This window comes from Elusimicrobiota bacterium (assembly GCA_028718185.1).
Lineage (GTDB): Bacteria > Elusimicrobiota > UBA8919 > UBA8919 > UBA8919 > JAQUMH01.
Genome location: JAQUMH010000001.1, coordinates 749,730 through 865,072 on the forward strand (window position 1 = coordinate 749,730; position 115,343 = coordinate 865,072).

Annotated in this window: 101 protein-coding genes, 1 tRNA gene and 1 pseudogene (2 of these 103 cut by a window edge); 6 read left to right on the top strand and 97 right to left on the bottom strand. The window is 35.5% G+C overall.

Annotation, left to right across the window (positions count from 1 at the left end; all coding sequences use genetic code 11):
* The 14 genes from PHE88_03685 to PHE88_03750 form a co-directional block, all read right to left on the bottom strand.
* Positions 1-591, bottom strand: the 5' portion of a protein-coding gene (locus PHE88_03685; GenBank protein MDD5686919.1) for a phosphatase PAP2 family protein. It extends 189 nt beyond the left edge of the window; 591 of the gene's 780 nt are visible here — the first part of the coding sequence; the start codon lies at positions 589-591; the stop codon falls past the left edge of the window.
* A gap of 332 nt (positions 592-923) precedes the next feature.
* Complete coding sequence (locus PHE88_03690; protein MDD5686920.1) at positions 924-1,709, bottom strand: phosphatase PAP2 family protein; 786 nt, start codon at positions 1,707-1,709, stop codon at positions 924-926.
* 32 nt (positions 1,710-1,741) lie between these two features.
* Positions 1,742-3,241 carry a DUF3943 domain-containing protein gene (locus tag PHE88_03695; protein ID MDD5686921.1) on the bottom strand — a complete coding sequence of 500 codons (1,500 nt, stop codon included), beginning with the start codon at positions 3,239-3,241 and terminating at the stop codon, positions 1,742-1,744.
* A gap of 235 nt (positions 3,242-3,476) precedes the next feature.
* Positions 3,477-4,247, bottom strand: a complete 771-nt coding sequence (locus PHE88_03700; GenBank protein MDD5686922.1) for a BON domain-containing protein — start codon at positions 4,245-4,247, stop codon at positions 3,477-3,479.
* 365 nt (positions 4,248-4,612) lie between these two features.
* On the bottom strand, positions 4,613-5,812 hold the full coding sequence (locus PHE88_03705) for an ice-binding family protein (GenBank protein ID MDD5686923.1): 1,200 nt from the start codon (positions 5,810-5,812) through the stop codon (positions 4,613-4,615).
* Between the two features lie 114 nt (positions 5,813-5,926).
* Positions 5,927-6,406, bottom strand: coding sequence for a hypothetical protein (locus tag PHE88_03710; GenBank protein MDD5686924.1), 480 nt, complete (start codon positions 6,404-6,406; stop codon positions 5,927-5,929).
* Between the two features lie 74 nt (positions 6,407-6,480).
* The gene (locus PHE88_03715) at positions 6,481-6,621 is read right to left on the bottom strand and encodes an entericidin A/B family lipoprotein (GenBank protein ID MDD5686925.1); all 141 of its coding nucleotides are present in this window, start codon (positions 6,619-6,621) and stop codon (positions 6,481-6,483) included.
* A 163-nt stretch (positions 6,622-6,784) separates the two neighbouring features.
* The gene (locus tag PHE88_03720) at positions 6,785-7,411 is read right to left on the bottom strand and encodes a response regulator (GenBank protein ID MDD5686926.1); all 627 of its coding nucleotides are present in this window, start codon (positions 7,409-7,411) and stop codon (positions 6,785-6,787) included.
* A complete protein-coding gene (locus PHE88_03725; protein ID MDD5686927.1) occupies positions 7,411-8,994 on the bottom strand; it encodes an ATP-binding protein in 1,584 nt (527 codons plus the stop codon). The genes PHE88_03720 and PHE88_03725 overlap by 1 nt, the downstream gene beginning before the upstream one ends.
* A 171-nt stretch (positions 8,995-9,165) precedes the next feature.
* Positions 9,166-9,456 (bottom strand): circadian clock protein KaiB, encoded by a 291-nt coding sequence (gene kaiB, locus PHE88_03730; GenBank protein ID MDD5686928.1) that lies wholly within the window; start codon positions 9,454-9,456, stop codon positions 9,166-9,168.
* 2 nt (positions 9,457-9,458) lie between these two features.
* A complete protein-coding gene (gene kaiC, locus PHE88_03735) occupies positions 9,459-10,913 on the bottom strand; it encodes a circadian clock protein KaiC (protein ID MDD5686929.1) in 1,455 nt (484 codons plus the stop codon).
* 222 nt (positions 10,914-11,135) lie between these two features.
* Positions 11,136-12,806, bottom strand: coding sequence for a diphosphate--fructose-6-phosphate 1-phosphotransferase (locus PHE88_03740; protein MDD5686930.1), 1,671 nt, complete (start codon positions 12,804-12,806; stop codon positions 11,136-11,138).
* A 305-nt stretch (positions 12,807-13,111) separates the two neighbouring features.
* Positions 13,112-14,089: a hypothetical protein gene (locus PHE88_03745; protein MDD5686931.1), complete on the bottom strand. Its 978-nt coding sequence runs from the start codon at positions 14,087-14,089 to the stop codon at positions 13,112-13,114.
* A gap of 261 nt (positions 14,090-14,350) precedes the next feature.
* Positions 14,351-14,476 (bottom strand): hypothetical protein, encoded by a 126-nt coding sequence (locus PHE88_03750; protein ID MDD5686932.1) that lies wholly within the window; start codon positions 14,474-14,476, stop codon positions 14,351-14,353.
* 282 nt (positions 14,477-14,758) lie between these two features.
* Between PHE88_03750 and dusB the strand changes: the two genes are divergently transcribed.
* The gene (gene dusB, locus PHE88_03755; protein MDD5686933.1) at positions 14,759-15,730 is read left to right on the top strand and encodes a tRNA dihydrouridine synthase DusB; all 972 of its coding nucleotides are present in this window, start codon (positions 14,759-14,761) and stop codon (positions 15,728-15,730) included.
* Between the two features lie 148 nt (positions 15,731-15,878).
* Here dusB and recQ read toward each other — a convergent pair whose 3' ends face one another.
* Together recQ and PHE88_03765 are read right to left on the bottom strand one after the other, a co-directional pair.
* Positions 15,879-17,708, bottom strand: a complete 1,830-nt coding sequence (gene recQ / locus PHE88_03760) for a DNA helicase RecQ (protein ID MDD5686934.1) — start codon at positions 17,706-17,708, stop codon at positions 15,879-15,881.
* Positions 17,709-18,038: 330 nt separating this feature from the next.
* Positions 18,039-18,446, bottom strand: coding sequence for an RNA-binding protein (locus PHE88_03765; protein ID MDD5686935.1), 408 nt, complete (start codon positions 18,444-18,446; stop codon positions 18,039-18,041).
* A 392-nt stretch (positions 18,447-18,838) separates the two neighbouring features.
* On the opposite strand from PHE88_03765, the pseudogene PHE88_03770 reads away from it, so the two are divergent.
* Positions 18,839-20,326, top strand: a pseudogene (locus PHE88_03770) (ABC-F family ATP-binding cassette domain-containing protein).
* Between the two features lie 388 nt (positions 20,327-20,714).
* Here the strand turns inward: PHE88_03770 and PHE88_03775 are convergent.
* The 3 genes from PHE88_03775 to PHE88_03785 form a co-directional block, all read right to left on the bottom strand.
* Positions 20,715-21,287: a flavodoxin family protein gene (locus PHE88_03775; protein ID MDD5686936.1), complete on the bottom strand. Its 573-nt coding sequence runs from the start codon at positions 21,285-21,287 to the stop codon at positions 20,715-20,717.
* A gap of 41 nt (positions 21,288-21,328) precedes the next feature.
* Positions 21,329-22,060: an SDR family NAD(P)-dependent oxidoreductase gene (locus PHE88_03780; GenBank protein ID MDD5686937.1), complete on the bottom strand. Its 732-nt coding sequence runs from the start codon at positions 22,058-22,060 to the stop codon at positions 21,329-21,331.
* A 416-nt stretch (positions 22,061-22,476) separates the two neighbouring features.
* A complete protein-coding gene (locus PHE88_03785) occupies positions 22,477-24,045 on the bottom strand; it encodes a dehydrogenase (GenBank protein MDD5686938.1) in 1,569 nt (522 codons plus the stop codon).
* A gap of 524 nt (positions 24,046-24,569) precedes the next feature.
* Here PHE88_03785 and PHE88_03790 point away from each other — a divergent pair.
* A complete protein-coding gene (locus PHE88_03790; protein ID MDD5686939.1) occupies positions 24,570-25,400 on the top strand; it encodes a dienelactone hydrolase family protein in 831 nt (276 codons plus the stop codon).
* Here PHE88_03790 and PHE88_03795 read toward each other — a convergent pair.
* The 3 genes from PHE88_03795 to PHE88_03805 form a co-directional block, all read right to left on the bottom strand.
* Positions 25,389-25,556, bottom strand: coding sequence for a hypothetical protein (locus PHE88_03795; protein MDD5686940.1), 168 nt, complete (start codon positions 25,554-25,556; stop codon positions 25,389-25,391). The two genes, PHE88_03790 and PHE88_03795, sit on opposite strands and share 12 nt — an antisense overlap.
* 39 nt (positions 25,557-25,595) lie before the next feature.
* On the bottom strand, positions 25,596-26,573 hold the full coding sequence (msrA, locus tag PHE88_03800; protein ID MDD5686941.1) for a peptide-methionine (S)-S-oxide reductase MsrA: 978 nt from the start codon (positions 26,571-26,573) through the stop codon (positions 25,596-25,598).
* Positions 26,574-26,845: 272 nt separating this feature from the next.
* Entirely contained in the window at positions 26,846-27,565 is a 720-nt protein-coding gene (locus PHE88_03805; protein ID MDD5686942.1) for a toxin-antitoxin system YwqK family antitoxin, read from the bottom strand.
* Between the two features lie 196 nt (positions 27,566-27,761).
* Between PHE88_03805 and PHE88_03810 the strand changes: the two genes are divergently transcribed.
* The gene (locus tag PHE88_03810) at positions 27,762-28,766 is read left to right on the top strand and encodes a hypothetical protein (GenBank protein MDD5686943.1); all 1,005 of its coding nucleotides are present in this window, start codon (positions 27,762-27,764) and stop codon (positions 28,764-28,766) included.
* Positions 28,767-28,773: 7 nt separating this feature from the next.
* On the opposite strand, the gene PHE88_03815 is transcribed toward PHE88_03810, so the two are convergent.
* From PHE88_03815 to PHE88_03960, 30 genes are all read right to left on the bottom strand, one after another.
* Positions 28,774-29,439, bottom strand: a complete 666-nt coding sequence (locus tag PHE88_03815; GenBank protein MDD5686944.1) for a phosphoribosylanthranilate isomerase — start codon at positions 29,437-29,439, stop codon at positions 28,774-28,776.
* Between the two features lie 224 nt (positions 29,440-29,663).
* A complete protein-coding gene (locus tag PHE88_03820) occupies positions 29,664-31,016 on the bottom strand; it encodes a TrpB-like pyridoxal phosphate-dependent enzyme (protein MDD5686945.1) in 1,353 nt (450 codons plus the stop codon).
* Between the two features lie 167 nt (positions 31,017-31,183).
* Entirely contained in the window at positions 31,184-31,966 is a 783-nt protein-coding gene (trpC, locus tag PHE88_03825) for an indole-3-glycerol phosphate synthase TrpC (protein MDD5686946.1), read from the bottom strand.
* Positions 31,963-33,015: an anthranilate phosphoribosyltransferase gene (trpD, locus tag PHE88_03830; GenBank protein ID MDD5686947.1), complete on the bottom strand. Its 1,053-nt coding sequence runs from the start codon at positions 33,013-33,015 to the stop codon at positions 31,963-31,965. Before trpD ends, trpC begins: the two co-directional genes overlap by 4 nt.
* Positions 33,016-33,131: 116 nt before the next feature.
* Entirely contained in the window at positions 33,132-33,917 is a 786-nt protein-coding gene (locus PHE88_03835) for a type II CAAX endopeptidase family protein (GenBank protein MDD5686948.1), read from the bottom strand.
* A gap of 35 nt (positions 33,918-33,952) precedes the next feature.
* On the bottom strand, positions 33,953-34,579 hold the full coding sequence (locus PHE88_03840) for an aminodeoxychorismate/anthranilate synthase component II (GenBank protein ID MDD5686949.1): 627 nt from the start codon (positions 34,577-34,579) through the stop codon (positions 33,953-33,955).
* Positions 34,576-36,060, bottom strand: a complete 1,485-nt coding sequence (gene trpE / locus PHE88_03845) for an anthranilate synthase component I (GenBank protein MDD5686950.1) — start codon at positions 36,058-36,060, stop codon at positions 34,576-34,578. Before trpE ends, PHE88_03840 begins: the two co-directional genes overlap by 4 nt.
* 19 nt (positions 36,061-36,079) lie before the next feature.
* Positions 36,080-36,586 (bottom strand): signal peptidase I, encoded by a 507-nt coding sequence (gene lepB / locus PHE88_03850; GenBank protein ID MDD5686951.1) that lies wholly within the window; start codon positions 36,584-36,586, stop codon positions 36,080-36,082.
* Between the two features lie 59 nt (positions 36,587-36,645).
* Positions 36,646-37,008 carry a phosphoribosyl-AMP cyclohydrolase gene (gene hisI / locus PHE88_03855; GenBank protein MDD5686952.1) on the bottom strand — a complete coding sequence of 121 codons (363 nt, stop codon included), beginning with the start codon at positions 37,006-37,008 and terminating at the stop codon, positions 36,646-36,648.
* Entirely contained in the window at positions 37,002-37,775 is a 774-nt protein-coding gene (hisF, locus tag PHE88_03860; GenBank protein ID MDD5686953.1) for an imidazole glycerol phosphate synthase subunit HisF, read from the bottom strand. The genes hisI and hisF overlap by 7 nt, the downstream gene beginning before the upstream one ends.
* 100 nt (positions 37,776-37,875) lie before the next feature.
* Positions 37,876-38,604, bottom strand: coding sequence for a 1-(5-phosphoribosyl)-5-[(5-phosphoribosylamino)methylideneamino]imidazole-4-carboxamide isomerase (hisA, locus tag PHE88_03865; protein MDD5686954.1), 729 nt, complete (start codon positions 38,602-38,604; stop codon positions 37,876-37,878).
* Positions 38,582-39,202, bottom strand: coding sequence for an imidazole glycerol phosphate synthase subunit HisH (gene hisH / locus PHE88_03870; protein MDD5686955.1), 621 nt, complete (start codon positions 39,200-39,202; stop codon positions 38,582-38,584). The genes hisA and hisH overlap by 23 nt, the downstream gene beginning before the upstream one ends.
* Complete coding sequence (hisB, locus tag PHE88_03875; protein MDD5686956.1) at positions 39,199-39,807, bottom strand: imidazoleglycerol-phosphate dehydratase HisB; 609 nt, start codon at positions 39,805-39,807, stop codon at positions 39,199-39,201. The genes hisH and hisB overlap by 4 nt, the downstream gene beginning before the upstream one ends.
* Positions 39,788-41,005: a histidinol dehydrogenase gene (gene hisD, locus PHE88_03880; GenBank protein MDD5686957.1), complete on the bottom strand. Its 1,218-nt coding sequence runs from the start codon at positions 41,003-41,005 to the stop codon at positions 39,788-39,790. The genes hisB and hisD overlap by 20 nt, the downstream gene beginning before the upstream one ends.
* A gap of 47 nt (positions 41,006-41,052) precedes the next feature.
* Positions 41,053-42,315, bottom strand: a complete 1,263-nt coding sequence (gene murA / locus PHE88_03885; protein ID MDD5686958.1) for a UDP-N-acetylglucosamine 1-carboxyvinyltransferase — start codon at positions 42,313-42,315, stop codon at positions 41,053-41,055.
* On the bottom strand, positions 42,296-43,141 hold the full coding sequence (gene prmC / locus PHE88_03890; protein ID MDD5686959.1) for a peptide chain release factor N(5)-glutamine methyltransferase: 846 nt from the start codon (positions 43,139-43,141) through the stop codon (positions 42,296-42,298). Before prmC ends, murA begins: the two co-directional genes overlap by 20 nt.
* Positions 43,138-44,184, bottom strand: a complete 1,047-nt coding sequence (gene prfA / locus PHE88_03895) for a peptide chain release factor 1 (protein ID MDD5686960.1) — start codon at positions 44,182-44,184, stop codon at positions 43,138-43,140. Before prfA ends, prmC begins: the two co-directional genes overlap by 4 nt.
* Positions 44,185-44,273: 89 nt before the next feature.
* Positions 44,274-44,660, bottom strand: a complete 387-nt coding sequence (gene rpmE, locus PHE88_03900; GenBank protein MDD5686961.1) for a 50S ribosomal protein L31 — start codon at positions 44,658-44,660, stop codon at positions 44,274-44,276.
* Positions 44,661-44,761: 101 nt separating this feature from the next.
* Positions 44,762-45,643, bottom strand: a complete 882-nt coding sequence (locus PHE88_03905) for a M23 family metallopeptidase (protein ID MDD5686962.1) — start codon at positions 45,641-45,643, stop codon at positions 44,762-44,764.
* Between the two features lie 7 nt (positions 45,644-45,650).
* Positions 45,651-46,922, bottom strand: coding sequence for a transcription termination factor Rho (gene rho / locus PHE88_03910; GenBank protein MDD5686963.1), 1,272 nt, complete (start codon positions 46,920-46,922; stop codon positions 45,651-45,653).
* A 416-nt stretch (positions 46,923-47,338) separates the two neighbouring features.
* Positions 47,339-48,244 carry a phosphatidylglycerol lysyltransferase domain-containing protein gene (locus PHE88_03915; GenBank protein ID MDD5686964.1) on the bottom strand — a complete coding sequence of 302 codons (906 nt, stop codon included), beginning with the start codon at positions 48,242-48,244 and terminating at the stop codon, positions 47,339-47,341.
* On the bottom strand, positions 48,241-49,029 hold the full coding sequence (locus PHE88_03920) for an ABC transporter permease (GenBank protein ID MDD5686965.1): 789 nt from the start codon (positions 49,027-49,029) through the stop codon (positions 48,241-48,243). The genes PHE88_03915 and PHE88_03920 overlap by 4 nt, the downstream gene beginning before the upstream one ends.
* 196 nt (positions 49,030-49,225) lie before the next feature.
* On the bottom strand, positions 49,226-50,158 hold the full coding sequence (locus PHE88_03925) for an ABC transporter ATP-binding protein (GenBank protein ID MDD5686966.1): 933 nt from the start codon (positions 50,156-50,158) through the stop codon (positions 49,226-49,228).
* A gap of 110 nt (positions 50,159-50,268) precedes the next feature.
* Complete coding sequence (locus tag PHE88_03930; protein ID MDD5686967.1) at positions 50,269-52,269, bottom strand: S41 family peptidase; 2,001 nt, start codon at positions 52,267-52,269, stop codon at positions 50,269-50,271.
* A gap of 212 nt (positions 52,270-52,481) precedes the next feature.
* Positions 52,482-53,786, bottom strand: coding sequence for a hypothetical protein (locus PHE88_03935; GenBank protein MDD5686968.1), 1,305 nt, complete (start codon positions 53,784-53,786; stop codon positions 52,482-52,484).
* A 3-nt stretch (positions 53,787-53,789) separates the two neighbouring features.
* On the bottom strand, positions 53,790-55,145 hold the full coding sequence (locus PHE88_03940) for a hypothetical protein (GenBank protein ID MDD5686969.1): 1,356 nt from the start codon (positions 55,143-55,145) through the stop codon (positions 53,790-53,792).
* Positions 55,146-55,249: 104 nt separating this feature from the next.
* On the bottom strand, positions 55,250-55,861 hold the full coding sequence (thiE, locus tag PHE88_03945) for a thiamine phosphate synthase (protein ID MDD5686970.1): 612 nt from the start codon (positions 55,859-55,861) through the stop codon (positions 55,250-55,252).
* Between the two features lie 109 nt (positions 55,862-55,970).
* Entirely contained in the window at positions 55,971-56,771 is an 801-nt protein-coding gene (thiM, locus tag PHE88_03950) for a hydroxyethylthiazole kinase (protein ID MDD5686971.1), read from the bottom strand.
* A gap of 247 nt (positions 56,772-57,018) precedes the next feature.
* Positions 57,019-58,596, bottom strand: coding sequence for a toll/interleukin-1 receptor domain-containing protein (locus tag PHE88_03955; protein MDD5686972.1), 1,578 nt, complete (start codon positions 58,594-58,596; stop codon positions 57,019-57,021).
* Positions 58,597-58,664: 68 nt separating this feature from the next.
* Positions 58,665-60,077: a putative DNA binding domain-containing protein gene (locus tag PHE88_03960; protein ID MDD5686973.1), complete on the bottom strand. Its 1,413-nt coding sequence runs from the start codon at positions 60,075-60,077 to the stop codon at positions 58,665-58,667.
* 166 nt (positions 60,078-60,243) lie between these two features.
* On the opposite strand from PHE88_03960, the gene PHE88_03965 reads away from it, so the two are divergent.
* Positions 60,244-60,900 carry a beta-phosphoglucomutase family hydrolase gene (locus PHE88_03965; protein MDD5686974.1) on the top strand — a complete coding sequence of 219 codons (657 nt, stop codon included), beginning with the start codon at positions 60,244-60,246 and terminating at the stop codon, positions 60,898-60,900.
* Between the two features lie 83 nt (positions 60,901-60,983).
* Positions 60,984-62,552 (top strand): glycoside hydrolase family 3 N-terminal domain-containing protein, encoded by a 1,569-nt coding sequence (locus PHE88_03970; protein ID MDD5686975.1) that lies wholly within the window; start codon positions 60,984-60,986, stop codon positions 62,550-62,552.
* 111 nt (positions 62,553-62,663) lie between these two features.
* On the opposite strand, the gene PHE88_03975 is transcribed toward PHE88_03970, so the two are convergent.
* The 45 genes from PHE88_03975 to PHE88_04195 form a co-directional block, all read right to left on the bottom strand.
* A tRNA-Tyr gene (locus PHE88_03975) sits at positions 62,664-62,747 on the bottom strand.
* Positions 62,748-62,869: 122 nt separating this feature from the next.
* Entirely contained in the window at positions 62,870-63,271 is a 402-nt protein-coding gene (locus tag PHE88_03980) for a response regulator (protein ID MDD5686976.1), read from the bottom strand.
* Positions 63,264-63,422, bottom strand: coding sequence for a hypothetical protein (locus PHE88_03985; protein MDD5686977.1), 159 nt, complete (start codon positions 63,420-63,422; stop codon positions 63,264-63,266). The genes PHE88_03980 and PHE88_03985 overlap by 8 nt, the downstream gene beginning before the upstream one ends.
* Positions 63,423-63,632: 210 nt before the next feature.
* Positions 63,633-63,998, bottom strand: coding sequence for a response regulator (locus tag PHE88_03990; GenBank protein MDD5686978.1), 366 nt, complete (start codon positions 63,996-63,998; stop codon positions 63,633-63,635).
* A 122-nt stretch (positions 63,999-64,120) separates the two neighbouring features.
* On the bottom strand, positions 64,121-65,095 hold the full coding sequence (locus tag PHE88_03995; GenBank protein ID MDD5686979.1) for a PfkB family carbohydrate kinase: 975 nt from the start codon (positions 65,093-65,095) through the stop codon (positions 64,121-64,123).
* Entirely contained in the window at positions 65,085-66,371 is a 1,287-nt protein-coding gene (locus PHE88_04000) for an ADP-ribosylglycohydrolase family protein (protein ID MDD5686980.1), read from the bottom strand. The genes PHE88_03995 and PHE88_04000 overlap by 11 nt, the downstream gene beginning before the upstream one ends.
* A gap of 11 nt (positions 66,372-66,382) precedes the next feature.
* Positions 66,383-67,123: a pyruvate formate-lyase-activating protein gene (gene pflA / locus PHE88_04005; protein MDD5686981.1), complete on the bottom strand. Its 741-nt coding sequence runs from the start codon at positions 67,121-67,123 to the stop codon at positions 66,383-66,385.
* Entirely contained in the window at positions 67,090-69,351 is a 2,262-nt protein-coding gene (gene pflB / locus PHE88_04010) for a formate C-acetyltransferase (GenBank protein MDD5686982.1), read from the bottom strand. Before pflB ends, pflA begins: the two co-directional genes overlap by 34 nt.
* 290 nt (positions 69,352-69,641) lie before the next feature.
* Entirely contained in the window at positions 69,642-70,586 is a 945-nt protein-coding gene (locus PHE88_04015; GenBank protein MDD5686983.1) for an IS3 family transposase, read from the bottom strand.
* Positions 70,493-70,837, bottom strand: coding sequence for a transposase (locus PHE88_04020; protein ID MDD5686984.1), 345 nt, complete (start codon positions 70,835-70,837; stop codon positions 70,493-70,495). Before PHE88_04020 ends, PHE88_04015 begins: the two co-directional genes overlap by 94 nt.
* A 228-nt stretch (positions 70,838-71,065) precedes the next feature.
* A complete protein-coding gene (locus tag PHE88_04025) occupies positions 71,066-72,067 on the bottom strand; it encodes an ATP-grasp domain-containing protein (GenBank protein MDD5686985.1) in 1,002 nt (333 codons plus the stop codon).
* Between the two features lie 158 nt (positions 72,068-72,225).
* The gene (locus tag PHE88_04030) at positions 72,226-73,419 is read right to left on the bottom strand and encodes a flavodoxin domain-containing protein (GenBank protein MDD5686986.1); all 1,194 of its coding nucleotides are present in this window, start codon (positions 73,417-73,419) and stop codon (positions 72,226-72,228) included.
* 156 nt (positions 73,420-73,575) lie between these two features.
* Positions 73,576-75,720, bottom strand: a complete 2,145-nt coding sequence (infB, locus tag PHE88_04035) for a translation initiation factor IF-2 (GenBank protein ID MDD5686987.1) — start codon at positions 75,718-75,720, stop codon at positions 73,576-73,578.
* Positions 75,695-77,068, bottom strand: coding sequence for a transcription termination factor NusA (gene nusA, locus PHE88_04040; protein ID MDD5686988.1), 1,374 nt, complete (start codon positions 77,066-77,068; stop codon positions 75,695-75,697). Before nusA ends, infB begins: the two co-directional genes overlap by 26 nt.
* A gap of 81 nt (positions 77,069-77,149) precedes the next feature.
* Complete coding sequence (locus PHE88_04045; GenBank protein MDD5686989.1) at positions 77,150-77,596, bottom strand: ribosome maturation factor RimP; 447 nt, start codon at positions 77,594-77,596, stop codon at positions 77,150-77,152.
* A gap of 152 nt (positions 77,597-77,748) precedes the next feature.
* Positions 77,749-79,452: a proline--tRNA ligase gene (locus PHE88_04050; protein MDD5686990.1), complete on the bottom strand. Its 1,704-nt coding sequence runs from the start codon at positions 79,450-79,452 to the stop codon at positions 77,749-77,751.
* A complete protein-coding gene (locus PHE88_04055; protein MDD5686991.1) occupies positions 79,452-80,813 on the bottom strand; it encodes a 2-isopropylmalate synthase in 1,362 nt (453 codons plus the stop codon). The genes PHE88_04050 and PHE88_04055 overlap by 1 nt, the downstream gene beginning before the upstream one ends.
* Before the next feature lie 279 nt (positions 80,814-81,092).
* Positions 81,093-82,196 (bottom strand): glutamate 5-kinase, encoded by a 1,104-nt coding sequence (gene proB, locus PHE88_04060; GenBank protein ID MDD5686992.1) that lies wholly within the window; start codon positions 82,194-82,196, stop codon positions 81,093-81,095.
* Positions 82,174-83,415, bottom strand: coding sequence for a GTPase ObgE (gene obgE / locus PHE88_04065; GenBank protein ID MDD5686993.1), 1,242 nt, complete (start codon positions 83,413-83,415; stop codon positions 82,174-82,176). Before obgE ends, proB begins: the two co-directional genes overlap by 23 nt.
* A gap of 57 nt (positions 83,416-83,472) precedes the next feature.
* The gene (gene rpmA, locus PHE88_04070) at positions 83,473-83,730 is read right to left on the bottom strand and encodes a 50S ribosomal protein L27 (protein MDD5686994.1); all 258 of its coding nucleotides are present in this window, start codon (positions 83,728-83,730) and stop codon (positions 83,473-83,475) included.
* 106 nt (positions 83,731-83,836) lie between these two features.
* Positions 83,837-84,136, bottom strand: a complete 300-nt coding sequence (rplU, locus tag PHE88_04075) for a 50S ribosomal protein L21 (protein ID MDD5686995.1) — start codon at positions 84,134-84,136, stop codon at positions 83,837-83,839.
* A gap of 154 nt (positions 84,137-84,290) precedes the next feature.
* Complete coding sequence (locus tag PHE88_04080) at positions 84,291-84,965, bottom strand: hypothetical protein (GenBank protein ID MDD5686996.1); 675 nt, start codon at positions 84,963-84,965, stop codon at positions 84,291-84,293.
* Between the two features lie 108 nt (positions 84,966-85,073).
* Positions 85,074-86,696 (bottom strand): family 20 glycosylhydrolase, encoded by a 1,623-nt coding sequence (locus tag PHE88_04085; protein MDD5686997.1) that lies wholly within the window; start codon positions 86,694-86,696, stop codon positions 85,074-85,076.
* Between the two features lie 70 nt (positions 86,697-86,766).
* Positions 86,767-87,477, bottom strand: coding sequence for a hypothetical protein (locus PHE88_04090; protein MDD5686998.1), 711 nt, complete (start codon positions 87,475-87,477; stop codon positions 86,767-86,769).
* Between the two features lie 89 nt (positions 87,478-87,566).
* Positions 87,567-88,421: a pantoate--beta-alanine ligase gene (panC, locus tag PHE88_04095; protein MDD5686999.1), complete on the bottom strand. Its 855-nt coding sequence runs from the start codon at positions 88,419-88,421 to the stop codon at positions 87,567-87,569.
* Positions 88,422-88,642: 221 nt separating this feature from the next.
* Entirely contained in the window at positions 88,643-89,683 is a 1,041-nt protein-coding gene (gene recA, locus PHE88_04100) for a recombinase RecA (GenBank protein ID MDD5687000.1), read from the bottom strand.
* Between the two features lie 346 nt (positions 89,684-90,029).
* The gene (locus PHE88_04105) at positions 90,030-90,887 is read right to left on the bottom strand and encodes a serine protease (GenBank protein ID MDD5687001.1); all 858 of its coding nucleotides are present in this window, start codon (positions 90,885-90,887) and stop codon (positions 90,030-90,032) included.
* Between the two features lie 167 nt (positions 90,888-91,054).
* Positions 91,055-92,170 carry a hypothetical protein gene (locus PHE88_04110; GenBank protein MDD5687002.1) on the bottom strand — a complete coding sequence of 372 codons (1,116 nt, stop codon included), beginning with the start codon at positions 92,168-92,170 and terminating at the stop codon, positions 91,055-91,057.
* A 249-nt stretch (positions 92,171-92,419) separates the two neighbouring features.
* Positions 92,420-93,514, bottom strand: coding sequence for a hypothetical protein (locus tag PHE88_04115; protein ID MDD5687003.1), 1,095 nt, complete (start codon positions 93,512-93,514; stop codon positions 92,420-92,422).
* A 93-nt stretch (positions 93,515-93,607) separates the two neighbouring features.
* A complete protein-coding gene (locus PHE88_04120; protein ID MDD5687004.1) occupies positions 93,608-94,483 on the bottom strand; it encodes a type II secretion system F family protein in 876 nt (291 codons plus the stop codon).
* A gap of 5 nt (positions 94,484-94,488) precedes the next feature.
* The gene (locus PHE88_04125) at positions 94,489-95,379 is read right to left on the bottom strand and encodes a type II secretion system F family protein (GenBank protein MDD5687005.1); all 891 of its coding nucleotides are present in this window, start codon (positions 95,377-95,379) and stop codon (positions 94,489-94,491) included.
* Positions 95,380-95,440: 61 nt separating this feature from the next.
* Positions 95,441-97,588, bottom strand: coding sequence for an ATPase, T2SS/T4P/T4SS family (locus PHE88_04130; protein MDD5687006.1), 2,148 nt, complete (start codon positions 97,586-97,588; stop codon positions 95,441-95,443).
* A gap of 85 nt (positions 97,589-97,673) precedes the next feature.
* A complete protein-coding gene (gene cpaB, locus PHE88_04135; GenBank protein MDD5687007.1) occupies positions 97,674-98,420 on the bottom strand; it encodes a Flp pilus assembly protein CpaB in 747 nt (248 codons plus the stop codon).
* Positions 98,421-98,509: 89 nt separating this feature from the next.
* Entirely contained in the window at positions 98,510-100,249 is a 1,740-nt protein-coding gene (locus PHE88_04140) for an ATPase, T2SS/T4P/T4SS family (protein ID MDD5687008.1), read from the bottom strand.
* Positions 100,250-100,545: 296 nt separating this feature from the next.
* Positions 100,546-101,403 (bottom strand): Bro-N domain-containing protein, encoded by an 858-nt coding sequence (locus PHE88_04145; GenBank protein MDD5687009.1) that lies wholly within the window; start codon positions 101,401-101,403, stop codon positions 100,546-100,548.
* 264 nt (positions 101,404-101,667) lie between these two features.
* Positions 101,668-101,862: a DUF5678 domain-containing protein gene (locus tag PHE88_04150; protein MDD5687010.1), complete on the bottom strand. Its 195-nt coding sequence runs from the start codon at positions 101,860-101,862 to the stop codon at positions 101,668-101,670.
* A gap of 126 nt (positions 101,863-101,988) precedes the next feature.
* Positions 101,989-103,752: an ABC transporter ATP-binding protein gene (locus tag PHE88_04155; protein ID MDD5687011.1), complete on the bottom strand. Its 1,764-nt coding sequence runs from the start codon at positions 103,750-103,752 to the stop codon at positions 101,989-101,991.
* A gap of 95 nt (positions 103,753-103,847) precedes the next feature.
* Complete coding sequence (locus PHE88_04160) at positions 103,848-107,030, bottom strand: serine/threonine protein kinase (GenBank protein ID MDD5687012.1); 3,183 nt, start codon at positions 107,028-107,030, stop codon at positions 103,848-103,850.
* A 2-nt stretch (positions 107,031-107,032) separates the two neighbouring features.
* Positions 107,033-108,685 carry a tetratricopeptide repeat protein gene (locus PHE88_04165; GenBank protein MDD5687013.1) on the bottom strand — a complete coding sequence of 551 codons (1,653 nt, stop codon included), beginning with the start codon at positions 108,683-108,685 and terminating at the stop codon, positions 107,033-107,035.
* 92 nt (positions 108,686-108,777) lie between these two features.
* A complete protein-coding gene (locus PHE88_04170) occupies positions 108,778-109,482 on the bottom strand; it encodes a PilZ domain-containing protein (protein ID MDD5687014.1) in 705 nt (234 codons plus the stop codon).
* An 86-nt stretch (positions 109,483-109,568) separates the two neighbouring features.
* Complete coding sequence (locus PHE88_04175; GenBank protein MDD5687015.1) at positions 109,569-110,189, bottom strand: septation protein SpoVG family protein; 621 nt, start codon at positions 110,187-110,189, stop codon at positions 109,569-109,571.
* A 310-nt stretch (positions 110,190-110,499) separates the two neighbouring features.
* On the bottom strand, positions 110,500-111,360 hold the full coding sequence (gene mtnP / locus PHE88_04180) for an S-methyl-5'-thioadenosine phosphorylase (protein ID MDD5687016.1): 861 nt from the start codon (positions 111,358-111,360) through the stop codon (positions 110,500-110,502).
* Positions 111,361-111,503: 143 nt separating this feature from the next.
* The gene (locus PHE88_04185; protein ID MDD5687017.1) at positions 111,504-112,847 is read right to left on the bottom strand and encodes a pyrimidine-nucleoside phosphorylase; all 1,344 of its coding nucleotides are present in this window, start codon (positions 112,845-112,847) and stop codon (positions 111,504-111,506) included.
* A 124-nt stretch (positions 112,848-112,971) separates the two neighbouring features.
* Positions 112,972-115,185 (bottom strand): single-stranded-DNA-specific exonuclease RecJ, encoded by a 2,214-nt coding sequence (gene recJ / locus PHE88_04190; GenBank protein ID MDD5687018.1) that lies wholly within the window; start codon positions 115,183-115,185, stop codon positions 112,972-112,974.
* Positions 115,182-115,343, bottom strand: the 3' portion of a protein-coding gene (locus PHE88_04195) for a nucleotidyltransferase domain-containing protein (protein ID MDD5687019.1). Its footprint extends 153 nt past the window's final position; 162 of the gene's 315 nt are visible here — the last part of the coding sequence; the start codon falls outside the window, past its right edge; its stop codon occupies positions 115,182-115,184. Before PHE88_04195 ends, recJ begins: the two co-directional genes overlap by 4 nt.

Genomic DNA, 115,343 nt, shown 5'->3' on the forward strand with positions numbered 1-115,343 from the left:
TAAAACTTTCCAGAATTTAGAATCTATATTTCTCGAAAGGACGGTTGACAACACAAATGCCGCATCCACATGTCCTGCGGGAAAAGAATTATTGTTACTGTCAAAAAACGAAAATGATTTAAAATGGGATGGACCTTCGTTGGTATATGGCCTTGCCCTGCCGATACCAAATTTCATTATAACTGAAATCGTTTCTGCATAAATCGCACCCTGGGCAATTTCAAAACCCATTTTTTTGGTGGTGTTATTATCCGCCAGGCAGCCGTGTATATAAAACCCAACAATTGATAACGGAAGGACATAATAACCGCCCCACTGCTCGCCTATTTTCACCGGAAGACTGTCTGCATTTTTAGGATGTTTCAAAACAAAATCGCGGATTGACTGATCATATTGGTGAATTGCAGCCGTACCGCCGACTACAACTCCCAGTTTTAACAAATCGCTCCAACCCCATTTTCCCGGCTGCTTGATGAAGTCAACTGACTCGCTTCCAAGCTGGGAAAAATTATAAGCATTTTCTGCAAAAAGACCGGATTCGCAGATGACAGCAAAAAACAACAAAAGCAATACACTTTTAAACGTTTTCACTTTTCACTCTCCTCTTGTCAAATATCATAGTTATGAAACTGACAAATATTAGTTAAGGCAAAGCTTCGCTTTGCAGCTACAAAACAGTTGATACTGTAGCCGCAGAGCGTTAGCTCTGCTAAACATTGAAATTCCTATACATCAAGTTAGAGCCGACTCCGCTACTAATACTTTGGCGGACAAGCAAGGTCGGCAACTACATCAACATTTGTAGTGGCAGAGCCTGACTACCGTTAGGCAAGCTTGCTCTGCATACATAGCATCCCCTTAGTTTTGTCGTAGACAAAACTGGCAGGGGGTAGTATATCCTTCGCATTTTTGCGAAGGATATACTAAAACTTCATTTGTATAGTCGGCTGCAAGGTTGAAGACAGCTGGACTCTGGGCCAATTTTCATTATCGTAATTCACCAACCAAGTCCCGACAGAATAACCTATTGCGGCGCCGAAAAAACAATCGGATGCCCAGTGTTTATTCTCATATACTCTGGAAATTACTGTGCATACTGCAGGCGTATACGCTGCGATTTTTAATAAATATGAATGAGTATTTGATGCAAGGACAGATGAAACCGCAAATGCAGCAGTTGAATGTCCTCCCGGAAAAGAATTATAATTATATTTAAAAATCGAGAAGGGACGATAGTTGGATGCGCTGCCATTTACAAAAGGCCTTGCCCTGCCGATAATAGTCTTAAGTGTAAATGTAATTGCTTCAGAATATAATGTTGCCTGTACTATTTCAACTGTGATTCTCTTTGTAAAAGATTTATCAGGTGTCAATGTCCACCCGTATAACCCTAATGCTCCTACGGCCACGGCAGTGGGATAATAATCTCCCCATATTCTTCCGCCTACAACAACTATGCTTTTATCGTGTTTACCGTTATCTTTTTGAAATGCATCTCTAATTTTTTCATCGAACGACATAAACAACGCTGTTCCAGCGCCTATATACGCAAGTTTACGCCAGTCGCTTGCACCCCATTCTTTTGGCCGGTTGACAAGGCTGACCATTACATCGCGCGAGTCGGTAAAAAAATTGTAACCTTCCTTCGCTAAAAGATTTGTTCCGCAAAAAGCAACAATAAAAAACATTAAAAATAATTTATTTCGCATTTTTCTACTCCACTAAATTCACTAAAATCTGGTTATTTTCTTCTGTACATGAAATCTTCCAAATAAAATGAAAGAAATATTCTTTGCTCCGTCTTTGTAGTGTCAACGTTCTTAAAATCACGGGGATATCTATTGTTATAGTATACCTGATCTTCAAATCCAATACTCATTTTATTAAAAATTTTAAGCGTTATATTGGGCTTCATTATGCCGATATAATTATCCCCCATAAATCCAAAATATGTATGAATCCAATAATAATAATACAAAAATGATACGGTAACCCTTTTGCCGATTTCAAGTCCGCTTTCAAACTTTCCTTCCAACCCATCGCCATAATTATAATCTCTTACCTGAGTTTCTTGAGGTCCAAACCGTGTATTGTTTGCGGCTAAAGGTATTAAACCAAGATGTAAACTAGAATAAAGATTTGAATTGACACTAATTGGAATGTTCGATATTACTCCGGGACCAAATGCCATGGTGCCTAATTCAAAAACATTGTTGTCCCAGTAGTCTAAATGTTGGAATATTCCTAATAGCATTTTCGTGTCTTTATATTCAACGTTTTTGTCGAGTAAAATTCCATAGCCGGTTAGTTTAGTCAGCTGTCTTCTTGGCATTCCGGGATAAGAACTAAACTCTGTGTTAACAGTAAAATAATCAAACGGCTTGCGTGATCTGTCTATAAACGGATCTCCGTAATCAAACTGAAAATTATATATTACCTGTGAAGAGCGTGGAACAAAGTTTTTTCCACCGATACTGCGTAGTCCTGTAGTCAACGTGATATTGAGCGGTTCCTTTTGATATACTTCCTTAGAAGTTACGGTTTTTGCCTTGCCGTCTATAAGCCTGTTGAGACCTCGCGGAAGATCAATTATTCCGGCAACCAGCTCCCTAAAAAACCTTTCCGTCCCGGTCGCTCTATCATCAAGAACAATTGAACTCAATCTGTAAGTTATCTCACCGATAAACATTCCGTTAATAGACGTATTAATTAAATCATTATAAGAAGGCAAAGTGTTTTCGCCAAAGTACTCCCACATCATACTACCTCCGGCTGCATATAATCCTGATTCATAATAATTGTAACCATTTGAACGTCCCCAATTAAAATAACCGCTGCCGCCGAGAGGATGTAATAAGAAATTCATATTAAAAACATCATCGTCAAATACCCATCCTTTTTTTAAGTTGTGGCTCCATGTATTGAATCCTATTCTGGCATAATCCGCATTTGAGACATATCTGTCGATTGACCATATAAAAATATTTTGGGTAACAATACCTGCAGTAGGTCTCCAGAAAGAACTCTTTTTGTTATATTCCGGATCGTCGTTCTGTAAATCATAATATTTGTCGTATGATAATATATTCCCGGGCTTATCCTTGCTGTCTGCAGAAGTTACTTCTTCCTTTGGACTTTGCTGCTCAGAAAAAACACATGACATCATTAATCCAATTAATGGTGACACAATTAAAACAACGGAAGTTAATATCTTTAAGATACGGACTAATTTTGATACCATGATTACTCCTTTATAATAGCGTATAGAACAACAAAATCATTTGCTTATAATGAAAACTTAACTTCCAGGTCACACAAGTTAGGCACGCCAAGGGTCTACGACAACTACAAACATTGAGATTCCTATACATTAAATAGATGATCCCGAAAATCCTTGGGATATGAATCTATCAGTAAAGGGGTGCGGTAACCGCTCCCCCTTACCGGTTAACAAAAATACTTTTAGTCTCGTGTTATTACGATTTCTTACCTGCAACGGTCATGTCATTGACCACGCTTGCAACACCTTTTATATCTTCAGCAAGTTTACCGACTAACGACTTCTCGGCGCCATTCTTTGCCTTACCGTGTAATGTAACCACTCCGTTATTCGTACTTACCTTGGTTTTAATCATACTGGTTGAGCGATGAAGTAACAACGCCATCTTAACCTGAGCGGTTATTGACGCGTCGTCTATCTTTTCACCTAACGTCTGATTAGTATTATCAGGATTATTAGCCACCGTCATATCATTCTTGACGTCTTTGACACCTATGACATCTTTAGCGTATTCAGCTGCCAATTCTTTTTGGGCCTGGCTGGATGCTTCGCCTTTTAAAGTCACAACCCCGTCTTTTACGTCAACTTCGGTCTTAAAAACATTAAGATTCTTATGGAACAAGATTGCTGTCTTAACTTTAATTCCAATCCACCCATCTGAATTTTCGGCAAGACGCTCACCTTTGAAAACCAATTGATTGTTCACTTTTTTAACCCCGGGAAGATCAGAAACTGTCTCCTTGGCTAATGATTTATGTGACTCTTCCTTTACGGTTCCCTTTAATGTAACAACACCGTCCTTTGACTGAATGCTGATACTATCGTCTTTGAGATATGTTTTAAATACATATGAATCCTTAGCAGATGATTCGATGCGTCCATCTGTTTCAGAAGCGCATACAGTCGCGCTAGCGAGTAAAACTGTGACCATACCCGCGGCAAGTACTTTTAGATAATTTGTGTTCATAGAACACCTCCTGTTTTTTTACTTCTCTTTGTTAATAGCGTCTTCATGCTATATTACAATTTTTATATCCCTAACCTCTTTTCCTGATTTACTCTTTCTTATTGTTTTCTTCCCTACAATAAATTATCACCCCCTTCTCAACATAATGGAACACCAAGCGAAAAATCCCACTGTGGCGGTCATGGTATCGTCAATTACTTCAATAGTTTTTGTTTAACCATACTTTATATGAGTCCGGTTTTTGCATAATATATAATAAGGCTGATTAAAATAACATTAGACATAAATTAAAATATTTTAATTTATGCGATTGAAATTTTTTTATCTATGGCTTTCTTAATCTTGTTTTCACACTACCTCATGCTTTACGGAGCAGGTTTTGTAACCGCATTTTGATCAAGAGTGACCGCAGTCTGTGACAACAGTCTGCCGTTTATTGTTGCGCCAGTCTTCATTGCGATTTCTGTTTTCGACAATATCACCCCTTCAAAGTGTGATGTCGTACCAAGGGACACAAAACCGAAGGTCTGCCAGAAGATGTTCTTGGGTAGTGCACCGCCTGCCAGTGTCACATTCTTAGCAGAGGCCATGGTGATATCTCCCGCTATCTCGAAGATCCAGACATCGTTTGGTCCACCCGAGAGCGTAACATCCGTAGGAATTATAAGACTGGTTCCCCATTTATATGTACCAGGGGGAAGGGTCATCCCTCCAATATTTCCGGCACCAACTTCTGTAAAATCAGCAGCTCGTCCTGCGGCATTGGTATACGCAGTTTCCATGTCGCTTACAGCCGTGGTCATATTAGCGGGGGTTGGAACCGCATAGTCGGCTGCATATATATTTCCGGTTACCTGAAGGGCTGTCGAAAATATATTTGAGGCATCCATTGTTTCTGAAAATCCCGTGATAGCGGTCCGGTCGATGGGACTCACGCCGATATCACCGGTGATTGCGGAGGTTGGAACGGTTGAGATTCCTGATTTTGATAGAATCACATAATTGCCTGCTGTTCCAAGATCTACTGGCGATGGACCTACACCTAAGCCGCCTCTGCCCGTGCCGGCGCCTGGAACGGATGGTGCTGCTACTGCGACTGTCGTAAATGTCCATGTATAGGCTGCTGCCAATGCATTACTTGCCAGGTCCTTGGCACCAATGCTGATTGTCGCTGTATAGGTGGTACTGGATACAAGGTTGCTGGTTGGATCTAAGGTAGCGGTTGTACCCATGTAGGTCACCGCACCTGAAACAACTGTGGTCCCTTTCATTAATGTAAAGGTCGCAGTTGTGATTGTTTCATGTTCCATCACCTCACTGAAGGTGGCGGTGATGTTAGCATTGACCGCTACACCAGTGGCCGCATTCGCAGCGATTGTGGAACTCACGGTGGGGGCAGTGGTGTCTGCCGATGCCGCCGCTTTTTTCACTATCACTTTTTTATCCAAATCTTTCACTTTTTGTTTTACCGCGCCGGTCATCCCAAATCTTAAACCTGCGGCAACCAAAACGGAACAAACAAAAAAACATATTGTAAAAACTGAAAATATCTTTTTAAATTTCATTTTACCTCCTCCAAAAATTATCATGTCATGCTGAACACATTCGCTACACTCAGTGCATAGGGCTCCGTTCTTCGCCTTAGATTCAGAATGACATTTCCACGTTCATCTGTGGTTTTATTTTTTCCCAAAATAATAATTTATCCCAAAATTAACCACATATTCCAGACCGCTCACCGACTCAGTTGTATCTTTCGTATCTTTAAGCGAAACATACGCAGGACCTAAATCTAACTGAACCGAAAAACTTTTCGCAAAAAAATACTCGCCTCCGACGAAAACTTCTCCCGCAAACCCTGTTCCTTTGCTGTCATCACCAGTGAATGTTACAAAGTTTGTTTCTAATCCTGCAAAAGGTAGAAGTTTATCTACGGATTTAAAGTAATAATACCCTCTTAAACCGCCGATAACGATGTCCTTGTCAAACTGACCTTTCACCTCCAGAGATATTTTATTGCTTAAAAAATACCTCACTCCGACTCCGGGATAATTCACCCCAATTCCCAAATCACCTTTTGAAACTTCTCCGAAAACAAAAGATGCAAAAAACAAGATGCAACATCCAAGAAACAAACAAACCAACTTTTGACTTCTCATCTCAATTACCTCCCTTATTTTAAGCTTTTACCACACTTTGCCTTTCATCACATTGAACAATCTCAAATCCTGCTTTAATCATTATCATTAGCAGTCTTTTGAATACTTTTCCCTACGCTCTCTACATCCTTTCCCGCGCCTTTCATCGTGTTACAACCCATGAGCGAGGTAGTTAAGACTAAAACTACAAAAATAAAAAAAAAGTTCCTTTTCATATTGTCACACTCCTTGAAACATAATTCCTCCTATTTTTGCATTATATGGGATATTAAGAAAGCGGTCAATTGAACTTGGGTATAATAGACCTTTTACAACATTGGTTTGCTATAAGATAGTCGCTTGAATCAGTGAGATTGTATGGGAAAAATTGAAGATCGGTTATGCTTTGGAGGAAGTAATGCCTGCTTTTTGGGCAAAATGGATAAGTTCTGTTACTGTTTCAGCTTTCATTTTCTTCATGACACGACCGCGGTGAACCTTGATGGTTTGAAGGGCAGTTCCACGCTTGTAGGCAATTTGTTTACTCAACATACCCTTGGCTACAAGTATAAAAACTTCCAGTTCTCGCGGAGACAAAGTCTTGATGCGCCGTTTTATTTTTGATATTTCGGCTTGTTGTTTATTTTGAGATTTGCTTTTTGAGATGGCTTGCGTAATGGCTCCAAGTAGTTTCTTCTTGGTAAAAGGTTTGGGAAGAAAATCAACAGCTCCTGCCTTCATACCTTTCACGCTCATCGGAATATCACCATGCCCTGTGATAAAGATAATGGGGATAGAAATCCCCCTTTGCGCCATTACTTCCTGAAGAGTAAGCCCGTTTATATCCGGCAGGCGGATATCCGAGACCAGACATGACGGCAGATTGGGATGCTTATATGCCAGAAAGTCTGCTGCTCGTATAAATGTTTCTACTTTGAACCCGTGTGATTTTAACAATAAGGTTAGTGCCCTACATATTGAGACGTCGTCATCAACAACATATATAAGTGGTTTGAGATTATCCATTAAGTATCCTTCTTACCCACAGGAATGGTAAAATAAAAGGTTGCACCGCGATCTGGATTGTTTTTCACATCCAATCGCCCGCCATGCGACTCAACAATGGAACGACTAATAGACAATCCCATACCCAAACCATCCGGTTTGCTGGTAAAAAAGTGAGTGAAGAGCTTAGGCATATTGCGTATGGGAATGCCGCATCCGGAATCCTTTACCGCCACCATAATCATATCAGTATCTTTACGTGATGCACGAATCAATATTTCACGAGAGCCTCGATTGCTCTCCATTGCATCGAAACTGTTGCTTATAAGATTCAGGAGGACCTGTTGCAGTTGTATCCGGTCACCGTGGATAAGTGGAAGACCACTCTCCATCTCAAGTTTTAAAAAAATGTTCCTTACGGTAGCATCAGTTGCAATAAGACCCACAGTCTCGTTAACAAGAGTATTGATATCAATAGGATTCATTTCGGGTGTGTTCTTCTTTAACAGTGAGCGTAATCGCTGAATAACCTTAGCTGCCCGCTGATCATCATTAATGATGTACGACATAATCTTCCGTAGTTCAGGTTCCCTGCCTGCGAGCATGCGATGGGCAGCCTGAGAGTAAGAAAGAATAGCTGTAAGAGGCTGGCTGATTTCATGAGCCAAAGACGAGACAAATTCTGCAAGTTTTCCTACCCTGGTAACGTGCAAAAGCTCCTCTCTCTGTGTGTTAATCACTAATTCTTTCTGTTTCTTTAAAGTTAAGTCTGTAAAAACCATACAGACTCCGACATTATCTATTTTTAAAGAGCTGCAAGAGACATTCACCGATAAAAATGTTTCGTCTCTTCTCTTAAACGTAATTTCACCGCTACTTGTCCCCCGTAACCCTTGCGATATAATTGAATTATATATAGGAATATCCTGCGGTTGAATAAATTTTTTTATTGAGTTGCCGGTAATTTTTTCAATCGGAGCCCTAAACATTTCCGACAGGCACTTATTACAATACATCACTGTGCCAGTGGGAGAAAGTACAGCTGCCCCTTCGTTCATGGTCTCTATAAGAATGCGATATACATAATCAGCGCCTTTAAAAGTAAAGACCTTTTTGCCTTTATGACCGGATACGACAATCGCATCAACTTTACCTTTTCGTATAGCATTTAGAGTTTCTTCTGCTTCATTGAGCCTAAGACGCAAATTTTCGTTTTCCTTTAAAGTTCCTGTGGTGATTTCTTTTCTGTTCTCATTTTCGAGTGTCTTATTCTTTTCTTTTGACGTTAAATCCAAGCCCACAAGAAGCTTTTCGGTATTTGACATATCGCCAATAAATCTTTGTAAGGGCTCAGGAAACTCCTTAATTAAGGTAGGCGCTGCAATAATATGCCATTCTTTGGCAAAGAGCGGATTCTGATAAATATCGATTATCTCAAGCTCATGCCGTCCTTTAAGGTATTCATGGCATATCTTCTTTATATTCGCTATCGCTCTTTGAGATTTCGGAGTTAATCCTGCCACAAAAAGCTTTAGAATATATTTTTCCTGTCCTTTTTTTCCAATCTTCCGTTCGAGAGTTTTTTTTATATTTTTTTTCGGCATACTAACAATTCCTTTCAAAGTATATAATGCCCTATTAAGTAACCTTGTCTGTCATTCTGAGTCCCGAAGCAGGGACGAAGAATCTCTTGTGTAATGTAAGGACAAGTTCCTTCACCTTCGGTTCAGGATGACAAACATAATAAATATTGTTTAATGAGGCACTAACGCATTTTAAGTTTTCGAGACTATATCTAAACCAATAAGAACTTTTTGTGTATTAGAGAAATCGCCTATAATCTTCTTTAAGGGAGGCGGTAATTGTTTTACAAGCGTTGGAATAGCCAGTATCTGGTCCCCTTTAGCAAGTTTGGGATTCTCTAATAAATCAATTACCTCAATTGAATACTTTCCTTTGAGATGCTCCTCGCATATTTTCTTTATATTAGCAAATGCCACTATCGATTTGGTTGTCTGACCGGCAATATACAACTTTAGTATCCATCTTTTTTTTTGCTTAGCCATCTTTAGACCCCCCTTTTGCTTTTTTGACCATTATTTATCTGCACACCCTTATCGGTTATTAAGAATTCCCTTATCTGATTAGAGTGATTCATACCACGTGATTTCAGGATGCTTATGATTCGGGTACGCTCATTACCTCTTTCCATATTCTGCGGCCTGATCCAGGAATCGCATAGGGAAGAGATGTCGATATCTGTCTGTTCGATTCCACTACGTACGCCCCACAGGTCTATTATGAGAAGGGTTATTTGAGCAGCCTTCAAAAAATCTATGAGTCGGGTCAACATTGCTTGTGCTTCGATGAGTGTGCCTGAATTCATTAAATTAGATATCGGATCGAACACCACAACATTGGGCTTGAATTCATTTATCATATTGTGTGCGTTCACAAGGTGTCTCTCTAGCCCGAAAAGCGCAGGACGAGAGGCCGCAATATGCAAAAGGCCTTTATCTATCCATTTTTTAAGGTTGATGCCTATATTGTTCATATCTCGGATAATCTGGTTTTCCGACTCTTCAAAAGCGAAGAAGAGACATTTCTCTCCGCGACTGCATGCAGAATCAGCGAAATGAGCGGCAAAACTTGTTTTCCCTGTTCCTGCACCGCCGGAAACGAGAATGGCGCTGCCACGATAATATCCTTTTTTATCGAGCATCTCATCAAGACCTTTTATCCCGGATGATATTCTGTCAGAAGATACCGGGTAGTCTAATCCCAATGAAGTGACAGGAAGTACTGATACACCTTTTTTATCAATCAAAAACGGGTACTCGTTGCTACCGTGTATTGAACCGCGATATTTTATTATTTTAAAACGTCTGGTTGAAATCTGTTCAGTTACCCTATGGTCCAGGAGAATAACGCAATCGGCAACATATTCCTCGAGGCCGTATCTTGTCAGGCTTTTATCGCCGCGTTCTCCCGTTATTATTGCTGTAACACCTTTCGCCTTAAGCCAGCGGAAAAGCCTTCTTAGTTCGGCTCTCAGGACATTTTCATTTTTTAATCCCGAAAAAAGCGCTTCGATGGTATCCAACACTACCCGCTTTGCGCCGATAGAATCAATTGCATGCTCAAGTCTTACGAATAATCCTTCAAGGTCATACTCGCCTGATTCCTCGATTTCACTGCGCTCAATAAAAACATAATCAATAATTAATTTTTTGTGCTTGATAAGTTTATTTAATTCAAATCCCAGTGAAGAAAAATTCTTTGTCAATTCTTCAGCATTCTCTTCAAATGACATATAGACACCCGGCTCGTTAAACTCATTTGCGCCACGGGTAAGAAATTCCATCGCAAATAGCGTCTTTCCGCACCCTGCATTACCACATACAAGCGTAGTTCGTCCATGAGGCAATCCACCGAATGTAATTTCATCTACACCCTGTATGCCGGTTGGACACTTTAGCAACTTAAAATCCGCTACTTTTGCACTTTTTGCTGATTTACCCATACTTTTTCCCTCCTAAAAAATCGTATAAAAAATAATCGAAACAAAGGGAACAGATGTTAATTCTCACTATTTAGGTAAAATTTTCTTAAGTTGTAGTCGCTTGCCCTTGGCAAGCACATATAAAGCACGCCAAGGGTCTACGACAACTACAATTATCAAATACCTTTTAGTCAACATTAAAGTTACCTAATTATTGAGCTAGTACAACAAACACCTTTTCCCCTAACCGCGCTTTTCTAATTTAAGCGTTATGGTTGTCATGTCTGTAACTTCATAGGGACCAAAGTATTGAATAGGCCCGGGGTAAACGTAACTTTCTGTTATTGCCCAATTATCCCTGTTGCTTAGCAAAGTTTTAAATGGGAGACCTTCAAGTTCAACCAGTGCTTTTTTAATGACCGGTTTTTCTTTGCCTTTTCTTCTTTCTATGTTCATCATCATTGTAAGAGGTACCCCGCCACATTCCCACTGGCTGGATTTCTTTACAAGTTTTTTTACAGACGATAAATACCCGGTAAGACCGTTAAGAGCTAATACTGCCGAGTTATATCCTAAAGCATAGGTGTAATTGGCGTCAAAATTTGAAGGTGCGCCGCACCGTCCTTCATACCCGAAGAAATGCGTGATTGTAGAAAATTTTCCTATATACTTACCATTCTTTTTAAGTTCTGATAATTTTACTTTTACCATTTCTATCAAAAGTTTTTCAGTTTCTATCTGAGAAACTTGCACGTTACCGTGCGGGTCTCTGTCAATCATCAATTGTGACGAAATATCGCTCGGGAGAGAAATCATAAGCGCCGCTATATTTTCAGGCAGCTTTGTGTGGATAAAATTCTTTTTCTCTTCAATACTTGACATTGATTTAAGAACTTCTTCATTTTCCGCTAAAACATCGTTCAATGCAGATATCAGCGACTTCATTTCCGGTATGAATTCAATTAAACCTTCCGGGACGAGTATAACACCAAAATTCTTCTTTAACTCCGCACGCTTCACAATAATATCGGTTATATATTCTACAATCTGCGAAAGGGTCATTTTTTTTGCAAGAATTTCTTCTCCGATAAGCACTATGTTCGGCTGGGTCTTTAATCCTACTTCAAGCGTAATGTGCGACGCACTCCTGCCCATAAGCCGTATAAAATGCCAGTATTTTCTCGCAGAGTTTACATCACGGCATATATTTCCTGTTAATTCCGAATATATTTTTGTCGCAGTATCAAACCCGAAAGACGCTTCTATTTGCTCGTTTTTCAAATCACCGTCAATAGTTTTAGGAACGCCTATAACGCTTATATTCACTTTTTCTTTTTTGAAATATTCCGCTAAAAGCGCCGCATTAGTATTTGAATCATCTCCACCGATAACAACCAGTGCATCAATTTTATTATCAGTTAAATTCTTCTTTGTCTGTTCAATATGTTCCGGGGTTTCTATTTTGGTCCTTCCTGATTGTATAATATCAAACCCGCCCGTATTCCTGTATTCATCTATTAAAGAAAGCGTTATTTCATTCCACTTGTTATCAAGAATTCCTGAAGGTCCACCGAGAAACCCGATAAGTTTGTTTTTGGAATTAGCTTTCTTTAACCCATCAAAAAGCCCTGCTATAACATTATGCCCGCCAGGTGCCTGACCACCGGAAAGAACTACACCTACTTTCACAACTTTACCTGAAAGAACCGGGTTTTTACCTTTACCAAAACTTACCATCGGCATCCCGAAAGTATTCGGGAAAAGTTTCTGTACTGTTTCCTGGTCAGAAACGCTTGTTGTCGCCTGCCCAATTTTCGGTTTTATCGATTTAGCACCATTTTTAAGCACCGCCGGCAGAACCGGTTTAAATTTTTTCCTCGCCACCTGAAGTTCAGACAACTTTTGTTTAGACATTTTATCCCCCCATTAAAAAAAGTTCTTAAGTTCTTGTGTTCTTATGTTCTATAATCTGAATGTCTTTAAACAATATGTACTGTGTAATGCAAGAAGTCTGCTAAAAGTCTTATATTAGTGTATAATTATAAAACACAATTACTGTTTTGTCAAGGATTTTTTGTTTTCAGGGATTGATTCGTCAGATTTGTCACGATTGAGAAGATAATGTGGCAAAATCACCTCAAGTTTTCTTTGTAAGATTCCTGATAGAAAGTGGAGAAATCATGCTTACAACAAACGAACAACTTCTAGTACATAGAATATTACTCATACATTGGCAAATCATGTTTTAATGGTATTGTATTGTCCTCATGTTTTTTTATTCCTACACCCCAATCAAATCTATTAATGTTTTCAAGTTTATATTTGCCAGAATATATTTTAGATTTTTCACTGTAAATTTCAATTTCTAAGGTTTCATTTGATATATCATAATAAGAAGATGATACCTTTGGGTACTTTCCAAATGGTTTATATTGTCTATCTATAACACAAATGCCGTTTAATAAAATCTTGATATATTCAGACAAATCTTCAGTATTAAAAATATCAATACGAAGTAATCTCTCATGTTTTTTATTTTGCCTGTATTCACTTACACTGATTGGTTTAACAGAAACATCCTTCTTGCCTTCTACAACTTCTGTTGTTGGATATTTCACAACACCGTTTAATTTGCCTATTTTTGCTAATCTTTTCATTATTATAGAATTTTCTCTTGGGTCTTTGCCATGAAAAGCCCCCTCAGATGGATATCCTAACTCCAAAGTCATTATAAAATCTGCCTGTTTTTTATTTATAATTGGAAAAATATTAATAACAACACCGCTAAATGACATTGATGAGAAACTCGACCAAAGAGCACCCCAATAAATCCTCTTTTTCCCAACACAAACAGCAAAAATTCTACCACTTGTAGGTATTTTAATTTTTGAAATATTATCAAAACAACTTTTAGATAATTTAATATCGTGATTCTTTATATCATACCAAACAATATCCTCTTCTTTAATAATAGGTTGGTCTTCTAATTGTATTTTATCTAAATCAATATTTTCCGGGCGATGTTCATATGCTTCTGGATGCCCCTTATCTTCGGGTTTTATTATTATTCTCCATGTTGATTCTGGTGACTTAGAAAGATAAATTGCAAATTGGTTGCTATCTGCTGGTTTACTATCTTTTGCCCATATTGCATCTAAATTAAATAGTATCAATAGAATTATTAATATTTTTTTCATATATTAAAAGTATCATTTCTGTTCAAATATGGCATAATCAGAGTAAAATTAAAATGCAAGATTTATTGCAAGATGCTGACATTGCGATTTTACAATTTCTATCTAAATAATCAAGTGTTTTTTAAACTTTTTTAAACTTTAGTGGATGTTTGTTTGTGATTTTAGAGAATACAGTTTTTTGGGACGGAAGGATTTACTATAAAACAGAAAAGCAAAGAGTTTTAAATTCTTTGCTTTTCCTTTTATTATATATCTGATAAATTACTTGCTTGCCGGTGCTGCTGCTGGTGCTGCTGCCGGTGTTTCTGCAGGTGTTTCTGCCGGTTTCGCTTTACATGCTGCAAGAACGATTGATGCAAAAAGCATAATTAGGACTAGTTTCTTCATATTATTCGTCACCCCCTCTTTTTAAGACTGTTCCAATGTTCTTGTGTTCCAACGTTCTAATATTCCTATCTCTTTAACTTGAATATTGTGTAATTATAAAATACTATTGCTGTTTTGTCAAGGGTTTTGTGTGTTTATCTCTCTTGCGATTATATTTTATTTAAAGATATAAGACATATAACTAAATAATCCATCCCGTTACTACGGGCTGTTCATAGGACATTTTTGCAAATGCAAAAAATGGGTTGAATAAAAAAATAATAATTATATAATCTATCCGTTATGATAAAAATCGGGAAAAAGGAAATTCCTTCAAATATACTTATGGCACCTATGGCAGGGTGTACGGATTTGGCGTTTAGGACTACAGTCCGTGAATACGGGGCAAAATTTTGTTTTTTTGAGATGGTGGATGCAATATCCCTGATTATGAAAAGCCCCAGGACATTCAGGATGCTGAAAACTACTCCAAAGGACAATCCAATTGCGGCACAGTTGATTGGCAGTGACCCGGTTAAGATGCTTGATGCCGCTTATATACTTCTGGATACTGTGCCTGATATTGTTTTTCTGGATATCAATGCTGCCTGTCCTGTCAGGAAAGTATTGAAAAAGAAAACCGGCGCCTACCTGATGAAAACACCGGACACCCTTGTTGAAATAATCAAAACATTGTCTAATAAATTACCGATACCAGTAACTATTAAAATAAGGACCGGTTATAGTAAAACTGATTCGGCATTCCTTACAGATTTAGTCAAAAAGATTGAAGATAACGGGGCGTCGGCTATTTTTATACACGGGAGAACCTGCTCTCAAATGTATTCGGGCGAGGTGGATTATACAAGCATTAAGGAAGTAAAAAATTCGGTATCCATACCTGTTTTCGGAAGCGGGAATGTTTTCAACCCGGAACTTGCAAAGAAAATGTTTGATGAAACAAACTGTAACGGTCTATTAGTTGCACGAGGGGCGCTTGGTACTCCGTGGATATTCGAAGATATTGATGATTATTTGAAAACAGGGAAATTTACGGATTCAGAAAAGGATATGGAAAAGAAGGGCCATGCAATGAAAGAGCATATAAAATACATAATTCAATATAAAAAAACTTCAACCAGAGGTAATGCCAGTTTTATAAGAAAGATTATGATGTGGTATACAAAAGGTTTTCCGGATGCAAGAAGTATTCGCGATAAAATCTGCAAAATAAAAACCTACGATGAAGTAGAAGAACTCGTGGGAAAATTGTAAATGAAATAGTTGTCTGCCGTCCGATAACTCGCTGTCATGCTGAACTTGGTTCAGCATCTTAAGTTATCTGTCGTCGAAAGTGAGATTCCGAAACAAGTTCGGAATGACAAAAAACACAATTATCAGACAACCCCCTGTCCCCGATTTTTTAATCAAATTGGTTTTTTGCTGTGAAACCTAAATATTCCTTAATAACATTTATAAAAATATCGCCGTAGGATTTTTGTTTTGCGGTACCTACACCGAAGACGTTAGAAAACTGTTCTATTGTTACCGGTTTTACTGAAGCCATATCAATTAGGGTCTTGTCACTAAAAACAATATATGCGGGGACGCCTTTTTTACGGGCGATTTCAGCACGTTTGGTACGCAGAATTTCAAAGAGTTTTTCATCTATACCTTCCCATTCTTTTAGACGCTTGCTCTTTCGGACTTTTTCTATTTCCTTCTTCTTAATTGCAACAACCGGTTTTGCTAAAACAGGGGCTTTTTCGCCTTTAAGAAGACTGTGTCCCAAATCTGTAATTGCTAAAGTCATAAACTCGCCTTCACGCTGCAAAAAACCCTGGCCGAGAAGTTGTTCTATCATAAACCTGATGTATACTTTAGTTTCGGTATTCATCAGCGAAAAAGTTGAAAGCTTGTCGTGTTCCCAACGTTCAACTGCCGGAGTACGGTCGCCTTGCAATATATCAGTTATGTGACCCGCCCCGAACCTTTCTTTGACGCGTGCGACGCACGATAATATTTTCTGACCTACAGTGAGTGAATCTTCCACCATTTCCACTTCGCCCAGGCAATAATCGCAGGCATTACAATTACCCTTTTCATAAGTCTGTCCAAAATAATTGACAAGATAACGGTGCCGGCAAGTAGGACGAACACAGAAGTTATACATATCCTTAAGTTTTGAAAGCATCACATCTCTATTGGATGTATCCTTGAGCATGTATTCCCACGTTCTATAATCAGCCCCGGAATAAAAAAGCCAGCAGTCGGAACTCAACCCGTCACGACCGGCGCGGCCTGTTTCCTGCTGGTAGTGTTCTATGGATTTTGGCATTGCGGCATGAACAACATAGCGGATATTTGAGCGGTCAATTCCCATACCGAACGCAATGGTAGCGACCATAATATTGACATTCTCCGCGGAAAATTCGTCCTGATTTTGCTTTCGTTGTTTGTCCGGCAAACCGGCATGATATGGCAGGGTTTTGTACCCAAGAGAATTAAGATTACTTGAAATATCGTCTACATCTGTGCGTCTGAGACAATAGATAATACCGGGGTCGTTCGGATATTTTTTTATTACTTTTACTATCTGACCGGTAATGTTACCTGAACGAGGCACTACACGGTAATTGAGGTTGGCACGGTCAATACTGCCGATATAGAGGTGCGGTGCGTTCATATTTAATTGCACAACAATATCTTTTTGTACTTCCTCTGTTGCAGTGGCGGTAAAAGCGTGAATAGCGATATTTTTAAATTCGTTTTTGATGATACCCAGTTGGCGATATTCTGCGCGGAAGTTGTGACCCCAGTGACTGATGCAGTGGGCTTCATCAATGACAAAGAATGAAAGTTTTACGCTTTGTAAAAGGTCCCGCATTTCATCTATCATTAATCGTTCAGGTGAGATATAAAGAAGTTTAAGTGCACCGGATTTTATTTTTTCTGCAACCGCATATTGGCTTTTTGCGGTGAGGCTGGAATTCATGCATTCAGCGGCAATACCCATATCTTTGAGGTCATCCACCTGGTCTTTCATCAAAGATATAAGAGGCGAAATAATAACTGCCATACCGTCAGAAATAAGCGCAGGCAGCTGGAAACAAACAGATTTACCTCCGCCTGTAGGCAGAACAGTAAGAGTATCGTGTTCGTCCATTATAGAAAGAATTGCTTCTTCCTGAAATTCGCGGAAACTGGTATAACCCCAGTACTTGGTTAATGTTTGTAAAATACGGTTTTTCATGCTAATTAGTGGATATAATACTTAGAAGGAAGAGTATTGCCTTCAATACTGATTAAAGAATAAAAAGAAGCCTCTATGGCAAGCTTTCCAAACTCAACTTATACCGTTTTTTGGAAAACGGCAATTTCTAAAAAGAATTTTGTATTCCTAAATTTTATTTTAAGCAGACTTGTCCACTAACCCCACATTCCTGCCTGCCGATAGGCAGGTTTCATCTTCTCCCCTGTGGGGAGAAGAAAGAGTTGAGGGGCAAGTGAACATATGTATTTTTTTAAATATATTTTTCTGAACTGGTTAAAACCAGAACCGTCCCCGATTTTACTCCCGATTTTACCCGCCTCTGTGTCCGCCACCGCCGGTGCGGCTTCTTCCACTACCACGGCTTCCGCCGCTACCGAAACTTCTTCTGCCGCTAAAGTTTCCGCCGCCACCACCACCGAAGTCCCTTTTACCACCGAAATGTCCGCCGCCGCCAAAACCTCTTTTACCGCTATCGCTTTTCGGACGGGCTTCATTTACCGTAAGCGGTTTACCTTTTAAATCCTTGCCGTTCATACCGGCAATCGCCGCTTTAGTCGCATCATCGGTCATCATCTCAACAAAACCAAATCCTCTCGGCTGTTTTGTAAATTTATCACTGATAATATTTACACTTTTTATTTCACCAAAAGACTTGAAAGCTTCCCTTAAATCCTCTTCTGTCACATCGCTTGACAGGTTACCTACATAAATACTCACTCTTCCTCCTCACCCATTCGGGCATTTTAGCAAACCGTTATGGTTTGCTCCTTGCTGATATATTCTACTATTTTATATTTTTTTTGCAACTGTTTTCTTACAAGGTAGGAATTGACAACAAGGAAAACGACAACTTAATGCCGACCAAGGTCGGCAACTACATCAACGTTGTAGTAGCAGAGCTTGCTCTGCCTGCATATTAAAAAGATGGTATAGTGTCGAGACATCCAATAGTGAATTATCATAATACTTGGTTTTATTACAAAAATTAGTATAATTACAGACTATTGCGTTTAGTTAGAATAAATCAATATAATTTTTCCCTCATCTTTCATCTTCTCCCCTGAGGGGAGAAGAAAGAGTTGAGGGGGGAAAAGTCACACAACTACTTTATGATACAAATATTAAATCTTACTAAGTCTTTTGGTGACCAGTTGCTTTACGACAATATAACTTTCAATATCAATAAGAAGGAGAAAATAGGGCTTGTCGGAAGAAACGGGCACGGGAAAACTACGCTCTTCCATTTAATTCTCGGGCATATGACGCCTGATTCAGGTTCTATCTCCATACCCAGAGGGTACAGAATAGGGTATCTTGAACAGCATATAAATTTCACGCAGGATACTGTCCTTAAAGAAGGATGCCTCAGTTTAAGCGAAGATGATAAATATGAAACATGGAAAGTTGAAAAAATTCTTTCCGGTCTTGGTTTTTCAAAAGAAGATATGGACAAACCATGTTCTATTTTTTCAGGAGGATACCAGATAAGGCTGAACCTTGCAAAGGTCCTCGTTTCTCAGCCTGAAATGCTTCTTCTTGATGAACCGAACAACTATCTCGACATTGTGGCGTCAAGGTGGCTTATAGGTTTTCTTAAATCCTGGCAGGGTGAATTAATACTTATTACCCATGACAGGGGATTTATGGACAGTGTTACAACCCATACCATTGGTATACACAGGAAAAAAATTAGAAAAGTAAAAGGTCCTACCGAAAAACTTTATAACCAGCTGGCTGTTGAAGAAGAAGTTTATGAAAAAACACGTTTAAACGAAGAAACTAAACGCGAACAGCTTGAAGTATTTATTGCACGGTTCAAGGCAAAAGCGACAATGGCAAGCCAGGCACAGTCAAAAATCAAACTTCTTGAGAAAATGGAAGAAAAAGAACAGCTGGAAAAAGAAGAGACTCTTGATTTTTCTTTTAAGTCCATTCCTTTTGAAGCCACACAAATGAAAAGTGCTTCAGAAATTACTTTTTCTTACACCGGGGAAGAACCTTACCTGATAAAGAATTTTTCAATAAACATAGGGAAAAAAGAAAGAATATTTGTTATAGGAAAAAACGGCAAAGGGAAGTCAACTCTTTTAAGAATTTTATCCGGGGATTTGCAACCTCTTTCAGGCAGTACAAAAACACATCCTATTTTAAAAACGGGGTATTTTGGCCAGCCTAATTTATTAAAACTGAATCGTGAAAATACCGTCCTAGACGAAATTATGTCCGCTTCACCGGCATGTGCCCTGCAGACTGCCAGAAATATCGCCGGAATGCTTATGTTCAAAGGAGATAATGCTTTAAAAAAAATATCAGTTATTTCCGGCGGAGAAAAAAACAGGGTATTGCTTGGCAAGATAGTAGTTACACCGTGCCAGCTCCTGATGCTGGATGAACCGACCAATCACCTTGATATGGATTCCTGTGCAGCACTGATGGAAGCTATAGATGAATTTGAGGGTTCTGTTATTGTGGTCACTCACGATGAAGCTTTTCTGAAACGGCTGGCAAAAAGACTGGTAATATTTGACAAAGATACAATCAGTCTTTATGAAGGCGGGTATCAGGACTTTCTTGATAATGTCGGATGGAAAGATGAAAGTAATTCCCGCGAAGGAAAACCAAGACTACATTTAAATAATCCGTCGGTTGACAAAAAAACGCTGGGAAAACTTAAAACAAAAAAAACAAAAGAACGCGATAATATACTCAAACCTTTAAGCAGGGAAATAAATGAAATTGAAAAAACAATTGAATCTTTGGAAAATGAATTGAAGGTGAATGACAGTGTTTTGGTAAAGGCTTCTATGGAAAGCGATGTTAAACAGATTACTGATATTTCAAAAAGGAATAGCCATATCAAACAGGAAATCAAGTCACTTTTTGATAAACTCGTAAAATTAACTTCAGAATATGAAACCCGCCAGGAAGAATACAAAAAAATTATTGATGAGATTGTTTGATATCCTTCGGAAAACAATATCTGATTTACGCTACCATCTTTCCTAATTCAATTGCTTTTTCACGGATACCGGTTATTTTCTGTACATCACCAGATACCCCTGCATTAGGAACAAGCAGAGATTTAAATTTCATCCCGGTGTAATCTGCTGTTAAAATAAAGGGCTTCTCAACTGCGTCTAATCCAATGTCTTCGTATGCACTTGCAATTAAAACAAGTGTTTTGTTTTTTAAGCGCGTTTCCATAGTACCGGCTTCATTGTCCCATTTATATAGCGAGAACATTCTGTCAAAGATAAGTTTTATTTGGGCGCTCGCTCCAAAGAAATATAACGGTGTTGCCATTACTATCACATCTACTTCGTTCATTCTAGCAAGGACTGATTTTGCATCGTCATTAATAACACATTCGTATTTATCCAGTTTCTGACATTTCCTGCAAGATGTGCAACCTAAAGATTTATATTTAAGAAATGCGGTATGGACTATTTCAATATCGGCACCTTTTGAGCGGGCACCTTCACTAAACCAATTTACAAGAATTGCAGTGTTACCGTTTTTTTTGGGACTGCCTGAAAGTATCATTATTTTCTTTCCCATAGATTACTCCTGATTTCCTGTAATTTTAATCACAATATATTTTAATGCATTTTTTTCATCCAATCGTGAACAAATTGTTCCGCTTGTTCAGATTTAATTACTTCCAATATTTTTTCAGCGACATACTCAGCAGAATCAGCCGGAGGACGGTTATTATTATCTTCTTCTGTTGACGGAGCTTCATAATTTTTACTCTTTACCATATTTTTATCAAAATCTGTCTTGGTAATATACGGGTATACCACACTGACAATAATTCTATCTTTTGACAACTCTTCACGTGCTGTGAGCGTTAACCCATTTAATGCCCGCTTTGTTGATGAATAGGCGCTCATATCAGGCAGATACATAAGAGCGGTACCTGAACTGATATTCACAATCATACCGCCACCCTGTTTTTTCATAAGGGGTATAACAGACTGCATGGCAACAAGCGGTCCCACTACATTTAATTCAAAAAGTTTCCTAAATTCGTTAATATCGGTATATTCGAGCGGGCAGTCATATCCTCTTCCGGCATTGTTGATGAGAATATCTATTCTCCCAAATTTATCGATAACTTTTTTTATCATTTTACCGATATCGTTTTCTTTGGACATATCTGCAGAAATTGCTGCTGAACCCTGCAGCTCTTTCGATAATATCTCAAGTTTATCTTTAGACCTTGCCACAAGAGCAAGCTTGGCGCCGTGTTTTGCGAGCAGTTTTGCTGTTTCAAGTCCTATCCCTGATGAAGCTCCCGTTACTATTACAACTTTCCCTTTAATATCCATATAAAGCTCCTTTTACTACAAAATTTAATCAAAGAATTCCTCACATCTTGATGCGAAGTTGCAACAACGGTGTCATTCTGGGCATAATAGTCTTTTTGTGTTGTTTTTTTAGAGCTTAAAACTCTAGAAAATCGAAAACTATCGACGAGACTTATATTTTTAACACTTATGAAATTTGTTCGTTTATTGAACCGTTTCAATAAACGAAGTTAATATTACTTGTAAGCTCGTCTATAAATCGTCATTTTTTAGGTTTTTTAACAACATTTTTTGAGTATTATGCCCATTGCGAGAGCCAATTTATTGGCTCGTGGCAATCCCTTCTTCGACGAGCTACATTTTATGAGATTGCTTCGCTAACGCTCGCAATGACATTGCGACACAGTCTGAAGCACCGAGGTAGGTCATTAAACTATCTACAAAAGACTATTTTCTACTGCTTTTATTGCGTCAGCGGCAGAACTTGTTATACCGCCGGTGTATCCCGAGCCTTCGCCTATCGGGTACAGGTTTTTTATATTTACCGATTCATATTTTTTACTTCGTGTAATTTTCAAAGGACAAGAAGTCCTTGTTTCAACACCTAATAATATCGCATGATTTGAAACAAATAACGGATAATCCTCCTTCCATATATTAAATGCGGTTGAAAGCGACTCGCATACAAAACTTGGAAAAATATCATTCATATTAACAGGTGCGACCCCCATTTTAAAAGAATTTTTATTTAATTTTTCTGAAATCCTGCCACTTAAAAAATCCATTAAATTCTGTGCAGGTGCCTCCCATCTTCTACCTCCTGCATTAAAAGCTTTCCGCTCAATTTCCTTTTGGAACTCAACACCGGCTAACGGGTCGGTTGATTTATAATCGTCTGTATGACAGGTTACAACAATTGCTGAATTTGAGAACGCTGATGACCTGCCTGAATAGCTCATTCCGTTTACAACCATCATCCCGTTTTCAGATGAAGCATTTATTACTTCACCCCCGGGACACATGCAGAATGTATTCACACATCTCTTTATTTTTCTATCGTTGTAAGTGAAGGAATAATTAGCTGCTCCTATATTATGGAAGTCCTTATATTTATTCCCATATTTAAAAAGATTAATAATTTCGACCGGATGTTCTACTCTTACACCAACAGAAACCGGCTTCTGTTCAATAGCAATACCTTTTACATTAAGAATATTAAATGTATCTCGCGCAGAATGCCCCACAGCAAGATAGATAATTGAAGACCGGTATTCTTTCTCACCATTTATTACAATACCCGTAACTTTATCACCTGATATAAGCAAATCTGTCATTTTCGAACTATAATATATCTCGCCGCCTCTTTCAAGAATATAATTTCTCATATTCTTAACTATTCCGCATAACACATCCGTTCCCAAATGCGGTTTGTTTACATATCCTATTTCTTCGGATGCGCCAAATTTAATAAAGGTATCCAGTACTTTGTTTATATATTCCGAATTTTTCCCCCTGGAAAACAACTTCCCGTCAGAATATGAACCGGCACCACCTTCGCCAAATTGTATATTTGATTCAGGATTTAACACCCTTTCTTCTATAAATTTCCGAACATCAATAGTCCGTTCTTCTATTTTTTTACCTCTTTCAAATATTAAAGGTTTAATTCCGTAATCAATAAGTTCAAGGGCAGCAAACATACCGGCAGGACCGAAACCTACTACTATAGGTCTATCCTTGATATTTTTTGATTTACTGTCTGCTCTTATTTTCTCGGTATATACGGGAAAGTTCTCTTTGTTATCGAAATTATCAGCAATTCTTACAGCTATCGATATTCTATAATAAAACTGTTCTTTATTACTAATATCAAGCGATTTGCTCAGAATTTTTACAAATTTTATATTTTTTTCGCTAACTATCAATTTTTGTGAAGCAGCTTTTATATATTCATCTATCCCATCTTTCTCAACAGGTATCAGCAAATTATCTATTATTAAATCCAAAAAATATCACCTCTTTTTTTTATTATACATTTTTTTCATAACTTTCCAAGCAATATTAAGCTTTGAATAATTACTTCTACTAATGTTTAAAGATTAAAATATTTTAATTTCTTTTTAATTATATTTTAACTTGAAATATTATATTATTGCAACAGAAATCGGTATCTATCTAACAAGTTAGGCTTGCCAAGGGTCTGGCGACAACTACAAAACTATAATTAAATTGTAGTTTCACGCCCTCGGCGTGATAACATTGAAATTCTTATACATCAAGTTAAGCCCGCCACTGAACCGTCGGCGGGCAGCTACAAACCAATTGATATTGTAGCCGCAGAGCGTTAGCTCTGCTAAAACATTGAAATTTCTATACATCAAGTTAATGCCAACTCCGCCACTAATATTTTGGCGGATCGGCAACTACACTAACATTGTAGTGGCAGACCTTTAGTCTGCCCATATATGGCACGCCAAGGGCGTGCGACTACAAAATTAGTAAATGAGAATAAATTATATGGAGGTGTAATATGGACAATGTATCATTATTTAATTGCATGTTTAAATCGAAGTTGATTGTTTCTGTTTTGGGTTCTTCTGTAATATGTATTCTTTTTTGTTTTAATGCTTCTGCTAAAATAATTACAAAAGATGTGGAATATAAAGACGGTAAAACCGTTTTAGAAGGATTTTTAGCTTACGATGACTCAGTAGAAGGGAAACGACCCGGTGTGTTAATTGTCCATGAGTGGAACGGGTTAGGTTCTTATGTTAAAAACCGTGCTCAACAGATAGCACAACTTGGATATGTAGCTTTTTGTGCAGATATATATGGAAAAGGTATAAGACCAAAAAATACTGAAGAATCGGCTAAACAAGCAGGCATTTACAGAGCCGACCGTATACTAATGAGAAGACGTGTAATACTAGGACTTGAAGAACTTATAAATCAGGAAACAGTTGACCCATCAAGAATAGTAGCAATCGGTTACTGTTTTGGCGGAGGTACAGTACTTGAACTTGCACGTAGTGGTATTGAGATTGCCGGAGTAATCAGTTTTCATGGTAATCTTGATACACCAAACCCGAAAGATTCTAAAAATATAAAAGCAAAAGTCCTCGTATTACAGGGTTCAGAAGACCCTGCTGCTCCACCGGATGCGCGGTTAGCTTTCCAGAAGGAAATGGATGACGCTAACGTTGATTGGCAAATGATAATTTACGGCGGTGCTGTTCACGGTTTTACAAACCCGGCTAATGGAAACGATCCGACTAAAGGTGTTGCATACAACGAAAAGGCAGATAAGCGTTCATGGAATGCAATGGAATTGTTTTTTAATGAAATATTTTCAGGAAAGTGAACTGCTTAATTTATTTAACCGGTTTTTAGTTTCGTTACCGTCACATTTAGCTTTTTGGTCAAGCTTTGTACAATAAAACATATACTTTTCTAATGTTTTATATCTGCAATTTTTATCTCTATCGCTACAAATAAGTTTAAATGTATATTCTTTCATATCAGACCAATCCTCCTAGGTAAAAGTTATACAAACTCTCTATTTCTCAAAAAGTTTTTTGTATTCGCCATAACCCTCTTTTTCCAAGTCTTCTTTCGGAATAAAACGGATAGATGCGGAATTTATACAATATCTGAGACCTGTCGGTTTTGGACCGTCTTCAAATACATGCCCTAAATGTGAATCTCCGGATTTACTACGGACTTCTGTTCTTTCAACCGGTAAACTCTTATCTTCTTTTTTGACAATATTTGAAGACTCTAACGGTTTTGTAAAACTGGGCCACCCGCTACCGGAATCAAACTTGTCAAGTGAACTGAAAAGCGGTTCTCCTGATACTATATCAACATATATTCCTTCCTTTTTATTATTCCAGTACTTATTGTTAAAAGCCGGTTCAGTCCCGCATTGTTGAGTAACATCATACTGAATCGACGTTAATTTTTTCTTTATTTCTTCTTTTGGGATTTTTTTATATTCAGGTTTTTTGACTTTCTTTTCACTTCCCCCATTCTTATTAAGAAATTCATCCCTGCCTGAATTCATCTTGTATATATTATATTGTAGCGGACATTTTTTATAATATTCCTGGTGGTATTTCTCCGCTTTATAAAAAATTGTCGCTTTAATAATTTTTGTCACGATAGGTTTCAAGAATTTACCTGATTTTTGAAGCCTTTCTTTTGATTCTTCTGCCAATTGTTTCTGTTCATCATTAAGATAGAAAATTGCTGTCTGATATTGCGTTCCCCGGTCAACAAATTGACCTCCGGTGTCAGTCGGGTCTATACTTTTCCAAAAAACATCAAGTAGTTCTGAATATGTTATTTTTTGCGGGTCATATATTACTTCAACCGCTTCAAAATGTCCGGTTTTACCAGTACTCACATCCTCATATGTCGGTTTTTCCAAATTACCCCCTGTATAGCCGACACTAACTTCTGATATACCATCCAGTTTTTCAAAAGGCGGCTGCATACACCAGAAACATCCGCCTGCAAAAATAGCTTTTTCCATTTTTTTTGTCTCCTTTTGATTCTGTACGGAACAGCCCAATGTAGTAAGTAAGAATATAACAAATACCAGTAAATAGTTTAAACAGAGATTCTTGTTTTTATTTTTGTTGGTCTCCATGAGCAAATTATAAACATATATTATTAAAACAACATTAAAAAGAAATTAAAATTTCTTAATTTTATAATTCGCAATTATTTTTTTCTATAAATAAGAAAACCGCTTTTATTAGAAACGGCTTTAGAATAGACGCATTAAAGGACTGCATTGCTTATTTACTTCTTCTTTTCATATTTTTTACTTTTTATCATCTTGCCGGATTTATAAGTATCTTTATACATTATTTTTCCGTCTTCATAATACTCCTTATGTGTGCCTTCTAATTGACCATTTTTATATCCCGCTTTTTCCTTTAATTTTCCATTTTCATAATATGTTTTACTTGTACCATTTAATTCATCATCTTTATATTTTACTTTTGACTGGACCTGACCGTTTTCATAATATCTTTTGCTTGTGCCATCCAACTTACCTTTTTTATAGTTTATTTTTCTCTTTAGTTTTCCATTTTCATAATATTCTTTAGTAGTACCGTTCAACTTACCTTCTTTATAATCTGACTCTTCCATTAAATTCCCATTTTCATAGTATGTTTTGATTAAACCTTCTGATTTTCCATTTTTTGTAAAACCCTCTTCCATTAATTTTTCGTTTTCATAGTATAACCTGATTATTCCATCCTGCTTATTATCTTTATAATTAGCTTCCAGAAACAAATGCCCTTCGTTGTTATATTGTTTAACTATTCCATCGGGTATTTTACCGGTCGTTTGAGTATTACCTTTTTCATCAACTATTTCTCTTGCTATTTCATTGCCTTTATCACTATAGATAATTTCTTTTGTATCTTTATTTTCAATAACTCTTCTTACGACTTCTGAAAAAGTTTTAGAAGAAATTAATAATATAAGCAAAAACACAAATATTCTTTTCATATTCACTCTTCCACTTTATCTAAAAAATCCCCATAGTGATAATTCTACTTATATTTTATATTATTTTCAAGAAAAACAAATAAATTTCTTGACAACTTATCGATATTTATCTATAATTTTACTTTAAGAGTTCTATATAACTTAAGATAATCATAAATAGTTGGAAAGAACCAAATCAGAAAAGGAGAAAACAATCATGGACAGATGTAATTGGAAAATTGTAGCGTTATTTTTTTGTTGTTTGGTATTAGCCGGGTGTGCTGCTTCTCAAATTACTTTAAATCCTCAAACAAACATAAAGGAATTCAGGAAAATTGCGGTTGTAGGTCCTAATACTACACCTGAAGTTCTAGTAGCTGCAGGATTATGGGAAGCAGATTTAATGGCCCTGGGTTTTACTGTAGTAGACAGAGGAAATATTGATACTCTTTTGAAAGAACAAGGACTTTCTTTATCAGGAGTAACCAAATCCGAGCAGTCAATGAAGATAGGTAGTTTGCTCGGAGTCGATGGGATACTTTACGTTGACAAAGGTATTTCAGAAAAATTTACAGGGAAATGCGGACAGGTCCACCTGGTAGATGCTAACACCGGGAAAGTTGTTTTTGTGGGTTATCCCACCGATATATATGATTTATATACTCCATTAAGACAAACACTTAAAAAAATGAAATGGGAACACTTTATGAAAAATCCATTTTACACTTCACAATCATACCTCATTGGAAAAGAATATTTAGATGATAGAAATAATATCAGTGTTGACAGATTTAAATATACATGGCCGGAAGATTTTGACCAGGATTCTATCCAGAAAGTTGCTATTTCGCCAAACATAAAACATGATTTAATGGCTGCTCTCATATCGATTGGTTACGATATAATTGAGAGACCCCAGCTTGAAAGAATCCTCAAGGAAGCCGGTCTTTCAGCAACAGGCATAATTTCTTCAGTCGACATGAAAAAAATTAATCAAATTTCAGGGATAGACGGTATGGTTTTCAGCGAGCAAGTCAGAGAAAATATTCCGGGACAGGGATACATCAATTATCATTTCATAAAAATGGTTAAACTTGACACGGGATCGATTGCATGGTCCGTAAGGATCTTCGATTTCAAGCAGCTATCTACCGAGGAAGAAATTAGCGATTTACTAAAAACAATTCATAAGAAAATCAATAAACTTAAGAAGAAAAAATAGATCTTTTTTATATTTTTTTTACTGCCTTGACAAATGCAAGAACTTTGTCGTAGTCCTTACGAGTGGGGGTCCTTTCAACACCCGAACAAACATCTACAGCGTATGGTTCAACTTTTTTTATTGCATCGGATACATTCTCAGGAGTTAAACCGCCGGATAGAAAAACAGGTTTCCCTAACTTTTTTATTTCCACAGCTAAATCCCAGTTAAAAGTTTGCCCGGTACCTCCCAAAACACTTTCTATAAAAGTATCAAGTAAAAAATAATCCACATTTTGGTAATTAGCCATCTGTTCAGTTTGTAAATTATCTCCAATACGAAAAGCTTTTATAATCTGCATCTTGTCTTCCCAAAGTATATTCGCAGGGACAGAACTCACAATTTTTTCTTTAAGTTCGCTGCAATATTCCGGAGTTTCGCTGCCGTGCAACTGAACAAGTCTTAATTTTGCCTTTTTTACAACTTTCAATACCGTTTCAATTTCTTCATCAACAAAAACACCAACCAACTTCACAAATTCCGGCAATGAAGAAGCAATTTTTGCTGCCATACTAATTGAAATTTTACGAGGACTATTTTTATAAAAGTTAAGTCCTATAAAATCTACACCCATATTCGCAGCCCATAAAGCATCCTTATCGTTGGTAACACCACAAATTTTTATTTTTGTCATTTTTTCACCTTCACAACCAAAGAGACTATGCCATAACTCACAATTTGTCATTGCGAGAACCAATTTATTGGTTCGTGGCAATCCCGTCTTCAACAGACTACATTTTATGAGATTGCCCCATGAATGGGATCTTCGACTTCGCTATTGCCTGCCTACCGTCAGGCAGGCTCGCAATGACATTACTACACAGTTTGCTTAGATTTGCTACTGCTTACAAGTTACAATTATATCACCGGGACTTCTTTTAATGCTTTTTTTATTTCCTCATCCGGAAGTTCATAGTCTTGTAATTTTTTATTTAAATACGCATCATAAGCCGATAAATCAAAGTGCCCGTGTCCGGAGAAATTGAAGACTATACATTTTGCTTCATTTTTCTCACGACATCTTATAGCTTCATCAATTACACATTTTATTGCATGTGCAGTTTCCGGTGCCGGCAAAAAACCTTCCGTTTTTGCAAATAAAAGTGCAGATTCAAAAACGGCATTTTGCGGATATGCAACTGCTTCAATAATTTTCTTATTGACAAGCAGTGAAAGAAGCGGAGAATCGCCGTGATATCTTAGACCGCCGGCATGAATTGCCGGTGGAATAAAAGAATGCCCTAACGTATACATTTTCATAAGAGGTGTAAGCTTAGCGACATCACCATAATCATACCTAAAAGGTCCTTTTGTAAGAGTAGGGCATGATGTCGGTTCAACAGCAATCATCCTGATAGGTTTACCTTTAAGTTTTTGCGGTACGAACGGAAAAACAAAACCGCTAAAATTACTTCCTCCGCCGACACAACCAATTAAAATATCCGGTTTTTCACCCGCAATTTTCAACTGTTTTTCAGTTTCAAGTCCGATGATTGTCTGGTGCAGCATCACATGGTTCAAAACACTGCCAAGGGCATATTTTGTATCATTATGTGTCGCTGCATCTTCTACCGCTTCGGAAATTGCAATTCCAAGCGACCCTGGTGAGTTAGGATCTTTTTTCAGAACTTCCCGTCCGGAATTAGTTAAATTGGTCGGTGACGGATAAACCGTTGCACCCCACGTTTGCATCATTATTTTTCTGTAAGGTTTTTGTTCATATGAAACTTTCACCATATAAACGGTACATTCAAGTCCAAACAAATTACAAGCAAATGAAAGTGCGCTTCCCCATTGACCTGCACCTGTTTCAGTTGCCAATCGTTTAACACCTTCCTTTTTGTTGTAATAAGCCTGGGCAACCGCAGTATTCGGTTTATGGCTTCCTGCAGGAGAAATAGATTCATTCTTAAAATATATTCTTGCAGGAGTTTTTAAGAACTTTTCAAGCCGTTTTGCCCTATGCAAAGGTGATGGTCTCCACATTTTATATATATCAATTAATTCGTCAGGTATTTCTATCCATCTTTCTTGAGACACTTCCTGTTTAATCAACTCCATTGGAAAAATAGCCGCTAAATCCTGGGGTCCAATCGGCTTTTTTGTCTGTGGATTAATCGGTGGCGCCAAAGGTTCCGGCAAATCTGCCTGAACGTTATACCATTTCTGGGGCATTTCCTTTTCCGACAAAAAAATCTTTACATCTTCCATAAACCCTCCTTTTAAAATAAGCGACTTAGTCGCAGATTACATACACCCCGAACCGATACTGGTTCAGGGCAGGAATTTCTAAATGAGATTACACAGATGACTAAAAATTGTGTTTTAATCTATAATCTGACTTTTAATCAATGTAATCAAGAGCAAAACCCTAAAATCTAATCAACCGGAAAAAGTTCCGCAATTGATTTAGTAATATTTTGCGACTCCATAAAATGTTGCCCTATCAAAACAGCGTTTACGCCGATTGTTTTTAACATATCTATATCTTCTTTCTTTTTAATCCCGCTTTCAGAAACAACAACTTTATTTTTTGGAATTTTCGGTTTAAGTTTTAAAGTCGTACCTATATCAACTGATAAATCAGCAAGATTCCTATTGTTTATACCGATAATTTCCGCGTCAACTGCAAGGGCAGATTTTAGCTCCTCTTGCGTGTGAATTTCTACGATTACCGATAGATTCAGTTTTTTCGCAATATTCAAAAAATACCTTACTCTTTCCTCGCCCAGAATCGCCATTATCAAAAGAATTGCATCGGCATTAAAATATCTAGACTCGTAAATTTGATACTCGTCAATTATAAAGTCCTTTCTTAAAACGGGAAGCAAAGATGATTGTTTTACGATATTAATATAAGAAATATTACCCTGAAAATACTTTGTTTCCGTAAGGACAGATATTGCATCAACATACGACTCTTCATATTGCTTTGCGATTTTTTTAACGTTAAAATTTTTAACTATCTCCCCTGCAGAAGGCGATGCCTTTTTTATTTCAGCAATCAAATTCAGACGGTCAGGCTTGGATATCGCTAAAGTAAAATCCCTGGGAAGAGATAACTTTTCAATCCCGGACAAAATATTTTTCAGTGGCAGTCGCTTTTTTGCATGTTCAACTTCTAATTTTTTATATTCGACAATCTCACTAAGTATGTTCATTTTGCTGTATGTTTTTTCAGTTCATCCAATTTTCTCAATGCTTTGCCCATATCTATTGACTTTTCTGCAAGTTCAATACCGGCTTTAAAATCTTTTGATTTTCCTGCTGCTGTAAGCACTACTGCTGCATTTAACAAAACGATATCTCTTTTGGGTCCTTTTTTACCTTCGAGAATATCCATTATTATTTTTGCATTTTCTTTTGCATCTCCGCCTGCTATATCTTCAGGTTCAGCTTCTTTTAATCCAAAATCTTTGGGTGTTATAGTATATGTTTTTATTTCACCGTTTTTTAGTTCTGAAACACGTGTTTTGCCTGTAATCGAAATTTCATCAACTGAATCCATACCATGTACGACAAAAGCACTTTTGGAACCGAGATTTTTTAATACAAAAGCAAGCGTTTCTGTTAATTCAGGGGAATAAACTCCTAATACCTGAACATTTGCACCTGCCGGGTTGGTAAGAGGTCCTAAAATATTGAAAATTGTTCTGATGCCTATTTGTCTTCTTGGTCCGATAGCATATTTCATTGCAGAGTGAAGAAGCGGTGCATATAAAAAACCAATCCCGATTTTATTTATACATTCTTCAACCTTTTGGGAAGATATTTCCAGGTTTACTCCAAGTTCTTCAAGGACATCGGCACTTCCGCATTTTGATGAGACAGCACGATTCCCGTGTTTTGCAACTACAACATTACAACCTGCTACTACAAATGCTGTTGCTGTCGACACGTTAAAAGTTTTAGTCTTATCTCCTCCGGTACCACAAGTATCAACAACCGTCTCCCAGTCAATGTTTATCTCGTCCCTGTCAATATCAACGACATGTTTTTGTACGGTGATTTTCGTAGCATGTTCACGCATAACTTTTGCGCAACCGGTTATTTCCTCGACCGTTTCACCTTTCATTCTAAGTGCCGTGATAAACGATGCTATCTGTGCCTCTGTCGTTTGTCCTGTCATTATTTCAGTCATTACTTCTATCGCTTCTTTTTCCGATAAGTTTTCTTTTTGTACAATTTTTGAAATTGCTTCTTTAATCATAACTTCTCCCGAATGATACATCACAAATTGTTTAACGAATGGTCACGAATAAAATCAATCAAAACTTGTGCTGTAGAAAATTTTTCAATAGTTTCTTTCCCGGCTTTGTTAATATGTTATGAAACTGCTTTTAGTATGACTTCAACCATTGCTTCTAAATTCACTAACATATGCAAAAAAATAGTAAGATAAATAGAACCGGTTTTAAAACGGCAAAATCCAAACAACAAACCCATCAAAAAAATTGTCACTATCTCATATAATCCATACTGTAAATGTAATGATGCCCAAATCAAAGAGGTGATGATTATAGCTCCCACTATTTTCAAACGGGAGTATCTTATCCCTTCAAACAGAAAACCACGAAAAACTATTTCTTCGTAAATAGGTGCCATAATTACAACTACAATAAATAATAAAAGCGGGGAACGACTGGTTTTATATAAATCCACTAAATATTGAGAAGCAAACGGTCTTTTTATAATTATCTCAATAATATAGAATACTGCAATAATAATTCCGAAAGTAAGAGACCACTTTAATGACTCTTTTTTAGTAGGTATTTTCAATCCGATATATTCTCTAATCGAAAAACTTTTACGGATTTTCATAATATAAATTAATAAAGGGCCTTGAACAATATATGTCACAAAAAGGTTAATATGGTCAAAATAACTGTTTTTTCCAAAAATTTTAAAATAGCCGTAACGCCCTGTTATGTAAATCGCCAACTCAATCGCGAATAAAATTAAAACAATCCTCAAGGTCATCATTAAATTCCATGGAGCAGCAACTCCAACTTCCGAGAGTTCTTGTTTTTTTAGTTCCTTAATAAATTTTAAAAAACTAGAAATAACTATGGCTATAAAAACCAGATAAAAAACAATAAATAAAATATTCATAAATTCAGTGCCAAGAGAAAAAACTTTATAAAATCCTATTTTACTTTATCTTGCTTGCCCCTATTTTTTCTTTTTAATTCCAGAAAATTTTTCAATAGTTTCTTTCCCGGCTTTGTTAATATTGATTCAGGGTGAAATTGGATGCCCTCTACATAAACGTTGAGAGACGAGAGGTGAGAGGCGAGAAATTTCAACCGTAAGCCCATTATTTCGCCCTCTTTCGTCCATGCTGATATTTCCAGGCATTTTGGTAATGATTTTTTTTCTACGATTAGCGAATGATATCTTGTCGCTTCAAAAGGATTTTCTAAACCTTTAAATATTGTTTTGCCATCATGATAAATTAACGATGTTTTACCATGCATAAGTTTCGGAGCATGTATTACTTTTCCTCCCATTGCCGCACCAATTGACTGGTGTCCCAGACAGACACCCAAAATGGGTATTTTACCTGAAAAAGCTTTTACAACATCTATTGAAATTCCGGCTTCTTTCGGAGTACAAGGACCCGGAGAAATTACAATATGCGAAGGATTAAGTTTTTCAATTTCTTTTAATGTAATTTTATCATTTCTGAAAACTTCTATATCGGGATTTAACTCGCCGAGATACTGAACTAGGTTGTAGACGAAAGAATCGTAGTTATCTATTACTAATATCACTCTAATCCTCCCTCTGCCATTTCTATCGCTTTAACCAGCGCTTTCATTTTGTTAAGTGTTTCATTGTATTCCTTTTCAGGATTAGAATCAGCAACAATTCCGGCTGCTGCCTGTATATACGCATACCCGTCTTTCATAACTGCTGTCCTTATCGTTATAGCGCTATCAAGATTACCGGAAAATCCAAAGTATCCGACAGTTCCTGCATATGGACCGCGTTTTGTTTTCTCCAGTTCGTCAATAATTTCCATCGCTCTTATTTTCGGCGCACCTGTAACCGTGCCCGCAGGAAACGTGGCATGCAAAACGTCAAACTGGTCTAATCCGTTCCGTAATTTACCGATAACATCAGATACTATGTGCATAACATGGGAATATTTTTCAATAACCATAAGCTCCGGAACTTTTACGGAATTAAATTCGCTGATTCTGCCAAGATCGTTTCTGGCCAAGTCAACCAGCATTATATGTTCTGCTTTCTCTTTAGGGTCAGAAAGTAATTCCTTTTGTAAAACTTCGTCTTCGTCTTTATTTTTTCCCCGTTTAATTGTACCTGCTATAGGACGTATCTCTACTTTTTTATCTTCCAGACGCACCAGTATTTCAGGCGACGAACCTGCAATGTTGAGTTTGTCGAATTTCAAAAAATACATATATGGCGAAGGATTGACTATTCTCAAAGCTCTGTAAACATCAAACGGATTTGATTTTATTTTTGCTTTAAGCCGCTGTGAAATTTGAACCTGTATTATGTCTCCATCTGTAATATAATCCTTTGATATTTTCACATTTCTTTTGAATTCATTTTTTGTACAGTTGGATACAAAATTCAAAGAGGAATGTTTTTTTATATTTTTTTTAGCCGGTATAGGATTTTTCAATTTTTCGCTGATTTTGTCTATTTTTCTGAGTGCTGCTTTATAATTTTCTCTTATATTTTTTTTGCTGTCAATATGCGTATTAGAAACAATTTTTATAATGTGCTTTAAATTGTCAAATATTAAGATAGTATCGGTAAATACAAAAAACATATCAGGAATTTTAAGATCGTCTTTTTTGATAGCCGGCAGTTTTTCAAAAAACCTTACCATTTCGTAACCTATATATCCGACCGCACCGCCGTAAAATCTTGGTAACCCGTTGATTTTTACCGGATTGTAATTTGACATAAGCTTTTTAAAATAATTAAACGGGTCTTGCTCATTTATAATTTTTGATTTACCATTTTCGATAATTTCCAAAATATTATTTTGATACTTTACTATCTTTGAAGGATTATTTCCAAGAAATGAATATTCCCCCCATTTTTCCCCGCCTTCAATACTCTCAAGAAGATATGAATACTTTCCTTCTTCACCTTCACTTATCTTTAAAAATGCAGAAACAGGTGTCTCTTTATCAGCAAGAATCTCCTTATAAACAGGAATTAGATTTCCCTTTTTTGATAATTTTATAAATTCAGTTAGATTTGGATAATACATAATATATTTTAAGTTGGCGTCAGAACCTTATTATCTTTCCTTTTATGTTATCTTTATGCACAAAATAAATATTTTGATTTGTCTTTGCGTCAAGCCAATCCCGGGAATCGTTTGATACATCCCTGTTGTCACCTAAAACAAAGAAACAATCTTTTGGAATTTTCAATTCAGAGATTTTATCGCCTTTTAGCACTTCATCCGGTCTGGTATGCTGAGTATATGGTTCTGTAAGCTTTTGCTCGTTAACATATACATCTTTATTTTCTATTGAAACGATATCTCCGCCGACAGCAATAACTCTCTTAACTAAATCTTTCTCTTCAGATACAGGCGATTTGAAAACGATAATCTCATTACGATACGGCTGTCTGAAATAATATGTAACTTTATCTACAAAAAAATGGTCATTTAGCTGTAATGTCGGAAACATGGAGTCTGATGCAATATAAATCCCTTCAAATAAAAATGTTCTAATAATAATTGCAATTACAGCAGCAATAAAAACTAAACGTAAAATTCGCTTCATTTTTTAAACGCTGATTACACTGATTAAAAAAAACGATTACATGGATATTTATCTGTGATTTATTTTTTGTACACTTTTTCCGGGTCAAACATTTTTTTTGAGATAATTTTACCTTCTCCGGTTCTGTAAAAACAGGAATTGTAGCCGTTATGGCACGCCGGACCTTTTGGTTTAACAAGTAATAAAATAGTATCATTATCACAATCGATAAATATTTTCTTTACAATTTGGACATTACCTGATTGCTCGCCTTTCATCCATAGTTTTTTCCTGCTTCTTGAATAAAACCATGTCCGTTTCGTTTTTATTGTTTTTTCTAATGATACTTTGTTCATATATGCTACCATTAGAACATTTTTTGTTTTTTCATCTTGAATTACAACGGGAATCAACCCGTTATCGTCAAATTTAAATTTTAACATCTTATCTGAACTCCTTTTCTCGAAAGATATTTTTTTAGCTTTTGGATACTTAATATTTTATAATGAAAAAGGGAAGCCGCAAGAGCTGCATCTGCACCGCCATTAATAAACACATCACAAAAATGTTCCATATTACCTGCCCCACCGGATGCTATTATCGGAATATTAACCGCTTTTGAAACAGCACGGTTCAGTTCAATATCATACCCGTCTTTAGTTCCATCTTTATCCATACTTGTCAGAAGAATCTCACCTGCACCAAGTCTTTCAACCTGCTGTGCCCATTTAACGACATCAATTCCGGTAGGTTTCCTGCCCCCATAAGTATAAACTTCCCAACTTCGGACTTCGGACTTCGGACTTCGGACTAATTTTGCATCTATCGCGACTACTATACATTGACTTCCATATTTTGCAGATGCTTGCTTTACAAAATCAGGATTTTCGACTGCAGAGGTATTTATTGATATCTTATCCGCACCTGCTTTAAGCAAATTCCTTATATCTTCCAAATTTCTAATCCCGCCGCCGACTGTTAAAGGTATAAAAACATTTTCGGCTGTCTTTTTGACGACTTCAATTATTGTTTTTCTTTTCTCGTGTGAAGCAGTAATGTCCAGGAAAACAATTTCATCTGCCCCTTCTTTGTCATATCTTTTTGCTACATCAACAGGGTCACCGGCATCCCTTAAATTTAAAAATTTTGTTCCCTTTACAACCCGTCCCCCATTAACATCCAAACAAGGTATTATTCTTTTTGTTAACATTTTCCTCACTTCGTGTCGGATACACGAATTATCACGAATCTATGAACACTTCACTAATTTATCACGAATAAATATTCGTGCTTTATTCGTGATCCTTTGCTTATTCGTGTTTATTCGTGAGTGTAATAGCGTCTTCTAGTTTTATGGAATCTGTATAAATGGCTTTCCCGATAATCATTCCGGAAACACCATATTTTTCAAGCGCCGATATTTTTTTCACATCATCAATCGTTGAGACACCGCCTGATGCTATTACAGCTAAATCACTTTTACATATTTTTCTTATGCCTTCAATATTAGGACCTTCCATCATTCCGTCTTTTTTTATATCAGTTACTATTATTTCCTTAATCCCAATCTCTTTAGCGCTTTTTGCAAATTCCAATGCTTCATGCTGTGTTACTTCTTTCCAACCCCCGATTGCAATCTTTCCGTCAAAAACGTCTATGGCAAGAATAATCCTGTCTTTAAATTTCTTAACCGCTTCTTTCATTAACTCAGGATTAAAAACTGCTACTGTGCCGAGAATTATCTTATCAATCCCCATATTGGCAATTTTTTCAAGAGTTTCAATTTTCCTGATTCCGCCGCCAAACTCAATTTCTATGGACACTGCCTGGCGTATCTTTTCAAGTTCTACCAGATTTTGCGGTGCTCCTTTAAATGCCCCGTCAAGGTCAACTATATGAATCCGTTTTGCGCCTTTGGACTGAAACATTTTTGCAATAAAAGTCGGGTCCTTTGAATAAATGCACTCTGCTTCAAGTTTGCCCTGACTTAACCTTACACAATTACCATCACGAATATCAATTGCCGGTATAATTAACATAATTTTTCAACAACAGTAACCCCTTTTTTTGACTTTTTTCAGGATGAAATTGGGTTGCAAAAATATTTTTATAAAAAATTGATGATGCAAAATTTACGCCATAATTTGTAGTAGTTGCAACAATCTTTTCTTCTTTTGGTTTAACATAATATGAATGCACAAAATAAAAATACGAGTTATCTTCTATCCCTTTAAATATCTTGCTTCCTGCTTCCTGCTTCTTGTGTTTGATATTGTTCCACCCCATATGCGGAATTTTCAACCCGCTTTTAAATGAGAACTTTTTCACTTCACCCTTAAATATTCCAAGTCCCTTACAATTCCCTTCTTCGCTTCGCTCAAAAAGAATCTGCAACCCAAGACACAATCCTAAAAACGGTTTATTATTATTAATAACCTTATAAATCGTTTCAATAAGTTTTAACTTCTTGAGATTTGTAATGGCGGCGGAAAAAGAACCTACTCCAGGAAGCACAACTAACGACGACTTTAATATTTTATTTTTATCAGCAGTAATAACTGCCTTTCTGTTGATAAACTCAAACGCTTTCTGAACGCTCCTCAAATTACCCATGCCATAATCAACAATTGCAATCATAATAATTTTTTGGTCGAGGGAACTCCCCTGGTTTTTTTGTCAATTTTTACCGCCTGCTGGAGTGCTTTTGCAAATCCTTTAAAAATCGATTCTGATATATGATGATTATTTTTACCGGTATGGTTTTTTATGTGTAAATTCATCCCGCAGGAATTAGAAAGGGCTCTAAAAAATTCTTCAATTAAACAATAGTCAAAACTAATAACTTTTTTCCCACCAGAGGCGTAGCTTTGTTTAACAGAAAATTTAACATTGAAAGAAAAATATGGCCTCCCCGACAAATCAATTGCAACATAACTTAAAGCTTCGTCCATTGGAAGTAAAAAATTTCCATATCTCGCTATTCCAATTTTTTTCCCTAAAGCTTTTTTTATCGCTTCACCAAGAACAATACCCAAATCCTCAACAAGATGATGATAATCAACTTCAATATCGCCCTTTGCTTTTATATTTAAATCAATCGCAGAATGTTTTGAAAACAATGCAAGCATATGGTCAATAAACGGAATAGTTGTGTTAATTTTATATTTACCGCTACCGTCTAAATTAAGTGAAAGTTCTATGTTAGTTTCTGATGTTTTTCTCTTAATTTTTGTTTTTCTCACTTTTCCTCCAAAATCTTACCTTTATCGAATCAGCATGTTTTATAAGCCCTTCTGTTCTTGCCAGTTTCATTACTTCATTTGCAAATTTATTTAAGCTGGATTTTTGGTAATGTATCACAGATGATGATTTAATAAAATCATATACAGACAGGCTTGATGAAAATTTCGCAGTCCTGCCGGTAGGAAGTACATGACTTGGTCCGGCAAAATAATCACCTATTGCAACAGGTGAGTAATTGCCCATAAAAATTGCTCCTGCATTTTTTATTCTTTCGGCAACTTTTTCAGGATTTTTTACCATAATCTCAACATGTTCAGCCGCAGTTTCATTTGCGATTCTAATTGCCTGTTCAATATTAGCTACCTTGATAATTTTTACCTGACCTAAAAGATCACTGTGAGTTTGCTTTGCTAATGCTCGCAATGACTTCATAATAGTATCTGCTAATTTTCCTGATAATGAAATTAAAACGGCTCCGGCATTTTTGTCGTGTTCACATTGTGCCAGCAAATCAGCAATTACGAACTCAGGTAGGGCTGTCATATCTGCAATTACCAATACCTCACTCGGACCTGCCAACATATCAATACCTACTTCACCAAAAACCTGCTTTTTAGCTTCGGTCACAAAAACATTCCCAGGACCAACTATTTTATCAACTTTAGGAATAGTTTTTGACCCATAAGCCAATGCAGCTATCGCTTGGGCCCCACCGATACGATAAATTTCATCAACACCGCATATTTTAGCGGTTGCTAAAACTTCCCTTGTAAGATTGTTAGATGGACTTACCATAACAATTTTTTTCACACCTGCAACTTTTGCAGGAATAGCTGTCATTAAAACTGTTGATGGATATGCAAATTCTCCGCCCGGGATATAAATACCCACTTTTTCTATAGGTCTAAAAATATGTTTTAAAACAATTCCCTTTTTTCTGATGATAGTTGATTTTGGATATATCTTTTTTTGAAAAAACTCAATATTTTCCTTTGCTTGTTTTATTGTATTTAAAAAATCACTACTAACTTTTTTAATCGCTTTATACGTTTCTTTTTCAGAAACCTTAAAATTTCCGGGTTTAATACTTATTCCGTCATATTTTTTTGTATAAAATGCAACGGCGATATCACCTTCATTTTTAACTCTACTTATTATACTTCTAACAATAACCGCAACATCTGTATTTTTTACCATAAAATCATTATATTACTTTTTCTGTCAATTATCAATCTGGCTCCACATCAATTATGAGCCAGACTGACTCGCTTAATATTTGCTCCGAGTTTTTTCAACTTACCTACTATATCTTCATAGCCGCGGTCGAGATGTTCAAGTCCTGTAATTTCAGTCCTTCCCTCCGCTGAAAGCCCTGCGAGTATAAGAGCAGCTGCAGACCTTAAATCGGACGCGACAACTTTTGTTCCGGTAAGTTTTTTAACTCCTTTTATAATAGCAAAATTTCCTTTAATTTTTATATCTGCTCCCATTCTTATAAATTCCGCCACAGTTTGCAATCTATTTTCAAAAACAGTCTCGGTTATTACTGTCTCTCCGGAAGCACACAACATTAAAGCCATCCACAAAGGCTGTAAGTCTGTTGCAAAACCGGGATAAACTGCTGTTTCAACATCAACAGACTTTATTTTACCTGAACCTTTTACTTTTAAACATTTGTTTTCTAAATCTACTTTTACACCCGCTAATTTAATCTTTTCCACAAGTGCTTCTAAATGTTCAGGGATGGAATTGACAATTCTAATATCACCTGATGTAATTGCAGATGCAACAATAAATGTTCCGGCTTCAATCCTATCCGGAATTATTGTATATTCACAACCTGACAATTTTTTTACACCTTTTATTTTTAAAATTCTGCTCCCTATTCCGGAAATATCAGCACCAATCTTAACTAAAAAATTCGCCAAATCTGTCACTTCCGGCTCTACGGCGGCATTCTCTATTATTGTTTCACCGTTAATCAATGTTGCTGCCATTAAAAGATTTTCAGTAGCACCTACCGAAGGTAAATCAAAAACGATTTTCGAAGAATACAATCTCTTTGCAAATAACGAGACACTACCTCCCAATGTAATACATCGCGCTCCGTACTTTCTAAAACCATTTAAATGTAAATTAATAGGTCTTACTCCGATTGCACAACCACCTGGAAGAGAAATTTTTGCTTCTTTGAATCTTGCCAGTAAGGGTCCTGCAACAAGAATCGATGCTCGCATTTTACTTACCAGTTCATACGGAGCATCCGTTTTTATTTTTTTATCTGCTGAAATAGTTATTGTATTTTTTTCTTTTTTTATCTTTTTGCCAAGATGTTTTAATAACTTAAGTACAGTAACATTGTCTTCAAGTTTCGGGACATTTTTTATTATGCATTTTTCATCCGTTAAAAGCGTAGCGATAAGTATCGGAAGTGCGGCATTTTTGGAACCGCTGATTTCTACATCACCTGAAAGCTTTCTACCGCCATTAATTATTATTTTGTCCATATATTATTCTTTCCTGATTCAAATAATCATTTTTCACTTTTATGTTTTTGAATCCATTTTTCCTCATTTTCTCCCTTATTATTTTTGAATGATAATAACCAATTTCAAACACTAAAAATCCGTTTTTCCTAAGAAATCCCTTACCGGAAGATATGATTTCCCTGTAAAATCTCAAACCATCATACCCGCCATCTAATGCAATTGCAGGTTCATGCTGAATTTCTTTTTGAAGGCGTTTTATCTCGGCCGTTTTTATATATGGAGGATTTGAGATAATACAGTCATAGAGTTTTAGGATTTTAGAGTTATAGAATTGGTCAAATAAATTACTTTGAATAAAAGTTATTTTGTCGGAAACACCGTTTGATTTTGCATTTATCTTAGCAACAGTCAACGCTTCTTTTGAAATATCTGTTGCAACAATTCTTGCGTTTGGAACGTATTTAGCCAGAGAGATTGCTATGTTCCCGGAACCGGTCCCTATATCAAGAATAGTCAAAAATGAACGATTAGTATTTAGTATTTTGATTACCTCTTCAACTAAATTCTCAGTTTCCTGACGGGGAACCAGAACATTTTTATTAACATGAAATTCAAGTCCCATAAATTCCGTCTTTTCCGTAATGTAAGCCGTGGGTAAACCTTTTTCCTTTTTATTTAATAACTTTCGATATAAATTCTTTTCGTAAGTTTTTATGTTTTTTTTAGAAAGGTAAAGCTCAGATGGTTTTAATTTCAGGCAATGTTCCAATAATATTCTTGCGTCGTAACATTTATTTTTACCCAGTTGTTCCTTCCCATAATTAAGAAGTTCTATCGGCTTCATAACATCTCACTTTCTTTAAATTTATTCACTATACTATCTAAATCGCCGTCCATTATAGTTTGTATATTATGAAAATTTTCATTAATGCGATGGTCAGTAATCCTATCTTGCGGAAAATTATAAGTTCTAATCTTCTCACTCCTGTCACCGGTACCAACCTGCTGTTTTCTATCCTTTGCAATTTTCGCTTGCCGTTCATTTTTTATAACATCATATATACGGGCTTTTAATATTTTCATCGCCTTTAATTTATTTTTCAGCTGTGATCTTTCATCCTGGCAGGCAACAACTGTATTGGTCGGAATATGGGTTATTCTTACCGCAGAATCTGTTTTCTGAAGATATTGCCCGCCATGACCTCCTGCACGATAAGTATCAATTCTTAAGTCATTCGGACTTATCTCTACATCGATATCTTCGGGTTCAACTAAAACAGCAACGGTTATAGTAGATGTATGAACTCTGCCTGCTGATTCAGTCTTTGGTACTCTTTGAACTCTATGGGTTCCACTTTCATATTTAAAAAAACCATATGAACCTTCACCTTCAACAGTAAATATTATCTCTTTTATTCCGCCCAATTCCGTCGGACTTATCTCCAAAACTTCGCTTTTAAGTCCTTTTAACTGGGCATAACGGGTATACATTCTGTATAATTCAGAAGCGAAAAGCGCCGACTCATCACCGCCGGCTGCACCCCGTATTTCAATAATAACATTTTTTTTATCGAGCGGATCTTTTGGTTTCAAGAATTCTTCAAATTCTGCGCTGAGTTTATCCTTTTTTGATTCTAGTACTACCAGCTCCGACTTAGCAAGTTCCACCATTTCCAAATCTTCGGTTTTGATTATTTCCTTTATATGTGAAATTTCATGTTCAATCTTTTTATAATCCTTAATCTTTTCAACAATAGAAAATATTTCCTTCCTTCTTTTTGACAAATCTTTTAACTTCTGCATGTCAGAAACTATAGCAGGATCGGTAAGAGATTTTTCTATCTCCCGATATTCATCTTCAATAACTTTTAATTTCTCTATTAACATAAACTAGCACTCGCTTTGCTCTATACAATTAAAAAGGCAAAGAAATCCTTATTAAGAAAAACTTTGCCTTTATATTTTTTGTACTAAATCTACTTCTCTGATGATTTTATTTCTTTTTTTTGTTCTGATTTTGGTTCCGCTTTTGATTCTGATTTCGGTCCTGATTTTCTGAACGAATCTTTTTTAGTATATTCTTTTGGTATTGCTTTTTTAATTTTCTTAAGCGGTTTTACTTTCATTACAACCTTTTTAGGCTTCCTCGTTAAAGTTTTTCCGCCGGTTTTTGAATATTTTGATAAGAATTTATCAACTCGCCCTGCCGTATCAATCAACTTTTGCTTTCCTGTAAAAAAAGGATGACACTTTGAACAAATATCCAATTTTATCTCCGGCTTTGTCGACATAGTAACAAAACTATTACCACAGGCACACTCTACCTTACACTCAACATACTTTGGATGAATTCCTTCTCTCATAATTAAACCTCACAGTTTGGGTTATAGAGTTTTAGGGTTAAAATAAAACTCTACAAACACTATAAATTACGTCAGTTATTATATAAAATTTATGAAATAAGTCAACTTAAATTTAATTTATTACCGATATATTTTAGAGGGTTCATTGATCTGCCGTATTTTCTAACTTCAAAATGAAGATGCGGTCCCGTAGAATTTCCGGTTGAACCAACTTTCCCAATAATTTGTCCCATTTTAACATATTGACCTTTTTTTACAAGAAATGAATTAAGATGCCCGTATTTTGTGGAAAATCCGTCTCTATGCGAAATAATTATTGTTTTGCCATAACCGGATTTGTAACCAACAAATATTATTTTACCGTCATTTGACGCTCTGATAGGCGCTCTAAAATAATTTGCTAAATCCAGCCCTTCATGGAACCTTCTGTCTTTAAAAATCGGATGTCTTCTTAACCCGAACCTGCTTGTAATACGACATCCCGTAAGCGGCCATAAAAATTCAGAAAAATGAATTTTTACCCCGGGTATGAATATTTTTTCGCCATTAACTAATTCATCATCGTCTTCCATGTCATTTGCAATCAAAATCACTTCCGTATTAACGTTGTATTTTTTAGAAATCGTTTCTACTGTTTCTCCGTTTTTAACGGTATGAATGTGCCCTTTTTTATTTATAACCAGAATCTGCTGATCCGGTTTTAAAATAACCGATTCAAGATTATTTATACCCCTGATTGTTGAAACATCTGTACCATATTTCAGTGCTATCTGTTTAATATCTTCACCCTTTGTAACAGTATGATTTAAAATAACAAGTTCATCAAGTGTTTTAATGTACTCGTAATCGGGTGACGTTTCTTTTAAGTTTGCAACTGAAAGTTCCTCATAAGTGGGTTTTCTAAGTGTAGCGGTTAAATTTAAAGTAACGGCAAAAGATATGATTAAACCGACTAATAATATTTTATGCAATAATTTTATCATTTTGTGCCTACTGAGATAACTCCATTGATTTCAAAAAATCTTTATTGGATTTTGTTGTTGATATTTTTTCAATCAAAAGTTCCATAACTTCAACCGATGACATCGGGGTCAGGACTTTCCTTAAAATCCATACTTTATTCAATACGTCAGCTGAAAGCAATAGTTCTTCTTTTCTTGTACCCGATTTATTAATATCAATTGCAGGGAAAATTCTCCTGTCTGCAAGTTTTCTGTCAAGATGTATTTCCATATTGCCGGTACCTTTGAATTCTTCAAAAATAACATCGTCCATTTTACTTCCGGTATCAACCAAAGCAGTGGCTATTATTGTAAGAGAACCGCCCTCTTCTATATTTCTTGCTGCGCCAAAAAACCTTTTTGGACGCTGAAGAGCGTTTGAATCAAGTCCGCCTGAAAGCACTCTTCCGGAAGAAGGCTGGGTGATATTATAAGCACGGGCTAAACGTGTGATTGAATCCAAAAGAATTACAACATCTTTTTTGTGTTCTACAAGCCGTTTTGCCTTTTCTATAACCATTTCTGAAACCTGAATATGCCTTTCAGCTGACTCATCAAAAGTTGAGGAAATTACCTCGCCTTTTACAGAACGCTGCATATCGGTAACTTCTTCCGGTCTTTCATCAATCAAAAGAATTATCAAGTGAACTTCCGGATGATTGGTAGATATGGAATTGGCGATTTTTTGAAGTATCATCGTTTTTCCTGCTCTTGGCGGAGAAACGATAAGACCGCGCTGCCCTTTGCCGATAGGTGTAAGTAAATCCATTATCCGCATCGTTAATTCATCTTTTCTTGTTTCAAGATTGACTTTACCCTGAGGATAAAGCGGAGTTAAATTATCAAACAAAATCCGTTCTCTGATTTTTTCCGGATCTTCACCATTAACTGCCTGAACTTTTAATAATGCCAAAAATCTCTCGTTTTCTTTCGGCGGCCGCACTTCCCCGGAAACTGTATCACCTTTACGCAGTGCAAATTTCTTTATTTGTGACGGTGATATATAAATGTCCTCGGGACCCGGAAGATAATTTGAGTTAGGCGAACGCAGAAATCCAAACCCATCCGGCAGCACTTCCAAAACACCTTCGTCAAACATAAGACCGTTCTGGGTTATTTGTCCCTGTAAAATCTTAAATACAAGTTCCTGCTTTTTCAATCCGGCAATATCATCAAGTTTCAACTGTTTTGCCAAATCTGTCAGTTCTACAATACTCTTTTTTGATAATGCAGAAATATCTGTTTTATTGGTCTGCTCCACTTTACTCTCCGTTTTCTTTGACAATGCCGGAATGTCTGTTTTGCCGTTCTGTTCCACTTTAACCTCCGTTTTCTTTGATACTGCAGGAATGTCTGTTTTGTTGTTCTGCTCCACTTTGTCCTCCGTTTTCACTTGAAATGAAAAAATGAAATCAAAATTTTACTGTTATTATTTATTTTTGGGAAAAGAATCGGAATATTAAAGCGATTAAATCCGTTTAATTAGGATGGCACTCCATATAAAATTTTTAATTTTTAATATAACTTTTTTTTTGGATTTTCATATTGAAAGGATTTTTCTAAAAGATGTGTTTTTCAACTGTGTTAATATATTACAAAATATAAATTATTTTGTCAAGTAAAATAATAATTCTCTAAAATATTTAAAATGTTAAAAAATAGTCAACTGATTCCAACTTAATCCTTTAGAGACAGTGTGTATTTCTTAATCATTTTAAAAGGATGGTAGGATTCTTTTGCTTTTCTTAAACCGGGAACACCTAAATCCTGTTCACGATTGATATATTTGTAACCTGATGCCTCACTTTCACAAAACATCTGGTTAATAGCCTGATAGATACCGATAAAATTACTGTTAGCTTTTTCAATATGAACAACAAAAGTTTCTGAATTCAGTGCTTCACCCATACTGACTGCTATAATTTTGGCATCAATCTCGATTATCCCGCTTTTAATATTCAGATATTCGAAATTTTCAAGCATATATTTTATTGCTTTTCTCTCTTTAGACAAACCGTCTTTATGCTGACAATCTTTTAATAAACACCACTCATCCATAAAAGAAATACATTTCTTTATATCGTTATTTGTCAGTTTTTTATAGGTAAATGGGTAACTATTTTTAAATCTTCTAATGAAATTTCTTTTGCTGTCAAAACCTTTCCCTTTTAGTTCAGTAAGATCTTTGGTAAGATATACGTAATCAAAATCGTTACGGTCTTCCTTAATTATAAATTGAGTAGTCCCCCGAAACAATGTTATCGTATCTTCGGGAAGAGCTGTAAATTTTATGATATTATTTTTTGGTTGAAGTGAAAAACATTTTAGAATAATGTCTTTTTTTTTACTATTCGTTTCACCAATGGGGTCAAGAATTTTCAATACATCGTTTTCTATAAAACTGATTATAATGTAATCTTCTAACGTTGAAACAGCAAACTGATAAGAACACCGCCACGCAAAAAGAGTTACAAATGAAAATTCCGAAATAACCGGCGGGTATTTTTTGAAAAGATTGTCAAATAGAGGTTTATCTTCAAGCTCAATAAACCGTTTTTTCGGATACTCGGGAATCGGGTTCATTTAACCAACCTCTTTTTCATCAGAGCGACACTTAAAAAAGTGCAAAAGAAAGCTAATAATATTAAGATACCAAACTCAAAAATGACAATTTTACTAAGAATGCCTAAAGCGAGTGCTCTGACAATTGACACTAAAAAAGTCAAAGGCAATCCCCATGCTACATATTGTGCCCATTGAGGCAAAGTTGAAAGCGGAAAAAAAACGCCGCTGAATAAAAACATAGGTGTAATAAATAAGAATACCGGGAAATTGAACATCTCTATATTTTTTATAACAGCTGTAAAGCACATACCGATACCGGCAAATGCCATCCCGGCAACAAAAGCAACAGGTAAAATCCATAGACTAATAGGGAAAGCGAGCAGTCCGAAACAAAGTGCCACAACAAATACAATACAACCTGCAAACAAAGATTTAGTTGCACCCCAGATTAACTCTCCAAAAACTATATCCTCAATACTTAACGGTGTTGATAAAATTGCATCGTATGTTTTCTGATAATACATTCTTACAAAAGAAGAATATGTTGTTTCAAAAAAACCATGGTTCATAATTGCAGTTGCAATCAAACCCGGAGCAATAAATGTCATATAGGGAATCTGGTTACCCTGATAAGTAACATATTTAACAAGCTCGCCAAAACATATACCGAAAGCAAAAAGATACAAAAGCGGTTCCAGCACAGGAGGTATAAAATTTATCTTCCATGTTGCAAGGTATACATCAAAATTCCTTTGCCAAACACGCCATGCTCTCCAACTAATATTTTTAAGAATACTTTTCATGTTATATTTAAGTATCTGCTCGTAACTTTGTCGACATAAGCAGAGCTTCGCTCTGCGGCTACATTTATTTTTACCTTGATATCGCTAAAAAACCACCTGTTTGTCATGCTGAACTTGTTTCAGCATCCAATTCACCGACAAGAATCGAGACCCCGAAACAAGTTCGGGGTGACGCTATTGGGCTTTTTCAACAGTTTCATTCAAGAAGTTCTCTGCCGGTTAACTTTAAAAATACATCTTCTAAATTAGCCATTCGTAAAGTACAAATTATACTTCCAAATTTGCCGGAAATATCTGTAAATTCTTCCCCGCCACTTCTGACATAAACGAAAAAATGAGTAGAAGTTTTTTCATAGTTGAAACCCTTGTCCTTAATATATTTCTCAATATTTTCATCTGACGACGAAATCTCTATCACGTTTGAACCGATATACTTTTGAACTAACTCTTTTGACTTGCCTTCCACAAGAATATTGCCTTTATTCATAATAATCAACCTATCACAAAGGTGTGCAGCTTCATCCATATAATGAGTTGTCAATAGAACCGTAGTTCCCTGGTTTTTAAGTTGTATTATACTTTCCCAAACCTGATGTCTTGCTTGAGGGTCAAGTCCGGTTGTAGGTTCATCTAAAATTAAAAAGTCAGGTTTATTAATTAAAGCCCTGGCTATCATCAAACGGCGCCTCATCCCTCCGGAAAGGTCATCTATCTGACTATCTCTTTTAGAAAATAAACCGATAAAATGGAGCAGTTCTTCACACCGTGATTTCGATTCATTTCCTACTATATCAAAATAACGGGCAAAAACACGCATATTATCCCATACTGATAAATCGGGATCTAAATTATTATCCTGCTGGCATACACCTATACGTGCTTTAATAAGACGCGGATTTTTTTCTGCTTCTTCTCCTAAAATTTTTAAAAACCCACTTGTCGGCTCAATGAAACAATAAAGCATTCTAACCAATGTTGTTTTACCGGCTCCGTTAGGTCCCAACACACCGAAACATTCCTGCTTTGAAACAGAAAAATTAATATTATTGACAGCTACAACATCACCAAAAACCTTTGATAAGTTGCGTGCCTGAATTACTTCCTGTTTAACATCAAAATTGTTTGTCATTTTAAAATTTCTAATATACTTAATACGCTAAAAATGCTCTTCTATGTCAATAAACTATCGTCTTTACTTTTTTTCACCCCAATAATCAGAACCGTCCCCGTTATGGGGTATTACTTGTTTTCTGTTGTAAGTTCTAACGTCCACCGCTTACCTTGTTTAATATAGTTTCCTTCTACAAATATTTCTTTATCTTTAGCGATTACATAATCTGTCGGACCATGAAAAACACTATTTATACCAATAACATCCTCTGTTTTTTGGGCAGTATATATCAATACACCATTTTCAGGATTCTGCGGATTATACCAATCTGTAATAAATCTCAAGTTAGTCCCGGAATAAATAGTATCTGCTACGATTTTATCTGATTCAATCCGCACAGGAAGCATATTTATATATTTGGCTAACCAAAGATTACCTTTTGGTGTTCCATAAACAATGATAGTATACTTTGATAAATCTTGTTTTAACGCTTCTTTGTCTGTTAATATAGAATATTCTTCAAGAAACATGTCATTCATTTTCCTGACATATAGATAAAGATTATTCTGCTCCTTTTTATTCTCTTCGTTTGTCGGAATAATACAAACTCCGGGATTTTTTTTCAAAAAAATCCCCTTGATTGAATTTACATATGAATAGACATCTGAAGAACTTTCTATTTCAAATTTATACTGATATGTTTCATGATTTTTATACCATCTAATCGCTTCTTCAGTAGGATTTTTCTTGTCAACCCAATAGTCGGGCGTAAAACCAATAGTTTCTTCAAAATTTTTCATTTTAAATATTTTATACGGCAATTGAAATATAATTTTAGAATTCGGTAAATAATAAAACTTTGCCTCACCAAATACTCCAACACCTGCTGTATTTTCTCCGATTCTTAAACTATTTCCCACTGACCGTGAATAATCTATAGCTGCCTCACCAGAAGAACCTATCCATCTATCCTGTACTACTATCATTACTCCTTTATATGTTCCTAATTTACGTTCACTATTGTTATTCCAAATCCGCCATTTCCTTACAGGTTTATTTTTTATTGCATTTAATTCATTCTCCTTTATATATTTACTATTATATTCTGATTGCATTGTTGCAGGAGAAACTAACATTCCTTCTATCATTTGCCATTCTGCAACTTTATTTAAACCTTTTATAAAAGTCATCGGAAAATCAGAAGATCCTCCCCCATTGCCTCGTAAATCCCAGACAAATAAAGACTTATCTTTTAGTTCTCCACCTAACTTAATAAGTTTATCCTGTACATCTTGGGTAACTGATGGGCACTCTTTCATGCTAACAATCGGGACATCATCATAATATTTAAAATCATAAAGATTCCCAACACCAAAACGCTTAGAAGAATTTGATGCTCTGATTCTACAGGAATGCACTGGAATAATTTCTTGTTTGTTATTAAAACTTAATTCTATATTTTTTATCTGGTCATCGTAAGACAGTGTCCCAATAAGATAGTGTTCTTTTCCTTTTGGAGACAATGTTTTGAAGAGATTCTCTTTACTACTGTTGAACATAGAACCAATAACAACATTTTTTATTTTTGAATCTATTACAAAATAAGTATTGCCTCGCTTTTCTAATAATATATCTGCAAAATAAGCATCCTTGTGTTTGAAAAATCTATTCATCTTCTTGCCATAAATACCCAAGTGTCCATCTTTTATATCTTTCAAATAAGATACAATTATGGTCTCAATTTCTTTAACTTTTATATTTTTATTGGTTCCTTCAACATATAACCTTAACTTGTTATACATCTCACTAAAATTAATTCCATTTTGTTCCCAATATTCTTTTCCACTATACGCATTTTCAAATAGATATTCCAACATATCTATATCTTCTAACGCTTGTTTTTTTGTTAGATATTCAGGTATTTTATCTCGTTTGCCTTTTGCATAAGCATTAATATCCAAAAATTTAACTGTTTTATATTCGACATCTTTCTCTTTGACTGTCATATATTTTCTTAATTCAACAGGAAGTTCATTAGGACCAAAAGTAGAATTGTCACAAAAACCAATACTTATCATTGAAAGACTAATAAATACTGCTATAAAAACTAAATTTTTTATTTTATACATAATACTATTTCTCATGTTATCAATTTCCGTCTAACGCTTGGGATTTCTCTTCGTCTTAATTGTAGTCACACTGCCTTACGGTGCATAGTAAAGCACGCCAAGGGCGTGCAACTACTTAGAACCTTAAAAACGAATGAGTTATGACACAGACTGTACATACGAATGGCAAAATGGTTGTTTTGTTTCCAAAGAAATTCTATGGACAACAGATACTAAAGGTCTGCGGTGTTTAGGGACCAGTATGCCCTTCCCCAAAAATCAGCGACTGTTTCGGCATCGTATTTTTCCCAGTTAATACCTGTAAAATGAACAGGGTCATACCAATTTAGTGAATTATTTTTATAATAATTATTTGCAATGACAGAAAATATTTTTTTAGTCGCTTTAAGACCGCCGTTCTTGTTGAAATAATTTGCTATCTTTTGCAGATTTGCAGGATTCAACAATGCAGGGTTAGCAGAATCAAAAATATTCTTTATATCAGGTTGATTATAATCCGGTATTTCTGCTGATATTTTTGCTTTCTCCCATTTTTTATGTTGTTTTCTCAAATCACTTTTTAAATAAGAATCAACAGCCTCAAGCCATCCGGAAGAAGATTCCGGAACTTCTAATTTTTTCTTATTAAAATTCTTTTTGTAAAATCCGATTGCCTTATCAACATCCCACATTATATCCAGGGCATCCGAATATGACATATTTTTTAATTTGACTATATCTATTGCAGGTCCAAGCTGGCTGTGTCCGTTCATAAGCGATTTCTGGTGTATTGAGCATAAAGCCCTTATACATCTCATATATATAGGGTGCGCATACTGTGTTAAATCGGATGAGATACCGGCGGATGGATAAAGCTTACTTGATGATGGAGCATCAGAAATAGTTACCGGTATTCCTTTTTTATTTTTCTTTATTATATTATGTGTAAAATATTCCAAAACTTTTCCAAGAGCGTTGTAAGCTTTTCCAAGTTCAGCAGATACCGGTTTGACCCGTTTCCTGTCACTTGGAACAACTTGTGAATATTTCTGTGCGAGTGACGGAAGCACCATCCCTTCTTTTGCTAATTTTTCAAATGCCTCTGATTCAATTGAAATTTTTGACCATACGTGGATTCCTGACATTGTCACATCTATCAGGTATTTTATTCCAAACGAATCTAAAATCTGCTCGACATTATTCAATGATGATTCCATCAGCTTGAATACTTTCCTTTGGTTTCCCTTATCAAAGATATAAGCCGGATTTTCAGTGTTAAAATACTCAACATCCCATATGACATAAAGATATTTATCATCTTTACATCTTATAGGAAAAAATAAATCCAAAGAATCATTCATTAATTCTTCTATTTTAGAAATTTCAATCTCTTTTACGGGAAATGTCCAACCCCGTTCAACTAAAACTTGTCCGGAACCAATACAATAATCATAATTTTTTGCCTGATTCAATATCAGTCCCTTAATTTTAGAATCACTGTAATACTTCTTAATAAATTCCATGTTTTTAGGTTCCATCTACTACCTCCATAACTCTAAATTATGACCGCACCACTGCTGGATACAATATTTTTTTTCCTGATATGATATACAATTTAAATCCGGCAACCTGTCCAGACCAAGATATATAGCTGCCCCATAGAGCTGTACAAAGAAATTAGCGCGGGTTTCAGCATTATACTTATTTATTGAAAATTCCGGTAGGTTTTTGTATTTTTTATAAAAAAAGCCGGCAATATGCTTATAATCATACCCTTTTTTCCTTAAAATTGCAATAACTGTCCTTATATTAGTCGGTTTTTTCAGGTGAGGGTCCGGATTTGAAATACCATGTGTGATACACGGTGGAAATTCATTGAAATTAAGGTCGTCAATTCCTTGCTCATATTCCACGCTATCAAATTTTTTATGGAATTCGTATAATTCCGATGACTTGTATTTTGCCAGAACATTCAACCAGCCATTAGAAGCATCCGGGACAATACAGCTTGATTTGGAATCATTTGCATATTCTGAAGCCATTTTAAAATTCCGCCTCATTTTTAAAATATCAATAAGACTCAAATCGCCTGTTGGTAAAGCAATTTGTACGGGAACCTTTGAACTTATATGCTCTCCTATCTCTTCTTTCTTTACTTTATGTTTCTGATGAGTACTAAACGGGACCCTTATTGCACGCATGTATATAGAATCAGAATAGATTGTTAAATCAAGCGACACCCCTTCAGGCGGCGACATCTCAATATCACAGTATTGCAGCGAGATAATATTCTTATCTTTTTCTTGTAAAGCATAAACTCTCCGCATTATTTCTAATGTAGCAAATTGCAAAAGACGGAAAGCACCGGAATACCCAAGCCCTATATAAAGCGGGACATTAAGCTGACCTCTGATTTTTTCCCTATTCAGATATTGATATTCCAGTGACTGTTCAAGTTTGCCGATTTTTTCCAATTGCCAATGCTCGTTTCTCAATTGCCACAATGAATGATAATGATAACCTTGCCCGGTAATGACTTCAAGATACCGTATTCCAAAATCTTTATATACGCTTTTGACAATTTCACGAACCGGTTCAATTTTGTTCCTGAAAACATTGTCGGCATTTAAATAAACTTCACCAGGTGATTTTGAATTATAATATTCTATATCAAGCGATATTAATGTCCCGTCGTGTCCCAACATCGAACTGAATATATCCAGACCACGGTCCATCATCGCATATAAATGTGAAGGCGGTGCGGAATAATGTCCTTTTGGATTTTTCTTGCTGACCTCGGACTCGCCATAACCTACAATATATTCGGCATTATTAATAAATTCAAATATACGGTTTCTAACTGCATTGTTTTTATAATATTCTATTTGATTAAGCATAAATCTTATTTTCAAGTTAAGCAAAGCTTCGCTTTGCAGCTACAAACCAGTTGACATTGTAGCCGCAGAGCGTTAGCTCTGCTAAACATTGAAATTCCTATATACTAAAACAATTTTTGGAATTTTTTTATCTCGGATTTTACATCGTTTTTTGCAACTACGGAAGAAATTGCACATAATCCGTCGGCACCTGCTTTAACAACTTCACCGGCATTAGAAAGGTTTATCCCGCCAATTGCAACTATTGGAATTGAAACAACTTTTTTTATATCTTTTATTAGAGTAATCCCTTTGGGATTTCCTGCATCAGATTTAGTATTTGTCGCAAAAATCGGAGAAACTCCGAGGTAATCCGCACCCATCTTTTCTGCTACTTTTGCTTCTTCAATATTATGAACAGTAACACCTATTATTTTATTTTTACCAAGTATCCTTCTGGCAACCGGATAAGACATGTCATCCTGCCCGATATGAACACCGTTGGCATTAACAGCAACTGCGATATCAAGCCGGTCATTTATTAAAAAGATAATGTCTCTACATAATCTTTTTAATACCAACGCTTCTTCATACATTTCTTTGGTAGAACCTGATTTATTACGATACTGAACAACCTTTACTCCTGCTGAAACAGCAGATTTAACATCACTGATATTACCAGCTTTGCTTAATTCAGTATCCGTTATAAAATAATAACCGGCATAAATATTTTCCATAGAAATATATTGAATCGTTGGGTTATAGGGTTATGGGGTTATAGAGTTTTAGGGTTTTAGGGTTTAGGGTTTTTAACTCTATAACTCTACAAACTCTATAACTCTAAAACTATTTTCTTGTGATTTTGCTCATCTTTTCAACAGTTTTTTTATCTAAATTGAATATTGCATCGAAAAGAGCTTCTTTAAATGAACCCGGACCTTTTGACGATTTAACTGCAAGTTCTGCCGCTATTTCAAAACAGCAAAGACCTGCAACTGACGCTAATGCTAAATCCTTTTCTACTGCGGCAAAAGCGCCGATAACAGATGTGGCCATACATCCTGTACCTACGATGTTCGCCATCATCTGATGCCCGTTCTTCACAATATATGTTATTTTGCCATCAGTAACAATATCCTCTTTCCCGGTTATAACAACTGTGCAATTTCTTTTTTTAGCGAGGTGTTTTGCAAGTTCAACGAGATTTTTACCTACTTCGGTTGCATCTACACCCTTTGTTTGAACATTCTCACCGGCAATTCTTGCAACTTCAGATGAGTTACCTTTAATAATGTTAATTTTAACTTCGTCTAATAACTCAAAAGATTTCTGGTCACGCAGTTTAGTTGCTCCTGCCCCGCAGACATCAAGAACAACCGGAATGCCTTTTTCATTTGCACTTTTTGCTGCAATTTTCATTGAGTCAATAAAATCAACGGTAAGCGTTCCGATATTGAGTACCAAAGAAGAAGCAATTTTCGCCATATCGGCAACTTCTTCCTTAGCGTGCGCCATTACCGGAGAAGCGCCAAAAACTTTCACAACATTTGCACAATCATAGATGGTAACCCAGTTAGTAAGATGATGAACAACCGGCTTCTGTGCCCTGACTTTTTCAAGCAAACTATAAATTTCAATTTCTGGCATTTTCTACCTCCCTTTTCCAATAAAATAAAATGACTACAACAATGTTTTAAGTAACTTTTTTAACCGTATCCCTCACTACCTAAGGGACGATAATTTCTATCAACCAACTAATAAGACACAATGTTCCTATGGTAAAAACAAAAGTCTTCATTTTGTTGTTCCTTCAAGTTTTCAAATCAGAAAAATGCAAACTACCCATTTTTTTAAATATCTCTATTAAGACAATTAGTATTGTGTCCCCCGATTCTCATTCATCCTTTTTGTTTTTTTCCATATAGTCATCCAATTTTTTTAAATTATGTTTATCTATATTTCTCTTGTATTTTTTGACTAGAGCTTTAATTGGTTCTATCACATCTGCTGCCGGAAGAATTTGATTATTAGAAAGTATGGCTTTGAAAATTTCATTTATCTGGCTCTTTGTAAAATTCCCATATTTTGATAGTTCTCTAACGTTTTCTTCAACACCTCTATAGGAACCACTATTTCTGAAAATATTTATCACTCTTTTCTTTATGTTTATTTTAGTAATTTTATCCTTAGATTTTGTAAAAACCTGATAAGCTATTCCCCTGCATAATTCTGCATAATCGTTACCCTTTAAAGGTATTGCTTGAAAAATATCCAAAAAACCGTAAGGATCAATATCCTGAACCTTTACTGGCAGTATTTCTTTTTTATAAATAAAAGCAATTCCAGACTCCTGATCTGTCCACTTGGATCCTCTAAAATCACTTGTTATTATAGGTATGAAAAATTTACAATGCCTTAATTCATAAATAATCTTGTTTTTCCAAATCGACGAAGGTGTTATATCATGGTGTGCAAGAAAAGAGACAATACCATATTGCTCAAGCTCACTTTTTATATTACCTGCGATTCCCTTATTGATTGTTGAATAACTAATAAAAACACAGCAACTTTTTATTTTAACACTTTTTTTTCTTCTTTTGTATTTTGTGGTAGCCCGGAGTTTATCCTCTATTCCTATTGCTAATTTATTATTTAATGCGTTATGACTGTTTTCTTTTTTATTAACAGATGTATCTTTTTTTTGAATATCTGTAAATGAACTATCGTTTTTGATGTTTTCATGATTCATTGCGTAATCTTTTATGCATTCAGGTAATTTTATATCAACAAAATGGATTCCACGCAGCATAGAAACAATATTATATATCTCTTTATTTATATCATCCTTAATTCTTTGTATGGTAGTATCTTTTCTAATTTTTTCTTTTTCTATTATTTCAGCAATTACCGCTGCTTTAAGAAAACCGAGGCTTTCATCACCAACACCATTATCACTAAAACTTTTATTTTTTTTGAAGTATGCAATTAAGTTACTTATATAATTTTTCTCATTTTTTATACCCTTATTACTTGTTTTGTAGGTATTTATGATATTATTTAAGAAAGATTCCAATTTCAAAAGGCCATTATAAATTATGTTGTTTATGGTTTCATTAAACTCAACATTTACCCTATAATCTTTTACCCATTCTCTCTTTTCTTCTAAAAGTTTCTGTGATACTTTGAAATCAGGACGAATGACACCTTCTTTGCCCAATTCAAAATATATCTTAAAATCAATTCTTGATTTTAAATCATTATACTGGTTTTTATCTGTTGGTTTATTTATTAAATTTTCAAAATCCTCAACCATCTCTTGTGTAAATTTGATTATTATTGCATTACTGTTAATCTCGATTCTAAAATCATAATCAGTATCAGGGACAGGTGTCTCGTAATGGTTTACATTTGCAGTCGGAACCAACCCTTTAATAAGATTCTCTATATATTTTATTGCATTTTCATTTTTCATCTTTTTAATTCAAGAACATTACTCCAATTCTGATAATTATTTTTACTCATAATTTCTTTTTTATTTCTCTACAACTTCCCCTCTTCGTTATCACTATGGAGGACAAGCCAATGACCGCCTTTATCGGGACCAATGCGTTTAAGTTTTTTATGTTTAATCAACTGGGTTAAATGATATTTAATGCCATCTTCTGTAATATTCCCTATCTTTTCCGACAATTCTTTTCTAGTAATTTCAGGATTTACTTTTATCAGATCTAATATTTTCTGGGTAGTTTTCTGGGTAGTTTTCTGGGTAGTTTTCTGACTTTCTTTTTCCATTTGTAACGATGATTTTTTAATAGTCACCACGATACTTGTTCCCGTATATTCGAAAACTGGATCCGGTAATCCCCACTCATGACACCACTTAACTATTTTATTAGTACCTGAGCCAACCTCTTCAACGTATTTGATCCAAAAGAACTGTTTGGCAATCAGAGGATTCGGCGGCAAAGAGTCATGTTTCGTCGTCAATGTCTCTGCTGTCCACCCTTTTGGTAATCTCCCGGGATTCCAGAATTCTATCCGATCATCAAAAATCCTCACCTGGACTTTACCCGTTGACCAATAGTCCCGATGAGCGATAGCATTGGCCAATACCTCACGGATGGCTTTTGGTGGATACTCCCACTTCTCCTGCCTTTCCAACTTTCCGGATTCAATCCATGCTGATAAAGCAATATTATTGAAGATAAACTTTTCAGCATCTTGCAACTGATGAATGACACTACCAGTAATCGGTTTTAAATCTATCATATCTTCGGTCACATCAAGTCCTTTAAATCGAATACATTTCAACTCACATTGAGGATAAAAATCCTGCGGAACACCAAACAATAGAATAGCCGCATTGGTTGGTTTCTTGTTTTTAAGAAGCTTCATCCTCATTAATGCCTCTTGAACGGGTAATTTTTCACTTAAATCCAATCCTCGCTCAGACTTCCCCTTAAGAATGAATTCTTTGAGTAAATCACGATCTACATCTTTTAGCAAAGCACCTTTACAAATCTGGCTATCAAAACGAATTTGGTCCTTGTATTTATCAATAATCTTACTTTCGTATTCATCTTTACTCATTTTTAGAGTAGATTTACCGACACGGATAAAAGGTTTACCATAAGCCAACACCAGATGGTCAGCTGATTCTTTTACCTCAACTACAATTATCTCTTTTTTTTGTATTCTCTTTGTTATAATTTTAGGATGGATTTTGGGATCAGTATGCTGGGAAATCTGGTTAGTAAGATTTTCTATGGTATCCTTACCGATTTGAATACCAATGATTTTACCTATATTTGAAACTCCGATAAATATCTTGCCGCCTTCCGTATTTGCAAAAGCAGAAGTTGTTTCTATTATTTCATTTATTTGAGACAATGATGGTTTCCATTCTATTGTTGTTGATTCTGATTTACCCATTAATTGAAGAGGATTTTTCATATTGACTCTGTGCTAAAAACTTTACTGGCAATTTTAAGGAAGTAATACTTAATAATTGTATTATAATCAAATATTATTTATTTTCAATAGTTCTTAACACGATGGGATGTTATTGACACTCGCCAAACATATTTGTATAATTAAATTCATAAAGGATGGTAAAATAATGGAAAATAAAAAATTTAAATGTGCGATTTTTGATTTGGACGGTGTTATTGTCAATACTGTTCCTGTACATTTTAAGGCGTGGAAAAAAATGTTTGGCGAATACGGTAAAAAATTTACATTCACGGACTACCTTAATAAAGTAGACGGTATTCCCAGATTAGACGGTACGAGAGCGATATTAAAAGGTCTTCCTGAAAAACAGATATTGGAAGCAAATGAGAAAAAACAGGTTTATTTTCTTAATTTTCTTTCCAAAGTTAAAATCCCGGTTTTTAAGTCCACTGTAAGATTAATAAAGCAACTTAAAAAAAACAATATTAAACTTGCCGTAGTATCTTCAAGTAAAAATTGCAAGGACATTCTTAGACAGACAAAATTAATCAATTTATTTGAAGTATGCTTAACAGGAAATGATATTACAAAAGGTAAACCAAACCCGCAGATATTCATAACAGCTGCCAGACAAATTGGTATCCCGCCTAAAAATTGCGTGGTTTTTGAGGATGCAATACTTGGAGTAGAAGCGGCAAAAAGGGCAAAAATGAAATGTGTCGGGATTGACAGGCAGAATAAACCTGAAAGGTTGAAAAAAGCGGATATTGTTGTAAAGGATTTGAGAGAAGTAAGTATAAAAACGCTGGAAAAATTGTTTTAGTGCGTGTAGTAAATTATCATATGGCACGCCAAGGGCGTGCAACTACAAAAAACTATTACAAATTCATAGCACGGAGGGTGACGATGGTTAAACCGTTAAATATTAATGAGCTCAGTGTTGAACAGAAAATCGGACAGATGCTGCTTGCTAGATCAAACTGCATATATAATCCTGCTGATAAAAAATTTGTATTTAATCTGATAAAAAACAGGAGCCTGGGCGGGATTCATCTGCCGTCAAATAAAAAAATTGTATCAGAATTCCTCGCTTATGCTGACTATCCTATACTGGTATGTGATAATATGGAAAACGGATATAGGGGTAATAACTCGCTTCAGCTACCTTGCCAAATGGCTGTAGGTGCAACGAATCTTGAAGAGTACGCATATGAATTCGGCAGATTGACGGCTATACAGGCAAAAGCCGACGGGTTAAATGTCGTATTCGGACCAATACTTGATATCGCAATGAATCCTCTTTCTAACTGCGTGGGACCAAGGTCATTCGGCGGGAATAAGGAACTGGTAGCTAAAATGGCAATTGCCGCAATAAAAGGTTATCAGGATAACGGAATGATTGTAACAGGCAAACATTTTCCCGGATTCGGCGAATCGGCAGTTGATTCACATATAGGAATGGTATATCTAAACGGAAATAGAAACTCGCTGATAAAAAGAGAACTTTATCCATATATTAAAACCATAAAAGAAGCTAATCTGTCGGGTGTTATGGTAGGACACATAATGGTAGAAAAAATAGATAAAAAATATCCTGCATCAATTTCGCCCAAACTCATAAAACTTCTGCGCGACGTGGGATTTGACGGTCTTGTTATGACCGACTCCTTTGCTATGGTAGGTCTTACAAATCTTTTCTCTCTGGAAAAATGCCATGAACTTGCAATGGCTGCCGGAAATGATATGGTTATGACAAGTTACAGAATCCCCATGAAAACAGCATATGGATGGATGTTAAAAGCTTACAGAAACGGTGCTATCTCAATAAAACAAATTGACAATGCTGTCAGAAGAGTGATTGAGGCGCAGACAAAAACAATGAAACAACCTTCGCAGAAAATAATAACAGATAAAGATAGAAAAACTGCTATAAATATGAGTGAAGCATCTATTACCGCAGTTCTTAATGGAGTGAACTCAGCAGCAATACCTGTAAATAAAAAACATTTGTTTATTCTTCAGGTAGGAAATTCGTTTAAAGACCCGCAAACACAAAAATCATACACAGAGGACAGCGGTACTAAGGAATTTGAACAATTAATTAAAGAATCATTCCCAAATTCTGACATCCGTAAAGTTAATGAATTCCCCAGCCAAGTTCAGATTGAAGCTACTCTTTCTGAAACCATGAAATATGATAGTTTGGTTGTCATACCATTTTCAAGAACCGAAGGATACCTTGGCTCTTCAGATTTAACTCAGCGGTTAATAGCTTTAGTTAGCGGAATTTCACCCAAGATTTCAGCAATTGTTTTATTCGGCAACGCTTATGCAGCAAGAGAACTACCTGCTGTGAAAAGACTAATTTTTGCTTACGAAGGTGAGAATTGTTTTGAATCTGCAATGAAAGTACTCCGGGGACAAATCAAACCACATGGCAAGTTACCGGTTCCGGTAAAATTAAAGAAAATCTAAGCCTCGCTACGCTCGGCACTCCGCAGAAACAACAGAAATTTCGCAGATTACACAGAGATTAAATTTTTTCTGCGTAATCTGTGTTTTTTTTGCGTAATCTGCGAATAACATTGGGCAGGGAAGGATTCGAACCTTCGCAGGGCGCAGCCCGCCAGATTTACAGTCTGGTGCCATTAGCCACTCGGCCACCTACCCAATAAAGGCAGAAACTAGTAGTTAGTAATTAGTTACTGCAATTTGTTCATTTTAGTAAATTCTAATTTATCTGTCAAGCATTTATACCAAGTTGTTTTGATAAGTATAATAAAAAAATATTTTTATTCTATTTTTTTATCATAAAGATCTTTAATTTCTTCTAATAGTTCTTCTATTTCAAACGGCTTTTTAACAAAAAACAATGTTCTGCTACCCTCTGCTTTTTCACTATATGAAGGAATCTGTTTTTTTATCTCGGAAATTGAAAGACCTGACATGACAATAACAGGAGTATATGCTATATCCTGGTTGTTTTTAATTTCCTCAAGCACCACGAATCCATTTTTATCAGGTAACATTATATCTAAAATGATTAAATCCGGTTTTTTCTGTTTAGCTATTTCGACACCTTCATTACCATCGGATGAAACAAAGACTTCATAACCGGATTTCTCCAGATTTATTTTTAACATTTTGCTTATAGACAAATCATCTTCTATTACTAAAATCTTATATTTATTCATTTATTTTACCTTCCTTATTTTTTTTAACACAACGAACGCTTCTGTCGAATGCTGTGGAGCCCCACCGACTAAAGTCGGTGACACCTGCTCCCCACCAATGATACTTTGGCGGGCAGGCATCTTCGGCTAAATCCGCCGAAGCATCCGCCACAAAGCGTTGGCGGATACCCTTTATGCATTCATCCCCCGTCTTCGTCGGGGGCATTTTGCATACGCGGGTAAAAAGTCAACTATATCTAACTGCAAGATAGAATTTGAATGCACTTAAACCAAAAATGCTGTTTTGCTTTTTTTATTATAATTTTTTATGGTTGATTGTCAATGGTTGTATGCGAGGTGATATCAGGTGTATATTCAACTTCTATGGTTCGCCGATTGCACATTTTACTTCTGACATAATTGTTTCAAGAGGAAGCGGTTTCATTAACAAATTGCAGAATTTTCTATTATTTAAGGAAGGCTGTTGTTTTTTATATTCTTCATACGCTGTGTAAACAATTACGTGGATTTCACTATACTTTTCACTTATTAAATCTAACATTACCATTCCTTCAATATCGGTCAATCTCATGTCCAATATTACTAAGTCAGGTCTTGCAGTTTCTAATAATTTAATAGCACTATCGCCTGATAGTGCTATTTTAACTTCATAACCGGTTTCTTCAAGTACTTCCTTGATTATTTCAGCTAAACACCTGTCATCATCTACTATAAACACTTTCTTCATAAATTTTATCTATGCGACAATATTTATTACTTTTACACTTCTAATAATAGTATAACGCAAGGACAGTTTTTTGTCAAGTACTTTCTTTTGTCCAATATAGTGATAATGTTGTCTTAAATTTTTCACCTGTATTTAGGCAAAAATGTAATAGGTTTTATACCTACTTTATGAAACTGCAGCGTCCCTGCTAATATAGCATCTCTACTTGCTTCTAAAATATCTTTGCCATGCGATATCCCTGCACACAGAGCTGCAGTTACCTGGTCACCACATCCGGTCTCGTCACATAATTTTGCTTTTTTTACATTGGGAACAGGTATATGTTGCTTAATATTCCCGCAAAACAGATAAGCACCATTTTTACCATGTGTAATAAGTATATTATTTATGCCTTTCTTATTAAAACAATCAGCGGCTTTCCCCGCTGTCCTGAAATCTTTGACTTCAACTCCGGTTAAAATCTTGGTTTCATATTCGTTCGGCTTAATCATGAAAATCTCTTGTGCCAGTAATTCTGTATAATTTTCGTCTTTACTTATTCCTCCGGTATCAAGAATCACCCTTATGCCGAAATGTTTTGCTTTCTTAATTGCATATATTGCTGTTTTTAGCGGCAATTCAAGAGACATGGTTAATATACCGTTATTTTTCTTTACGGAAGTAAAAAGTAATTCAGCATCATCAATATCTTTTGCGAGAAAATCATCGTTTATCCCGGGTAAAACATAAATCTGATTCTGTCCTTTAGTATTTACAGGAATCAACGCTATCCCGGGATATTTTCGGGTCTCATCAAATTTTAATATTTTTATAAATTCGGTATTTACACCAGCTTTTATAAGAGCATCTACCGGTAACCGCCATAAATTGAAAGGATCTTTTGAGGTTTTACCTACCATAGCAACTTTATTTTTCCCGAGCAAGGCGGCAACCATCTGGGCAATATTTCTTGATTTGCCTCCCGGACCTACTACGAAATTACCTCCAAGTGTTAATTCCCCTGGTTTTAAAAGTTCCTTGATGCCAAGACCGATTATGTCAGTATTTAACCCACCCAAAACCATAACCTGTAATTTATTTCGATTTTTAGAACTCATTTTTGTATAATTGGAAACCTTCTTTGGCTATTTTGGAAATTTTCACACTATTATACCCGGATATTCCTGTTTCAAGTGTATCGTTTAACGGCTCTATCCACTTTTTTGGTAACTTCTTCGCCCCTAATATCATACCAACAATAGAACCAACTGTCGCCCCGTTACAGTCTGTATCAAAACATGCCTGTACAGCACGGCAAATTGATTTTTCAAAGTCGCCTTCGCCCCACAACAAACCAAGCACTACTACCTGAGCGTTACTGATTGTATGACACCAGTGATGCGGGTTGTTTTCATCCCAGCGTTTATGAATACGGGAAATAGCTTCTTCAAAATCAATACCTTCTTCATGCCATTTCATAACATCAGAAATACCTTCACTTAAACGGGACTTTGCAGGTATCTCACTCAACCCAATCTTTATTATTTTCTTTATATCACTTTCAACTGCAGATGCCGCTAACATGGCCGCTACCCACATCTCGCCGTATATCCCATTCTTTATATGGCTTATACTTGCATCACGCCATGCATATTCAGCTGCTAACTCCGGGTTCCCTAAAGCATAATAACCAAAAAAATCTGCACGGATTTGTGCACCTATCCATTCACGGTATGGATTGCGAAATATAGCTGATTGCGGTGGCTGGATAAGATTTACTAAATTTTTATATGTAACCCGTTCTGCTGAATATGTATGTAAAATAGGCATGTTCGTCATCCAAAATCTTGCTACGTTTTCAGGTGTAAAATCTTTTCCGAATTCTTTTATTATACATATACCGGTTACCGTATAATTTAAATCATCATCTTCCGGCATATGGTCTATCGGTTTATCCGAAGGAAAATAATCCGTTAAGGGATACCTGTTGAGGTCTTTTAAATGTTTCCACATTTGGGGAGAAAGCCAATGTTCTACCGGCTTCCCCAAAAGACACCCGCTGCAACGCCCCAACCATGCCCCTAACACTTTATCAAATAATATTTTGTCATTAACTTTGAGAGCTATTTTTCGGGGACCATCCGGTCTTTCTTTTTTAATTCCTTCCAAGTCAGACGGTTCCAAAAATTTATAACCCGGTTTGGTTGGCAGATTTACTGTCTTGTCCAATAATCGTTGAGCTCTCGTCTGTAAACTTAAATCTTCATCCAAATTGAGTTTAGATAACTCCTCAAACTCAGAAATAACAGAAGAAATATCTTTCCCTTCATCTTCCACCTGCTCCTGCTCATACTTCAAATCTGAATTCTCAATATACAAATATTTCTCTTTCATAAATCCTCTTTTTATTTTTTTAACGGTTCATTATATTCTTTGTCAAAAATGGATTTCAATCTTTTTAGTTTATCAATGTTCATTTCAGGAATGTTTTTGAGCGGGTATTTCATTTTTAATTTTCCCCATTTTCCAATACCCATTGTATGATACCCGAGAAGTTCAATCTTTTTTACTATTTTGCTGTCTTTTACGGTTTGTTTAATCAACCTTGCCAGTTTTATTATATCAGAATCACTGTCGTTGGCAGACGGGATAACAACATTTCTTATCCAGACCGGAATATTATTTTTACAAAGATATTTTAGAAATGCTATAGTATTATTAAGGGATTTACCTGTAAGCTTTTTGTGCTTCGTTTCATTCCAGTGTTTTATATCAAGTATTACAAGATCGGTATAAAGCAGACATTTTTTTACTGCATCATTGAGATAAAAACCATTTGTATCAATTGCAATATTTACATTCTTCTCTTTTAAAATCTTCAGTATTTCAAGCAAAAAATCGGGTTGGACTAAAGGTTCTCCTCCCGAAAAAGTCACTCCGCCTTTCTTTCCAAAATACTGCTTATATTGAAGCAACTTACCGGCTATTTCACTGCTTTCAGAGAGCGTTCCCGATAGCAAGTCCCAGGTATCCGGATTATGACAGTACCCGCAACGCATATTACAACCCTGCATGAAAAGTATAACTCTCAAGCCGGGACCGTCAAGCGTTCCTAATGTTTCAATTGAGTGAACTTTCCCTCGCATATGCTTTTATGAAATGTGCGTTCTATTACTTCTTTCTGCTGTTCTTTATTTAATTTATTGAAATTTACTGCGTAACCTGAAACTCTTATTGTAAGATTCGGATATTTGTGCGGGTTTGCCATTGCATCCAGCAGCTGCTCTTTGTTTAAAACATTGACGTTAAGATGATGTCCGTCTGTCAGAAAATAGCCGTTTATCACGTCCACGAGATTGGGAATCTGCTCCCGCAAAGATTTCCCTAATATGTCAGGTATTATTGAGAATGTGTTCGAGATACCGTCGCGACAGCAGGAATAAGGGATTTTTGCTACTGAATTTAGTGACGCAAGTGCACCCATTATATCGCGGTTATGCATGGGATTCGCTCCGGGCGCAAAGGGTTCTCCTTTTTTTCTTCCGTCAGGAGTAGAACCGGTTATTTTGCCGTATACTATGTTTGAAGTGATAGTCAAAATTGATAAAGTATGTTTTGAATTCCTGTATGCAGGAGTTTTTTTAAGACTTTTCATAAATTCCGATACGAGTTGGCTTGCAATAACATCAACCCTATTATCATCGTTGCCGAACTTCGGGAAATTTCCTTTTATTTCAAAATCTACTACCAGCCCGCGTTTATTTTTTATAGGTTTGACTTTTGCATATTTTATGGCGCTTAACGAATCCACGGTAACTGATAAGCCTGCAATACCAAATGCCATAAACCTTTCAACATTTGTTTCATGAAGAGCCATCTGGATTTTTTCATACGCGTATTTGTCATGCATGGAATGGATTACGTTCATAGTATTAACATAAAGACGGCATAGCCACTCCCTATAGAAAGAGTAACGCTTCATTACCCATTTATAATCAAGATATGAACCTTTAAAAATATCCGTCACGGGACCAACCTGTTCACCAGTAACTTCATCTTTTCCGCCGTTAATCGCCATAAGCAGAACTTTAGGAAGGTTGCACCTCGCCCCGAAAAACTGCATCTGTTTTCCTATCTTCATTGCGGAAACACAGCAGGAAATTCCGTAATCATCACCGTAAATAGACCGCATCAAGTCATCGTTTTCATATTGTATGGAATTAGTTTCTATTGAAATCCCGGCACAGTAGTTTTTAAATTTCACGGGGAGTTTGTCCGACCACAATACGGTAAGATTAGGTTCTGCAGACGGACCAAGATTATTAAGAGTGTGCAGCATCCTGAAAGATGTTTTTGTTACAAGCGACTTTCCTGACATGCTCATGCCCCCGATTGATTCGGTTATCCAGAGAGGGTCACCTGCAAAAAGTTCGTTATATTCCGGGGTGCGCAGATGCCTTGCTACCCTTAATTTAATTACAAAATCATCCAGCATTTCCTGTATGCCAGTTTCAGTAATAGTTTTTTCATAAAGATCTCTTTCAAAATATATATCAAGAAAAGAACTGACCCTGCCGAGAGACATAGCTGCGCCATTTTGTTCTTTTATGGCACCCAGATATGCGAAGTACAGCCACTGAACAGCTTCTCTTGAATTAACAGCAGGTTTGGAAATATCAAAACCGTACAATTTTGCCATCTCTTTCAATTTGTGAAGGAAACTAATCTGTCTATAAAGTTCTTCTATCAATTTTATATTTTCTTCACTCATATTTAATCCGCTTATTTTCTGTTTATCTATCTCTTTCTGTTTTATCAGATAATCAACCCCGTAAAGAGAAACCCTCCTGTAGTCGCCTATCAATCTGCCTCTCCCGTAAGCGTCAGGAAGACCTGTTATTATTCCCGACTTGCGGGCTTTTTTCATCTCTTCGCTATACGCCCTGTAGACGCCGTCGTTATGGGTTGTCCTGTATGAAAAATATTCTTCGATTTTTTTATTGAGTTTATATCCGTATGCTTTGCATGCAGCCCGGACAGTTCTTATACCGCCAAAAGGGTTTACCGCTCTAACAAGAGGTTTTGATGTTTGAATGCCAACGATTATCTCGTGTTTTTTATCTATATATCCGGGTTTGTATGTGAGCAACGATGATACTGTCTGGGTATCTATTCCAAGCACACCGCCATTGGCTTTCTCTTTTGCAATAAGTTTTTGAATTTTATCGTTTAACCTTAGCGTTCTTGAAGTCGGTTCGGAAAGAAAAGATTCATTACCCGTATAAGGTTTATAATTTTTTTGAATAAAATCCCGGACATCAATTGATTTTTGCCAGACACCGCTATTAAAACCTCTCCACGCATTAGTATTCATAATAATTCCCTTTTATTTTTTTGAACAAGATTTCTATTAAATCATAGAGAAGTCAATTCAGTCAACTCCCCTGCCCCTTCACATTCAGTCCATAATTCCCTTGCAAGTAAAAGAAATAACAATAATCCTATAGCCCATATAAATATAATGGTTCCAAGACTAAATATAAAATAACTTATAGTAGGCCAGTGATTCGCCGAAAAGAATATTAGCATTGGTATGGTAGCAAATATCATTATTAAAATATATTTTATTTGGACTGCCCCAGCTGATTTTATACCAGCAACCAACTACTTTTTAGTTGGTTTAGCCTTCCAGTTTTCATAAAACTTCGAAGGCCTTATCATCCCCAAGGCACTATGCGGCGCCCTGATATTGTAATCCTCAATCCATTTTACTACATTTTCCGTAATATTGTCAAAACTCATAATTACACTCTGATACACATAATCTCGTTTTAGACTTTTGAAAAACGACTCAGATATACCATTACTCTCGGGACTTCTTATCGGTGTATTACATACCGTAAGACCTGCTCTTTCAAGAAATTTTCTGAATCCTTTTTCAATAAACTCAGAACCGTTATCGCTTAAAAACTCAAGATTACCTTTTGCCGGTACATTCTCGCAGCCAAATCTTTTTTTTAACGCTTCTTTTACCACTTCAATGAGAGTATTACCTGTTATACTTTTAGCCCATTTATATGCGATTATCTGCCTGTCCGCACAGTCTATCACTATTGCCAGTCGCCCTTTATCACCATTCCACGCTTTTATTACAGTTATGTCTGATGACCAGCGAGTATTTGACTCAGCTACCGATACAACGCCTTCATGTATCCTGCCTTTCCTTAAACGCTTTTGCCTGTTCGTGCTTAACCACAGGTTCAACGCCATATACCGATTTACTGTCTTAGAATTGCACCTCGGTCCTATCAACTTTAGAATCGCATGTATCCTACGATAACCATATGTCGCAGGTCTTAAATGCACTAACTTTTTTATCATTTCTAAGACTTCTGGCCGTTTTATCTTTGGTGTTTTGTCTCTTGCCCTGGCTTTGTAGTAATACCATCGCTGTGTCTTATTAAATGTAATTAATACTCTTCTCAAAGAACAATTGAATATGCCAGCTAATACCCTTATTTCTCCTCGGGTAACTTTAGCCCCTTCATTTCTAAACTTTTTTTTAAGATATCTGTCTCTAACGTCTTGCGTCCTAAAGCTCGCTCTAATTCTTCTATCTTCTTTAAGGCGGATACATACATACTTTTCGATATTACTTCGCCATCTTGTCCCAATCCTTCCTTTCCCATGCTCTCAAATCTCCTCTTCCATTGATAAATCATATTTGCATGGATGTTGTATTTCCGGCTGAGCTCATTTACGTTTACTCCAGACTCAAATTCCTTTACTATATTTATCTTCTGTTCCTTACTCCATTTCCTTTTACCATCTTTTCTTACTTCAACTGTCATTCCTTCCATACCAGTACCCCCCTTATATTATACTACTTTTACTGGTATACTTCTCTTCTGGGGCACACCAATTTCTCCTAAAAAACATGAGAGTTCCAATAATTTGCACTAAATTCAAATACATAATTTCTGTTCAAATCTTGAGGAATGAGATGAAATCCAAATATAAAGACTTATTGCAAAAATCAATACAATCCTTGTATAAAAACTAATAACATCTTCCCATTTTCCAAACCATTACTCAATTCTATACCTTTTTAAAGCGGCGGAAAGGACTTTGCAGACTATTTCTTCGTAGGTAATGCCGATGGCTTTGGCTATTAGCGGGAAAACATCTATTTTTCCTAAGTTGGGAAGCGGGTTTAATTCTAAAAAATACGGGGTGTCGTTTTCATCAACGCGGAAATCTATTCTTCCAAAATCTTTTATACCGAGCGCTTTGTAAGAATTTAATGCAACCTCTTTTAATTTTTCGTTAAGCTTATTTGGGATTTCGGCAGGACAGACATACCTTATATCATCGTTTATGACACGGTCGTGGGTGTAAAAATCGTCGCCGAGATATTGTTTTCCTTTTATTGTTATCTGAACAGGCGGTAGAACTTCCGGGGGGTTATTTTCAATTACGGCGACCGTAAATTCGGTGCCTGTTATAAACTCTTCAATAAGTGCAGGCTGGTTGTATTTTTCAATAAGCCATTTTGTTCTTTTTACAACATCTTTAAAATTCCTGGCAATAGATTCCGGTGAAATCCCCTTTGATGTTCCCTCTTCTGACGGTTTTATTATAACCGGATACTTTAAATGGAATTCTTTTTCATCAAGCTGTTCAATTTTTTCTATTTCCAGAAATTTCGGGGTTAATACTCCATAATGCGAAACAATCATTTTAGCTACTGCTTTATCAAGCGTTAGCCCCATTGTTAAAGCGTCACTGCCGGAATATGGAATATCATAAAGTTCAAGAATGGTAGGAACTTGTGATTCGCGGTTTCTGCCTTTAATGCCTTCGGCGATATTAAAAATGATGTCCCATCTTTTACCTTGTGCAATTTTTTCAAGCAGAACGGATATCCTGCCTATTCTTTCAACTTCATGACCGCTACTTTTTAAAGATTTTTCTATTTCAGAGATTGTCTCTTCAGAATCAAATTCCGCGTATTTATCCGGTGAGTCTGTAGGCAGGAGATTATAATCTGCTTTAGCATCGTATGTAAAACCAATTTTTAATTTCTTCATGGGAACGCTGATTGCCGCTGATTAAATATTAAAACGCTGATGACTGCGGATAAACCCTAAAAACCCTACAACTCAGTCAGACCAAAAAATTTATAATTTTCCCCTCATCTTTCATCTTCTCCCCTGAGGGGAGAAGAAAGAGTTGAGGGGGGACTCCATTACTCCATTACTTTTTTTGCGAAGGTTTTTCCGAATTCAAAACAGTTTTTTGTGTCCTCTTCTGAGGGTGTATATTTTGCTGATATGGGAGGGAGGACTACTTCTATACCGCTTTCTTTTAATGTATTTTCAATAATTTTTACTGATTCTCCGCTCCAACCGAATGAACCAAAAGACGCGCCAATGCGGTTTTTTATTTTAAGTCCTTTTATAAAATCAAGAAAACCTGCTATATTAGGAAGTATGTTATTGTCGTGGGTTGACGAACCGACGAGTATTCCCTTAGAATTGAAAATCTCTTTCATAATTTCAGTCCTGTCGGAAACACTTACATTGTATAATTTTGCCTCTGCACCGCCTGTTTTTAATCCTTCTAAAATTGCTTTTGCCATTTTTTCAGTAGCATTCCACATTGTTTCGTACACAATTAACACACTTTTCTTGAGAGGCAGTCCTTTTGCCCAGTTAACATATGCATTTACAATTTTCATCGGGTCTTTACGCCAGATAATCCCGTGTGAAGGTGCAATTGTTTTTATTTCAATACCGCTTTTTACAACTTCATCTATTTTTCTAAGAATAATAGGACTGTATGGTATTAAAATGTTGGCATAATATTTTGCCGCCTCATCCATAAGCGAACATTCATCTACTTCATCGTCAAATCTCTCGGTTGTCGCATAATGCTGCCCGAAAGCGTCATTCGGGAGCAGGAGTTTTTCTTCGGGGATATAAGTAAACATACTATCAGGCCAGTGAATCATAGGTGCTTCCAAAAATTTTAATGTCCTGCTGCCAAGCGATATAGTATCTCCTGTCTTAACAACCTGAAAATCCCAATTTTCGTAATAATGTCTGTAAAGTCCTTCTTTGCATTTAGCAGTTCCAACAACTTTTGCATTTTTAGCTAACTTCATTATATCAGGAAGAGCACCGGAATGGTCAGTCTCAACGTGATTGGCGATAATATAGTCAATTTTAGCAGGGTCAATAATTTCTTTTATTTTCTCAATCATGTCACCTGAAAAAGAACCTAAAACAGTATCAACCAGTGCAATTTTTTTATCAATAATCAAATAGGCGTTATAAGTTGAACCTCTTTTCGTAGTATAAGTATAACCGTGAAAATTACGCACGTTCCAGTCAACAACCCCAACCCAAAAAATATCCTTAGCAATTTCAATTTTTTTCATAAAATAAGCGCCTTCATCGCAAAATTAAACAGATAACTTAAATCGGGTGGACAAGCCCACCCCTACGCGTCAAAACCCACAATCCCGCTATCCCACTATCCCACGACTCTACGACTCTACGACTCTATGACTCTACGCCCCTACGACTCTACACCCCTATAGTTTCCTTTTTACAAGTTCGAATGTAAATGATTCAACTACATCACCGATTTTTACATCACCGAAGCCGTCTAAAACCATACCACATTCAAAACCTTTTTCAACTTCTTTCACATCATCCTTAAATCTTTTAAGAGAAGATAGTTTTCCTTCGAAGATTATTGTGTTGTCACGCAATAATCTGGCACCACCGGTTCTTAGAATTTTACCATCAATAACTGAATTGCCTAAAATAGTTCCGGTTTTTGCAACTTTGAAAATTTTGAGAACCCGGGCACGGCCTAAATAAACCTCTTTTTTGTCCGGTTCCAAAAGACCTTCCATCGCTGCTTTTATATCATTTATAACTTCATAGATAATCCTGTATGTTTTTATATCTACACCTTCCCGCTGTGCAAGAACCATTGCAGACGTTTCACTTCTGACATTAAAACCGATTATAACGGCATTTGACGCAGCCGCAAGAATAACATCGGAATCGTTTATACCGCCTATACCAAAATGTATTATTCTGACTGCAACATCTTTAGTAGATAGTTTTTCAAGTGAATCGCGCAGGACTTCAATAGAACCGCGAACATCCGCTTTAAGGATAAGACTTAATTCTTTTGCTTTGCCTTCAATAACATTTTTATGAAAATCTTCGAGTGTCAAATGATTATGAGAAAAAAGCTTTTCGTCCCTTCTTAACTGCTGGCGGGTTTCACTGATATGCCTGGCTTCTTTCTCGTCAGAAACAACAAAGAACCTGTCACCTGACTGCGGCGCCCACTGAAAACCCATTATTTCAACAGGTGTTGCAGGTCCCGCCTCTAAAAGCCGTTTTTTTCTATCGTTATGCATGGCACGGACCTTGCCGTTAGAAGTCCCGGCAACAAAATGGTCACCAACTTTGAGTGTTCCGCTATTTATTAAAACAGTGGCTACAGGACCGATTTTAGAAGAAACTCTTGCTTCAACTATAACGCCAACCGCTTTTTTATCGGGGTTCGCTTTTAATTCCATCATTTCAGCCTGAAGCAGAATTAACTCTAAAAGCTTATCAACTCCTGTATTCTTTTTTGCAGAAACCTCAACAGTGATTGTTTTGCCGCCCCAATCTTCCGGAAGTAAATTCTGGTTTGATAGTTCCTGTTTTACTTTCTGTACGTTTGCCGTAGGTAAATCAACTTTATTAATAGCAACCATTATCGGGACATTTGCAGCGCGAGCATGGTCTATAGCTTCAATTGTCTGAGGCATAATTCCATCATCAGCAGCAACAACCAATATGACGATATCAGTTACCTGGGCTCCCCTGGCACGCATTGCCGTGAATGCTTCATGACCGGGAGTATCAAGAAAAACTATTTCTCCGTTTGTTGTTTTAACTTTATACGCACCAATATGCTGGGTAATTCCACCCGCCTCTTTTTCAGCGACGTTGGATTCTCTTATAGCATCCATAAGCGACGTTTTACCATGGTCCACATGTCCCATTATAGTAACAATAGGGGCGCGATGTTTCAATTTTGCAACATCTTCTTTTGGCTCTGTTTTTAATTCACCATAAAGCGGAATCATCTCGATATCATAGTTAAATTCAGCAGCAACAAGTTTAACAACATCTGCAACAATACGCTGGTTAATAGTTGCAAGAATACCCATCGACATCATTTTTTTAATTAATTCTACAGCTTTTATATTTAGTTTTGTTGCTAGTTCGGAAACGGTAATTATTTCGTTAATTTTTATTGTTTGACGGGGAACAGCAGGCTTTGCAGGAACAACCGGAACAGGTTTTTCAACTGCTTTCACAGAAACCACAGCCGGTTCTTTTATTGGAGCGGGTGAAACCGGCGGCAAAACCGGCTTTTCAACAGCAGGAACAGCAGCAACTGCCGTTTTTTTGACTTTTACTGCTTTTTCAGTTTTTACTTTCGGTTTTTTGATTTTCGGCTTTTCAACTTCTTTTGGCGCAGCAATTTCAGCAACAGGTTTTTCTTCCAGTTTTTTTTCTAATTTTTCTTCCGGTTTGACCGATGACAATACTTTTACTTTCTTTTCTTTTTTTGGTTTTACCGGTTTTTCGGATTTTTTCTTTTCTTTTTTCTTTTTGTCAATTTCAATTTTTTCTTTATCCTTTAGTTTCTTCTTCACCATCTTGTACCTCCGCTTCTTTTTGTACTTCTTCTTCTTTTTGTTCCACCACTTCTTTTTCTACCTCTACTTCTTTTTGTACCTTAACTTTTTTTGTTTCTAAACTTTTTTTAGCAGCCTCTATTATTTTTTGTGCTGTTTTTTCACCGATACCCTGAAGTGTTGTTAATGTTTCCAGTGAAGCATTTGCCAGCGACTCAATTGTCTTAAACCCTGATTTTATAAGTATTTCTGCTGTTTTTTTGCCGACTCCTTTAATCCCTATAAAACTATCCATCTTCTGTTCAATTTCTGCTGTCTTATTTGATTTTTTCTCCGATTCAGATTTTATATCAATATGCCAACCGGTCAATTTTACAGCAAGACGGACATTCTGACCTGCCTTGCCGATAGCAAGTGAAAGCTGGTCATCAGCAACCGTGATATTTGCTATTTTTCTTTCAGGTTTAGTATCGATAGAAATCACTTTAGCCGGACTTAACGCATTTACTATATATTGTGTCATATCTGTTGAAAAGGCAACCATATCTATTCTCGCACCCTGAAGTTCCTGAATAATCGATTTAATCCTTATCCCTTTAACCCCTACACAAGAACCAATAGCGTCGACTTTCATATTATGAGATAAAACTGCAACTTTTATACGCGAGTCAGGTTCCCGGACAATATTTTTTATTTCCACAGTATTATCATAAACCTCCGGCACTTCTAACCTGAAAAGATGCCTTATGAGTTCATGATGCATGCGGGACACAACCATCTGCGGACCCTTTGGTGTTTTTTCAACCTTTAATACGTAAACTTTGATTCTGTCTCCGATTTTAAATTTCTCACGGGCACACTGTTCCCGGACAGGTAAAATCGCCTCGCCATGGTCTATATCAATTATAATATTTCTGCCAACAAATTTGTAAACCATGCCGGTTATTACTTTACCGACTTTTGAAGAAAAATCTATAAACAGATTATCTTTTTCAACATCCCTGATTTTCTGGATAATAACCTGCTTTGCTGTCTGGGCTGCTATTCTTCCAAAATCATCAATAGAAACCTCAAACTTTAAATCCATATCTAATTTTGCTTTCGGTTTAAGCTTTATAGCTTCGGTAAGAGATATTTCATTATCCGGGTCAGTAAGACTTTCCACCACCTTTTTAATGTGATATGCTTTAATTTTGCCTGTAGCTTCATCCAGATGTACTTCTAAATTAAGATTTTTATTGCCTGAATGCTTTCTAAAAGCAGATACAAGCGCTGATTCTATTGTCGCTAAAAGATCGGCTTTTTTAATACCTTTTTCTCTTTCAATTTGTTCAATTACCGGTAAAAGTTCAATTGTTTGTTCAGCCATTTAACATCAGGTAGTAGGGAGTAGTAGGTAGGGAGTAGGTAAAACTACTTCCTGCTTGCCACTTTTTACTTCCTGCCTCCATTATATTTCAATTTTCAGTTTTGCTTTTGATATTCTATCTATTGGAATTTTTATATTTTTGTCTTTAGCCGTAATTTCCACAAAACCGTCATTACTGCCGTTAATCTTTCCTTCAAAATAATTTTTATCGTTAAAATTTTCCCTGAGGAATATCATAACGGTTTCACCCAAATGTTTGTTAAAATCCGCCTCTTTTGCAAGCGGCCTGTCAAGACCGGGTGAAGAAACCTCTAATTCGTATCCGGCAAAATTCAAATTACTGCCGTCTAAAAGGAACCCGATAATCCCGCTTGCTTTTTCGCAATCAGCAACTGTAACTCCGCCTGTTTTATCAATAAATACGCGAATATTCGTTCTTCCCTTGAATTTAGAACATCTGATTTCAACTATTTCTAAACCTTCTTTTCCAATATCGTCTTTTATAATTTCAAGTATTTTTTCTTCCATAGACGCTGACTTATGTTTTTTTGAAAACAAACTGGCTTCTTTAATCTATAATTATTTCATTGCTTGCCAAGGGCAAGCAACTACACTTATCAAAGTTACCAAAAAGAAAGAGTGGTTTTAGCCACTCTTCTAATGTTTAAATTATACAATATTTACTTTATAATGTCAAGCAGACTTTCTATGCTTACAAGATTTACAGTTTTTTCATTTCTATATTTGAGTTCAACCTTATTTTCTTTGAGCGTTTTCTCGGAAACGGTAATGCGGATGGGAATACCCAGTAAATCAGCATCTTTAAATTTCACACCGGCTCTCTCATCCCTGTCATCTAAAAGAACATCTGCTCTTTCTGAAAATTGCGAGTAAATTTTATCGCTTGTCTTTTTAACTTCACCTTCATATGCAATCGGGACTATTACAATTTTATACGGTGCAATTGCCTCGTTCCAAATTATACCATCTTTGTCATTTGATTGTTCAACCGCAGCGGCAACTATCCTGGAAACTCCTATTCCATAACAACCCATTATAAAATGATTTTTAACACCTTTTTCATCAAGAAATGTGGCATTCATTGATTTTGAATATTTTGTACCTAATTTGAAAGTATGTCCTATTTCTATCCCTCTGGAAAATTTTAATTCATTTTTACAACACCTTGGACACTTATCACCCTTTTTTACTTTTTTTAAATCAGCAACCTCTGATAATTTGCAATCCCTGCTAACATTTATATTTTTCAGATGATAATCTTTTTTATTCGCTCCTGAAATGCCATTTACGATATCTTTTATTGAAAAATCAGCATAGATAGGAAGTGGCAAGTCGGAAGCAGGAAGTCGGACAGGACCGGCAAAACCTACGGGAGCACCTGTGATTTTTTCAACTGTTTTTGCATCTGCAAGAAAAAGTTCGTTACATTTTAGAAAACCTTTAAGTTTTTCTTCGTTTATTTCGCAATCACCCCTGACAAGTACCATTACAGGTTTACCATCAGCAAGATAAATCAGTGTTTTTATAAATTTATCCAGCTTCTCATTAAGAAATTTTCCAACTTCTTCAACAGTCTTCATCCCCGGCGTATGCACTTCCTCCAACTGTTTTAATGCTGAATCCTGAATCCTGAATTTTGTATTGTCCTTAACACATTCCGCTTTTTCTATATTAGCACCGTAACCGCAATCACAAGAAACGATTTCTTCTTCGCCGGTTTCAGCTAGTACCATAAATTCATGCGAGAGTGAACCTCCGATAGCACCTGTTGTCGCCTCAACCACGCGAAACTTAAATCCACACCTTTCACAAATTTTGGAGTAAGCATCATAGACAAGCTTGTAATATCTTTCAGCATCTTCTTCTGTCGCATGAAAAGAATATGCATCTTTCATATAAAATTCTTTTGCCCGTATTACACCAAACCGCGGCCTGATTTCATCTCTGAACTTTGTCTGGAACTGATACAGCATTAAAGGAAGCTGGCGATATGAACGGACATCCTTTCTGACAATATCCGTAACAATCTCCTCATGTGTAGGACCTAAACAAAATTCCCTGTCTGAACGGTCTTTTAGACGGAATAGCTCTTTACCGTAAATATTCCATCTGCCTGTTTCTTCCCATAATTCTTTTGGTAATATTGCAGGCATAAGAAGTTCCTGACCGCCAATTTTATTCATTTCTTCCCGTATTATCTGTTCAACTTTTTTCAATACCCGTAATCCCAACGGCAGCCAATTGTAAGTTCCCGAAGTAAGCTTTCTTATAAGTGCTGACCGAAGCATTAACTTCTGGGAAACCGTATCAGCATCTGAAGGTGTCTCTTTAACAGTGGGAATAAAAGATTCTGAATATCTCATTATTTTATCACAATCTCCGGAATATATTTTTTCACCAACCTTAACATTTCCTCGTCAGAAATACCTATTGTTCTTTCCGCTTCATATTGAGTATCAATCCATTCCTTGATTTTAATTACTCCCGGGTTATCTTTATCAACTTTAATCTTTAAATGATGATTTATCCAGTAAATTATTCCTGCAAAACCGGATTTATCGGTAATTCCAACAGAAACCGGTTTTTTCAAAATTTTATTTGTATCAAATATGTTGTATATTTCTTCATCTTTCAAAAGCCCGTCCGCATGAATTCCTGCACGTGTAACATTAAAATTCTTTCCGACATACGGCTGATTAGGAGGGATTTGATAACCCATTTCTTTTTCAAAATATTCCGCTATTTCAGAAATTACAGTAGTCTCCATACCGTTAGAATCACCGCGAAAAGCAATATATTCAATAACTAATGCCTCAGTCGGCGTGTTACCTGTCCTTTCACCTATACCTAAAAGCGAACCGTTGGTTACAGAACAACCATACAACCACGAACCAATAGCATTGGTCAATGCACGATGAAAATCATTATGACCATGCCATTCCAGCCATTCCGAAGGGACCCCGGCAAATTTAGTAAGTCCATAAATTATACCGTTGACCGAACGGGGCAAAGTAACACCAGGGTAAGTAACTCCATAACCTAATGTGTCGCACGCACGAATTTTTATAGGTATGTTTGCAGCTTTTGACAGTTTCATTAATTCCTGTGCAAAGGGAACCACAAATCCGTAGAAATCAGCACGGGTAATATCCTCAAAATGACATCTCGGAATTATTTTTTCTTCAAGCGCGTCTTTTACAATACCCAAATACATATCCATCGCTTCTTTTCTTGTTTTTTTAAGTTTCAGGAAAATATGATAATCGGACACTGATGTAAGAATTCCGGTTTCTTTAAGTCCGAGTTTTTTAACTAACTTAAAATCCTCTTTGTGCGCCCTTATCCAACCGGTAATTTCGGGATATTTATACCCAAGTTCTAAACACTTTGTAACTGATTCTTTGTCTTTTTCAGAATATAAAAAAAATTCAGACTGCCTGATAACGCCATTAGGACCTGACAACCGGTGAATCATTTTGTAAACATCGACAATTTGCTTTACCGTATACGGAGGACGCGATTGCTGACCGTCACGAAACGTAGTATCGGTTATCCATATTTCTTCCGTAGGGTTCATAGGCACAACCCGCCAGTTAAAAGAAATTTTCGGTACCTCACCATACGGGAAAATATCCCTGTAAAGGTTCGGTTCTTTTACATCTTGCAGTTGATATTTATACTCTTCCTGTTCCAAGGTTCTTGTTCTCTTGTTAAATTTTAACATAATTATACCTCACTTAAATCTCAATCATGAGATTGTCGAAAAATCCCTGCTAAGTCATTGCGAGGAATATGGTGACGAAACAATCTCAGAATTACCAACTTAAAAGATAGATTGCCACACTCTTCGAGTTCGCAATAACAGCCAAAAAATTACTCTTCCAACAATTTCAATTATACAAATTTTTAATTGGATTTCAATAAGGAAATTTTGATATGTGTTATTTAGAGAATTGTCGGATTACTTCTTTTGGTTTTAAAGAAATTTCATAGGTTATTTTATTCAACCTATTACTACAAGATTGTCTCTGTGGATAACTTCTTCGTAATCTTTACGGCAGAGGATTTTTTCTATTTCGGATGATTTGTGTCCTTTTATTTTTTCGATATCTTTGCTTGAATATGAAACAATCCCGCGAGCTATTTCTTTCCCTTTATTGAAAATGCTTACCACATCGCCTTTTTCAAAATCACTTTTAGTCCTGATAATCCCGGACGGGAGCAGACTTTTTGAAGAATCCTTTACTGCAGAAGCAGCTCCGTCATCTATTTCAATTGTTCCTGATAATTTAGCACCGAAGGCAATCCATTTTTTCCTACTGTCAATTTTTACATCCGCCAGAAATTTAGTGCATTTGACACGACCGGCAATTATGTCTGAAATACAAACGTTTTTTTTGCCGTTTACTATAAATGTCTCAACACCTGAAGCAGTTGCAATCTTTGCTGCTTCTATTTTTGACATCATCCCGCCAACAGAAAAACTACAACCCTCTTCTTTCGTTGCATAATTTTCTATATCAGTTGAAATCTTTTTTACTTCCGAAATCAATTCCGCATTTTTATTTTTTTTGGGATTACCTTTATAAAGACCGTCTACATCAGTTAAAATAATAAGATAATTAGCATCAACTTTGGAAGCAACTGTCGCTGAAAGAGTATCATTATCGCCAAAATTAATTTCTTCCGTAACAACTGTATCATTTTCATTTATTACAGGTATTACTCCCCAGGATAGAAGTCTCATAATCGTGTTTCTTGTATTCAAATATCTGTTCCTGTCTTCAAAATCATTTTTCGTAAGAAGTATCTGGGCAACAGGTATATTATATTTTGAAAAGATATCAGTCCATTTATTCATCAGACCCACCTGCCCGACAGAAGCGGCAGCCTGTTTGGACGGTAAATCAGACGGTTTTTTCTTCAAACCCAGCTTTACTATGCCTGTTGCAATCGCACCGGAAGAAACGATGATAATCTCGTTTTTCATATTATGAAAAGATGAAACTTCTTCCGCTATTTTCTGCATATAGGTAAAATCTTTCGAAGATGTTATAATACCACTGCCTATTTTAAGAACAATCCTATTCTTCGTAAATGAACTCATATTCACCTACCCTCACGGTGTCACCGGCAACAATTCCGGCTTCTCTTAACTTTTGTTCGACACCGATTTTTTTAAATATGTTTTGAAATCTTTTAGCTGCCTCTTCTTCTGAAAAATTAGTCATAACTGCCAAATCTAAAATTTTCTTGCCCGTAACCTCAAAAACATTTCCTATTTTATTTACAGCAAATTCCGGTTCATATTTATAATAAACGCTTTTTATTTCAGTTGGTTTTTCTACTTTAACCATTTTAATCTTTTTAAATATTTCTTCCAACAATGATTTCAACCCTTCCCCTTTCAACGCTGAAATTAAAAATACTTTTTTTCCTCTCTTCTTAAAAAGCTTTACTGATTTTTCAGCGCCAAAAACATCCATTTTGTTGATTGCTATTACCTGTAATTTCTTAGCAAGTACCGGCGAATAATCTTTCAATTCTTTGTTGATTGCGACATAAGTTGAATATGCATTTTTATTATCATATCCGAAAGAATCAACAATATGTAAAAGAATCTTTGTTCTTTCTATATGCCTTAAAAAATCATGGCCAAGTCCCTTACCGGCAGATGCACCATCAATTAGTCCCGGTATATCTGCAAAAACTAGCGAGTCATCGTATAATTTTACAACACCCAAATTAGGTGATAATGTAGTAAAGGGATAATCAGCTATCTTCGGTTTTGCCGAAGAAACTTTTGATATAAATGTTGATTTTCCGGCATTTGGATACCCGATAATCCCGACATCAGCAATAATTTTTAACTCTAATTCTACAATGCATTCTTCGCCGGGCTGACCCTTTTCTGCTATACGAGGAGCGGTGTTTTTTGATGATTTAAAACTTGCATTACCCCTGCCCCTGCGACCGCCTAAAGCGATTATAATCTCTTGTTTAGGTTCTGTAATGTCTGCTATAATTTCACCGTTCTTTTTTACAGTAGTGCCGAGCGGAACGCCTATTCTTAAGTCCTCGGCTGATTTACCGTAACAATTGCTTCCCCAACCATGTTCACCTTCTTTTGCTTTGTAATGCGGGTTCCTTTTAAAATCTAAGAGCGTTTTCAGATTCTCATTAGCAAAAATTATTACATCGCCGCCTTTCCCGCCGTTACCACCGTCGGGACCGCCAAAAGGAATATATTTCTCCCGCCTAAAAGAAAGACAGCCGTCACCACCTTTACCTGCTTTAACAAAAAGTTTTGCTTTATCTATAAACATAATATTTTATTGGATCAAAAATAGAGTAGATGTTCCCGAAGACTTGTAAATACTATTTCAAACGGAAGGAATTATACTTATTTTCTTACATTTTTTTGATGCCCAATGAAATTTAATCGTACCTTTAACCTTAGCAAAAAGGGTATCATCTTTACCAATTCCGACATTTAACCCGGGATGATACTTTTTCCCCCGTTGTCTGACAATAATACTGCCTGCAGGAATAACCTGACCTTCAAAACGCTTAACACCTAATCGTTGCCCGGCAGAATCGCGTCCATTACCTGTTGAACCTTGAGATTTAGTATGAGCCATATAGTCCTCCAAAAAACTAACAAAGTTTATAGAGTTCGTAGAGTTTTAGAGTTTGTAGTGTTTAAACCCTATAACCCAATAACTCTATAACCCTATAACTTTTTTCTTAACTGCCAATTCCTGTTATTTCTACTTCTGTATAATCTTGCCTGTGTCCAATCGTTTTTTTATAACCTTTTTTGGGCCGTTTCTTAAAAACAACTACCTTTCTACCTTTGCAAATATCTACTACTTTACCAAACACTTTTGAATTAGGAGATGTCTGTAACTTTTTATCGTCACCTGAAATAAGAATCGACTTGAACTCAACTGCATCACCTATCTGCTTTTCCAACAAATCCATCTTAATTGTTTTACCTTTCTCTGCCTTATACTGTTTTCCACCAACGTCAATTATCGCATACATAAATATCCTACTCCTCTTTGAAATTACTAATTAAAAATCAATCTTTATGTTTTATTGTAGTTGCAATTCCACGTCTGTCCGCTAAATTCCCCCTCATCTTTCATCTTCTCCCCTTAGGGGAGAAGAAAGAGTTGAGGGGTTTGTTTGTATTATGTTATTTTTTCTTTAAGAAATCGTACAACTCATTAATCAATTTAGCTGCCACATCCTTGCTTCCTAAACCAAATGCAATCGCAAAAGCAAGACCACTTGAAGCAAATAGTATAGTAATCACAGAATTAATTATTTGTATATCAATTTTCAACTGCTTAAGTGCAATTACGACTGTGAATATAATAACAGCTATCGACACAACTTTACCAAGTACTTTCGCTTGTAATACACCTGCATTTGAAGTTGCAGTAACAACTAAAGAATTTAAAAATGAAGCTAAAAACATTCCAAGTATTAAAACAAAAATTGCAACTATTATGTTAGGTATATAAAGTATAATGCTATCTAAAATTACGCTAACAGATGTAAGTCCTAAAGCATTTATTGCAGTCGCTATAATAATGAAAATTATAATCCAATAAAAAATAACACCAATAATTTCCGATAAAGTATACTTTATTTCTGCTTTTTCAAGCATCTTTGAAAAACCAATCCTGCCGGAAAGAACATCCAGCTTTAGAAAAACAAGTAGTTTTACAAAAACATTTTTCAAAGCTACGGCAATTATCCAACCAATAAGAAGTATTACCAAAAATCCTATAAAAATAGGAACAAACTGGGCAACTTTACCCAACATCATCTTAACCGGTTCAACAAAAACAAGACCCCAATCCATGAACCCTCCTTTCCCTAATTTGAGTCACTATACGTGAAAAGCCTTAAATCTTCGTTTTATTATATTAAAAAAAACGGTTTTGTCAACTTGTTTTTTTTAATATTAAATCTATTGTTGGGAAATAATATATTTGATAATATTTTCTTTAAAAGAGGCAAGATTGCTTTTTGGGTCAGTAGTTATGTCTTTTAAACATTTATTTATGTATTTTTTGTCCAATTTACCTTGCTGTTTATCCGGAATTTGATTTAAAATGTTTAAAAAATGATAAGCCATTCTCATGTTAAATTCTTTAGAATCAGTTTTGTCTGTCCAACTTTTTTCGGCAACCGCTAAAATACGCGGTAAGAGTACTATGTCTTCCGTGAGTTCTTTCCTGTCACCCCAGGAACAACTGATAATACCTAAAGTATTTTCAGGTATATCTTTTGTTATAACCGGGTTAAATTCAAGAATTTCTTTTGGAGTACTCGTGTTGTGGCTAAGATAAAGCGGGAACCATTGCGAATTAATAATTTTGAATTCTTCTTTAACTGAATTTTCTTTTGCTTTGCCTCGCCATTCCTGCAGGATGGTGTTGTCTTTATCTAACCATTTGTCTAACTGCGGGAAATATTCCCACCATATAACCATTTTTTTATTATATTTGATTAACATTTCTTGAACGCGTTTCAAAAAATAAAAATAAAGTTCTTTTTCATCGCTTAAATTTTCATCAGAAATACGTTTAGAACAAATTGGACAGTTTTGCCATTCGTGGGTTTCTACTTCATCAGCACCAACATGGAAATAAGGTCCTTTAAAAATAGGACAGAACTCGGCAAAAATATCTTCCAAAAATTTATAAGTTTCTTCATTGCCCGGACATATAACCGAACTACGCTTTTTGCCGCTACTCTGACAGGCTAACTCCGGATAAGCTTTACGTAATGCCCTGCAATGTCCGGGCATGTCAATTTCAGGTATAACAGTAATAAAATGTTGTTCTGCAAATGAAACTATTTCATTAAGCTCATCCTGAGTGTAAAATTTCCCGGGCACAGTAAGTTTATATTTTTTACTTTCAAGTGTCCACGCCTGGTCATCAGTAAAATGAATATGAATTGTATTCATCTTATACCGGGCGAGAATTTCTATGTATCGCTTTAGTAATTCTACATTACGGAATTGCCTTGCCGGGTCAAAATGCTGACCACGTATAGAAAAATGCGGTTCATCGATAATACGCGAGTACGGTACAGACCAAGCATTATGTTCATATTTAAGCATCTGAAGAAAACTCTGTACAGCATAAAATGCTCCTGCTTCATCCACACCACAAAAAACAGCATTTTCTGAGATTTCAAGCAGGTAACCTTCTTTACCAAGTTCATTTAGTTTAATATCTTCCATTTCTTTTGGTAAAAACATTTCCGGTAATGAACTATTATTAGTTGTAATTAAAAGCATTTTTTCCGTTCTATCTTTAATATTTGCTAATTCCGTAATATTTAAATCAAAGCCGGTTATATCAAAAATATGTTTTTTTAAATCCTTTGCAATATTTTCTAATTTATCTCCTCCGGTTGATGCAAAAACAATTTTTACATCGTCCGTGATTCTAAAATCGCCGGTCTTATATTTGATATACTTTGGCTTAGGCAATATAATGGTTTCTTCACAAAAAATATTAGATGTTATTAAACAAATAAAACCAAGCAAATAGGTTAACAATAAAAATCGTATCTTCATAGGATTTCTCATTTTTTACTAACTAATACTGTTTCAATAATTACTTCTGCAAACTTTTTAATATATGAAATTAAATATTATTTATTTTTTGAGTAATTTCATTGTATATCAACTTCAAAAATTGAATTAAGTATTCCCACAGATATTTGTAAATCTTCCCGGATGTTACCAATCCTTCAGAAAAATATTTTTTAAATGAAATTCTATCGGGTGTAATGAATTTTAATATAAGGACTGCTGTTATTAAATTCAAAATAATAATAACAACGTAAGAAAACACACGACCTGTCTTTTTTACATCAGATTGACCGGCTGCCAATGAATCACCTGTCAGAAAAAAATGAAATGAATATGTAATACCTACAAAAAAGAACAACCATTCAATCCATCTTGAAACGTTAAAGAAAAAAGCAAGGATATAAAAAAGTAAGATTAATAAAAAGGTGTAAATTGGGAAGAAATAAGGGGCTAGAAAAATAAAAAAATTGGTTTTAGTTGAAACTACATTGCCGTTTTTTGAAGAGACGTTAAATTCTTTGATTTTCCCTCTAAATAAAACTGCCCAGAATGCATGTGTAAGTTCGTGCCCAAAAACATATAGACTACCTGGCAGCGATTTAAACAAGAATATCAAAAAAAATACGATAAAACCTGAAATAAACCAAATCACCGAAGATGTTAAGGGAAACATAGAAATTAAAAGAACAAAAAACAACTTAACCAACCCTAATAACACCGGCAACAAAATTATTGCTATTAATAATTTGATAAAACCAGCCATAAAAATAAGTAGTTTAGGGTTGAGGGTTTAGTATTCAGGGATAAAATCAAAACCTCTAAACTATTTTTACAATTCTTAATCTCGCTCTTTTATTTGCTAACAACTATATTATCAATCAGACGGGTTTTGCCTACAAAAACGGCGATAGCAATTACGATTTTGTTAATATGACTATCAATAACTTTTATTTCTTCGAGTGTTTCCGCGTCTCTTATTTCTATATAGTCAATTTTATCCACATTAGGAGCAATTGTTTTCTTTATTTTAGAAATTACTGTTTCTGCGGAAACATTTTTTTTATTTTCTACTAAATTTCTTGCCATTTTCAAAGAACGCGATATAGATATCGCTCTTTCTAATCCTTCATCAGATAAATAAATATTCCTGCTTGAAAGCGCCAAACCGCTTTTTTCACGAACGGTGGGACACGCAATAATTTTTACAGGAAAATTTAAATCATTTACCATTTTCTTAATTATAACTGACTGCTGGTAATCTTTTAACCCGAAATAAGCTTTATCCGGCTGAATTATATTGAAAAGTTTTGCTACAATTGTTGCAACACCTTTAAAATGACCCGGACGGAATCTTCCGCACATAATATCAGAAATCTTTTCAACAGTAATATAGGTAAGATATTTTTCCGGATACATACCGGACGGTTTGGGTGAAAAAACTATATCCACATTTTCCTTTTTGCATAAAAGAACATCTTTTTTAAACGGTCTTGGATATTTTTTTAAATCTTCGTTAGGTCCAAATTGTGACGGGTTAACAAAAATGCTTACCACAACAACATCGCTTTCTTTTCTTGCGCGACGAATAAGTGAAGCATGCCCTTCATGCAACGCTCCCATAGTCGGCACTAAACTTATGGCTCTGCCATTAAGCTTGAGTTTTTTTATAAAATTTTGAATTTCTTGCGGGTTTGAAAATATTTTCATCTTAGATATCTCTCAAAATATTTGCTGACTTTTTTATATTCTGTAGCAGTACAATGTTAATACCATCAGTATTTTTGTATACAGGATTTTCTTAATCGGCATTGAAATACTTCGTAGAAATTTTCGAGGAAAAACTTATACTTTTTAGCAGAAAACACTTTGTTCCCCTCTACAGACAAGAGAGATTTATCAAAGCATTCCGCTTTTATACCCTGGAAACTTTACTTTTTTTCTTTCTCTTTTTCTTTCTCTTCAGATGGCGGTAAGCTGAATGCTTTTATTAGTAGCGCTTTTTTAATATCTTCGGTAACTTTCGGATTCTCTTTAAGAAAAACCTTTGAATTATCCATACCCTGGCCTAACCGCTCGCCTTTATAAATAAACCAACTTCCGCTTTTCTCTATAATGCCATATTCAACACCTGTATCAATAATGTTTCCCTCAACCGAAATTCCCTGACCAAACGTCATTTCAAATTCAGTCTGTTTAAACGGCGGAGCAACCTTGTTTTTTACAACTTTTACACGCACTCTTGTCCCTACAACAACATCCCCGTCTTTCAATGTTGTTACTCTTCTGATATCCATACGGATAGAAGCATAAAATTTTAAAGCCAAGCCACCGGTAGTTGTCTCAGGATTACCGAACATAATACCTATTTTCTGTCGAAGTTGATTGATAAAAATGATTGTTGTTTTGGATTTAGAAACTATCGCAGTAAGTTTTCTTAACGCCTGCGACATTAACCTTGCCTGAAGTCCCATATGTGAATCACCCATTTCACCTTCTATTTCAGCACGGGGAGTAAGCGCCGCAACAGAGTCAATAACCAAAACATCTATTGCATTACTCCGGACAAGTTTTTCTGTAATTTCAAGAGCTTGTTCACCTGAATCCGGCTGTGAAATTAAAAGTTTGTCCACATCCACGCCTAATTTTGTCGCATAAACAGGGTCCATAGCATGTTCAGCATCGACATACGCGCAGGTTCCACCGAGCTTTTGAGCACTGGCTACGATTTGAAGCGACAACGTTGATTTACCTGATGATTCAGGTCCGTAAAGTTCAATAATTCTGCCTTTCGGAATTCCGCCTACACCAATTGCAATATCAAGCCCGATAATACCTGTGGGAATTACTTCAACCTTCTGGTGCGGACTTTCTCCAAGACGCATTATTGCACCTTTACCGTATTCTTTCTCTATTTGCGACAACGCTAAATCCAACGCCTTTTCCTTATCTGATTTTTCTGCTTTTGCCATTAAGTCCTCCGTTGAAAATATCACATCTTTAACTTTAAGTCTTTATTATATTAAGATTCCTCAATAAAAGCAAGTAAAAAGATTTTTAACCTTTACACTCTAAAAATATTACTGCTAAAAATATTCAAAATTGTAGAAATCACTATAAAACTAAGGACCATTATTCAGACAGTGTCTGAATAATTGGTATAGCATGATGAGTCAAGAAGATTCTTTTCACATATTATTCAAGATTCGAGAAGAAAGTGTTGCAAAATCACTTCAAATTTTCAATGCAAGATTCTGGTGGATTATGGAGAAGTCATATTCATATTAACCAAATCAACCACATCCCTCAATTTACTATTTATTCTAACTTTATTCCTTGTTCCTTTATAAATTCCTGAAGTTCTGAAACACTTATAGCCTCTCCTATCATAACTTGTGATAATTCCCTGTAATAAATCAAAATATCTGCAACAATCTGAGCTTCAGAGTAATTAACCTTTTCTCCATTACTATTTGTAGCTGAATATATCATCCCTGATGGGTTATTTGCAAGTGCTTTTATCGCTGAATCAATGTACTCTGTAAGAGGAGCATGTTTACTTACAACAATTCCAATTACTTTATCATCATTGGCTCTAAAAAGAGGACCGCCAGAATTCCCCGGATTAAATGCACCATTTACAACTATATGTTTTACAAAACCTTTTTTGTCATTTCTGGGATACGAAGAATATCCAGATATGTGTCCAACTGATAAAAGTGGGGCAGGACCATTATAACCTAAAGGGAAACCCCAAGTTAACACTTCATTCCCTACAAGAATATCTTCGGAAGATAAAACAAGACCACCATCTAGTTTGTTTTCAGGTATTAACATAGATAAATCTCTGTTTTCATCATGTAATATATTTTTTATTTTAATTATTTCATTAAAAGGTGAAATTATTATAATGTTAGAATTATTTCCTCCCCGAACTACATGTTCATTTGTTACCAATGGACCATTTTTTAACAGAAACGCGGTTCCTTTCATAGAATTGCTTTTATTAATAATCATATAAACGGACTTGACACATTGTCTATTAGTTTCTCCTGCAGCATCTAATAACCATTTGGTCGATATAGGAATATTTTCATCTGATAAACAAATTTTACTGTAAAACAAAAGCACAACTATTACATAAAAATAAACTAATAAAATTTTTATAGTTTTCACTGCTCCTCCTAATAAAATTTATAATTTAAAAACTTTGTTTAACTTATTCTAAAAATATAACTATCAAATTCGGTCAAAGTTGGAGAAATCAGAACAATTTAATATTTACTTCCTTGTTAGATCAACAAATAAATCAAGCCTATAATTTTTCTTCATTTTATCATTTCTTATTTGTCTTGTTTGACTATTTTTCTTGATACATTTACTATTTCTTGGCCTTCTTCAAGAGTGATAAATCCATTTTCCAGAAGTTTGTTTAAAATTTCAATTTCAAGCACAATTATATTATATCCACCAACAAGTACTCCACCTACTTCTTGGGAACTTTTAAGTACTTCGTCTGCCTGCTGAATAGTTATATATTTATTTTGTATTAGTTTATTGATAAATACTTCAGCAAATTTCAATATATTTATTCCACCAAAAAGTACTCCTCTCTTTTCTGATTCTACTATTTTTTTTATTTCTTCAGCATCTTTTTGTGTGATGAACCCCTTGTAATATGTCATAATAAAAATTGAATTTGAAAGTGTTATTGGATCATATTCACCAATTAAAATACCAGATGCAGGTAAGTCTTTTAACCATGGTTTATTAGTAGCCTGCCCTGTTTCAGCACATAAATTGTTCGTTCCAAATAAGTTTAATGAGAACTTTAATGAATTTATATTTGATTTTCTTTTTACCTTCTTTTTTATATTGTTATAGATTTTTATAAAGATAGAATTTGATTCAGTCTTGGGGTTAATCTGAGTAATAATATTCCAATTTCTACTTTTTGTATTTACTGAACAAGAATAGTCATTACCAATCTCCTTTATATAATTTTTCAATCTGAATTCATATTCTATATTGGAATTTACTTGAATACACTCGATCTTCTGATAGAAACATTTTGGCGAATAATCTTTGACTTTGATATTTTTTTCTAATGTTTCTGGATTATATTTTATTTCTTTTGATACTATCACATTATCTTTTAGCAGCAATCTGAACATTGTTTCAAGGTCATAATCTTCTTTAGTTCCTTCATTCTTTACTATTATTTTCACATATGGAATTTTATCACTTAGATTCGGAACTTCAAAATCTCCTATTTTTTCTTCTTTTATAAGTCCTGTATTGACTATTATAAGTGGAATTATATTAGGTTTTTTTTCTGGTAAAAATATTACTTGAAATATTATAGTACTAATAGCCCCTACTATAACTAGGAATAAAGGATGCTTGAATATTGATTTCTTCTCGCTCAGACTATCCGTGACGACTTTAGGCTTTGTCATAACCATTCCAACTTTTTATATTTTTATTATTGGCAACTTCTGTTCAAATATGGCACAATCAGAACAAAATTTAAAATGCAACCTTTCTTGCAATAACCATTAATATAATTTTATATCTTTTTTAACGGAAATTCAATATAAATAAAACCAACGGTTTTGTTTTGGGATTTTTCTGGCAAGATTCCAACTTGAGAAATTGTAGAACAACTAAGAATATTTTTTGTTAGACTTAACAAAACACATAATAAATTAAAACACTATAATACTTCCAATAATTTCGCTTGTAACTTCTTCTTGGACTGCTGTAACAGCTACCGAAGTCTTCAAGTTTATTAATTCTTTTTTTATTATCTGATTCGGGGTTGCAACTGATTCTAAAATAGTATCTATAAACTCTACATCTTTAATCATCTCTAAAATATGTTTTCCGATATTACCTTCAATTGGTATTGAAAGGATACCGCAGGCAGGACTGTTTATATAAACAATTTTATTGTCCTGGTCTAAAAATATTACGCCCTCTGCAAAGTTTTTCCCTATTGACTGCAAGAAATAAGAGAATTTCGCCCGGGTAAAAGATAATTTCTCTTCGTAAGAGGTATAGTTCTTTTTTACTGTTTCCATTGTCGCTAAAAGAACTTTTGCCAGAACGCCTATTTCATCGTTTCTCTTGCTAATGTTATTAAATAACGGTTCGTCATATTTTTCATTAGCAATCGCATCTGAAAGCACCGTTAATTCATTAATCCCTTTACCCACCCTGAAAGATATAATATAAACTCCGATAGCAACTAAAGTAAGCATCAAAACCAGTACAATAATTATTTTTTCCTTGTAAGAATTCATGGCAGTTTTAACCGATTCAGATGAAAAATCAACTCTTAAAAATGCAACTTTTTTCATATTTAGAAAAATTGGCATTGAAAAAACATAATATTCATTAGTAATATCCTGATATGTCTGAACAAGCAAATTATTTGACAATGTAATATTTTTTGATATAAAGTCATCTTTCATAATTTGACCTATTTCCGATTTTTCACTATTAACACTTACTCTCGCTTCTGAATCTAAAATCATTACTTTTATAACATCCGGAAGTTTTTTTATCCTATCAACGTATGATAACAATAAAATATCATCTTTTGACTCTTTCGCATCGGAACAGGACGAGGCATATATTTGAACGATTGTTTTGGTATTTGAGAAAAATTGTTCCATTAAAATATTTTTCTGATAAAAATACATAATTATCCCTAAACCAACTATAAGTACGAAAAAATATACAATTTGCGTGACTGTCAGTTTAAGAATGATACTGTTTTTTTTTGGATTAGATAACATAATTAGCTAAGTTTTAGCAGAGCTAACGCTCTGCGGCTACAATTTAACTTATGAAACAATCATAAAGTTAGAAATGGTTTTCATAAACAAAAATCACTTAAATGCGCCTCCTAAATATTGTAATACAATTGGACCAAACAACATTAAAAATATTGAAGGTAATATACAAAAAATTAGCGGGAATAACATTTTTATAGGTGCTTGCTGTGCCATTTTTTCGGCAAGTTGAAATCTTTTTACTCTCATCTGTTCTGATTGAACCCGCAAAACCGGACCTAATGAAGAACCGAGCTTTTCTGCCTGGACAAGCGCTGTAATTACTGTGGAGAGGTTCGGTTCTTGTACCCGTGCTATCATGTCCTTCATTGAAGCCATTCGTGATTGCCCAAGCCGCATACCTCGCTGCATAATTACAAATTCTTCTATTAGCGGTGATTTTTCTGTTTTAGAAATTACTTTGCTTATTGATGCTGTAAAATCAACCCCTGCTTCCATTGAAAGTGTAATTAAATCCAGTATATCCGGTAGTGTTCTGACAATTAAACGATGCCTTTTTTTAGTTAAATCACTTAAATATAATTTCGGTAAGAACCCCCCTATAGCTAAAGATATAAACATTACCATTAAATTTGTTTTTTTAAGAAACATAAGTTCCATCATTAAAAAACCTGCTGCACATATTAGAGTAATGGCAAGATAACTGTCAGGTGTCATATCCTGTGGATTACCTGCCATATCTAATTGTTTTTTTATTATCTCACGCTGTTTAACAAGCCATCCCCAATTTATTCCTGATACCCATTTTACAATGGCTTCAACAACAGTATTGGAAAGCTGGGTAAGCGTTTGCTTAGGAGACGGTTGATTGCTAAAACGCTTTTTTAAATTAACAATTTCGCCTTCCGGCCAAAAATTAAAGGCAACAATGAAGACAAACCCTCCGATAATTAATGAAATAATATACGCCATAATATTTATATATCTATTGTTACGATTTTTTTTATGATTAAGCCGCCTATGGCAATCATTGTTAGAACTACAAGTATTATTATATAACCGAAAAATGTAGTAAACATCGGTCTCATCAAATCCGGGTCAATCAGATAAATAAAAAACGACAATGCAAAAGGAAGCGAGGCTGTAATAAACCCTGAAAGCTTTCCCTGCGCGGTAAGAGATTCTATTTTACCCTGCATCTCGTTCCTTTTTCTCATTGTTTCAGAAAGTGTAATTAATGCTTCCGACATATTGCCGCCTGTTTCCCTCGCAATATTTATGGCAGTCATTGCTATCCTCATTTCTTTGGATTTTTTAAGCCGTTCTGAAAGATTATTTAACGCTTTTTCCATTTCAATACCAAGTTTCAACTCCTGATTTACCGTATTGAATTCTTCTGATAATGGTGATTGTCCCTGCTGGGATATGACTTCAATCGCCTGGGCAAATGACTGCCCGCTCCGAAGAGAATTGGAAATTAAAACCAAGCCATCCGAGAGCTGCTTGTCTACAAGTTTAAGTCTTTTGTTTTCAGCACGTTTTAAAAGAAACTCAGGGAAGAAAAAACCAAAAAACCCAAAAACAATTGCAAAAAATACTTTTGTTGTTAAAATATAGCCAATCAGTAAGAAAACCATAAGGGAAAAAATTTTCAGTTTCTTTGCTTGCGGTGATTTGGGGTCTTCTGCGAACCGGGAAATCATCAGTTTAATTGACGGGATTTTCTTAACACCATCCTCAGCAAAATGCTTTACTTCTTTAATTTTATCACCGGTAAGAATATTACTAGTAAGAAGTTTAACGGTAATTAAAAAGAAAAACCCAAACACACAAACAATAATTAAAAAAGTAAAGGTAATTATTAACATATTTTTCCCTGAATCCTGTGTGCTGAGTACTGAATCCTATGTTCTGTATTCTGTGTGCTATCTATGCTCCAAATATCCCCATATCCAGCACAATACCATGTGATTTAATTTCACCGGTAAATGACGGTACAAGTCCTGTGGGACTAAAATCTCCCAACACTTTACCGTTTTTTTCAATTCCTGTTTGTTTATAAAGAAATATATCGGAAAGGGTAACCGTGTCATTTTCAAGCCCTGTTACCTCAGTAACATGAGTAATCTTTCTTGTCCCATCCGAAAATCGTGATATCTGAACAATAATATCTATAGCAGACGAAATCTGGTTTCTGATCGCTGATGTAGGTAAATCCATTCCTGCCATTAAAATAAGTGTTTCCAAACGGGATAAACAATCGCGCGGAGTGTTTGAGTGAATAGTTGTAAGCGAGCCGTCATGACCGGTATTCATCGCCTGGAGCATATCTAACGCTTCGCCGCCGCGACATTCGCCAATAACAATCCTGTCAGGCCGCATACGGAGAGAGTTTATCAGAAGCCGCCTGATAGTAATTTCACCTGCACCTTCAATATTTGGCGGCCGGCTTTCAAGCCTGATACAATGTTCCTGCGGAAGCTGAAGTTCTGCGGCGTCCTCAATTGTTAAAATTCTTTCATCAGCCTGAATAAAACTTGATAAAATATTCAATAATGTCGTTTTACCGCTGCCTGTCCCGCCTGAAATAATTATATTTTTCCGCAATTGAACACATATCCTTAAAAACTCAACCATTTCTTTGGTAACTGAATTGAAATCAATCAGATTTTTAAATACAAGTCTTTCTTTTGAAAATTTTCTGATTGTAAGACAGGGACCGACAAGTGATAACGGGGGTATTACTGCATTAACACGGCTGCCGTCTTTAAGACGGGCATCTACTAAAGGAGATGCTTCATCAATCCGCCGTCCTAACGGTGTGACAATCCGTTCAATAACATTTAAAAGCTGCTGGTCTGTACTAAACTTCTTATCTGATAAAAATATTTTTCCTTTACGTTCTATGTAAATCCTGTCGCGGCCATTAACCATGATTTCCGTAATTGACGAATCCCTTAATAAATCTTCAAGAGGACCTAACCCGAGCGACTGGTCTAAAACTTCCGTAACTATCCGTGTCCTGTCAATACGACTAGTAAGTTCTTCACCTTCTGCATCTAATATCTTTTCAATCGCTTTTTGAATTATCTGCCGCATCTCTGTCATTTTTTGCTTGTCATTAGAAGGAGTAAGTTCCATTTTCCTTTCTTTCATTTCTTCGACAAGTTTATTATATACCCGCATTTTTAACTCTTCGGTTTCGATTGCCGGATTAGTAACCGTCTCTGTCTTTACTATTTCTACTTCCCTTTCTTTTCTTAATAGACGATGTTCGTTTCTTACCTGTTCCATTGTATCTTTAAAACTAACAGTTTCGTCAGAGTGTTTTTCCTGGGAAACTTTTTCTTTAACAATTGCTTCTACAATTGAAAAAATTCCTTTGGAAAAAGAAACTTTTGGCGATGCTATTACTGCCGGAACACCTGTATTTATTGAAGAGACTGCTGAAGCGATGTCAAAAGGTATTAGCCAGGATGGCTCGCGTTCAATATACTCCGTTACCTGTTCCACATTTAATCCGCCGGGAATATCTGCTTTGTTCAGAACAATCTTAATCATTTGTACAGGAAAATGATTTGAGCTGAACTGCTGATAAATCTTTTTTGCATGATAAAGAGCGGATAGTTCAGGTGTCGTAACTAAAACAACCATATCCGTATTATCAATAATAGCTATCTGCAAATCGCTAAAATCCTTGTTAATATTTATTATTACATAATCATAAATAGTTGAAAAAATCGAGATTATTTTTTCAGCATGGGAAGGAAATATTTTGGGTACATCTGCTGATTCGGAGACTGCTGTAAGAAAATCAATACCGGATGAATGTTCGGCTACATAACCTTTTAACATCTGTGCAGAAAGCTTATCAATAACAGGCAGTAAATTTGAAAGCGATTTTGTTTCAGGAATGGAAAGTAAGAGTGCGATTTCTCCTATTGTATTAAAATTAAAATCTAAAAGCGCAACTCGTTTTTTGGACTGAATTTTCAATGCAATAGCAAGATTAATAGCAATCGATGTCTGACCGACACCGCCTTTAGAACCAATAACTGCTATTATTTTGGATGACATAATGTATGATTGAAAAAAGTTTTATGGAAGTCATTTAGATCCCGAATCAAGTTCGGGATGACACTGTTGAATTTTTTCAACAGTGTCATTTTGAGAATATTCCCATAGTTGCTGCACCTATATTAACGATATTGTGATCGTTCAGCCCTCGCAATGTCAAACGTAAGACCCCTTTTCCGGAAGCAAGTGCAACCATTTGGGATTCATATGGTGAGACTGCAATGGTTAGCGTAGGTGAAGCATCCTCTGCCGGTGCAGACATATTATCAAGACCACCTGCCGGCTGGGATTTGGTATATGTTGTACCCATTATATTTTGCTTATATGCAAGCACCAAAACATTTTGTAAAACTGTTACTGTTTTATCCTGTTCATCAAGCGTACATAGAATATCAACATAATTACCGGGTTTTATCAGCTCTGCAACACCGGATGCAACATCAACAGGAACTGAAATAGCTCTTTTGCCTTCAGGAATTATTATTGCAAGTCCTGTATCCTTGCCGGGAGTTAAAAGTTTGGTAGTGAGAATTTGTTCTCCTTCTTCGATGGGAACGGCAGTAGCATATATGTTTAAACCTTCCTCGTTCATAAGCTGGCTGACACTATCAAGCGTTTTTGGCATTTTGTAAGCGGCAGGAACTTTTACAACATTAACCATTGAACCGGTTATTAGAGTACCTTCCGTAATATACCCTTTAGCAGTAAGAACATCTGTCATTTGCGCGCCATAACGGTATTTCGTTTCTAACGAACGGATAAGTCCAAAAGTTAAAATAACAGCAAATAGACCCAGTGCAATAGCAACTAAAAGTATCTTTTTATTTTTCATTTTTAATGCTTTTTAATACAGTTAATACGTGTTGGTGCGTTTTAGTGCGCGTTAGCGCATGGTGAGATAAAGCGGCGTGTTCTAATGGATTAGTCGTTTGTCGAAATTCTTAATACTTCATCAAGTGTGGTGGTACCGGCCAATAGTTTCGTCAACGCATCTTTTCTTATTGTAATCATATCATTATTCTTTAGAGCGGCGTCTTTTATTTCGCGTGCAGAACTCCGCTGAAGAATAAGTTCTTTTATATCTTCTTTTACATCCAGTATTTCATAACAGCCAACTCGCCCTTTATAACCTGTCCTCATACAATTATCACAACCTTTATTAGTATATAAAGTGACTGAATGCGCAGTTCTTTTAACGTTGGCAAGCATAGGCGCATCAACGCCTAATTTAGCAAGTTTTTCCATTGGATATTCATACGGCTGGCGGCAATCCGGACACAATCTTCTTACCAGTCTTTGTGCTAAAGACAAAATAAGTGTTGTTGATATTAAGAACGGTTCTATACCCATATTGATTAATCTTGTAATAGTACCAACCGCATCATTAGTATGCAAAGTAGAGAAAACCAGGTGACCTGTTAACGCAGCATTAATAGCGATTTCTGCTGTTTCGGTATCACGGATTTCTCCGACCATTATTATATCCGGGTCCTGCCTCAAAAACGAACGCAGGGAATTAGCAAAAGTAAGCCCTATTTCAGGAAAAGCCTGCATTTGATTTATACCTTTAAGTATATATTCAACAGGGTCTTCAACTGTTATTATATTTACATCGCGGCTATTTAATGTTGTAAGTGTCGAGTAAAGTGTGGTTGTTTTACCGCTGCCTGTCGGTCCTGTAACCAATATTATTCCATGCGGGGTTTTTATCTTTCTCTGATACAATTCGAGAGCAGTAGGTTCTATCCCTAATTTACTTAAATCGACACACAGAGAACCCGGGTCAAGTATACGGATAACAGCTTTCCCGCCAAACACTGTCGGCAAAATAGATATTCGAAGATCAATTTCCTTTTCACCAAGTTTAATTTTTATTCTGCCGTCCTGGGGTAATCTGCGTTCTGCTATGTCAAGTTTTGCCATAATTTTTATTCTTGAAATAATCGAATTCTGTAATTTTTTAGGTAAAGACGGCTGTTCATGTAAAACACCGTCAATTCTATAACGCAAATATACACCTTCCCCGTATGGTTCTATGTGAATATCGCTTGCTCTTATATCCACCGCTCTTTTTAAAACTTCATTTACAATTCTTATTGCCGGCGCCTGCTCCTCGCCGCTCACCCGCATTTCTTCTTCTTTTACGATTTCCACATCAGCATTGACTTCTTCTTCTATATTTTTTATTTCAGTCTGACGGGAAGACATACCTGTAAGTACTTCTTGAAAACTTTTACTAAAATGCGTATCAAAAAATTTCTTTATATCTGATTCTAAAGTCAATTTTGCTACGATTTTTTTATTACCTGCAATATGTTTTAAATCATCCAGCACCACCTCGTTTAAGGTACCGGTAGCGACATAAATTGTGGTTTTATCATTGGAAATCGAAAGAGGAACTACGCTTTTCTTGAATGCGTAATCAAACGGTATTAAATCCAGCAACTCCCTGGGAATTTCAGGTAAATTACTTAAACGAACAAATTCAACACCTTTTAATTCCGCAAAAGCGCTAAGTAAATCTTCTTCGTTAATATAACCCAAGTCAACCAGAATCTTACCGATTCTTTCTTTTGTTTTTCGTTGAATTATAAGCACTTCCTGAAGCTGTTCTTGAGTAATCTTTTCTCTTGAAATTAAAATCTGACCTAATTTAGTCATCTGTAGTCCTCCAATCTGCCTGTCAACAGACTAGAAATATTATTATCTTGTGGTAGTATACTTATTTATAACCAAAAGTCAAATAAAATATGTAATGAAGCTCCACGCAGCAAGCTGCAGGGTATCTAAAATGTTGTAAACTTTTATTATTCCGTCATTCCGTGCTTGACACGGAATCCAGCCTTTCATCTTCTGGATTCCCACTTTCGCGGGAATGACATAAGGTGACCCTGTAGCAAGCAGGAAATTGCAAGTTAAATAAACGGGATGTTGTCCTCTTTTTTCAAAATATGATTTCAAACATTTTTTCTTTTCTTGTTCTCTATTTTTTTGACGTCATCAAGCACTGGTAAGAAATTTTCATTGGAAATCACTTTTGTTCCTGTTTGTCTTTCAATATCTTTCCTTGTTCTACCGGCAACCGCACCGCCATCTTTGGCATCTTTTTGAAGTTTTGGAAATCCATAAGAATTCCTGTCTTGGGTTATTTTTGTTGTTGCCGCTTCTCCAAGCATTGTAATTATCAACTCTAAATCCGTCATATGGTCGCGAAGGTTTTGTTGTGCAAGTTTCTTGTGTTTTTTATAATCTTCTACTTTCATATCAAAAGCACCCTGCATTATTTCATTAGTTAATATCGCATATTCTGTATCGGTTTCTGCACCCCTTTCATCCCATTCGTCAGTTAACTTTTGTCTTACTGCTATGCCACGCAAACGTTTTTCTATCCAATTTTTTGGATAACCCTTCTTTTCATAAAGTGCTTTGGTTCTCTGCATTCCGAGTTCGGGATTTCCAATTTCATCTATCCGTTCTTTGCCTACTCTAGCTAACCAGCGCTTAAACGGCTCTACTTTGGGTGATGGTATTGACTGAATAATACGGAAAATACCTTCTGTATTAGCACAATCGGTTTTATAATATTTACCGTCCGTTGCTTTTAATTTCAGTTGTCGACAAATTGTCGACAACTCAACTTCTAACTCTTCTTTATCTCTAATTTTCATCTTATACCAATAATCGCGGGGATTATCGCTGTCTGTCAATACCGCAATGACATCTATCACAGAAAACCACCATTCACTATTAAGAAATAAACGTCTTACCTGCTTGCCTTTAAAAACATCTATTTTTATTAATCCGTTTGAAACCATTTTACCCCCATTATTCTGCATCAAATATAACCTAATCGCTAACCCTATTTAAGTAAATAATATAGTACCTTTTTATACATTTGATTATATCAAAATTTGTAGTGTATTAAAAGAAGAATGTTTTGCTAATGAAAACAACATTTTTTAAAATTTTATAGCGAATGCTATTCTGTGGGTATTACCGAGGTCACCGTAAGGAATAAAGGCGTAGTCTGTGGAAGTGTTTAGGATGCCCTAAGGAAGGATATTTTTTATATGAAAATTTCATCTATGGAATGGAACAAAACTTTCCAAAGGAGCAACTTTTGTATAAATTGGATCTTTATACTTTTTTTCTTGAACCTTTTTAACAGCTTCTTTTAATGTATCTCCAAAAGCAACTACTTCTTTTTCATCTCTTGATAACGCTACCCACTTACCAATGTAAGATTTAAAAAAAGTTAAATCAATTGCAGCCATATTTTCCCCCTGCTGATAGTAATTATAACACAAATACAATAAAAGTAAAGAAAAATCTATATGTTTAAAATATGTAATTAAGCTCCATGCAGCAAGATGCATGACACTACGACTCGATTGGAGTAATTATGTTATACTTGCTTTTAAAATATTGGCAAATATTCCTTCTCCTTGTTTAAGGACTTCGTACTTTCCTTCTTCTATGATACTACCGTTTTCAAAAACAAAAATACGGTCGACATTCCTGATAGTTGAGATTCTATGGGCAATTACTATAAGTGTTATTCCATCCACGTTCTTGTAAAGTGTTTCAAACAGTTTCTGCTCAGTAAATACATCTATCGCAGAAGAAGGTTCATCCAAAATAATAATTTTAGGGTTTCTTAAAAAAACCCTGGCAAGTCCGATTCGCTGTCTTTGACCGCCTGATAAACGTATACCGCGTTCCCCTGTGTTAGTATTGAATTTGTCCGGTAAAGACACTATAAAGTCGTATATTTCAGCTCTCTTGCATGCTTCTTCAATATCTTTTTGCGACGCCGGAAAATTTGCAAATTTTATATTTTCATAAATAGAAGTATTGAAAAGAAACGTGTCCTGGCTCATCACGGCAATTTGAGACCGCAGAGTTCTAAGTTTTAAATCGGAAATATTATAATTCCCAAAATATATGTTACCTTTAGTTATGGGGTATAACCCGAGAATAACATTAACAAATGTACTTTTACCGGAACCGGATTCACCGACTATGGCAATTTTCTCACCGGCAGTAATTTCCATGTTTATATTACTTAGTTGTTTTTGCCCTATTCTTGTCTCGTAACCAAAGTCCACATTTTTTATTTTAATGCTGCCGTCTATTTCAAACTTTGTTATTTTAGGATTCTGATTTTCCACCTCATCATTTTCAAGAAGGTTATTGACAGCGTCAACTGATGGAGATGCTGCAACAATCTGGTCGAATGAAGAGAAAAATACATTAAATATTTGAAGAACTTTACCGACAATAGCTAAATATGCAATTACAGCCCCAAGGGTTAAGTTTGCATTTTTTATCATAATGATTCCGGCTGCTACCCACAGACAAACCGGAACAAATTCAGTAAAGAACTGTATAATCATCAGGAATACACGCATCTTCATTGAATAACGGATATCCGCTTCTTTTACATTATTGATTTCGTCTAAAATATTTTGGCTATGAACATCCTCATTGGCAAATATCCGTATATGCCTGATACCGGAGATATAGTCGATTATCTTTGCACTCAAGCCCTCTACATTAGACCTTAGAAGATATGAATTTTTCATTATCCCTTTACGGAAAATTCTCTGCAATAACGGGACAAAAGGTACATATAAAAAGGTTATAACGGTAAGGATTGGATTTAACAAAGATAAGAAAGAAAAAGAAATAATAAGTGCAATTATAGAGTAACCGAATGAACCGATTATCCAATCGTACAATTGCTGTACCCTGTCCATATCCATAAGAATCTTTGTTGATATGGTCCCGGTCCCCCTTAAATCAAAATATTTTATAGAAAGAATCTGGAGTTTTTTGACAATTTCTGAACGGAGATTTGCAATTAAATTTCTATTCAATAAAATACGATATTTTAAAGCGGTAAGCGTAAACACGCTGTGCATACAAAAAACTATTATCCAAGCTACGGCATATAAAATCATGTATCGTGCATTTTTGGAAGGTATAATATCATTTACCAGGTATTTTAAGGAAAAAGCAATAAATTGATGGCTTGCTATCTGAAAGGCAAGAAAGAAAAATACAATAAAATATTCTTTTTTAAACGCAGATGTGTATCTGAGAATTTTAAATATTCCTTTTATATTAAAATATTTTTTTGTATTGTCTTCTTTTTTTATCATTTGAGCAAATATGAGATTGTTGTCCGAAAGATACTTCAACAATCCCTGATTACACAGATTAAAATAAGATTACACGGATTTTATAGGGAAGAGAATTAAGAACGTGATAGAGTGAATGTAAATAGATTTCCTTTGTCTTTTACTTCAATAGTAGTTACAATGGGTTTACGACGCAATTTCATTATCTGGATGCGATATTTGCCTGTTTTTAGCTTGGTTTTTAACGGTGTTTCTCCTAAAAGTATATTACCTTCAACTAAAAATACTTTTGCCTGCGGCGGGGTGGTTTCAATTGTTACTATTACATCTTTCGCTACTGACTCTACTGCCGGTGCTGGTGCTGCCGCTGCTGCCACTTTAGTTAAATTGGTAGATAGTGTATATGCTTTTTCATTATCCTTTGATATATCAGTTAATTCCCATGTATTTTCATCATAATCTGCTGAATCATCTAAAAAGTCTATATTAAATTTCCCTTTAGTGTCCGTATCTTCAACTTTTGTACTTCCAACAGGCGTAAAACCTTCTTTTGACAATCTTATCGCATATGGTTTCTTCTCTAAAGAAATAACAGCCGGAGTTACATAACTTGTTTTCTCGCCATTAATATACACATCTGCCCCTTGGGGATTAGAATCAATATTTAGTTTAATTTTAACTTCGATTTGCTTCAAATTAAAAGTAAATTTTTTATCTTCCTTACTTCTTATTTCAATGTTTTTTTCAGCTGATTCATATCCGTCTTTTGTTACTTTTATATTATGTGTTCCTGTTTTGAGTGTTGTTTTTACAGGTGTTTCACCTATAAGTTGATTGTTATCCGCTAAAAACACTTTGGCCCCGGATGGGTTACTTTCAATGGTGACTTCTTTTCCCAAAGTTGCGGTAAGAGCGAATATTTTCTCATTATTTTGAACTGATTTTTCAAGATTCCACTGTGTTTCATCTAAATCCTGTGTACTCGCCAAAAAGTCCAAGTTGCATATTCCTTTACGTTCTGAATCACTAACATTCATATTACCGGCAGTCACAAAACCTTCTTTAACTAATCTTATTGCATACGGTTTCGTTTCTAATGAAATCGTTGCCGGAGTCACATATTCGGTTTTCTGGCCGTTGAGATATACAACTGCCCCTTTAGGAGTAGAATCTATTTTTAATTTAATCTCGACACGTTTCAAGTCAAGGGTAAATTGACTGTCATCTTTACCTTTTATTTCAATACTTCTTTCAACTGTTTTATATCCGTCTTTTGTTATTCTTAAACGATATGTTCCTGTTTTTAGTATTGTTTTTACCGGTGACTCGCCTATAAGTTTATTATTATCCGCAAAAAACACTTTAGCATTACCGGGGTTTGTTTTAATTGTTACTTCTTTTTCTAAAGTACTTGATAACGTATATAATTTTTCATTATTCTGAACTAAAACGTCGTATTTCCACATTGTTTTATCTAAATCCTGAGTACCTTCCAAAAAGTCCAAATTACATATCCCTTTATGTTCCGAAGCACTAATATCCATATTACCAACAGGCATAAATCCTTCTTTGTTTAATCTTATTGCATATGGTTTTGCTTCCAGCGTAATTGCCGCAGGTGTTACATATTCTGTTTTCTGACCGTTAAGATATACTTCTGCACCATTAGGAATGGAATCTATTTTTAATTTAATTTCAAACGGTACAATAAATTCGACTCTATTGGTTTTCTTATTAGCCATCTTTTTGCTAATTTTAATCTTATATGATGTTTCCTTAAATCCTTCTTTGGATATAATTAACGCGTAGTCACCGTTTGATAAATTAGGTATCTCTACGGGCGCTATATTATTATATTTCCCGGATACAATTATATCATTTTCATGAGAATCAATTAACCTAATTTTAGCACCTGTAGGAATAGTGTCTATGTATACATCCGAAGTAAATAATGAATGTTTAATATAGGCGCCCAACGGCGTTATGCTTTTATGAATGTCCAAAAATACTTCAAATAATATTATTCCTACCAGTATTATTATGCTTGTAACACCGAGCCACCGCATGCTTTTCTTTGGTTTAGGATGTATTTCCTTTACTTCAACAACAACAGGTTTCTTTTTTATTTCTTCTTTTTTTTCTTTTACGTCTTTTTCAGCAACTTTATCGGCAACTTTGCCGACTGCTACTTTATCAACAACCTTATCAACGCCTTTATCAACAACTTTATTAACGACAGGAGCTTTCTTTTCAACTCCTCTGTACTCAACTTCTTTATAAGATGTTACAGGGGTTGGTACTTCACCCATCTCAAATTCTTCACTAATGCCGACTTTTGATATAATCTTTTGATTGATTTCTTTTTCTGCTTCTTCCATAGTTTGGAAATCTGGAAAAAGCTTAACGATAAATTTCAAGATATCTTCCTGTCTTTTGCCAAATCTAAGACCTGCGGTAAGTGTTGCAAGAGATGATAAAAGTTCCCTGGCTGATTGAAATCTTTTTTGTATGTTTTTATCCAGCATTTTCCTGATAAGCAATTGCAATTCAGTAGGTATTTTAGAAAAATCCGGTTCGCTTTTAGTTATTTTTTCTATAACTTCCTGTTTATTTCCACCTTCAAACGGCTGATTGCCGGTTAAAATCTCATAGAACACAATGCCTAACGAAAACAAATCTGACCTGTGGTCCACATTTTTTCCTTCAATTTGTTCCGGAGACATATAAAAATAATTTTCCGAAAATTCATTATTAGCATCCTGTACTTCCACGGATTTTGAAGAAACGGATCTAACAATTCTAAAATCTGCTAATTTTATCGCCGCGTCTGTACTAATCAGAATATTACCCGGCGATACATTTAGATGCAAAGTCTCTACTTGCAAACCAGTTGTTTTATCTCTCAACTCGTGGGCATAACAAAGCGCCTGGCTGATTTCACTAATAATTTTTAATGCTATTTCAGTTTGAAACGGTATTTTTGCCTCATTACACTTTACTAATAATTCGGATAAATTTTTACCTTTTACATATTCTTTGATAATATAACATATATTATCTGCACTTTTGAAAAAATCGTATACTGCTACTATATTTTTATGCTGCAGTTTGGAAGACCTGATTGTTCCTTGACGAAGAGTTTCTGCTATTGTATCATCAACTGTCAACTGCTGATGTATTTTCTTTACTGCCACCATTTTTTCTAAATTATAATCCCACGCTTTAAAAACAGCAGCAGATTTGCTGGAACCGATTTCTTTTAGCAAAAGGTATCTGTTACGAATTAGCTCTTGAGCCATAATCAAACCTCCTTATTGCTATTGTTTTTTTGTGTAATTAGTTGTAAACAGTATTCTTTCTTTTTAATCGCATCGACGCTATCTTTATCAATACTAATTATCAAATCCAGACATTTTATTGCAGCATCTATTTCATCTATAGCTATTAAACAACATGCCTTTTGATACTGTGCTTCAATATTATTATTGTCCAGCGATAAAGCTAAATTAAAACATTTTAAAGATTCCTGATGCTTACCAATTCCCCACAAGGCATTTCCTTTTATTGTCCATATTTGAGGATCATTAATAATATCAGTCTGCAATAATATATCAATTACGGTGTTAATAGATTTCAGCGCTTCATCATATTGTCCTGTGTTATTAAAACATATAGCTTTTTGAGATATCCATTTTACATAGAATGCCATTTTAGCTATATCATCCGGATTAACCGGAGCTGAATTTAATTCTACAACAGAATTGTAAATTTCAACTGCTTCCTCATAATGTTTAATTGATTGCAAACAAAATGCTTTTTTAAGTTTTGTATCAATATCTGACGGGTTACTTTTAAGATATATGTCATAACACAAAACCGCCTTTTCGTATTCTTTTAGTACTTCTAATATTTTTGCCTTTTCATAATATATTTTCGATTCGTCTATCTTAATTTTTAAAGCATTATCGCAATTCTTTAAAGCTTCTTCATATTTACCCATAATAACAAGACAATGTATTTTTTCCAGCCAGCTAGAAACATCCTGATTAAAAGAATTTTGTAAAGCGCCGTCAAAATATTTTATTGCCTCCTGATATTTTTTAAGCTGAACAAGAACAACTCCTTTTTCATACAATATCTTGTAATTATCCGGAGTAACCAGCAAGGCTTTATCATAACAGGATACCGCTTCGTCATATTTTTTCAGGGCTGCATAAGCTTTGCCTTTATTAAATAATACATTGGAATTATCCGGCACAATACGCAACGCTTCATCGAAACAGGATATTGCATGTTCATAATGTTTTAAATCCATTAATGACTTGCCTTTCCTGAAAAAAGCCTGATAATCTTGCGGAAACAATTGCAAGACCTTATCGAAAGATTCAATCGCTTTTGCATATTTTCCCAAAGCATTTAAAGTCAAACCTTTGTTATACCAGATTCTTTTATCTTTGGGTTCTATTTCTATCGCTTTATCATAACAGGAAATTGCTTCAGAATATTGCTGAAGCCGGTATAAAGAACAACCTTTATTGAACCAAGCAAGATAATTTTTAGGCTCATATCCCAGGACTTTTTCATAACATTTCACAGCTTCTTCATGTTCTTGTAACATCGCCAAACATACTGCCTTGTTATTCCATGAATTACTGTTCTTAGGATCAATCTTTATTACTTTTTCATAACATTCAATGGCATTTCTATAAGCCCGCAACATTTCGTAACAAACACCTTTATTGAACAGTATTTCAATATCAGACGGATCTATTTCAGATGCCGTGTCATAATATTTAATCGCTTTTTCATAGTTCTCTAATTTCAGCAAACACAACCCTGCTTCTTTCCAACCTGCAATATCATCAGGATTTTGCGTTGTATATTCCAAATATTCAACCAATGCTTCTTTATACCGGCCTTCTTTTTTTAACTTTTCAATTTTTTTAATATTCATAGATACCTTCACTATCGTTCAGAAACGCAAATACTCGCTAATCCAATCCAGTTAAAACTGGACAAATCATTCGCGTATATTCGCGTGCATCTCTAATACATGACCGCTATGCTGGATATTTCCGATATATGTTCCTGGATATATTCAACTTTATCTAATGGTGCATCTTCAAACTTTATTCGATAAATTCGTTCTTCTTTTTCTGTATTCATTCCAACCACTTCACCGGGAAAAACAAAAGAATCCTTTTTCAAGATAAAATGGACCGTTACCTTGGTTTGAACGAAAATAAATATATCAGTTTTTATTGCTACTCCTTTAGAACTAAGGTCAAGTCCTTCTCCGGTACCCTTAAAAACGTTATCAGATGCTGCGTAAAATCCAACGGGTATATTAAATTTATTACGCATTTTTTTTCTTCTCTCTTCTGATTTCTTTGCTCCAGGAGCAACCAGTTGCTGAACATACTGTTGAAGCATATATTGCTGAAGTTTGTCTTTCAAATATCGAGATAAGTCAGTGAATTTTACACCATATGAATTGACCGTTACCCTTTTGTCTGCTCTGACAATTTCGGCAGGAACAGAAAAATATTCTTTATCTAACAAAAAATTAATAACTATTTCATTATTCATCGGAATATCTGCTTCCGATTCCATAGACATACCTTCAAGTGAAATATCAATTATTTTTCCGGGACCAATGAAAGTAGTATGGTCGTCAGCGTAAATATCAATAAAAAATTCTGCTTCATTTCTTACATTTTTTCTAAAATTTCTTTTACTGTCATCGCCCATTTATCAAGCCACCTATTAAACCGTAATTTTACTGCTTTCAGTCCCATTTTATTGAAGCATATTTTTTATTAAAAGTCAACGAAATATTATTCTTCTTCTGAAGTTTCACTCATTAAAGACTTGTATTTGTTAATAATCGCTTTCTCAATAACTTCCCGCATTTTCTTGTCTGTCACCAAAACCTGTTTTATCCAAATCCCGCTATCTTCTGATTTTCTTGAAGGCCAGGAAATCCAGGGTCCTTTATTACTATCCATTACCCCGCAGGAAATTCTAACTGATTCATTAAAATCAACCGAAACGTTCGCTTTACGGGAAGATTTACTATTTTTAAAAGGAATGAATTCCGCTATTTTAAATGTCATCGGTTGAACCGGTTTTATGGAAGGTTCACCTGTTGTAATTGCTCTTGTTATTTCGTCATTTACCTGCTTTGTCAGTAATTCAACCTGCGGGTATTTTTTACCATTTTTAGAAATATATACAGGATATTTTAGTGTAGTTTTTTCACCGGATTTGACAATCTGTATTTCTTTAATTTTTATTTTGTTATTTAGTGTAATTGCTGTCAAATCTGATTTTATACCGCTACTTTCACCAGGAGTCTTATCAATACTTGTTACATAAACTTCATTTAATGCAAAAACAGGAACACAAAAAGAAACAGTTAAAATAAAACCTAATAAAATTCTAGAATATTTATTCATTTTCTCCTTTTTGAATAGCAGAGCTTTCAAACTGTGTCATAATCCACGGTTTGTCATTGCGAGAGCCAATTTATTGGCTCGTGGCAATCTCATCACCGACGGATTACATTTTATGAGATTGCTTCGCTAACGCTCGCAATGACATTGTGACACAGTCTGTTCACGGGAATGACAGGCTTCTTTACAATTATGACACAGTCTCTTTGCTCTGCGGCTACTATCAATTTTAAATCTCAGTAGTTAGTACTTAGGCGTTAGGGTTTTGACTTCGGACTAAGGACCACGGACATCGGACGTCTCTATTGTTCATTTACTTTATATATTTTCCAATTAAAAGTTCTAACTTTTTCTTAGTTTTAACATTTATCATTTTAGGGGATGTCATAACTGCATACTTCAATGCATCCTGGCAAAGACATCTTCTTTCGTAATTTAATTTGACAATAACATTTTTCACAAGTTTTTTTGCATTTGATGTTAAAATGTTTAAATTCTCAATAACTTTTTCTACAGAAACTTCTTCGCCTTCTTTCCAAACATCATAATCGGTAGCAAGCCCGATAGTAGCAAAACATATTTCCGCTTCACGCGCAAGTTTTGCTTCAGGCAGGGTGGTCATACCTATAATTGAAAAACCAAGTGAACGGTAAACCTTTGATTCTGCTTTTGTGGAAAATTGAGGTCCCTCTATACAAACATATGTCCCACTATCATGGGTCGGAATGTTTAAAGACTTTGATGTTTCAATTAAAATCTTTCTTAATTCGGGGCAATAGGGCTCGGCAAAACCTATGTGAGCAACAATCCCGTCACCAAAAAATGTCGAAGGTCTCATTTTGGTTCTATCATAAACCTGGTCAGGAATTACAAAGTCTCTTGGTCTAATCTCGTCTTTCAGCGAACCGCAAGCAGATATTGAAACTATTTTTTCTACACCAATTTTTTTAAAAGCATAAATATTCGCCCTTGAGTTAAGTTCTGACGGCATAATTCTATGACCAACTGCATGACGGGGAAGAAATGCAACTTTTATACCATCCAGTTCCCCTATCCTTAGCACGTCCGACGGCTCTCCAAACGGCGTCTTTACTTTTAACTCTTTCAACAGTTTTATCCCTTCAATCTCATAAACCCCGCTACCGCCAATAATACCAATCTTTACATTGTCCATTGTTTTCTCCTTTACTTAATTGGGCAGACCAAGGGTCTGCAACTACAAACGCAAAGTAAGCTTTGCGACTACATTAAACCCGTCGCATAGTAATGCGACCGCTACAATAAAACCGATTAGGGAGATTAAAATTTTAAAATCTTTTAATCTTTCAATCTTTTAATTGTCTCTACTTTATTTTTTGTTACTCTTGCGTAAAATAATTTAGGCGACTTCGTTTTTTTGTTCCCGATTTTATATGCATTTAAGAACTTTTCTTTTGCTTCGTTAATTTTCCTTTCATCGCCATCTGTATGAAAAACAGCAAGAGGTTCACCTTTTTTTACTTTATCTGAAACTTTTTTCTTAAGATAAATACCGGCAGATAAATCAATTTTATCATCTTTAGTTTTTCTGCCTGCTCCTAAAATCTGAGATGCTACACCTACTTCAAGAGCGTTTATTTTCTCTATATACCCCGATTTTTCTGATTTGACTTCGACTAATTCTTTACACTGAAGAAGAAGTGAAGGAACGTCGACTATAGCAGAATTGCCATCTTGTGATTCAATTAGTTCTTTAAGTTTTTTTATGCCGCTTTTATTTGCAATTGCCTCTCTTAACCTCTTCTTTCCATCAGCAATAGTTTTTACAATCCCTGAAATTAAAAGCATATTGCTTCCCAGTTCAATACATAAATCGGTTAAATCCTTAGGACCTGCACCTTTTAATGTATCAATTGCTTCCTTTACTTCAATCGAATTACCAATTGCAAAACCCAGCGGCTCTTCCATGCTTGTAATAAGAGAAACCACTTTTTTACCGGCACCTTCACCTATATTAATCATTGTCTGTGCAAGTTTAAGAGCATCTTCATAGTTTTTCATAAATGCACCGCTACCCACTTTTACATCAAGAACAATCCCGTCAGAACCGGCGGCGAGTTTTTTCGACATAATACTTGCCGCAATAAGCGGAATTGAATCTACAGTTGCCGTAACATCTCTTAAAGCATAAATCTTTTTATCCGCAGGTGAAAGCTGTTCGGTCTGACCGGTCAGTGCAACCCCTATTTCGTTAACATTTTCTATAAATATTTTTTTTGTCAGTTCAGTATCAAAACCGGAAATTGACTCAAGCTTGTCAATTGTTCCGCCGGTATGCCCCAATCCGCGACCTGTCATTTTGGCAACTTTGCCACCACACGCGGCAACAAGCGGGGCAAGAACAAGCGTGGTTGTGTCACCGACACCGCCGGTTGAATGTTTGTCCACTTTGAAACCATGTATAGCCGATAAATCCATCCTTTCGCCTGAATCTACCATCGCTATCGTCAAATCAGTAATTTCTTCAGAAACCATGCCACGGAAATAAACTACCATTAGAAATGCCGTCATTTGATAATCAGGGATTTCGCCTTTACTAAAACCCTGAACTATAAAAGAAATCTCTTCTTTTGAAAGTTTTAGACCATTTCTTTTTTTATAAATCAAATCATACATTCTCATAAATTAGCCCTCGCTTCGCTCAGCACTCCGCAGAGACCGCAGAAAACACAAAATATTAGCAGATTACGCAAAAAGAAAAGTCTTTCTCTGCGGCTTTTGCGAAATCTCTGTTGTTTCTGCGTACTTAAAAAAGGCTGTCTGATGATTTTATATCTAAAATTTTAAGTTGTGCAGATTCTTTCGATTGCCATACATTTAGCTCAAGATTAAATGCAAGGTCAATTTTTTGCCCTTTTCTTAAATCAACAGCCCGGCGGCCTAACTGCCAACCTATACCATTTATAACTACTTTTCCATTTTTAAGACATACCCGCAGATGTGCACCATCAACACCAACAGGCGTAAAATCACTTAACACAACATCATTAAGCGCAAAAATAGCATATTCGTTCCCACATCCGCAAGGTTCTAAAAGTCCTATTTCTTTTACTAATTCAAGTGAAACATCAGAAGCGGAAATAACAGTATCTATCGAAAGCTGTGATACAAGCATTTTTTCTGTAATTAAATCCTTAGCAATAAATTTTATCCGTTTAACAAAATTATCCAAATTACTCTTCATAACTGTTAATCCGGCTGCCGCTTTATGACCGCCATATTTTACAACTATATCCTTACATTTCTCTATTATGGATACGATATTAAAATCGTTAATACTTCGCGCTGACCCCACAGCTTCATCTCCTTCAAGAATGAAAAGAATAACAGGCCTGTTAAACTCTCTCAATATTTGATTAGCGGCAATTCCGGTAACCCCGCGCTTTAATCCCTCAACAACTGTCACTAAGATTTTATCGTTGTCCATATCATTCTGTTGAATGGTTGCATCAATAAAACTTTTTATATTGATTTTCTGAAGAGCTTTACGGTCTCCGTTAAGAATAAGTATTTCGTCAAATAATTTTTCAGCTCTGTTTTTATCATTTGTTGTTAGTAATTCTATAGATAAATCGGCTTTACCGTAGCGACCGGCAGAATTGAGAATCGGGATGACCGACCATGATAACTTATTGGCAGTAAATGCGTTTTTATCAATCAGTAAAGCATCCAGCATTGCTTTTATACCAGGTCTATCAGAATTATAAAGTAACGGGAGACCGTATTTTACAAAAATTCTGTTCTCGGAAACAAGCGGAACTATATCTGCAATAGTACCTAATGCAACGAAGTAAAGATATTTATCTATAAACTTATTTTGCTTTTCTTCCTGCATCATAACAAGCTGTTCAAATATTTTTGAAGTAATGACAGCATCGTTGGATGCTCTATGGCATTTTTCAACTTCAATATTTAAATCATTTGCCAACATCCCGAGTTTGTACGATTTAGCCGGGAAAAGCATTCGAGCCATAGCAAGTGTATCCATAACCTGATTGCATATTTTCTTTCCTGTTTTTTCTGATGCAGAATATAAAAATGACATGTCAAAATCGGAATTGTGAGCTACGAGAATTGAATCACCTGTGAAATCCATAAATTTCCCTAAGACTTCATAAATAGCCGGTGCATTTTCACAATCTTCATTAGATATGCCATGAATAGCAGTTACATTTTCAGGAATTTGTGATTTGGGTTTCACAAGTGTTGAAAAATTTCCTGTCTGAATAAAATTTCTTATTTTTACGGCACCGATTTCAACTATTTCATCTGTTAAAGATGAAAGTCCTGTTGTTTCAACATCAAAAACAACTATGTCTTTATTGTAATATTTTGAGTAAGAAAAAGAGAGTGCCTGGCAAAATTTGAACGCGACCCCGCAACCGGCAAGTTCCTTAAAAGGATACTTTTCTTCCGGACATTTTGGATCAATTATGGCAATTGCTTCTGGTGGTTTGGCAGCTGCTTCATGATGGTCGGTAATTATAACATCTATACCCAGTGAATTTGCAAATTCAACTTCTTCAACAGCCGTTATCCCGCAGTCAACTGTTATTATCAATTTTACATTTTCGTTATGATATTTTTCAATCAACTTTTTGCTAAGTCCATACCCTTCGTCCAGCGGGATATACCATATCACATTTGCATCTAATTCTTTCAAAAATAAAAAAACAATACTTACCGAAGTAACTCCATCTACATCCCTATCGCCATAAATAAGAATCTTCTCGGACTTTAATATCGCTTTTCTGATTCTGTTAACTGCTTTTTCCATATTGTTAAATAAAAATGGATTATATAAATCAGAAATTTTTGGATGGATATACTTTTTTAAATTACCCGGGGTTTTTATTCCTTTTTGAAAAAGTAAAGAAACAAATATTTTAGAGTAACCTGTTTTTTGTGAAAGGTCTTCTATCAATAAATCATCAAATTCCTTAATTTTCCACTGTTTCATAATTTCTGGTTATTACTCTTCTGCAAAACCTCATATTTTTTACTTATCACTTCTCTGAATTCAGGTGAGATGTTATTCCAATCAAGCACATCCACACGGAATGGTAAATCAGATTCTTCAAAGGCTTCCTTGAGAGAATATAAATTTTTCTTAGATAA

Excerpts from the sequence above, each read along its gene's own strand:
- rpmA (MDD5686994.1), bottom strand. The coding sequence starts at position 83,730 with ATGGCTCATACTAAATCTCAAGGTTCAACAGGTAATGGACGCGATTCT.
- PHE88_04170 (MDD5687014.1), bottom strand. The coding sequence starts at position 109,482 with ATGGGCGATGACAGTAAAAGAAATTTTAGAAAAAATGTAAGAAATGAA.
- rpmE (MDD5686961.1), bottom strand. The coding sequence starts at position 44,660 with ATGAGAGAAGGAATTCATCCAAAGTATGTTGAGTGTAAGGTAGAGTGT.
- PHE88_03930 (MDD5686967.1), bottom strand. The coding sequence starts at position 52,269 with ATGTATAAAATAAAAAATTTAGTTTTTATAGCAGTATTTATTAGTCTT.
- PHE88_03915 (MDD5686964.1), bottom strand. The coding sequence starts at position 48,244 with ATGAACCCGATTCCCGAGTATCCGAAAAAACGGTTTATTGAGCTTGAA.
- PHE88_03795 (MDD5686940.1), bottom strand. The coding sequence starts at position 25,556 with ATGAAAGAATATACATTTAAACTTATTTGTAGCGATAGAGATAAAAAT.
- recQ (MDD5686934.1), bottom strand. The coding sequence starts at position 17,708 with ATGAAAAACCGTATTTTACAAACATTAACCAAGTACTGGGGTTATACC.
- PHE88_03690 (MDD5686920.1), bottom strand. The coding sequence starts at position 1,709 with ATGCGAAATAAATTATTTTTAATGTTTTTTATTGTTGCTTTTTGCGGA.
- PHE88_04090 (MDD5686998.1), bottom strand. The coding sequence starts at position 87,477 with ATGGCTGGTTTTATCAAATTATTAATAGCAATAATTTTGTTGCCGGTG.
- trpD (MDD5686947.1), bottom strand. The coding sequence starts at position 33,015 with ATGATTAAAGAAGCAATTTCAAAAATTGTACAAAAAGAAAACTTATCG.
- PHE88_03815 (MDD5686944.1), bottom strand. The coding sequence starts at position 29,439 with ATGACAAAAATAAAAATTTGTGGTGTTACCAACGATAAGGATGCTTTA.
- PHE88_03965 (MDD5686974.1), top strand. The coding sequence starts at position 60,244 with ATGGAAAATAAAAAATTTAAATGTGCGATTTTTGATTTGGACGGTGTT.
- nusA (MDD5686988.1), bottom strand. The coding sequence starts at position 77,068 with ATGGCTGAACAAACAATTGAACTTTTACCGGTAATTGAACAAATTGAA.
- msrA (MDD5686941.1), bottom strand. The coding sequence starts at position 26,573 with ATGGAAAAAGCTATTTTTGCAGGCGGATGTTTCTGGTGTATGCAGCCG.
- PHE88_03820 (MDD5686945.1), bottom strand. The coding sequence starts at position 31,016 with ATGGAAGATGTAAAGATTTTTTTGTCGGAAAAGGAAATGCCCCAGAAA.
- pflB (MDD5686982.1), bottom strand. The coding sequence starts at position 69,351 with ATGAATACTAATGCGTGGAGAGGTTTTAATAGCGGTGTCTGGCAAAAA.
- PHE88_03750 (MDD5686932.1), bottom strand. The coding sequence starts at position 14,476 with ATGAAGAAACTAGTCCTAATTATGCTTTTTGCATCAATCGTTCTTGCA.
- prmC (MDD5686959.1), bottom strand. The coding sequence starts at position 43,141 with ATGAAGCCGATAGAACTTCTTAATTATGGGAAGGAACAACTGGGTAAA.
- kaiB (MDD5686928.1), bottom strand. The coding sequence starts at position 9,456 with ATGGCTAAGCAAAAAAAAAGATGGATACTAAAGTTGTATATTGCCGGT.
- PHE88_03980 (MDD5686976.1), bottom strand. The coding sequence starts at position 63,271 with ATGAATAAATATAAGATTTTAGTAATAGAAGATGATTTGTCTATAAGC.
- PHE88_03695 (MDD5686921.1), bottom strand. The coding sequence starts at position 3,241 with ATGGTATCAAAATTAGTCCGTATCTTAAAGATATTAACTTCCGTTGTT.
- PHE88_03905 (MDD5686962.1), bottom strand. The coding sequence starts at position 45,643 with ATGATAAAATTATTGCATAAAATATTATTAGTCGGTTTAATCATATCT.
- PHE88_04110 (MDD5687002.1), bottom strand. The coding sequence starts at position 92,170 with ATGACAAAGCCTAAAGTCGTCACGGATAGTCTGAGCGAGAAGAAATCA.
- PHE88_03725 (MDD5686927.1), bottom strand. The coding sequence starts at position 8,994 with ATGCCGAAAAAAAATATAAAAAAAACTCTCGAACGGAAGATTGGAAAA.
- thiE (MDD5686970.1), bottom strand. The coding sequence starts at position 55,861 with ATGGAAAATATTTATGCCGGTTATTATTTTATAACGGATACTGAATTA.
- thiM (MDD5686971.1), bottom strand. The coding sequence starts at position 56,771 with ATGCCAGAAATTGAAATTTATAGTTTGCTTGAAAAAGTCAGGGCACAG.
- PHE88_03835 (MDD5686948.1), bottom strand. The coding sequence starts at position 33,917 with ATGAATATTTTATTTATTGTTTTTTATCTGGTTTTTATAGCCATAGTT.
- PHE88_04145 (MDD5687009.1), bottom strand. The coding sequence starts at position 101,403 with ATGGTTTCAAACGGATTAATAAAAATAGATGTTTTTAAAGGCAAGCAG.
- PHE88_03720 (MDD5686926.1), bottom strand. The coding sequence starts at position 7,411 with ATGGATAATCTCAAACCACTTATATATGTTGTTGATGACGACGTCTCA.
- PHE88_03780 (MDD5686937.1), bottom strand. The coding sequence starts at position 22,060 with ATGGATATTAAAGGGAAAGTTGTAATAGTAACGGGAGCTTCATCAGGG.
- PHE88_04120 (MDD5687004.1), bottom strand. The coding sequence starts at position 94,483 with ATGGCGTATATTATTTCATTAATTATCGGAGGGTTTGTCTTCATTGTT.
- panC (MDD5686999.1), bottom strand. The coding sequence starts at position 88,421 with ATGAAAATATTTTCAAACCCGCAAGAAATTCAAAATTTTATAAAAAAA.
- PHE88_03710 (MDD5686924.1), bottom strand. The coding sequence starts at position 6,406 with ATGAGAAGTCAAAAGTTGGTTTGTTTGTTTCTTGGATGTTGCATCTTG.
- PHE88_03745 (MDD5686931.1), bottom strand. The coding sequence starts at position 14,089 with ATGAAAAAAATATTAATAATTCTATTGATACTATTTAATTTAGATGCA.
- kaiC (MDD5686929.1), bottom strand. The coding sequence starts at position 10,913 with ATGGGTAAATCAGCAAAAAGTGCAAAAGTAGCGGATTTTAAGTTGCTA.
- PHE88_03740 (MDD5686930.1), bottom strand. The coding sequence starts at position 12,806 with ATGTCTAAACAAAAGTTGTCTGAACTTCAGGTGGCGAGGAAAAAATTT.
- lepB (MDD5686951.1), bottom strand. The coding sequence starts at position 36,586 with ATGAAGCGAATTTTACGTTTAGTTTTTATTGCTGCTGTAATTGCAATT.
- PHE88_03940 (MDD5686969.1), bottom strand. The coding sequence starts at position 55,145 with ATGCTTAATCAAATAGAATATTATAAAAACAATGCAGTTAGAAACCGT.
- hisD (MDD5686957.1), bottom strand. The coding sequence starts at position 41,005 with ATGGTAAAAAATACAGATGTTGCGGTTATTGTTAGAAGTATAATAAGT.
- recJ (MDD5687018.1), bottom strand. The coding sequence starts at position 115,185 with ATGAAACAGTGGAAAATTAAGGAATTTGATGATTTATTGATAGAAGAC.
- PHE88_03995 (MDD5686979.1), bottom strand. The coding sequence starts at position 65,095 with ATGAGTTCTAAAAATCGAAATAAATTACAGGTTATGGTTTTGGGTGGG.
- infB (MDD5686987.1), bottom strand. The coding sequence starts at position 75,720 with ATGGTGAAGAAGAAACTAAAGGATAAAGAAAAAATTGAAATTGACAAA.
- PHE88_04085 (MDD5686997.1), bottom strand. The coding sequence starts at position 86,696 with ATGAAGATACGATTTTTATTGTTAACCTATTTGCTTGGTTTTATTTGT.
- PHE88_04020 (MDD5686984.1), bottom strand. The coding sequence starts at position 70,837 with ATGGAAGGAATGACAGTTGAAGTAAGAAAAGATGGTAAAAGGAAATGG.
- prfA (MDD5686960.1), bottom strand. The coding sequence starts at position 44,184 with ATGTTAATAGAGAAATTAAAAGTTATTGAAGATGAATATCGGGAGATA.
- PHE88_04115 (MDD5687003.1), bottom strand. The coding sequence starts at position 93,514 with ATGTTATCTAATCCAAAAAAAAACAGTATCATTCTTAAACTGACAGTC.
- PHE88_03715 (MDD5686925.1), bottom strand. The coding sequence starts at position 6,621 with ATGAAAAGGAACTTTTTTTTTATTTTTGTAGTTTTAGTCTTAACTACC.
- PHE88_03955 (MDD5686972.1), bottom strand. The coding sequence starts at position 58,596 with ATGAAAAATGAAAATGCAATAAAATATATAGAGAATCTTATTAAAGGG.
- trpC (MDD5686946.1), bottom strand. The coding sequence starts at position 31,966 with ATGAACATACTTAGTGAGATTGTCGAATATAAAAAATTAGAAGTTGAA.
- PHE88_03775 (MDD5686936.1), bottom strand. The coding sequence starts at position 21,287 with ATGGGAAAGAAAATAATGATACTTTCAGGCAGTCCCAAAAAAAACGGT.
- PHE88_03960 (MDD5686973.1), bottom strand. The coding sequence starts at position 60,077 with ATGAAAAATCCTCTTCAATTAATGGGTAAATCAGAATCAACAACAATA.
- hisF (MDD5686953.1), bottom strand. The coding sequence starts at position 37,775 with ATGTTAACAAAAAGAATAATACCTTGTTTGGATGTTAATGGGGGACGG.
- PHE88_04045 (MDD5686989.1), bottom strand. The coding sequence starts at position 77,596 with ATGGAAGAAAAAATACTTGAAATTATAAAAGACGATATTGGAAAAGAA.
- cpaB (MDD5687007.1), bottom strand. The coding sequence starts at position 98,420 with ATGAAAAATAAAAAGATACTTTTAGTTGCTATTGCACTGGGTCTATTT.
- PHE88_03925 (MDD5686966.1), bottom strand. The coding sequence starts at position 50,158 with ATGACAAACAATTTTGATGTTAAACAGGAAGTAATTCAGGCACGCAAC.
- PHE88_04000 (MDD5686980.1), bottom strand. The coding sequence starts at position 66,371 with ATGAAAGAGAAATATTTGTATATTGAGAATTCAGATTTGAAGTATGAG.
- PHE88_04055 (MDD5686991.1), bottom strand. The coding sequence starts at position 80,813 with ATGTTAAAATTTAACAAGAGAACAAGAACCTTGGAACAGGAAGAGTAT.
- PHE88_04080 (MDD5686996.1), bottom strand. The coding sequence starts at position 84,965 with ATGGATTGGGGTCTTGTTTTTGTTGAACCGGTTAAGATGATGTTGGGT.
- PHE88_03970 (MDD5686975.1), top strand. The coding sequence starts at position 60,984 with ATGGTTAAACCGTTAAATATTAATGAGCTCAGTGTTGAACAGAAAATC.
- rplU (MDD5686995.1), bottom strand. The coding sequence starts at position 84,136 with ATGTATGCGATAATTGACGTTGGTGGAAAACAGTATAAGGCAGAGAAA.
- hisA (MDD5686954.1), bottom strand. The coding sequence starts at position 38,604 with ATGTTAATTATACCGGCAATTGATATTCGTGATGGTAATTGTGTAAGG.
- PHE88_04030 (MDD5686986.1), bottom strand. The coding sequence starts at position 73,419 with ATGAAAAAAATTGAAATTGCTAAGGATATTTTTTGGGTTGGGGTTGTT.
- PHE88_04150 (MDD5687010.1), bottom strand. The coding sequence starts at position 101,862 with ATGGCTGCAATTGATTTAACTTTTTTTAAATCTTACATTGGTAAGTGG.
- PHE88_03700 (MDD5686922.1), bottom strand. The coding sequence starts at position 4,247 with ATGAACACAAATTATCTAAAAGTACTTGCCGCGGGTATGGTCACAGTT.
- PHE88_04165 (MDD5687013.1), bottom strand. The coding sequence starts at position 108,685 with ATGAATATTAAAAAAATTGAAAAGTTAAAAAAAGAAGGCCGGTATAAA.
- hisH (MDD5686955.1), bottom strand. The coding sequence starts at position 39,202 with ATGATTGCAATTGTTGATTATGGCATGGGTAATTTGAGGAGCGTTCAG.
- PHE88_04140 (MDD5687008.1), bottom strand. The coding sequence starts at position 100,249 with ATGACTAAATTAGGTCAGATTTTAATTTCAAGAGAAAAGATTACTCAA.
- recA (MDD5687000.1), bottom strand. The coding sequence starts at position 89,683 with ATGGCAAAAGCAGAAAAATCAGATAAGGAAAAGGCGTTGGATTTAGCG.
- PHE88_03810 (MDD5686943.1), top strand. The coding sequence starts at position 27,762 with ATGGACAGATGTAATTGGAAAATTGTAGCGTTATTTTTTTGTTGTTTG.
- trpE (MDD5686950.1), bottom strand. The coding sequence starts at position 36,060 with ATGTATTATCCAAATCTAACTGAATTTATAAAATTATCAAAAAAGGGA.
- PHE88_03990 (MDD5686978.1), bottom strand. The coding sequence starts at position 63,998 with ATGAAGAAAGTGTTTATAGTAGATGATGACAGGTGTTTAGCTGAAATA.
- PHE88_03935 (MDD5686968.1), bottom strand. The coding sequence starts at position 53,786 with ATGGAACCTAAAAACATGGAATTTATTAAGAAGTATTACAGTGATTCT.
- proB (MDD5686992.1), bottom strand. The coding sequence starts at position 82,196 with ATGAGTTCATTTACGAAGAATAGGATTGTTCTTAAAATAGGCAGTGGT.
- PHE88_04175 (MDD5687015.1), bottom strand. The coding sequence starts at position 110,189 with ATGAATAAATATTCTAGAATTTTATTAGGTTTTATTTTAACTGTTTCT.
- murA (MDD5686958.1), bottom strand. The coding sequence starts at position 42,315 with ATGGACAAAATAATAATTAATGGCGGTAGAAAGCTTTCAGGTGATGTA.
- obgE (MDD5686993.1), bottom strand. The coding sequence starts at position 83,415 with ATGTTTATAGATAAAGCAAAACTTTTTGTTAAAGCAGGTAAAGGTGGT.
- PHE88_04050 (MDD5686990.1), bottom strand. The coding sequence starts at position 79,452 with ATGAGATATTCAGAATCTTTTATTCCCACTGTTAAAGAGACACCTTCA.
- PHE88_04025 (MDD5686985.1), bottom strand. The coding sequence starts at position 72,067 with ATGAAGAAATTAAAAATTGGTTTTACATACGATGCTAAAGCAGATTAT.
- PHE88_04155 (MDD5687011.1), bottom strand. The coding sequence starts at position 103,752 with ATGATAAAAAAAGAAGACAATACAAAAAAATATTTTAATATAAAAGGA.
- PHE88_04130 (MDD5687006.1), bottom strand. The coding sequence starts at position 97,588 with ATGTCATCCAAAATAATAGCAGTTATTGGTTCTAAAGGCGGTGTCGGT.
- PHE88_04160 (MDD5687012.1), bottom strand. The coding sequence starts at position 107,030 with ATGGCTCAAGAGCTAATTCGTAACAGATACCTTTTGCTAAAAGAAATC.
- dusB (MDD5686933.1), top strand. The coding sequence starts at position 14,759 with ATGATAAAAATCGGGAAAAAGGAAATTCCTTCAAATATACTTATGGCA.
- PHE88_03790 (MDD5686939.1), top strand. The coding sequence starts at position 24,570 with ATGGACAATGTATCATTATTTAATTGCATGTTTAAATCGAAGTTGATT.
- PHE88_03805 (MDD5686942.1), bottom strand. The coding sequence starts at position 27,565 with ATGAAAAGAATATTTGTGTTTTTGCTTATATTATTAATTTCTTCTAAA.
- PHE88_03920 (MDD5686965.1), bottom strand. The coding sequence starts at position 49,029 with ATGAAAAGTATTCTTAAAAATATTAGTTGGAGAGCATGGCGTGTTTGG.
- PHE88_04185 (MDD5687017.1), bottom strand. The coding sequence starts at position 112,847 with ATGAGAATGTATGATTTGATTTATAAAAAAAGAAATGGTCTAAAACTT.
- hisI (MDD5686952.1), bottom strand. The coding sequence starts at position 37,008 with ATGTTAAAATTTAAATTTGACGATAACGGGTTGATTCCCGTTGTAATT.
- pflA (MDD5686981.1), bottom strand. The coding sequence starts at position 67,123 with ATGCGAGGGAAAGTTCACTCAATTGAAACATTAGGAACGCTTGACGGT.
- mtnP (MDD5687016.1), bottom strand. The coding sequence starts at position 111,360 with ATGGACAATGTAAAGATTGGTATTATTGGCGGTAGCGGGGTTTATGAG.
- PHE88_03705 (MDD5686923.1), bottom strand. The coding sequence starts at position 5,812 with ATGAAATTTAAAAAGATATTTTCAGTTTTTACAATATGTTTTTTTGTT.
- PHE88_04125 (MDD5687005.1), bottom strand. The coding sequence starts at position 95,379 with ATGTTAATAATTACCTTTACTTTTTTAATTATTGTTTGTGTGTTTGGG.